The sequence below is a fragment of the Pseudomonas sp. P9_31 genome (assembly GCF_034008235.1).
GTDB lineage: Bacteria > Pseudomonadota > Gammaproteobacteria > Pseudomonadales > Pseudomonadaceae > Aquipseudomonas.
Window position 1 is genome coordinate 5,617,673 of the sequence record NZ_CP125375.1, and the last position, 115,343, is coordinate 5,733,015.

Consider the following 115,343-nt stretch of genomic DNA (forward strand, 5'->3'; position numbering starts at 1 on the left):
GCCGAAGACGTGGCCTTCGCCGAAAGCCGCATCCGCCGCGAAACCATCGCCGCCGAAGACATCCTCCATGATCTCGGCGCCTTCTCGATGATCAGCTCCGACAGCCAGGCCATGGGCCGGGTCGGCGAAGTCATCACGCGCACCTGGCAGACCGCCGACAAGATGAAAAAACAGCGGGGCCCGCTGCCTCAGGATGGTGAAGGCAACGACAACTTCCGCGCCAAACGCTACATCGCCAAATACACGATCAACCCGGCAATCACCCACGGCATCAGCCATGAAGTGGGTTCGGTCGAGGTGGGTAAATGGGCGGACCTGGTGCTCTGGCGTCCGGCGTTTTTCGGGGTAAAACCGACGCTGATCCTCAAGGGCGGTGCTATCGCGGCCAGCCTGATGGGCGACGCCAACGCTTCAATCCCGACACCGCAACCGGTGCACTACCGCCCGATGTTCGCCAGCTACGGCGGCTCACTGCACGCCACCAGCCTGACCTTTATCAGCCAGGCGGCACAGGAAGCCGGTTTGCCCGAAGCCTTGGGCCTGAAGAAAAAAATCGCCGTGGTCAAAGGCTGCCGCGACGTGCAGAAAACCGACCTGATCCACAACGATTACCTGCCGAACATCGATGTCGATCCGCAGACCTATCAGGTCAAGGCCGACGGCGTGTTGCTCTGGTGTGAGCCAGCGGATGTATTGCCGATGGCGCAGCGTTACTTCCTGTTCTAGATTTTCTGATAATCCTGTGGCGAGGGGCTGCCCAAGGCAAGCCTGATGCCAGTCAGTCAAGCCCCCTCGCCACAGATGCATACAGCTCCCGCACATCTGCTTGAGCATTCGCTCGACTGATATGGGGCTAAGATGCGACTCCCGCCCTTTGCTCCACAGGTAATCGCCCATGCGCCTCAGTGATTTCATCGTTCAGAACGTAGACCGTATCGTCGATGAATGGGAGCAATTCGCCAAAACCATTACCCCCGCCGCCGAAAACATGGACAGCATGGCTCTGCGCGATCATGCAAAAGCGATCCTGCTGGCCGCCACACGGGACATGAACAAGCCTCAGTCCGCCAGTGAACAACTGGCAAAAGCCAGGGGCGAAGGTCCGGAAAAAACCCCGAGCCTGGACGAAGCCGGTGCCAACCATGGCGAGCTGCGGCATACCGTGGGTTTCGACCTGGTGCAGATGACCTCGGAGTTCCGCCATCTGCGCGCCTGTGTGATCCGCTTGTGGGTCAACAGCCTGGACTCGCCGGATCTGGCCTATTTCCAGGACATGATCCGTTTCAACGAAGCCATCGACGAAGCCCTGGCCGAATCCACCGCGGCGTATGCCGAGCAGGTCAATCGTTCCCGGGACATCTTTCTGGCGATCCTCGGCCATGACCTGCGCGCACCGCTGCAAGCGGTGAGCATGTCCACCGAAATGCTGATGCGCAAAACCACCCTTGAGGGCGACGCATTGACCTGTGCGCTCCACATCAAACGTGGCACCCGCCACATGGCGGTGATGGTCAGCGATTTGCTCGAGCTGGTCCGCAGTCGCCTGGGCAAGCGCCTGCCGATCGAACCGGTGCCCATGGATCTTGCCGATGCGACGCGTGACGCGATTGCCCAAGCCTGCGCCGCTCGTCCGCAATGCGATCCGACACTGAACGTCGAAGGCGATGCCCAAGGTGTGTGGGATGGCCGAAGGCTCAATCAAATGCTGCAAAATCTGATCGGCAACGCATTGCAGCACGGTTCGAACCACAGCGCGGTCAAACTGACCCTCAGGGGCGAAGCGGACAGTGTTCGGCTCACTGTGCATAACGACGGCACGCCGATTCCGCCCGAGGCGATCGACACGATCTTCGATCCGCTGGTACGCAGTGCCGACGAAGAACTCGGCGGGCCGACCACCAGCCTCGGTCTGGGACTGTTCATCGTCAAGGAAGTGGTTGATGCGCATCAAGGGACGATCGAGGTCAGTTCCAATGAGACCGATGGCACGCTGTTTACCGTGGTGTTGCCCAGGAAGGTGTGAGGCAGGAAGACCGCGTTATCGTTCTTCGCGAGCAAGCCCGCTCCCACAGGGGCATGCGATCGAATGTGGGAGCGGGCTTGCTCGCGAAAGCGTCCTCAAAGGCAATACAAAAACACAGAACGATTATTCGATCAGCAGCCGCCCCAACCGCTGCCTGAGCATGCGGTTCTCGGCCCGCAGTTGCCGGACCTCTTCAAGCAGGTCCAGCGCCAGGGCAACGCCTTCCCATTCCAGCTCCAGATCGCGCCGCAGCTTGGCGGCGCGCTTGGCCAGTGCCAGCTCATAATCGGTGAAGCGCCAATCCTTGGGCAAGGCTCCCTGAGGTTCAAGGATGCCGTGTTCGACGATCTCGATCACGTGCACGTCCGACAGTTCGGTCGCCTCGCAAAATTCTGCCAGGTCCAATAGAACGATCACGGGGTCGCTCATGATTGGCTACTCCTTATCTTTGAATCAAAAGTTCTCTCGTGGATCGAAAGCGGCTTTTTTCGCCAACTCCTCCCACAACTCTTTGACGTCATGGTCGAGCTTTTTCGGCATCACCGCCTTGAGCTGCACGAACAGGTAGCCACGGTGGCCGGCCTTGTGCAGCAAACCGTGGCCCTTGGCGCGCATGCGCTGGCCATTCTGGCTGCCGGCCGGGACCTTGAGGTTGATCTTGCCAGTCAGGGTCGGCACCGCGACTTCGGTCCCCAGCGCCAGCTCCCACGGTGCCAGCGGCAAGGTGATGATCAGGTTCTCGCCTTCGACATCGAATTTAGGGTGCGGCGCAAAACGAATGGTCAGGTACAGGTCGCCATTGACCCCGCCACCGATACCCGGAGCGCCCTGGCCCTTGAGGCGGATGCGCTCGCCGTCGGCAACGCCGGCGGGGATCTTCACGTTCAGGCTTTTGCTGGTGTTGCTGACATGCTGGCCGGCAGCGTTGTACTGCGGCACCTGGAAGCTGACCTTCTTCGATTCGGTCGAGAGGGTTTCTTCCAGAAAAACCGGTAATTCCATTTCCACGTCTTGCCCTCGACGCCCGGCGCTATGGCCCGACCGTCCACCACCATTGAAACCCGGACCACGGTTGCCGAAGATCGAACTGAAGAAGTCCGAGAAATCGCCCGTGTCCTGACCACCACCACCGAAACCACCGCGGCTCTGCCAACCCGGCGGGCCCTGAAAGGGCTGGCCGTGGTGGCCGTATTTGCGCAAGTCGTCGTATTCGGCGCGCTTGTCGGCGCTTTTCAGCGCTTCATAGGCTTCGGACGCGTCCTTGAATTTGGCCTCGGCATCCTTTTCCTTGCTGACGTCGGGGTGGTATTTACGCGCCAGCTTTCGATAGGCGGCCTTGATCGCCTTATCGTCCGCGGTCGGTTCCACACCGAGAATCTTGTAATAGTCTTTGAAGTCCATCGAGGGAATCACCATCCATTATCGAAATCGCGCAGCTCGGTACAGCATGCTCTTGTTTGCAGCGTCTGGATTGACCAATCTCAACTTTGTGACCGGGCAGCGCATCAGAAGTTTATCGGCAGCAGGGCGCGGTTCTTGCAGTCGCCCCAAGGGTTGCCAAGTCTATGCAGGGAAGTTTGGGGGTGATGGACCATCTTTCAAGCGCTGACCGCTGCGATTTAACAGATAGTCGGCCTTCGAATCTTCGCCGCACTGGCATACACTGCGCGGCCGTTTTTTAACCGGAACTTGAAAGACATGAAAAACGCATCTCCAGCCCGTGCCTGTGGTATCGACTTCGGCACGTCCAACTCCACCGTCGGCTGGCTGCGCCCCGGCATGGAAACGCTGATCGCGCTGGAGGACGACAAGATCACCCTGCCTTCGGTGGTCTTCTTCAATATGGAAGAACGCCGCCCGGTGTACGGCCGACTGGCGCTGCACGAGTACCTGGAAGGTTACGAAGGCCGGCTGATGCGCTCGCTCAAGAGCCTGCTGGGCTCCAAGCTGATCAAGCACGACACCAGCGTCCTCGGCACGGCGATGCCGTTCAAGGACCTGCTCGGGCTGTTCATCGGTCAGCTGAAAAAGCGCGCCGAAGCCGCCGCCGGTCGGGAGTTCGAGGAAGTGGTGCTGGGCCGCCCAGTGTTCTTCGTCGATGACGACGAACTGGCCGACCAGGAAGCAGAAAACACCCTGGTGGATGTAGCACGCGCCATCGGCTTCAAGGACGTCTCGTTCCAGTACGAGCCTATTGCAGCGGCGTTCGACTACGAGTCGACCATCGAAAAGGAAGAGCTGGTACTGATCGTCGACATCGGCGGTGGTACCTCGGACTTCTCCCTGGTGCGCCTGTCCCCTGAGCGCCGCAACCACGACAACCGTCACGACGACATCCTCGCCACCGGTGGCGTGCACATCGGCGGGACCGATTTCGACAAGCAGCTGAGCCTGCAAGGCCTGATGCCGCTCTTTGGCTACGGCAGCCGGATGAAGAGCGGCGCCTACATGCCCACCAGCCACCACATGAACCTGGCGACCTGGCACACCATCAACTCGGTGTACTCGCAGAAGTCGACCCTGGCTCTGGGCAGCATGCGTTACGACATCGAGGACACCGGCGGCATCGATCGCCTGTTCAAGCTGATCGACCAGCGCGCCGGGCACTGGCTGGCCATGGAAGTGGAAGAAACCAAGATCCAGCTGACTCACGCCGACAGCCGCCATGTGCCGCTGGATCGCATCGAGTCCGGTTTGAGCGTGGAACTGACCCGGGCGCTGTTCGAATCGGCCATCGACAACTTGCTGGAGCGGGTGCGCAACAGCGTGACCCAATTGCTGAACGACGCCAATGTACGGGTCGATCAGGTGGATACGGTGTTCTTCACCGGCGGTTCGAGCGGGATTCCGGCGCTGCGCAACAGCATCTCGGCGATGTTGCCGAACGCGCAGCATGTTGAGGGGAACATCTTTGGCAGCATCGGCAGTGGGTTGGCGATTGAGGCGATGAAGCGCTACGGCACTTTGGCCTGATCCGACACCGAGGCGCCCCTATCGCGAGCAGGCTCGCTCCCACATTTGTCCTGCGAACACAGGTCCATTGTGGGAGCGAGCCTGCTCGCGATGGGGTCAGTTCAGGTGATACATCTGCTGGATCAAACCATCCCCAGCAACTTCAACTCACTCTTCAGATACGCGTAATAAATCGGCCCCGCCACCACCCCCGGCAGGCCGAACGCGGCTTCGAACACCAGCATCGCCAGCAGCAACTCCCACGACTTGGCACTGATCTGCCCCCCGACAATGCGTGCGTTGAGGAAGTATTCGAGCTTGTGGATAAAGATCAGATAACCCAGTGCCGCCACCGCCACCCAGATCGACAGCGACAAGCCGACGATGGTGATCAAGGTGTTCGACATCAAGTTGCCGATCACCGGCAGCAGGCCGAGCAGGAAGGTCAGCACGATCAGGGTTTTGGTCAGCGGCAGCTTGATCCCGAACATCGGCAGGATCACCGCGAGGAAAATCCCGGTGAAAAAGGTGTTGAGCAGGGAAATCTTGATCTGGGCAAACACGATGTTGCGAAACGCCTGGACCAACAGGTGCAAACGGTCGAACAACGCCGCGGCCAAGGGCTTGCGCTTGGTCAGGTCTGGCACGCGCTGCAAGGCGATGATCGCCCCCAGCACCATACCGATCAGCAACGTCACGAACATATGCGCCGCGTCCTTGCCCACCAGCTGCAAGTCGCTTAAGTGCTTGCTCATCCACTCGCCGATGGCCACCCGGAACTCGGCGGCACTGGCGGGTAAATAAGCGTCGATGAACGGCGGTAACTGCCCGCGCGCGCGGTCGACCACGACCATGAATTTGTCGAGAGAAGCGCCGGGGTTTTCCGCCTCGTGCAGCAGAAAACTGATCGCACCGGCAAAGATCAGTGCCAGCACACTGACCACTAATGTCCCCAGCAACGCCACCGCCAGCCAGCGCGCACGCCGACCTTCGATCAGCCGCTGCAACTGCGGCGTGAGCATGTTGACCAGTTCGAACACCAACAACCCGGCCAGCAGGCTGGGCAGCAATCGCAGAGGGATCACCAGCAGCAAACCGCCAAAAATGATAACCCAACTGATGAGCAACAGAACGTGACGCTGAGAAAACGCTGACATACAGCCTCAAAACGAACGACGTAAAAGGATTGGCAGTCTGCCAGCGTTCCGGCGCCGAAGCGAGCAAACACGAACCTGTGGGAGCGAGCCTGCTCGCGATAGCATCACTGCGGTCCTGCGTGATGCCTAGTCGCCTGCATCGTCGGATCGCCGCCCGGAGCAGGCTCGTTCCCACAATGCTTATTTTTTCTTCAGGCACTCGCTCATGAAGGCTTTGCGCGCATCGCCCTTGAGGGCCTTGGTGGTGGCATCGGCGTTGCAGGTTTTCATCTTTTCCTGTTGAGGTGTCATGGGTTTGGCGGCATCGGCGGCCGGCGCGGCTTTGAGGCAAGTGCTCATGAAGGCTTTGCGCTCGTCGCCCTTGAGGCTCTTGGCGGTAGCGTCGGCATTGCAGGTGGTCATCTTGTTCTGTTGGGCAGTGGCGGCGAAACCCTGGGAGCAGAGCAACAAACCGATCAACAACAACGGGGCACGCAACATCTTCATGGAGTTTTCTCCTTGTTACCGCACCGATGGGTGCGGCCTCGCTCTGAAGTGTAGACAAAGCCTGTTACACGTTCACCTGCTATCGAGGTGGCTGCGTCGATACTGTTCCGGCGTACACCCGGCCTGGCGCTGAAACATCGCGATAAACGCCGAGCCGGTGCTGTAACCCATGTCGAAGGCGATTTCCTGAATGTTACGGTGGCTGTCCAGCGCTTCGATCGCCGCCAGAAACCGCAACCGTTGCCGCCACTCCCCGAAGCTCATGCCCAATTCACGGACAAACTGCCGCGCCAGCGTGCGCTCGCTGACATGAATGTTCGCGGCCCAATCCGCCAATGGTCGGTTGTCTCCGGGGGCGGCCTGCAGGGCTTGCAGAATACCGAGTAACCCGGGGTTGCTGGCGTAGGGCAAGTAACACTCTTGCATCGGCGCCTGTTGCAGTTGGTCCACCAGCACTTGAGCCAGACGCTTGTCCGTATCGTGCTCGGGAATTTTCACATCGCGGGCGGCGAAGTCTTTCAGGATCGCCTTGAGAATGTCGCTGATCGCCAGGGTGCAGGCCTGCTGCGGCAGATCACGGCACAGCATCGGTGCCAGGCAGACCGCGCGATAGTTGATCGGCTGATTGCTATAGAAACTGTGCTCGGTCCCGGGCGGCACCCACACCGCGTATTGCGGCGGCGACATGAAACGGCTGCCGTCGACATCCATGTGCAACACACCATGGGCCGCGTACTCCAGCGTGCCCCACGGATGCCGGTGAGGCGCGGCGTATTCGTGGGCGTTGAAGTCGGCGTAGCGGAAATACACTGCTGACGGCAGTTCGCTGAAATCCAGCAGGTCGATGTGTTTGCTGTTCATGCTGTCCGGAATCAGAGGCAGGTTGTCTGGATTGCAGTATAGGCTTTGATACAGACAGACGGATAATCCTCCTTCATTAACATTCTGGCTTTTTTCCGATGCAATACGCTTATCCCCTGCTGGCCATTTTCATTTGGGCCGGCAACACCGTGATCAATAAACTCGCGGTCGGCGCGATCTTCCCCGCCGAAATCGGTTTCTACCGCTGGCTGCTGGCCGGGATTCTGTTCACGCCTTTCATGCTTAAACCGGTGATTAGCCACTGGCCGGCGATCCGCCCGAACCTGGGCAGGATTTTCATCCTTGGTGTGCTCGGCATGGCGGTTTATCAGAGCCTGGCCTACTTCGCCGCGACGCTGACGTCGGCCACCAACATGGGGATCATTCTGTCGCTGATGCCGTTGATGTCGCTGGCCATGGCGATGGTCAGCCTCGGCCAACGCCTGACCGCCGGCGCACTGGCCGGTGCGGTGTTGTCGTTTGCCGGTGTTTTGGTGGTGGTGTCGTCCGGCAGCCTCGGCGCATTGCTGGAGCATGGGGTGAACCTGGGCGACGCGATGATGCTGATCGCCACGCTGGCTTATGCGGTTTACAGCACCCTGTTGAAAAAATGGCAGCTGCGTTTGCCGCCGCTGGTGTTGCTGTATTTGCAGGTGCTGGTCGCGGTGGTGGTGCTGTTTCCGTTGTTCCTTGCCTCACCGAAAATCGGCCCGACCCTGCACAACATTCCACTGGTGCTTTACGCGTGCCTGCTGGCCTCGATGCTTGCGCCGCTGGCGTGGATGCAGGCCGTGGTGCGCCTGGGGCCGAGCCGTACCACGCTGTTTTTCAATTTGCTGCCGTTGATTACGGCGCTGATTGCGGCGGTGGTGCTGCATGAGCAGTTGGCGCTGTATCACTTGGTGGGTGGGGTGTTGACGTTGGGTGGGGTGATTTTGTCGGAGCGGTGGACTACTGTGCTAGGCCGAAAGGTCACCGTTGGCTGATCTGGCGCTATCGCGAGCAGGCTCGCTCCCACAATGGGCCTGTGTTCGCAGAGTAAATGTGGGAGCGAGCCTGCTCGCGATGAACGATGACGCGGTCTGACGGCTAAACCCCGGCCGCCTTCAACCTCGCCGCATGTTCGACAAACAACCGCACCGGCTCTGCGCCCTTGCCCACCAACCCCAGTGATTGATTGACGATATCGAAGTGATCCATCGGGTATTCATCACCAATCACCGTCCCCAGGTGCGAGCTGTAACGCCCGACCATCCCGTCGCAATGCCCCGCTTCACGCACAAAGGTTGTGGCAAACAACCGGCAACTGCGATTGGTCCCGTCGAACAGGTTGCACCCGTGATCGGTTTTGCCCGGCTGTAAAGTCCCGGACCAGGAGTAATAACGCACGCCGTTAACCTCTTCCGGCCCCTGCCCGCCCCAAGTGTCAGGCAACCCCTGTGGATAACGCTGATTGAACAGCGCCACGCCTGCCGTGGTCAGCGATTGGTGCGAAGCCGGGATATCCACCGGCAGTCTCGGCCCCCGATAACCGGTTTCCAGCAGGCACATCAACGCGCTGATCAGCCACAGCAAAAAGCTGAGCAGCCGGCCTTTGGCGCTGTCAGCCGGATAATTTTCATGTAGGTAGTCCGCCAACTCCGAGCCATGGTTGGGGCCGGCCACCGAGGTCACCGACGCTACCTGGTCCGGGCGTTTTGCCGCGGCATAACGGGCGGTCAACGAGCCTTGGCTATGGCCGATCAGATTGACCTTCCCGGCTCCGGTTTCGCGCAGAATCTCCTCGATCCGTGCCAGCAATTGCTCGCCGCGTACCTCCGTGGAATTGAGCGGCGAGACCTGCACCGCGATCACGGTCGCCCCATCCCGGCGCAACGCCGAAATAATGCCGTACCAATAGGGGTAGAGCAGCAGACGGATAAACCCGAGCATCCCCGGGACCAGCACCAACGGGTAACGCGTGGCGGAACCTTGCGACATGGATGAACAATCCTTGTGAGCGGTGAGATGAAGCGAGGCTGGATGCAAGGCATCAGCCAAGCATCGTCACCCAAGATGACAACTCGACGACCCGTCTATGACAGCCACCCTACTTCAACCCTGCCACGCCTGCCACAATCAGCCCGACCGACACCAGCTTGAGCATGGTCAGGCTTTCACCGAGTAGCGCAAAACCGAGGAACACCGTGCCCAGCGAACCGATGGCAGTCCAGATCGGGTAGGCGATGCTCACCGGCAACTCGCGCATGGCCAGCGTCAGAAAATAAATCCCGCCCACCGCGGCCACCACGGTGATCACCGAGGGCCAAAGCCGGGAGAAGCCTTCGGCGTACTTCATGCCCATGGCGAAGGTGACTTCGAACCCGGCGGCGATCAGCAAGAACAGCCAGGCCATCTACAACTCCCTGGCCAGCGCCAGCAAACGCTGCTCGGCCTCGGCCACGGAAACCTGGAAAGTACGCTCGGCAGACTCTTCGCCCTCGGCGGCGACAACCGTAATGTCGGTGATGCCGATGAACCCCAGCGCCGTGCGCAGCAACGGATCGGCATGGTTCATCGCTTCCAGCTCACCACCCGGCCCGAAGCCGAATCCGCCGCGACTGGTGACGATCAACGCTTTCTTGCCTCGCACCAGTGGTTCGTACTGAGCGACGCCGTTGTCCAGGGTGTGATTGAACGTCAGCCCGAGCCGCACAATCTGGTCGATCCAGGCCTTGAGGCCGCTGGGCACGCTGAAGTTGTACATCGGCGTGGAAATCACCAACAGATCATGGCCGAGTAACTCCCCCACCAATTCATCGCTGAGTGCCAGGTCGGCCTGCATCGACAGCGGTCGTGCTTGCGGCTCTGGATGAAAAGCGGCCGCTACGAAGGCTTCGTTGACGGGCGGAATCAACGCCCGACCGACTTCACGGCGAGTCAGTTGCGACTGCGGGTTGCGGACCTGCCAGGCCGAAATAAACACCTCGGCCAAACGTCGTGAATGGGAACGGTCGCCACGGGGGCTGGCGTGAATGGCAAGAATTGTGCTCATCTGAATCTCCTGAAGACTAAACTCGAACTGTTTGTGGCTCGCAGCTTGAAGCTGGCGGCCGCGTCTATTCAAATGAGCAAAAATCAGTCTGGATGAATCCATTTCATCCATGGAGTTTCAAATGTTTGCCTCGTTACCGCTGACCGCCCTACGGGCCTTCGAATCCGCCTCACGCCTGCTGAGTTTCAAGGCCGCCGCCGAAGAGCTCTCCGTGACGCCGACGGCGGTTTCCCACCAGATCCGCTCCCTGGAAAACTGGCTCGGCGTGCCGCTGTTCGAACGACTGCCACGGCAGGTGCGCCTCACCGAGAGCGGCGAACGGCTGTTCCGCAGCCTGCACGGCGCCCTGCTGGAAGTGGCGCAAAGTGTCGATACCTTGCGCCCGCAACGCAGCGGCACGAGCCTGACGGTCTCCACCACGGCCGCCTTCGCGGCCCTCTGGCTGGTGCCAAGGCTGGGCCGGTTTTACGCCCGCCATCCGAACATCAGCCTGCGGCTGGACACTCACTGCGAAGTCATCGATTTGCATCAGGACGCCAGTGTCGATCTGGTGGTGCGTTACAGCCTCGACGATTACCCGAACCTGTATGGGCTGTGCCTGTTCGACGAATCCTTCGGGGTCTATGGCTCGCCTGAACAAGTGGCCCTGGCAGCCAGTCGGGTACCGACCCTGATCAGCGTGCGCTGGCACAACTCCAAGCTTTACGCCCACGGCTGGGAGGCCTGGTGCGCGCAGTCCGGCGAAACCTGGCTGGCCGGGCAACCGGCGGTGCGTGAATACGACGAAGAGCATTACGCGCTGCAAGCCGCCATCGCCGGGCAAGGTCTGGTGCTGGCGAGCAATATTCTGGTGTCGGAAAGTGTGGCCAGCGGTTTGCTGGTAGCTTATCGGGGTGGCATTCAGGTCGACGGGGCCGGATACAGCGCGCTATGCGTGCCGGGCCGTGAACGGCATCCGCCAGTGCGGGCATTCTTTGCGTGGTTGCAGGAGGAAGCTCGGTTGTCGGGTCTATTGCCAAGATCGCAGCCTGCGGCAGCGCCTACAGGAGAACTCATTTCCCTGTAGGAGCCTGCGAAAGCGTCATAACAGACGCCAACGGATTACCGGGTTGGCTTAACCGTCACCGGCGCCTTCCCGGCCTTCATCTGCTCCAGCAACGGCGCACATTGATTGGGCTCACCCGCGCTGGGCGCTATCAGCGCCAGCAAGCCCGCCGCTGGCGCGGCAATCACACCCAATGCCACCATCCCCGCCCCACGCAACATCAATGGCACCGCTTTCACACCCGCATCCGGCTTGATGAATTTGCCCCGCACATACAGCGGCGAACGCAGCGAAATCAAACGCCAACCCTTGGATTCCGGGCTGATGGTGAGGTCCAGTTGCTCGGTCGCCATGTTCGCCGTGCCATCGATGTAGACGATCGCGTTCTCGGTATCGAAGACAAACAGCCGCGTGGTCGCCAGCCCACTCTTGATGTCGAAATCGGCCGCCGCGCAGTTGATCTTCACTTCCTTGTCGCCAAAGATTTTGCCGACCACATAGTTGCCGACGTTCAATCCCGCCAGTTCCATCAATTCGCGGCTGATCGCGCCATCATTGATCAGCATTTTCAGATTGCCATCGGCAGTGCCCAGCAATTTGGCCACCGAGTTGCCCCGTCCGGTAAGGTCGGCGTCGCCATTGAGTTCACCGAAACTGGTTTTCATCAGATCAAAGGTGGGAAATAGCTGCTTGAGCTTGAACTTGCGCGCGGTCAGTTTGGCCTGGCCTTCCAAGGGCTCGGTACGTCCGTTCAGACGAATCTGCGCATCCAGGTTGCCGCCGGCCACACCGAAACGCAGGGGTTCGAGGCTGAGCACGCCATCCGTCAGCACTAGATGAGTGTAGAGATCGTTGAACGGCAGTTTTTCGTTGTGAACAATGCGCTTGCCGGTGAACTCAACGTCGGCATCCATGGCGCGCCAGCGTTCGGTCTTGAACTCTTCGACCGGCAGCACCTTGTCTGTCGGCTGCTTGCTTTCACCACCACGGGCCGTTTGCTTGGCATTGGAGTCGGCGCCGATCAGCGGGGCCAGGTCGCTAAACAGCAGTTGATTGGACACCAGCGCCCCGCTGAGCTTGGGCCTTGGCTGGCTCGCGACATAAGCCAGGTTGCCGTGGATGTCACTCTCGCCGATCTTGCCGTTGAAGTCCTCATAACGGTACACCGCCCCGCCCGGTTCATGCAGCTTGGCGGTCAAGTGCCCGTCGGTGGCGTACGGCGGAGTATCCGGGAGCGTCACGCCGATCAGCGGATAGAGATTGCCCAGGCTGGCACCGGCCAGTTTCAAGCGCAAATCCAGGGCGCCGAGATTCAATGGATCGGTGAGCGTGCCGGCCAGCTCGACGCTGGTGTCGGCGATGTTCACTTGCGCCTGAAGCGGGAACGGCCTGGTGGCATCCTGTAAGGCCAGCAACCCCCCGATTTTGCCTTGGCCGGCCAGATTCTGGCCGTGGTATTGGCCTTTGACCTTCAACGCGAACGCGTAATCCTGCGGCGAACCGCCCTTCTCAAGCGCGGTTTTCGCCGCTTTGTCGCCGACGATGTCACTGAACGGAATCGGCTTGCCCAGCGGATCGATAAGCAAGTCGAGGCGGGTTTTCAGGCTCTGGTCGTCGAGCGTGACATGGCTCTTGTCGAAGCCGATGGCACCAATGTCCAGCGCCCAGTGTGAAGGCTCGGCGTTCGGGTCCTTGGGATCGAACTTGAACGTCCAGTTGGCGCGGCCGTCGGCCAGACGCTGCAGGTCGGCATTGGGCTCGGTCAAATCGATGCGCGGGATCACCACCCGCTGCGTCAGCAAGGCCAGCGGCGAGATGCGCAGTTCTACGCGCTTGAGGGTGGCCATCTGCGGTCGCTTCGACCAGTCCGGGCTGCCCAGGCTCAGGTCCTCGGCCACCACATGTGGCCACGGCACCCAGGCCCGCCAGCCGCCCTCGTCGGGCTCGCGCTGCCAGACCACCGCGAGGTTGCCATTGATGGCGAACGGACGATGCAGTTCTTCGGACACTTTGGCGTTCAGGGGCGGCTTGATCCGGTTCCAATCGAAGAACGCGATGATCAGTACCAGAACGGCCAGCAGGACAACGAGGCTGGCGAAGGTCCAGGCAAACATTTTACGAGTGCGCGTCATTGCACAGGGCTCCTGAATACGACTGAGCGCCCGGACAGCGACGCACCTATGAAACGTTAGGCCAGAACCGGCCTGCCATGACATCTAGGACTGGGAAATGGCGTGCAGGTTTAACCGCATAGCCGTTTAACACTCAAATAATCGGTCGTGGCCACACTGCTCCCTCATCCGGCGTTATAGACCCGCACTTTTGTGCTGCACGAGTGAGTCGAAAATACCCACATCAGCGCAAAAACGTTCGTCGGCAACGCCCGTTCTAGAGCGCTTCGACGGAACAATCAATTCTGTTGATTATTACCATTGCGTTTATGAACTTTTACATCGACTTATCGAGAGTAACATTGCCCTCGTACCCACTTTATCGCCCTCCCAAGGAGCAACCCATCATGAAACGCGAATTACTGCTTAGCCTGACCCTCTCGATGTTAGCCAGCACCGCTTTTGCTCTGCCGGCCGCTGATCAGGCCACTCCACAAGTCAAAGACAGCCACTCGGTGTTCAGCCAAACCGTTGCCGAAGGCGGTAATGATCGCCTGAAAGAAAAAGGCCTGATCACTCAAGATGGCTCAGACCGTACCCCACAAGGTCAAACCCTGGCCGCTGACGGTACCGATCGCACCCCACAAGGCCAAACCCTGGCCGCTGACGGTACCGACCGTACCCCACAAGGCCAAACTCTGGCTGCTGACGGTACCGACCGTACCCCACAAGGCCAAACCCTGGCTGCTGACGGTACCGATCGCACCCCACAAGGCCAAACCCTGGCTGAAGGCGGTGGTGACCGTGTGATCGAACGCAACAGCGCTGTGAGCTAAGCCCATGGTGGCCCTGAAAAAAGCCCAATCCCCGGATTGGGCTTTTGACTTTATAGAAGCCGAATTTCCCCGCGTAATCCCCCGATAGTCGTTCGACGCCAGCGAAGCCGATTTGCTAGAGTGCGCCGCTGTCCCTGTCCAGAAAACACTCTTGCGATGCTGCCCCGCGCCGAACAGAAACAACAGACCCGCAACGCCCTGATGGACGCTGCCCGCCACCTGATGGAAAGCGGCCGAGGATTCGGCAGCCTGAGCCTGCGGGAAGTCACCAGAACCGCCGGGATCGTCCCCACCGGTTTCTACCGGCATTTCGCCGACATGGATGAGCTGGGCCTGGCGCTGGTGAGCGAAGTCGGTCAGACCTTCCGCGAAACCATCCGCCTGGTGCGCCATAACGAGTTCGTCATGGGCGGCATCATCGATGCCTCGGTGCGGATCTTTCTCGATGTGGTCACGGCCAATCGTTCGCAATTCCTGTTTCTGGCCCGCGAGCAGTACGGCGGTTCGCTGCCGGTGCGCCTGGCCATCGCCCGCTTGCGCGAGGACATCAGCTCGGACCTGGCGGCCGACTTGGCGCTGATGCCGAAACTGCAGCATCTGGACATTGCCGGCCTGAGCGTCATGGCGGATCTGATCGTCAAAAGCGTGTTCGCGACCTTGCCGGACATTATCGATCCACCAGCGCAGGCGTTGCCGGAGCATCTGACGCCGCAGGCGAAAATTACCCAGCAGTTGCGGTTTATCTTTATTGGCTTGAAGCATTGGCAGGGACTCGGCAGTACCGAGTAAACAATTCCCCCCTGTGGGAGGGGGCTTGCTCGCGAAGAGGGAGTGTCAGTCGACATCAATGTTGCCTGGCACACCGCCTTCGCGAGCACGCCCCCTCCCACACCGTTAATCGCGCCGCATTTTGGTGCGCCGAAAACCCTCTCGCACCAACTTCAATCAACCCCCTGCAACACTCTGAGTCTCCCTCTTCGCTCTGACAGGCATTTCCCGCGTCTCACCCGATTGGCAAGCCCCTTGCTCTAGCTACAACATCGTCTATTGCTGGAAGCCTTCCGATGCTGGTGATTCACCGCAGAATCGACCCTCAACCCGTCTGGGCCGCCGAGTTACACCTGACCTTCGAAGCCCGGAGCAAAAGCCGCTTGCGCTGTTTCAGTGCCGAGGGTGAAGACGTCGGGTTGTTTTTGGAGCGCGGTCAGCCGCCGCTGTTTGACGGCGAATGCCTGCGAGCCGAAGACGGGCGCGTCGTTCGCGTTTGCGCTCGCCCCGAACAACTGCTGCACGTCACCTGCGCCAACGCCTTCGAACTGACCCGCGCCGCCTATCACTTGGGCAACCGCCATGTGGCCTTGCAAGTCGGCGACGGCTGGTTGCGCCTGCTCGACGATTACGTGCTCAAGGCCATGCTTGAACAGCTTGGCGCCAAGACCGAAAACATCGAAGCACCGTTCCAGCCAGAACACGGTGCCTACGGCGGCGGCCACCACCACTCGCGACACGGCGACGAGGATTTCAACTACCCGCCGAAACTGCACCAGTTCGGCGTGCGCTTATGAACCCGGCCTGGGCGCTGCTGCGTCTGGCCAGCCCGCAGCTGCCGATCGGCGGCTACAGCTATTCCCAAGGTTTGGAGATGGCTGTGGATAACGGCCGCGTGAATGATCCCGACAGCGCGCGACGCTGGATCAGCGATCAGTTGTTGCTGAACCTCTCCCGTTTCGAAGCACCATTGCTACTCGCCCATTGCACCGCCGCGTCCGAAGAAAACTGGGACGAGTTGCTGCAACGCTGCGAAGAGCATCGCGCCAGCCGCGAAACCCGCGAGTTGCATCAGGAAAGTCGGCAGATGGGCTATTCGCTGCAGCAATTGCTCAACGGCTTGCCGGAACTGGATGCGCCAGCCCGTGCTTTCCTCGACCAACGCCCCGAACCGCATCTGGCCCTCGGCTGGGCGCTGGCGGCCCGCGCCTGGCAAATCAGCCCGCAAGATGCGCTGGCCGCCTGGCTCTGGAGCTGGCTGGAAAATCAATTGGCGGTGCTGATGAAAACCCTGCCCCTGGGCCAGCAAGCCGCCCAGCGCCTGACCAGTGAGCTGCTGCCGTTGCTGCAACAGGCGCAGCAAGACGCCACCCGAATCAACCCCGAACACGTTGGCAGCGCCGCTTTCGGCCTGTCCCTGGCGTGCATGGCCCATGAGCGCCAGTACAGCCGTCTGTTCCGCTCCTAGGGCCCTTAATTTTGGAGAATCACATGAACGCACAACCTCTGCGCGTCGGCATCGGCGGCCCGGTCGGTTCCGGTAAAACCGCCCTGACCCTGGCCCTGTGCCTGGCCCTGCGCGACCGCTACAACCTGGCCGTCGTGACCAACGACATCTACACACGCGAAGACGCCGACTTTCTGGTGCGCAACGAAGCCCTGGCGCCGGAGCGGATCATCGGCGTGGAAACCGGCGGCTGCCCGCACACGGCGATCCGCGAAGACGCCTCTATCAACCTTGAAGCCCTGGATCAACTGAACCGGCGCTTCCCGGGGCTGGACCTGATTCTGGTGGAGTCCGGTGGCGACAACCTCTCGGCGACCTTCAGCCCGGAACTGTCCGACCTCACTATCTACGTGATCGACGTCTCGGCCGGCGACAAGCTGCCGCGCAAGGGCGGGCCGGGGATCTGCAAATCCGACCTGCTGGTGATCAACAAGATCGACCTCGCGCCGCTGGTGGGCGCGTCGCTGGAGATGATGGACAGCGACACCAAACGCATGCGTAACGGCAAACCGTTCGTCTTCAGCAACCAGAAAACCGGCCAGGGCCTGGAAGCGATCATCGCCTTCATCGAACGCCAGGGTCTGCTGACTGCGGCCTGACCACACTTATCAACAAGGAAGCTTATCCATGACACTGAAACGCATTCTGGGCGCCATGGCCCTGCTGCTGACTCCAGCCATTGCCTTCGCTCATCCGGGCCATGGCGACAATGGTTTGATGGCCGGTATCAGCCACCCGATCGGCGGCCTCGATCACTTGCTCGCGATGGTTGCCGTAGGGTTGTGGGCGGCGCAGCAGAAAGGTGCTGCGCGCTGGGCACTGCCGTGCGCGTTTGTTGGCACCATGCTGATCGGCGGCTTGCTGGGTTTTGAAGGACTGAACCTGCCGGCGCTGGAAAGCGCGATTGCGGCATCGGTATTGGCACTGGGCCTGGCGGTGGCTTTGGCGGTGCGTCCACCATTGAGCCTGGCGGTGGCTGCGACCGCGTTGTTCGCGCTGTTCCACGGCGTGGCGCATGGTCTGGAATTGCCGGACATGTCCAGTCCCTGGGCGTACGCGGCGGGGTTTGTGGTGGCGACGGCGGCTTTGCATGCAACGGGTTATGCGGTGGTTCGAGTGCTGCCTCAAGCGGCGGCACCGTTGGTTCGGCTGGCCGGTGCGGCTTCGGCGGCGACCGGGGTCTGGTTGTTGGCAGGCTGACTTTTTTATCGCCTGTTCTGGCCTCTTCGCGAGCAAGCCCGCTCCCACAGATCGAGTGTGGGAGCGGGCTTGCTCGCGAAGGCGGCCTGACAGACACCGCGTCTCTCGGGCCTGCCTCTCTGCTACCATGTCGCGCAATCGCCCCTGCCGTGACGACGCCAGCCAATGCCGCCTGTTTCCCGCTCTGCTTCCCAGCCTGAATTGACCGCCCTGTTCGCCTCGGTGCAACAGCACTTCCAGAACGTGATCGTGCCGCTTTGGCAAGGCCCCGGCTGGAACGCCGACATGGCATTGCCTTTTGAAGCGCTGGACGCCGAACATCGACCGCTGCCCCCTCAGCGCTACCGGGCCATGGCCTGCGCGCGGCAGTTGTATCTGTTTTCCAGCCTGATCGGCCAAGTGCCCCAGGCCGAAGAACGTGCGGCGGCGCTGTTCCGTTCCTTGCAGCGGCATTTCCACGATGCCGAGCATGGCGGCTGGTTCTACAGCATCGACCCGCAAGGTGCGCCGCAGGATCAACGCAAAGACCTCTACACCCACGCCTTCATCCTGTTCGCCTGCGCTCATTACTGGAGCAAGGTCCGCGAACCGCTGGTGGAGTCGGTGCTCAACGCCGCGCTGGAAGTTGTGGCGCAACGTTTCGCCACGGGCGACGGCCTGTACGAAGCCAGCCTGGACCGTGACTGGTCCTCGCTCGAATCCGGGCCGCTGCAGAATCCTTTGATGCATTTGGCCGAAGCCTTCCTCGCCACCCTTTCGGTGCGCGAAGACGCTGCTGTGCAAGGCGCGCTCGTCGAGTTATGCACAGCCATGCAGAAGCGCTTCATCGATCCGCAACACGCGGTGCTGATGGAGAAACCGCTGGGGGCTGTGGATAACTGGTTCGAGCCGGGCCATCAGTTCGAATGGTATTTCCTGCTGCAATCCTCACCGCTGCTGCGTGGCTCGAAACTGCACACCTCGCTGGAACGCGCGTTTGCGCTCACCGAGCAACGAGGTGTCGATCAGCAGACCGGTGCTGTGCGAGCGATGCTGGAAGTGGACGACCGCCCACGCGACGCGACCCAACGCATCTGGGCCCAGGCCGAATACCTGCGCGCCCTGACCTTGCGCCCGGGCAGCGAAGCATCGGTGCAGCACCAATTGCAGGCCTTGCAACAGCGCTTTCTGCATGGAGGCGGTTGGTATGAGTGTCGCGATGAGCATGGCGAAGTGAGCCGCAAGGACATGCCTTCGACCACGCCTTATCACTTGGCAACCTGTTATCGCGGGTTGGCCGAGTATCTCGGCTGAGTTTTTTGTGGCGAGGGGGCTTGCCCCCGTTGGGCTGCGCAGCAGCCCTTGTGTTTTGTCAGTTGCATCGCAGGCGGCTGCTTCGCACCCGAACGGGGGCAAGCCCCCTCGCCACAATTACGCCTTGCCACCATTACGCTCAATGGCAAACCCGCTCCAGGTCTGGCTCACCGGCATCAGCTCGAGGCTGTTGATATTGATGTGGGCCGGCGCGTTGAGCACCCAGAAAATGGTCTCGGCGATGTCTTGCGGCTGGATCGGCTCGGCACCGGCGTAAGTGGCGTTGTAACGCTCCTGATCACCGGCAAAACGCACCAGCGAGAACTCGCTCTCGCACAGGCCCGGCTCGATGTTGCTGACCCGTACACCCGTACCTTGCAGGTCGCAGCGCAGGTTCAGGGAGAACTGTTTGACGAACGCTTTGCTCGCGCCATACACGTGGCTGCCCGGGTACGGGTAATTGCCGGCGATGGAGCCGAGGTTGACGATGCTGGCGCCACGACCATGAGCGATCAAACGCGGCAGCAACAGGCGGGTGCTGTACATCAGGCCTTTGATGTTGGTGTCGACCATGGTGTCCCAATCATCAAGATCGCACTTGGGGGCCGGGTCCACGCCCAGGGCCAGGCCGGCGTTGTTGATCAGCCCGCGCAACTTGGCGAAGGACGGTGGCAGATTGGCAATCGCCTCCTCCATGGCCTTGCGATCCCGTACGTCGAGTACCAGGCCATGAACCTCGGTCTGCTTCGACAACTCGGCGCACAGGGCATTGAGGCGCTCTTCACGACGACCTGTCAGCACCAGCTTCCAGCCGGCCTCGGCAAAACGACGGGCACAGGCTTCACCAAAACCGGAAGTCGCGCCGGTAATAAACAGGGTGTTGGACATCGTGTTCTCCTTGCTTCGACTGATCGACAGCCCTTGGAATAGAAAATCAGCTCGCAGCATGCCCGGCCTTGTCCACAGCGGCAACCGTCGAAAAAAACGTACAAAAAACGATCAATGCTGGCAACGCCATATGCGCCGTGGGTTGCAGCCATGTACGCGCACCTTATCCACAGGCCGGTCCACAGTTTCCGGGGGCAAGTGGAAAAGCTGCAAGCCGCTGTCCACAAGGCTTTGCGGGCAGATTAGAAAGTTTTTTGCTTGACCCTCGGGGGCCTGCTGTGTAGCCCCGGGCAATTCGCACGACCGAGCGGGCAAACCGACGATGGCGCCAAGCCAGTAACTACGGCCCTCAGCCGAGTCTTTCCAGAGTTTAATCACAGACTTATCCACAGGCTTGTCCACCTCGATTCATACGGTGTTCGCCCATAATAAACAGGTTGACAACGCCGGCTCGAGGGCCAGCAAAAACACCTGATCAAAAAACAACCACACCTCTGCAAGCCACGGATTCAAAGGCTTGCAGCCAGCTACTCCCACGTTATTCACAGCCAGCTCCACAGCAAACGGGGACAAGTCAAAACCGTGACAAAACAGCAATTTGCAGCGGCTTTATGTCGCGCTTTGCGAGGTCATGAATATTGTTTTCCACAATTTCCCAAAAGCACACCGCCCATGTGGGAGCGAGCTTGCTCGCGATAACGGTGGGTCAATGAAAAGCATGTCGACTGACACTCCGCTATCGCGAGCAGGCTCGCTCCCACAGGGTTAGTGGCGTTTCATAGATAGAAAAAAGCCCCGACGATTGCTCGTCGGGGCTCGTTGTTGCAACGCAGAACTCAGTGGCCGCCAAGGTAGGCGTTACGCACCTCCTCGTTCACCAGCAGTTCCTTGCCGGTACCGCTGAGGCGGATCTCGCCGTTGACCATTACGTACGCCCGGTCCGACAGCTTGAGGGCGTGGTTGGCGTTTTGCTCCACCAGGAAGATGGTCATGCCGGTCTTGGCCAGTTCCCGCAGGGTCGCGAAGATCTGTTTCACCACGATCGGGGCCAGGCCAAGGCTCGGTTCGTCGAGCAGCAGCAATTTCGGCCGGCTCATCAGTGCTCGGGCGATGGCGAGCATCTGCTGCTCGCCGCCAGACATGGTCATGGCCCGCTGGGTGCGTCGCTCTTCGAGGCGCGGGAACAGCTCGAACATGCGCTGCATGTCTTCCTTGGCGTACTTGTCACCGATCGGGATGGTGCCCATCAGCAGGTTTTCCTCGACGGTCATGTCAGGGAACACCCGGCGGCCTTCCGGCGATTGAGCGATACCGTTGGAGGCGATGTAGTGGGACGACTTGTGAGTGATATCCACACCCTGATAGACGATTTGCCCGTCAGCCGCCCGTGGCTGGCCGAAGATCGACATCAGCAGGGTCGACTTGCCGGCACCGTTGGAGCCGATCAGGCTGACGGTTTCACCTTCATTGATGTGCAACGAGACTTTCTTCAGGGCCTGGATCGGTCCGTAGAACACGTCGATCTCTTTCAGTTCGAGGATCGGTTGACTCATACCAGCTCCTCTTCGTCGGCGCCCAGGTAGGCGGCAATCACTTTCGGATCGTGTCGGATCGCTTCGGGTCCGCCCTCGGCGATGACAACGCCGTGGTCCAGCACCACGATGTGGTCGGAAATGCTCATGACCATGCCCATGTCGTGTTCGATCAGCACCACGGTCAGATCGTGCTCGTCGCGCAGCAGTCGGATCATCGCGCTCAGCGCTTCGGTTTCCTGAGGGTTGAGGCCGGCGGCCGGTTCGTCGAGGCAGATGATCTGCGGCCGGGTACACATGGCCCGGGCGATCTCCAGACGACGCTGCTGACCGTAGGACAGTTCACCGGCCAGCCGGTTGGCGCAATCCACCAGGTCCACCACTTCCAGCCAGTAGAACGCATGGTCCAGCGCATCGCTTTCGGCCTTGCGGTAGCCCTTGGTATTGAGGATGCCCGCCAGCATGCCGCGGTTGACCCACATGTGCTGGGCCACCAGCAGGTTTTCCAGCACCGACATCTCCCTGAACAGGCGAATGTTCTGGAAAGTCCGCGCCAGACCGGCACGGTTGATCAGGTGCGTGCCACCGAACATCTTGTAGCGGAGCCGGCTGACGAAGCTTTTCGGCGAAACGAAATCGATGGCCTTGAACGGTTCCCCGAGCATCTTGATGACGTTGGTTTTCACGCCTCGGGTGTTGAGCTCGATATGCCCGCCGGACGCTTTGTAGAACCCGGTCAGGCAGTTGAACACGGTGGTCTTGCCTGCGCCGTTGGGGCCGATCAGCGCGAAGATCGAGTTGCGCTTGACCTTCAGGCTGACGTCGCTCAGCGCTTTGATGCCACCGAAGTGCATCATCAGATTCTCGACCGAGAGTACGACTTCACTCATGGCGCTACTCCTTTACGCGGGGTCACACCGGTACGGCTGATCCGAATCAGGCCGCGCGGTCGCCAGATCATCATCAACACCATCAGGATGCCGAACAGCAGCACGCGATACTCGGCGAAGCCGCGCAGCAGTTCCGGGGCAACGGTCAGCACGAACGCTGCAATCACCACGCCGATGGTCGAACCCATGCCGCCGAGTACCACGATGGCGAGGATCAGTGCCGATTCGAAGAAGGTGAACGACGTCGGGTTCACAAAGCCTTGATAGGTCGCGAAGAACACCCCGGCCAGACCCGCCGTCGATGCGCCGATGGTGAACGCCGACAGCTTGACCAATACATGATTGAGCCCCATGGAGCGGCAGGCGATTTCGTCCTCACGCAAGGCTTCCCACGCGCGACCGACCGGCATGCGAGTCAAGCGGTGCTTGATGTACAGCACGGCCAGCACCACCAGGAACAACACCGCATAAATGAAGTAGTACTTCACGTCCGGGTTATAGGCGATGCCGAAGAACTCATGGAACGGAACTCCGCCCTCTTTCGCCCGTTTGCCGAACTCGATACCGAAGAACGTCGGCAACGGTGCCGCCATACCATTCGGGCCACCGGTCAGGGTCAGCCAGTTGTTGAGGATCAGCCGGATGATTTCACCAAAACCCAGGGTCACGATGGCCAGGTAATCACCGTGCAGGCGCAACACCGGGAAACCCAGGATGCACCCGGCCAGCCCGGCGGTGATCGCCGCCAAAGGCAATACCGTCCAGAAGCCCAGCCCCAGGTATTGATAACCGAGCGCCAGCCCGTAGGCACCAATGGCGTAGAACGCCACGTAACCCAGGTCGAGCAGGCCGGCCAGGCCGACCACAATGTTCAGGCCCAGGCCCAGCAGCACGTAGATCAACCCGAGGATGACCACGCCCAGCAGGTAGGAGTTGGAGAAAAACGGCAGCACCACGGCGATGACAATCATCAGCGGGATGATCCAGCGCAACCGGGATTTGTAATCGGGCGCCAGTACATGAACGCCAGAGCCGGTGCTTTCAAAGCCTTCGAGAATTCTCAGGCCTTTGGGTGTTTGCAGAAACAGGCTCAGGGCAAAGCGGCCGGTCATGACGATGGCGACAATCCAGCCCACCCTCACCGGCTCCAGATTGAAGCTGTAGCCGTCCAGGACAATGCCGACAATCGGGCCGAACACAATCAGGGCAATCAGGCCGGCAAGAATCGCGTCAACCAGGCTTTTTTTGACATCAATGGTTTTTTTAGTGGTTGAAGACATCGCTTACACCTTCGACACAAGAGGACGGCCGAGCAGGCCTTGAGGCCGAAAGACCAGAACAAGCACGAGCAGCGAGAAGCTGAAAACGTCTTTGTAATCCGAGTTGACCAGCCCCGAGAACAACGACTCGGAGATCCCGAGAATGATCCCTCCCAGCATGGCGCCGGGCAGTGAGCCGATCCCGCCGAGTACCGCCGCGGTGAACGCCTTGATACCGATGACGAAGCCCGCGTAGAAGTCGAACGTGCCGTAGTTCATGGTGATCAGCACGCCGGCCAGGGCCGCCATCGCGGCACCGATGATGAACACGTAGGAAATCACCCGATCGGTGTTGATCCCCAGTATCGAAGCCATCTTGCGGTCTTGCTGGGTAGCGCGGCACATGCGGCCGAGTTTGGTGTACTTGATGACATAGGTCAGCAGGCCCATCCCGACGAATGCGGCGACCAGAATGAAGATTTTGGTGTAGGTGAGTTGAACGAAGCCGCTTCCGACTTCAACGCGCCATGCACCGGTCAGCAGTGTCGGTACACCCTGTTGGCGGGCGCCCTGACTGATCTGTGCATAGTTTTGCAGGATCAGCGAAATACCGATGGCGCTGATCAGCGGTGCCAGTCGGGTGGAGTTGCGCAGCGGTTTGTAGGCGACGCGCTCGATGACCCAGCCATACACCGCGGTGACGATGATGGTGAAGACCAGCGTGCCGAGCATCAGCAGCGGGAAGGATTCGATACCGAAGTAAGCCAGCAGAGCCAGACTGATCGCCGCGAGGTACGCAGAGATCATGTAAACCTCGCCATGGGCGAAGTTGATCATGCCAATGATGCCATAGACCATTGTGTAGCCGATGGCGATCAGGCCATAGACCGACCCGAGGGTCAGGCCGTTGACCAGTTGCTGCAGGAAAATACCATCCATAACGCAATCTCACGCACTTGAGAGACTGCACAGAAGCCAGTTGCAACAGACCGCGGTTCAGCCGCCGGTGCAACACGCTGGTGTGCAGCTCTACGAGAAAAGACAGACGAGCCTTCTGGCGGATACCAGTCAGCTAAATAGCGGTGAACACAATCTTTGTGGCGAGGGAGCTTGCTCCCGCTGGGTCGCAAAGCATCCCCTAAAACAGGACTGCTGCGCAGTCCAACGGGAGCAAGCTCCCTCGCCACAGGCCGGTCACACGCTCATATCACTTCTGTTTTTCCAGTTGGTGGTATTTGCCGTCCTTGTCCCACTGGTAAACCACGTAGTCGGAGACTTTCAGGTCGCCCTTGGCGTCCCAGGTCTTCTCGCCCATCACGGTTTGGACCTTGTTGGCTTTCAGCCATTTGGCGGCGTCGTCGCCCTTGTTGGACTTGGCACCGTTGAAGCCGGCAGCCAGGGCCTGAACCGAAGCGTAAGCATAGAGGGTGTAGCCTTCAGGCTCGGTACCGGCCTTGCGGAAGGCGTCTACCACAGTCTTGCTGTCTGGCAGCAGGCGTGGGTCGGCACCGAAGGTCATGTACACGCCATCAACGTTCTGTGGGCCACCGGCGGTGGTCACGAGTTCGTCGGTCACGATGCCGTCATCGGACATGAACTTGACGTCCTTGAGGCCCTGTTCACGCAGTTGACGAACCAGTGGACCGGCTTCCGGGTGCAGGCCACCGAAATAGACGACATCGGCACCGGCCGCACGGATCTTGGTTACCACGGCGCTGAAGTCTTTCTCGCCACGGGTCAGGCCTTCGTACAGCACCGGCGTTACGCCGCGCTTGGCCAACTGGGCCTTGGTGGCATCCGCCAGACCTTGGCCGTAGGTGTCTTTGTCGTGCAGAACCACGACTTTCTTGCCCTTGAGCACGTCGACGATGTAGTCGCCGGCAACGATGCCTTGCTGGTCGTCACGGCCGCACATACGGAACATGGCGGCCAGGCCGCGTTCAGTGACCTGCGGGTTGGTGGAACCTGGAGTGATCGCAATGATGCCCGCTTCGTCGTAGATCTCGGAGGCCGGAATGGTCGACGAGGAGCAGAAGTGACCGACCACGCCGGCGACTTTCTGATTGGTCAGGTCCTTGGCGACCGTCACAGCCTGCTTCGGTTCGCAGGCGTCATCGCCTTTGACCAGTACGATTTTTTCCCCGTTGATACCGCCGGCGGCATTGACCGCATCGGCCGCTGCCTGTGCACCCTTCATGTACTGCTCGCCAAATGCCGCGTTGGCGCCTGTCATCGGACCCGCCACACCGATTTTCACATCAGCCTGTGCAAACGCAGAAACACCCAACGCAGCTGCCACTGCGAGGGCCAGAAAGCCTTTCTTGTAAAACGTCTGGGACATGAGGTGGTGCTCCAAGGTTTTTTTTAGTTGGCACTGCGACTTCACTGAATGCTCAGAGCAAGGGCCGTGCCATCGGTTTTTTATTCTGAAAAAAGTCGCTGCTTTATTGTTATTTCGACTGTTTCGGACCCTTTTTCATTGGGTGTGCAACCGTCTAAACCGCGCGAGGTGAAACCATTTATTTTAAAAGGCGCAACCCGTATGAGCCATCATTGCAACCGCAGCACCAAACGATGTGCAACCGGCCTGTAACAGCCTGCGTCACCGAACTGCACACTGCTGGTGCGCAACTGCTACAACCCGCACCTTTTACAGGCTAGCCGCTTCGCGAAAAAGCGCCGCTTCCAGCAACACATTTCAACAATCAAATAACGATCCGCAGGCACTGGCCTGCGTGATACAGCGAAAATCCGGCCTCGTACAGACAGCTGCGCAATCCCACACCCGCCAATGGCTGCATGGGTGCGAAGGGAATCGGCAGGGCTTGAGGATTTCCGTTACACAGATAATCAGCAAAGGCTTTGCCGACCACAGTGCCAGTAGTGACGCCCCGGCCGTTGTAACCGGTAACGGCCACCAGACCCGGCGCCGGCTCGAACAGGCGCATCAAATGATCGGGGGTGAAGGCAATGCAACCGGTCCAGGTGCATTCCCATTCCACCGGTTTCAGGTAGGGGAAGTAATGCTGCTGAACCCGGTCGGCCCAGGCTTTCAGGAACCAGGTCGGTTTCTGGTTGCCATTGCCGAGACTGCCGAGCAACAACCGCCCTTCGGCATCGCGACGGATGCTGCTGAGCACCTGCCGGGTGTCCCAGGACCCTTGGCCACCGGGCAGAATCCGTTGCGCGGCGTCTTCGGTCAGCGGCACCGAAGCCACTTGATAGTAATAACCGGGGAAGAAGTTGCGCCGCAGCGCTGTCCAGTCGCCTTCGGTGTAGGCGTTGGACGCAATCACCACCTGCTCGGCCAGCACCGAACCCTGGGCGGTCTGCACCGACCAGCGCTGGCCCTGACGTTCGAGTCGGGTGACCGGGGAGTGATCGAACAGCTGACCGCCAAGACCGATGGCCGCGTTGGCCAGCCCCGTGGTGTAGGCCATCGGGTTGATCGTGCCGGCGCGCCGATCGAGCAACGCGGCGGCGATCTTTTGGGTGCCCGTGGCTTGTTCGCAGGCAGCTCCGGAGAGCAACTCCACCGGTGCACCGCGACGTTTCCATTGAGCTTCGCGACTGCGCAGATCCGCCTCGCCACGTGCGTTATGCGCCATGTGCAGCGTGCCTTCGCGGCGCAACTGGCAATCGATGTTGTATTTGTCGATCAGGCTGAACACCAGCGACGGCGCCGCACCGAGCATGCGGTTGAGCTGACTGCCGACCGCTTCGCCGAAACCGGCTTCGATTTCGTCCGGTGGAATCCACATCCCGGCGTTGACCAGCCCGACGTTACGTCCCGAACCGCCATGCCCGGCGCGATGGGCTTCCAGCACACAGACGCTTTTACCTTGTTCCAGCAGATGCACCGCCGCCGACAGGCCGGTGAAACCGGCACCGATGACGCAGACATCCACCGTCACCTCACCCTTGAGCGCCGCATTGTCGGGCCTTTGCGGCGTCAGTTTTTCCCACAGACATTCTTCGCGTAACGGCATTGCCAGACTCCAATCAGAAACCTAACCAACACACCATTCCCCTGTGGGAGCGGGCTTGCCCGCGATAGCGTCAGCACATTCATCATCTGAGTGACTGACAGATTGCCATCGCGGGCAAGCCCGCTCCCACAGTGTTCTTCATGGGTTCAAAGGATGCACTTAGTCGAACGTAATCCCCTGAGCCAACGGCAGCTCCAGCGAATAGTTCACGGTGTTGGTCTGACGGCGCATGTACCCGCGCCATGCGTCCGAACCGGACTCACGACCACCGCCTGTTTCCTTCTCACCGCCAAACGCCCCGCCGATTTCCGCGCCGCTCGGGCCAATGTTGACGTTGGCGATGCCGCAATCGCTGCCCACCGCCGACATGAACTGCTCGGCTTCACGCACATCGGTGGTAAAGATGCACGACGACAGGCCTTGTGGCACGGCATTGTTCAGGCGCAACGCCTCTTCGAACTCGCTGTAACCGATCACGTACAGAATCGGCGCAAAGGTTTCGCTGCACACCACATCGCTCTGCTCCGGCATTTCGACGATGGCTGGCGAGACGTAATAAGCGTTGGGGAATTTGTCTTCCAGCTGACGCTTGCCGCCGAACACCCGGCCGCCTTCGCTCAAGGCCTGCTCCAGCGCGTCCTGCATGTTGTCGAAGCTGTGTTTGTCGATCAGCGGCCCGACCAGATTGCCTTCCAGCGGATGGCCGATGCGCACCTTGGAGTAAGCGGCTTTCAGGCGGGTGACGATTTCTTCTTTCACCGACTCGTGGGCGATCAGGCGACGCAAGGTGGTGCAACGCTGACCGGCAGTGCCGACGGCGCTGAACAGAATCGCCCGTACGGCCATGTCCAGGTCGGCGCTTGGGCCGAGGATCATCGCGTTGTTACCGCCCAGTTCCAAAATGCTGCGGGCAAAACGTGCGGCGATTTTCGGCGCCACTTCACGGCCCATGCGGGTGCTGCCAGTGGCGCTGACCAGCGCGACACGCGGATCATCAACCAGAGCTTCGCCGGCATCGCGACCACCGATGATCACCTGGCTCAGGTGCGGCGGGGCGTCGCTGAAATTCTTCAGGACGCGGTCAAACAGCGCTTGGCAGGCCAACGCGGTCAGCGGGGTTTTCTCCGACGGTTTCCAGATCACCGGGTTGCCGCAGACCAGCGCCAGCGTCGCGTTCCAGGCCCAGACGGCAACCGGAAAGTTGAAGGCGCTGATCACGCCAACGATGCCCAGCGGGTGCCAGGTTTCGCGCATGTGGTGGCCAGGGCGCTCGGAGGCAATGGTCAAACCGTACAGCTGACGGGACAGACCGACCGCGAAGTCGCAGATGTCGATCATTTCCTGAACTTCACCCAGGCCTTCCTGAGTGATCTTGCCCGCTTCCCAGGACACCAGCTCGCCCAGATCGGCCTTGTACTCGCGCAGGATGTCACCCAACTGGCGCACCAATTCGCCACGGCGCGGCGCCGGCACCTTGCGCCACAGTTCGAACGCATGATCTGCGCGACTGATGTGCTGCTCGACTTCAGCAGCGCCTTCCCAGTTCACGGAGGCAATCCGGCTGCCATCGATCGGCGAATGCACCGGCACTTTGCCGTTCTGGTACAGGGCCGGGTTTACACCAAGACGATCAAGCAATGCGGCAACCATGGGTCACTCCTCAAGCAAAAAACAGAAAACGTGCAGCCGGATTAATTCGACTGATGAGACCTGTAGTTTTAGCGCTCCCGAGGTTACCCAACAAACGACCTTTAAGAGAGATATCATTCCGTTTATTCATGCTGCGAATCTGCCGGTAAAAAAGAGCATCGAGAGAAACAAGAAGAAGGAAAACCAATGCTGAATAAACGCTACCTGCCGTCGATCACTGCGCTGCAGTGCTTCGAGGCCGTGACCCGGCATTTGAGCTTCACCCGGGCCGCCGAAGAGCTGAACCTGACCCAGAGCGCCGTCAGCAAACAGGTCGCGCAACTCGAAGAATTGTTGCAGCACCTGCTGTTCCGCCGGGTGCGTCGACGTCTGCAAATGACCCCGGCAGGGGATTTGTACCTGGTAGAGGTGCGAAAAATCCTCACCCAAGTTGAAATGTCGACCCATTACCTGCGTTCCTACGGCGGTGACACCGAAGTCTTGCGCGTCTCCACGCCTCCGACTTTCGGTGCGCGCTGGCTGATGCCACGCTTGAAAGGCTGGCGCCTGCGTCATCCGTCAATTCATCTGGACCTGTGCAGCGAACAGGAAGCCGACGATCTGCTGCAAGGTCGCAGCGACCTGGCGTTCTACTTCGGCCAGGGCTCACGGCCCGGCACCGAATGCCTGAAGCTGTTTGGCGAAGAGCTTGTTCCTGTGTGTGCCCCGGGCAGTCTGCCAGACACGCCGTTCACCGATCCGACCCAACTCACCGACCTGGTCCTGCTGCAAAACGCTTCCCGCCCCCAGGCCTGGCACGACTGGTTCGACAGCCAGGGCTACCACACCGAACACAGCTACCACGGCCCGCGTTTCGAAACGTTCTACATGTGCATCCGTGCTGCCCAGGTCGGCTGCGGCGTGGCGCTGCTACCGAAGTTTCTGGTGGAAGAGGAATTGGCCGACGGCAAACTGGTCATTCCCTGGCAGCATGCAATGCCCAGCACCGACGCCTATTACCTGGCCTATCCGGAGCATTCGGCGGAAGTGCCCAAGGTGCGGGATTTTGTGAAGTGGATGCTGGAGCAGATGGACAATCCGGATGCGCCGCAAAGTTGAAATATCACGCAACCTCTGTGGTGAGGGGGCTTGCCCCCGTTGGGCTGCGTAGCGGCCCTAAAACCGGCAACACGGTTGTCAGACTCATCATGGCGTCACGCAATAACAAAGCGGCCATCGACGACTTTGGTTTGAGCGAGACGAGCGCGCACATCATCATCGATGGCGGGATCATCCATTCTGTAAAGCCGCACCCTGCGATACGCATTGACTCGATTGATCTGCTGTCCAAGATACTCCCAAACCACCCTCGAACACGCAGGAGTACGATGGTCACCTGCGGAAACGCCCATCTTCAAGCCATTGAGTCGAGTAATACAGCTTTTGAAGCTCGGGATGAGAATGGTTTGGCTAATCTCGTTGGACGTCAGCGACTCATAATCGATGAGGAACAAGCGATCCTGTAAGTAGTAGGCAATCCCCACGTATCGATACCGCTCAAACTCCCCATCCGTCCCAGTTATCTGTAAGCGTTCATTTCGTTCGTATACGAAATGCTGCCCCTCCTCGTACATATGCACCAGGGAGCACAGAACGGAACCGGGCTCTGTCATTGCATGGTAGTACTCGTAGTAGTAACCCGTGTGGGCTTTTAGCTGCGACGAAGACTGTTGCCGAAGGTGATCAAGCATCCGCTGCGGTGCCGTCACCTCGCTGGACGGACTGATTCGCCTTGCTTTAGCGCCGATAAGAATGATGAATTGCTCTGTCGGCAAACCTATTTCGAACTCTTCGACTCCGAAAAAATCACAGATCCGTTTAAGGTTAAAAGGTGTGGGAAGGCTATTTCCGCATAGATATTTATTAAATTGCCCACGATTAATTCGAAGTTTCCTACAGACTTCCGCGACGGATCGATAGTGACTACACAGCAGCCTTAAGTTAGCCGAAAAAAAATCAGACATACAAACCCATCACAATAGTGCCAGAAGACTCGAACATAGCATCAACCCGCATCATTTTTAACCAACTTGCGAAATTGCGCGCAACGATAGATGACCGGATATTACGGTTCCTGAAAGATTCAGGACCTGCTACACCATAAATTCGCCAGCACTCTAAATAGCAAGGAGCTTTGAATGCTTGACATCATCAACGACTTTCTCTCCGGCAAGGTTTTGATACCTTTAGTTCTTGGGCTGGGAAGCTATTTCACAATCCGCTCAAGATTTGTCCAGCTCCGATACTTCATCCACATGATCTCGGTATTACGCGGGAACTGGCATACCGGCAATCATCACTTGAGTTCATTGCAGGCATTGACGCTCAGCCTGGCCGGCCGCGTCGGAACCGGCAATATCGTTGGCGTCGGCATTGCCGTGAGCATGGGCGGCCCCGGTGCAGTGTTCTGGATGTGGATGACCGCTCTATTGGGGATGTCGAGTAGTTTTTTCGAATGCGCGCTGGGTCAACTCTACAAGCGCTGCGATGCAAACGGTCAATATCGTGGGGGCCCGTCCTGGTACATCCAGCATGGCCTGGGCAAACGCTGGCTTGGAACGATTGCTGCGCTCCTGCTTTTGGTAACCTTCGGGTTTGCCATCAATGGCCTTGAGTCCCATGCCGTATCGCATTCTCTCAACAATGCCTTTGGTTTATCGACGACATGGTCCGGACTCACGCTGTCTCTGTTACTGGGCATTGTGTTCGTGGGCGGTATAAAGCGCATCGCGGCGGTTGCCGATTTATTGGTTCCCCTTAAAGTTATCGTCTATTTCGGTGTAACGCTTTACGTGATCGTGTTGCAAATTGACCTGGTCCCCGGAGTGCTGCTCAGCATTGTCAAAAGCGCGTTCGGACTGGATCAGGCTTTTGGCGGGCTGGTGGGCAGTGCAATCATGATGGGGGTGAGGCGCGGAGTGTTCTCCAATGAAGCAGGGCTGGGCAGTGCGCCTAACGTCGCCTCTGCGGCAAAAATCGCCCATCCGATAGCACAAGGCGTGGTGCAAGCGTTCAGTGTCTTCATCGACACCATCATTATTTGCACGTGTACCGCGTTGATCATTTTGCTTTCCGGCTTTTATGCTCCCGGTTTCGAAGGCGACGGCATTGCGTTGGCACAAAACTCACTGGCTGAGGTAGTAGGCGATTGGGGCCGGATGTTCATCAGCGTGGTACTTTCCTTGTTTGTGTTCACGGCAATGCTCTACAACTACTATCTGGGAGAGAACAGTTTACGATTCATCTTCGCGGCGCCCCATAAATCATTAATTGCGTACCGCATATCCGTATTGATGCTGGTCTTTTGGGGTTCGGTTGAAGACCTTTCCACGGTGCTCGCGTTTGCAGACATCACCATGACATTTTTGGCCTTGGTTAACCTTATTGCGATGACACTGCTATTCAACGTCTGTATGCGAATCCTGGGCGACTATGATGAGCAACGTCGCGTAGGAATAAAAAACCCTGTTTTTGACTCAAGCAAATTCAGCGATCTGGATCTCGATTTGATTGCTTGGCCCGCGATAACAAATCCTCTCCCGCCGAAGAACCCTGTTTGTGCGGATCGGCCTCCAGCTAAAGCTCAGATCGCATAAATTTCAATGAACGCTGAGCCATTGCACTTATGCGATGGTTCAGCAGATAAGCAATGCCCAGGCAACATCATCACCCCCCCAAAAAAAATAATTACTCTCGCCCTCATAACCCAAGCGCGCTCAAGGAGTTCGTCTATGAATCGCTACCAGCCCCTTAAATCCAACGCATCTAACATTCCAACTTTTTATATAGACTCACAGGTCGCATCCCACCTGTTATTTGAAGATGCCTGTTTCAGAATACGCGCCGCAACGAGCCTTTTAGAGGCGCTGACCTCTGTAACCGTTAAAAACACTAATGACGCTGACTTTTTCCGCCTGATACTTCCAGCCTATTTATTGCTACAGGACGGTGTCGACGCGCTGGACCAAATAACATTTAAAGGATTGTAAGTCATGGCCAAATCAGCGACTCATGAAATGATAAAAGCAGCAATGATCAAGGCAATTGAAACAGGGCTTATTCCTCGTCACTCCCACTTGGATGGCTATGTAAGAAGTTGGGAAAGCCTGGCGCTCGTCATCCAGGCAGCGCTCGAGGCAACAGCAGATAACTGAGGAGTCGCAGGTGTTTGCATATGAAGGTGCCAGCAACATGTGATTATTCCAGCATGAACACAAAAAAAGCTGGCAATCCTCACCGCTGATATGCGCCACTAGCCCCATTCATTGAAACAGCTGCAACGCCGCTGCCCCGGGCCGCGGCCCGCCTGGAGAACCCCGTTATGAGCGAGAGTGTGTTTGCCGATCGTATCGTGCAGAACCTGCTCGACACCGACTTCTACAAACTGACGATGATGCAGGCGGTGCTGCACAACTACCCTAACGTGGAAGTCGAATGGGAGTTTCGTTGCCGTAACAGCGAGGATCTGCGCCCGTACCTGGCGGAGATCCGTTTCCAGATCGAGCGTCTGGCCGAGTTGAGCCTGAGCGCCGATCAGTTGAGCTTCCTGGAGCGCATCAGCTTCCTGAAACCGGACTTCCTGCGTTTTCTCGGGCTGTTCCGTTTCAATCTGCGCTATATCCACACCGGCATTGAAAACGGCGAGTTGTTCATCCGCCTGCGCGGGCCGTGGCTGCACGTGATTCTGTTCGAAGTGCCGTTGCTGGCCATGGTCAGCGAAGTGCGCAACCGCTATCGCTACCGGGAAATTGTCCTGGAACAGGCCCGCGAGCAGCTCTATCGCAAATTCGACTGGTTGACCGCCAACGCCAGCACCGACGAATTGTCCGAGTTGCAGGTAGCCGATTTCGGCACTCGCCGTCGCTTCTCGTACCGCGTGCAGGAAGAAGTGGTGAACGTGCTCAAACATGACTTCCCCGGTCGCTTCGTCGGCACCAGCAACGTGCACCTGTCCCGGGAGCTGGATATGAAGCCGCTGGGCACCATGGCCCACGAATGGATCATGGCCCACCAGCAACTCGGCCCACGGCTGATCGACAGCCAGATTGCCGCCCTCGATTGCTGGGTCCGCGAGTACCGTGGTCTGTTGGGCATTGCCCTGACCGACTGCATCACCTCCGATGCCTTCCTCAGCGATTTCGATCTGTTCTTTGCCAAGCTCTTCGACGGCTTGCGCCACGATTCCGGTGACCCGGTGCTCTGGGCCGAAAAAGCCATCGCCCACTACCACAAGCTGGGCATCGACCCGATGAGCAAGACCCTGGTGTTTTCCGACAGCCTGACGCTGCCCAAGTCTCTGGAGATTTTTCGGGCGTTGCGCGGTCGGATCAATGTCAGCTTCGGTATCGGTACCAATCTGACCTGCGATATTCCGGGTGTCGAACCGATGAGCATCGTGCTTAAAATGACGGCATGCAACGGCCAACCGGTGGCCAAGATTTCTGATGAGCCTGGCAAGACTCACTGCAAAGACCCGAATTTCGTCGCCTATTTGCGACACGTTTTCCAAGTACCTGCCGCCCTTTCCAGTACATCAAGCAAGGAGTGAATTCATGCAAGCCGTACAGCGTGAGATTGCTGAACAGCTCAAGGTCCAACCGCCGTTCGCGGATCAACTCGCCCTCGAGGCTGAAGTCGCCCGTCGGATTACCTTCATTCAGGACTGCCTGGTCAATTCAGGGCTCAAGACGCTGGTGCTAGGCATCAGCGGCGGCGTCGACTCCCTGACCGCCGGCCTCCTGGCCCAACGCGCCATGCGTGAACTGCGCCAGCGTACCGGTGATAACGGCTACAAGTTCATCGCCGTGCGCCTGCCGTACCAAACGCAGTTCGATGAACACGACGCCCAGGCCTCGGTGGACTTCATCGCCCCGGACGAGCGCCACACGGTTAACATCGGCCCGGCGGTGAAATCCCTGGCCGGTGAAGTGGCAGCCTTCGAAGGCAAACAGGCGGTCTCGGTGGATTTCGTATTGGGCAACACCAAGGCGCGGATGCGCATGGTTGCGCAATACACCATCGCTGGCGCAGCTCATGGCCTGGTGATCGGCACCGACCACGCAGCGGAAGCCGTGATGGGCTTCTTCACCAAGTTCGGTGACGGCGCCTGCGACCTCGCACCGCTGAGCGGCCTGGTGAAAAATCAGGTCCGGGCGATTGCCCGTAGCTTCGGCGCGCCGGAGCCGCTGGTGGAAAAAATCCCGACCGCCGACCTCGAAGACCTGTCGCCGGGCAAACCGGACGAAGCGTCCCACGGCGTGACCTACGCCGAGATCGACGCCTTCCTGCACGGCGAACCGGTGCGCGAGGAAGCGTTCAAGATCATTTGCGATACGTATAAAAAGACTCATCACAAGCGCGTGATGCCGTTTGCGCCGTGAGCCGTGAATGAACGAAAAAGCCCGCTGAGGAGTTGATCCTCAGCGGGCTTTTCTTTGGCTTGAGCTGAGCATTTGTCGATGCCGAAGGCCCATTCGCGAGCAAGCCCGTTCCCACACTGGGTCTGCGGTGTATACAGATCAAATGCGGGAGCGGGCTTGCTCGCGAAGAACGATAACGCGGCAGCCCGTCTTACTTCAGGGTAACAGTGCCTTTCATCATCGAGATGTGGCCCGGGAACGAGCAGAAGAAGCCGTATTTTTCCGCAGCATCGAGCTTCGACACATCGAACGTCACCGAGTCGGTTTCCTTCGCACCGATGACTTTGGTGTGAGCGATGATGCGGGCATCGCCTTCTTTCAGGTAGTTCTTGTCGATGCCAGCGGCCAGGCCGTCGGTGGCGATCGGCTGCATGTCTGCCTCTTTGCTCAGCACCCAGTTATGACCCATGACGTTTTTCGGCAAGCTGCCGGAGTGAGTCAGTTCAACGGTGAACGTCTTGCAGCTTTTGTCGATTTCAATGGCCTTGGTGTTGAAGGACATCTGATCGGTGGAGTCGATGGTCGTCTTGCACTCGGCAGCCATCAATTGGCTGCTGGCCAGTGTCAGCAGGGATACCGCAACAAGTTTGGCAAACATGGTGAATCTCCAAGGCAGGGTTAACAAAAGTGCGAATGGGCAGAAGACTGCCTGAAATCTTCGCAAGTTCCTATGACCTGAATCAAAAATTGTATACAACTTTCAGGCTATGACACTCATCGAAACAATCTACCAGCCAGACGCCTGGCATGGCCCTATCATCAGGGCCGTCATCTCTCATCTGGAGCGTCTGTCATGTCTTTCAACAGTTTGTTGAGCAGTTTGCTCGCCGCCTATGCCTGTGGTGCCAGCGGTACTTACGAAACACCTGAACACGAAGTTTAGTCCTTGGAACGATGCAAACCTGCCTTTACTCTGTGGCACCGATGACCGTGGAGTAAGGCATGCCTTTAGCATCCGTTTGTGTATTTTGCGGTGCCAGCACCGGCACCAATCCGGCTTATCGTGAAGCGGCTGTCGCCCTGGGGCGAGCATTGGCCGAGCGCAAGCTGACCCTGGTCTATGGTGGCGGCGCCGTCGGGCTGATGGGGATTGTGGCCGACGCCGCACTGGCGGCCGGTGGTGAGGTGATCGGGATCATCCCCCAGAGCCTCAAGGACAAGGAAATTGGCCATAGCGGCCTGACCCGCCTGGAAGTGGTCGACGGCATGCATGCGCGCAAGGCGCGAATGGCCGAACTCAGCGATGCCTTCATCGCCCTGCCTGGCGGTCTGGGCACACTGGAAGAACTGTTCGAAGTCTGGACCTGGGGCCAGCTCGGCTATCACGGCAAACCGCTGGGTTTGCTGGAAGTAAACGGTTTCTACAGCAAGTTGACGTCTTTTCTTGATCATATCGTCGGCGAAGGCTTCGTTCGCGAAGCGCACCGTGACATGCTGCAAATGAGCGAATCGCCGCAAACCCTGCTCGAAGCACTGGACGCCTGGCAACCCTCGGTACCGCCAAAATGGACCGAGCAAAAACCCAGCTAACGGCTCGGCATCGATACAGGGCAGAATATGCGCCGCTCAACCTCACCTTCGACCCCAGAGGATCGCCCATGGCTAAACCTAATTATTCCTTCGCCAAACGTCAGAGAGACTTGGCCAAGGAGCAGAAGAAAGAGGAAAAGCTTCAGCGCAAGAAAGCTACAGCTGAAGAAGAAGCAGCAGCACTGAACCCGGATACCGAAGGCGAAGTGGCTACAGACGAAGCTGAAGCACCGAAAGATCAGGCGCCCGACGCCTGAGACCCTCAGGGCCCGATGATCTGATCAGGCCCACCGGATCTGTGTCCAGGGTCAGCAACGATGTTGCTGACCCTCACAGGCCAATCTGAAAATACCCCTCCAGAACTGACTTGCACATCCCCATGTGGGAGCGAGCCTGCTCGCGATGACGGCGGCACACTTAGCAGTTACTTGACTGATACACCGCTATCGCGAGCAGGCTCGCTCCCACAATTTGATCTCAGTTACTCCAACGGCATTACTGTGACCCGAACCTCTGGATCGTGGCTGCCACCGCCCAGGATCACTCCGCGCAATGGCGACACATCGGAAAAATCCCGGCCCCAGGCCAAGGTGATGTGCTCCAGCGCTGGTTGCACATTGTTGGTCGGGTCAAAATCCACCCAGCCCAGCACCGGACAAAACACCGACACCCACGCATGCGACGCATCGGCGCCGATCAGCCGTGGCTGGCCCGGCGGTGGCTGGGTCAGCAGGTAGCCGCTGATGTACCGCGCCGCTAATCCACGGGAGCGCAGGCAAGCGAGCATCAAATGCGCAAAGTCCTGGCAAACCCCACGTCGCCTCTCCAGCACTTCAACCAGCGGCGTCGCCACTTGGGTCGCTTCGGCATCGAAGGTGAATTCGCTGAAGATCTTCTCCATCAACGCCTGAACACCCAGCAGCAATGGCCGACCAGGAGGAAAGCAACTTTCGGAGAACTCGACGAAACTGCGCTTCAAATGCACATAGGGCGACTCGAGCCGGTAACGGCAGGCTTCCAGCAACTCGGATGAAAGTGGCTGACTGCTGTAGGTCAGCGCGTTGCAGGTCTCTTCCCAGGCCGGCGATTGATTGAAGTCCAGCGACGGCCGGGCCAGCACTTCGACGGTGAGCCGGGCATTGACCAGTAATTCATCGTGGGGCCGCTCGAACGCCAACCGAGTCAGCGGGTTGCCGAACACATCCAGCTCATCCCGGCGCGAAGTCGGCTCGGGACTGATCTGCAATTGCTGTTCGGTGCAGCGCTGCCAGGCACAGGCTCGCGGCCACAGATGCGCCAGTTGCTGGGCCAGGGACACTGGGCTGTCGTAGTGATAATGGGTGTCGTGGAAAATCTGGTAATGGGCATTCATCAGACGGACACCGTGCGCTGGCTGACATCATCGACATGGGCGAAATGGCGCAAGGCCAGGCGATCCGACACCTGTCCGCTGGCATCGGCGATCTCTTGCAGCAGATCAGCCAGCCCCTCTATGGCGGCTCGGACACTGGCCTCGCCGAATAGCGAATTCTCCAGGCAGCCCAGATCGAAACGCGCCAGCCGCTCCACCAACTGCGGCAGACCTGTCTCACGCGGCGCGCCAAAGTCGTCGTTCAAGCGTTTCAACGTACGGGTCACCAGTTTCAACTGGAACAGCACCGCGTGAGGGTTCTGCTCGTCGAGCAACAACAGGTCGAGCACCGGGATCAATTGCGCCACCGCCAGGTACCGCGAGCGGTAGGTGATGCTGCTGTTACCCAACTCCAGCAGCCACTCCAGCCCGGCCTGATCGAAAGCCCCGGCGCCGCGCAAAAACGCCGCCAGACTGCCGCTGAGAAATTGCAGCCGTTCGATTCGCCGACCGATCATCAGGAAACGCCAGCCTTCGTCCCGGGTCATGTCGTCCAGGGCAAAACCGGACAGCGCCGCCAGGGACATTACCAAGCGGTTGAGGAAATCCAGCAACTCGCCGAAATCCGGCTCTTCGGTTTCCAGTTCCATGGCCTCGCGCTGCAACTCCACCAGCGCTTGCCAGTTTTCCCGGGAGAGCTTGCCGCGCACCTGCGAGGCCGCCCATTGCAGACGTTGCAGATTGGAACGCAGGCTGAACGGCCAGTCATCGCCGAGCAATGCCGCGAGCAAGCGCTCCGGCAGTTCGCCTTCGTCGGGCAACAGGTGCAGCCGCTCACCAAGGTCGACCGCCGCCTCCAGCGCTTGCGGACCATCGCCATCGACATAGCGCGCCAGCATGATCCGCAGCAACCGCGCGCTGTCATCGCAGCGCTCGCAATAACGGCCAAACCAGAACAGGTTCTCCACCACCCGCGACGGAAGATACGGATCGCGGCGCACCAAGTCATGAACACCGATGGTGCGCTGGGTTTTCCATTGTTCGCCGCTGGGGGCCCGCTCACCGAGCACCCACGTGTCCTTGCTTGCACCACCGCGCTGCATCGACACCACTTCGGCGTCTGCCTCGGCCGCCACTCGGGTCAAGCCACCCGGCAGCACTCGATAACCATCACGACTGGCCACCGCATACACCCGCATGCCGATGGCCCGAGGCTGCAACTGACCGTCCTCGGCCTGCCAGATCGGCGCCTGGGAAAGTTGCGCCAATTCTTGCGCAACATAGGCATAAGGCCGAGCCTGCATGCGCTCAGCCAGCGCCCGACGCTGTTTTTCACTCAAATCACGGCCAAATACCGGCGCGAAGCTCTGGGATGGAAACGCCGGTTTGATCAGCAATTCCGGGAGTTTTTCCAACGCCTGGGCCAGTACCGGCGCTTCACCGCACCACCACGTGGCGATGGACGGCAGGATCAGTTCTTCGCCGAACAAGAACTGATTGATCCTTGGCATGAAGCCCAGCAACCCCGGCGACTCCAGTACGCCGCTGCCCAGGGCGTTGGCCACCAGCACCCGGCCCTGGCGCACAGCTTCCAGCAACCCCGGCACGCCGAGGGCCGAGTCGGTGCGCAATTCCAGCGGGTCGCAGAAATCATCGTCGAGGCGGCGCATGATCGCGTGAACCCGGCGCAGACCGCTCAGGGTTTTCAGGTAGACGGTGGCGTCACGAACGGTCAGGTCGCCGCCCTCCACCAGTGGATAACCGAGCTGACGCGCCAGGTACAAATGTTCGAAATAGCTTTCGTTGAAGCGACCCGGTGTCAGCACCACCACCAGCGGCGCTTCATCGTCACACGGCGCCTGGCGAGCCAGGGTTTCCTGCAAGGTGCGGAAGAACCCGGCCAGGTGCTGCACTTTCAAATCCCGGTACAACTCGGGGAAGGCCCGGGACACGATGGTGCGGTTTTCCAGCGCATAACCGGCACCGGATGGCGCCTGGGTCCGGTCAGCGGTGACCCACCAACGACCGTCAGGCGTGCGCGCCAGGTCCACGGCATACAGATGCAAAAAGGCCCCGTCAGGCGGAGAAATACCCTGACAAGGCCATAAAAAGTTGTTGTGCCCGAACACCAGCTCGGCCGGCAGCAGTCCTTCAGCGATCAAACGCTGCGGGCCATAAAGGTCGGCCAGCACCGCATTCAGCAAACGCGCCCGCTGGGCAATCCCGGCGGACAATTGCTCCCACTCATCGGCGGCAATCACATGGGGCAACAGGTCCAGCTCCCAGGGCCGGTCGGCGCCCTTGGGATCGGCATAGACGTTGTAGGTCACGCCGTTTTCCTGAATTTGCCGGGTCAACAACGCCTGGCGCTGCACCAGTTGTGTCGGGGTGCTGCGTTGCAATTGGTCGAACAGCCGACGCCAGTGCGGGCGCACCGCGCCGCTGTCGTCGAGCAGTTCGTGATAAGTGCCCGCCGTCAGCGGGTAGCGGTCAAGCAGGTCAGGCATGGAAAGCTCGGCAGACAGCAAAGAACGGTCAGACTAACGCAGGCTCATGACGCCCGGATAGACGAAAAATCCGAGCGTCGTGTAGGGCTTAGAAACGTCGTAAATCGAGCGTCATCGGCAGCTCGTCGTTAATCGTCACGTTCGGTATAGGAAGTTTCCCTGGGGTGTGCCCGATTCGGAAGAATCGCGCCATGCGTCGGCTCTCCGCTTCATTAGCGTTCACCGGCAAGCTGTCGTAATTGCGCCCGCCCGGATGGGCGACGTGGTACTGGCAGCCGCCCAGCGACCGTTCCATCCAGGTGTCGAGCAGGTCGAACACCAGCGGCGCGTGGACCGGGATGGTCGGTTGCAGGCAGTTGGAGGGCTGCCAGGCACGAAAGCGCACGCCTGCGACGAATTCGCCAACCCGGCCGGTCGGTTGCAGCGGCACCGGAATGCCGTTACACGTCAGCAAATAACGTTGCGGCGCCAGTCCCGTGACTTTGACCTGCAAGCGCTCCAGGGACGAATCCACATAACGCACCGTGCCGCCCACCGCGCCCTCTTCACCCAGCACATGCCAAGGCTCCAGGGCCTGACGCACTTCCAGCTCGATACCACTGACGGCGTAGTCGCCGACCTTGGGAAAACGAAACTCCAGATGCGCGGCAAACCACTCGGCGCGCACGGGATAACCGGCGGCATCCAGATCGACGATGACGTCGGCGAAATCCTGCTCGATAAAGTGCGGCAGCAAGAAGCGATCGTGCAGTTCGGTCCCCCAGCGCGCCAGTTTCGGCGGCGCATAGGGTTCGCGCCAGAATCGCGCCACCAGCGCCCGCAGCAACAATTGCTGCGCCAGGCTCATGCGCGCATGAGGCGGCATTTCAAAGGCGCGCAACTCCAGCAAACCGAGGCGCCCGGTGGCGCCGTCGGGTGAATAGAGTTTGTCGATGCAGAACTCTGAGCGGTGGGTGTTGCCGGTGACATCGATCAACAAGTTGCGCAGCAGTCGATCCACCAGCCACGGCGCGCATTCTTCCCCCGGCTTCGGCATCTGGGCGAAGGCGATTTCCAGCTCATACAACGAGTCGTTACGCGCTTCGTCCACCCGTGGCGCCTGGGATGTCGGGCCAATGAAAAGTCCGGAAAACAGGTAGGACAAGGACGGGTGGTTATGCCAGTAACTGATCAGGCTGCGCAGCAAATCCGGACGACGCAAAAACGGTGAATCAGCCGGCGTCGCACCACCCAATACGAAATGGTTACCGCCGCCGGTGCCGGTATGGCGACCATCGATCATGAATTTCTCGGTGGTCAGGCGAGTCTGGCGTGCTTCTTCGTAGAGAAATTCGGTGCGTTCAACCAGTTCGTCCCAAGTGGCGGACGGTTGCACATTGACCTCGATCACGCCCGGATCCGGGGTGATGCGAAAGTTGCTCAGACGAGGATCGCTCGGCGGTTCATAGCCTTCCAGCAACACCGGGCAGTGCAGCTCCTGAGCCGTCGCCTCGATGGCGGTGACCAGTTCCAGGTAGTCCTCGACCTGCTCCAACGGCGGCATGAACAGGTACAAGCGGCCATCCCGAGCCTCGGCGCAGAATGCGGTGCGGGTCAGCCAGTCTGCGGATTCGTCGACCTCGATATCCCGTTCAACCGCTTCGGCCGGCGTGCCCGGACTGTTCAACTGCTGAGTGTCCGGCAGCGCCGGGAATTCCTGGTTCGGGTCGTTGGGGTAAATGAATGGATACTCGGCCGCTTTCACCCAAGGCTGTGACCCCAGCGGCAAGCGATAACCCAGCGGCGAATCCCCCGGTACCAGCCGGCAGTGTTCATCGCGCAGGTACCAGCGACCGCTCTGCCATTGATCACCCTTGGCGGTGCGGGCCAGCGGCAGGACCTGGCCGATGACCTTGTCCAGCCCTTGGCTGAAGACTTTGCGCAGCCGCGCCCGCTCCAATGGTTCTTCCAGGCGCGAATCTTCGGCGCTGACGTTCTGCGGCAAAGCGCCTTCGCGCCAGAGGTAATAGAAATTGTCTTCGTAGGCCGGAAACACGAAGCGTGTCGGAATTTTCAAGCGCTCGGCGACACTCGCCAGAAAACGCCCGGCCAGTTCGCCATCGGCGCCGTAGTCTTCCTGCTCATCGGCGATCAGCGCGCTGTTGTGCCAGATCGGCACACCATCCCGCCGCCAGTAGCAATTCAACGACCAGCGCGGCAGTTGTTCACCGGGGTACCACTTGCCCTGGCCGAAATGCACCAGGCCTTTGGGCGCGTAGTGCTTGCGCATGCGCTGGAACAGTTCGGCGGACAGGCGACGCTTGTCCGGGCCGAGGGCGGCGGTGTTCCACTCGGCGCCGTCGGGGTCATCGATGGAAACGAAGGTCGGCTCGCCGCCCATGGTCAGGCGTACGTCGCCTTCCAACAGGTCGGCATCGATCTGCCGGCCCAGCGCCTGAATCGCCAGCCATTGATCTTCGGTGTAGGGCTTTGTGACGCGCGGCGCTTCCCAAATCCGCTCCACGGACATTTCGTGGGTGAATTGACACTCGCACGGTTCCACCAAGCCACTGATCGGCGCCGCAGAGCCCGGATCGGGACTACACGCCAACGGAATGTGTCCTTCACCGGCAAACAGCCCTGAGGTTGCGTCCAGGCCGATCCAGCCGGCGCCGGGCAAGTAGACCTCGCACCAGGCATGCAGGTCAGTGAAGTCCACCTCGGTGCCCGAGGGGCCGTCGAGGCTTTTGACATCGGCGGTGAGCTGGATCAGGTAGCCGGAGACGAAACGCGCCGCCAACCCGAGGTTGCGCAGCAGTTGCACCAGTAGCCACGCCGAGTCGCGGCAGGAACCGGAGGCGTGTTCAAGGGTGTGTTCGGGGGTCTGGACGCCGGGCTCCATGCGAATCAGGTAGCCGATGTCTTCACTCAGGCGCTGGTTGAGGGCGACCAGAAAATCGACGCTGGGCAACGGCGTGCGGTCGATGCCGTCCAGGTAGACTTGGAACTTCGGCGTCAGGGGCAAGGTTTCCAGATAGGGGGCCAGCTCCTTGCGCTCATCGGCGGCATAGGTGAACGGGATTTTTTCCGCGTAGGGCTCAAGGAAGAAGTCGAACGGATTGAACACTGCCATTTCTGCCAGCAGGTCGACTTCGATCCGCAGCTCATCGGTTTTTTCCGGGAACACCAACCGCGCCAGGTAATTGCCCTGAGGGTCCTGTTGCCAGTTGATGAAGTGCTGCTCGGGCGAGACTTTCAGCGCATAGGACAAAATCCGCGTGCGACTGTGGGCCGCCGGGCGCAGGCGAACGATCTGCGGACCGAGCTCGACAGCACGGTCGTAGCGGTAGTGTGTGACGTGATGCAATGCGACATGAATCGACACGGCGAGCCTCCTGCGAGCCTTAAGCGTATTCGAAAGCGCGCAAGACTTATGCCACCCAGCAGCGCAGGCACTTTCATAGATTTGCTTAGGGCAGTACAGCACCAAAATCGGGCGATGCGGGAAATTGCTTTGGGCCAGGTGCACGCAAATGTAGCAAGCCGCTACCGCGTGAGCCTCACAGGGTGTGCTTCAGGCTCGCTTCGAGCCGCTTGATCCGCTGGCGGATGCGAGCACCCACCTGCAAAACCCTGATCCCACGCTGGTAGCGCCGCTTGCTCATCAAGTACAAACCGATCAGCGACGGCACCGCCGCTATCCAGGCAAACCCGGCATGATTCGCCTCGACCATCACCAGCAACGTGATCGACAGACAGAACACCAGCATCGTGAACAATCCCCAGACCGCCTTGGCGTAGCCGCGAGTCAGCGCAATGAAACACAGGGACATCACCAGACACCCGCCGAACATGGCGAAGATGACGTTCTCCATCATCGGGTAGTCATGTGGGAAAAATGCCGTACCGAACACCGAGCCGGTCAGTGACATGGCAAAAATCGTCATCATCATGACCGCCACATGAATCCACCCATAGCGCCGCACATACGGTTGCCAGGCCAGCCAGTGGGCGAATTTCAACTGCATGAGTTTGTCGGCGGCGGTTTGTGGCGCGGGGGATTTCTTGCGGCGGGACACGGTGTTCTTCCTTGAAGTTGAAAAGCTGCAGCCTGATCGTCCCACGCTCCTGCGTGGGACGATCAGCAAAACGCCAACCCGAAGGTTGACATTCTGTTGTCAGCGATCAGCGTTTAGCGCGGGACAACCGGCTTACGCGCAGGCTTGGGCCCTTTGCCTTTGGCCGCGTCCTTGCGATCCTTGGCCGCTTGCTGATTGCGGGCAAACGCCGCAGCCTTGGCCTGTTCACGCTTGTCCCACGGGTTGCCGCCATCGCTGGCGCGCGGTGGCAGACCGGTGTGCTGGGTCAGAATCTTGGTGGTCTTTTCCCCTGCCACTTTGTGGCTGCCGGCCGGTGTCGAGTTCTTGCGACGGGCGCTCTGGTAGCTGTCGGTCGCCGGCTGATGCAGCGGGATCAGCTGGTTCTTGCCCGGCCCGATCAGGTCGGCGCGGCCCATGCGGGTCAGCGCTTCACGCAGCATCGGCCAGCCTTTGGGGTCGTGATAACGCAAGAACGCCTTGTGCAGACGACGCTGCTCTTCGCTCTTGACGATGGTCACGCCGTCGCTCTTGTAAGTGACCTTACGCAGCGGGTTCTTGCCCGAGTGGTACATCGCGGTGGCGGTGGCCATCGGCGACGGGTAGAACGCCTGCACCTGATCGGCACGGAAACCGTTGCCCTTGAGCCACAGAGCCAGGTTCATCATGTCTTCGTCGGTGGTGCCCGGGTGAGCGGCGATGAAGTACGGAATCAGGTACTGCTCTTTCCCGGCTTCCTTGGTGTACTTCTCGAACATGCGCTTGAACTTGTCATAGCTGCCGATGCCCGGTTTCATCATCTGGTTGAGCGGACCTTCCTCGGTGTGTTCCGGGGCGATCTTCAGGTAACCACCGACGTGGTGGGTCACCAGCTCCTTGACGTATTCCGGCGACTCGACCGCGAGGTCGTAACGCAGGCCGGACGCGATCAGGATCTTCTTCACACCCGGCAAGGCACGGGCGCTGCGATAGAGCTGGATCAGCGACGAGTGGTCGGTGTTCAGGTTCGGGCAAATGCCGGGGAACACGCATGAAGGCTTGCGGCACGCGGATTCGATTTCCGGGGTCTTGCAGGCGATGCGGTACATGTTCGCCGTCGGGCCGCCGAGGTCGGAAATGACGCCGGTGAAACCTGGGACCTTGTCGCGGATCTCTTCGATTTCGCGAATGATCGACTCTTCGGAACGGTTCTGGATGATCCGGCCTTCGTGCTCGGTGATCGAGCAGAACGTACAGCCACCGAAGCAGCCGCGCATGATGTTCACCGAGAAACGGATCATGTCGTAGGCAGGAATCTTTTCCTTGCCGTATGCCGGGTGCGGAACCCGTGCGTAAGGCATGCCGAACACGTAGTCCATTTCTTCGGTGGTCATCGGAATCGGAGGTGGGTTGAACCAGACATCGACTTCGCCGTGCTTCTGCACCAGCGCACGGGCATTGCCCGGGTTGGTTTCCAGGTGCAACACGCGGTTGGCGTGAGCGTAAAGAACCGCGTCGCCACGGACTTTCTCAACCGACGGCAGACGAATCACGGTCTTGTCGCGCGTCATCCGTGGGCTCGCCAGGATCTGCACGACCTTGGCTTCGCTCGGGTCTTCAACCGGCCCCTTTTCCTGCTCGATCGCGCAAGCCTGGGTATCTTGGGTGTTCACGTACGGGTTGATGATCTTGTCGACCTTGCCCGGACGATCGATACGCGTGGAATCGACTTCGTACCAGTCTTTCGGTGTGTCGCGACGGATGAACGCGGTGCCACGTACATCGGTGATGTCTTCGATCTTGTGACCATAGGACAAGCGCTGGGCGACTTCGACAATCGCACGCTCGGCGTTGCCGTAGAGCAGGATGTCGGCGCAGGCGTCGATCAGGATCGAGTTGCGCACCCGGTCCTGCCAGTAATCGTAGTGGGCGATGCGGCGCAGGGAGGCTTCGATGCCACCGAGCACGATCGGCACGTGCTTGTAGGCTTCCTTGCAGCGCTGGCTGTAAACCAGGCTCGCGCGGTCCGGACGTTTGCCCGCCAGGCCACCGGGGGTGTAGGCGTCGTCGGAACGGATCTTCTTGTCGGCGGTGTAGCGGTTGATCATCGAGTCCATGTTGCCGGCCGCGACACCGAAAAACAGGTTCGGCTCGCCGAGCTTCATGAAGTCGTCTTTGGACTGCCAGTTCGGCTGCGCGATGATCCCGACGCGGAAGCCCTGGGCTTCCAGCAGCCGGCCGATGATCGCCATACCGAATGACGGATGGTCGACGTAGGCATCACCGGTGACGATGATGATGTCGCAGGAATCCCAGCCGAGCTGATCCATCTCCTCCCTGCTCATTGGCAGGAATGGCGCTGGCCCGAAACATTCGGCCCAGTACTTGGGATAGTCAAATAACGGCTTGGCTGCTTGCATGTCGATAACCGGTGTTGGCTTTCATTGAATTTCGCGGGCGCGGAATATAGCACAAATTTTGACCAATTCCGACGGCTATGGTCGGAAATTGCGGCGACCCCATCGCGGGCAAGCCTGCTCCCACAGGTTCGGTGTAATCCCTGTGGGAGCGGCGGTGCGGCGATCCGACTTGCCCGCGATGAGGCCCGATCAGGCGATGTAGATATTACTCATCGTCGTCGAAGTTGTAGCTACCCGGCGCCAGGTTTTCAAATCGGGTGTATTTGCCGATGAAGGCCAGGCGGATAAAGCCGATCGGGCCGTTCCGCTGCTTGCCGATGATGATTTCGGCAATGCCTTTGTGTTCGGTTTCCGGGTGATACACCTCATCCCGATACACGAACATGATCACGTCGGCGTCCTGCTCGATCGCACCCGATTCCCGCAAGTCGGAGTTTACCGGGCGCTTGTTCGGCCGTTGCTCCAGGGAACGGTTGAGCTGGGACAGAGCCACTACCGGGCAGTTGAATTCCTTGGCCAGGGCTTTCAGGGACCGGGAGATCTCGGAAATCTCGTTGGTCCGGTTGTCACCGCTGGAACCGGGGATCTGCATCAGCTGCAGGTAGTCGATCATGATCAAGCCGATCTCACCGTGCTCACGCACCAGACGACGAGTCCGCGCACGCATTTCCGAGGGGCTGATACCCGCCGTGTCATCGATGAACAGCTTGCGATCGTTGAGCAGGTTGACCGCCGAGGTCAGGCGCGGCCAATCGTCGTCTTCCAGGCGACCGGCCCGGACCTTGGTCTGGTCGATCCGACCGAGGGACGACAACATACGCATGATCAGCGATTCGCCTGGCATCTCGAGGGAGTAAACCAGAACAGCCTTCTCGCTACGCAGCACGGCGTTTTCCACCAGGTTCATCGCAAAGGTGGTTTTACCCATGGATGGACGGCCGGCGACAATGATCAGGTCCGACGGTTGCAGACCGCTGGTTTTCTCATCGAGGTCGGTATAGCCGGTGGACAGGCCGGTGATGGCATTGTCGGTGTTGAACAAGGTGTCGATACGGTCGATGGCCTTGGTCAGCAGGTCGTTGACGCTCACCGGGCCGCCGGTTTTCGGACGGGCCTCGGCGATCTGGAAGATCTGTCGTTCAGCTTCGTCGAGAATCTCGGCGGCGGTGCGACCTTCCGGGTTGAAGGCGCTGTCGGCGATTTCGGTGCTGATACCGATCAGTTGGCGCAAGGTCGCCCGCTCGCGAACGATTTGGGCATAGGCCTTGATGTTGGCGACGGACGGCGTGTTTTTCGCCAGTTCGCCGAGGTAGCCGAGGCCACCAACCTGGGACGTCTGACCTTCCTTGTCCAACTGCTCGGCCAGGGTCACGACGTCGATCGGCTGGTTCTGGTCCGCCAGTTTGGCGATCGCCCGGAAGATCAGGCGGTGGTCATGCCGATAGAAATCGCCGTCGGAGACTTGATCGAGCACGCGTTCCCAGGCGTTGTTGTCCAGCATCAAACCACCGAGCACGGCCTGTTCGGCCTCGATGGAATGCGGCGGCACCTTCAGGGCAGCGGTTTGCAGATCGTATTGCTCGGGAGCGGAGATATCGTTCATGGCCACTTGGTTTGTCAGGAAGAGCTGGGATTATAAAAATCAGGAACTACAGAAAGACAAAGGGCACGACCTGTAAACAGGATCGTGCCCGATGTTACCGGCAAGCACCCAAGGGTGCCAGCCGACAAGTGCTGCTTAAGCTGCTACCACGACAACGCGTACGGTGGCTTCAACTTCGGCGTGCAGGTGCACGGCTACGTCGAATTCGCCTACGTTGCGGATGGTGCCGTTCGGCAGACGAACTTCGCTTTTTGCAACTTCAACGCCAGAGGCGGTCAGTGCATCAGCGATGTCGTGGGTGCCGATCGAACCGAACAGCTTGCCTTCGTCACCAGCGGTGGCAGTGATAGTCACTTCCAGCTCAGCCAGTTGGGCGGCACGGCTTTCAGCCGAAGTTTTACGGTCTGCTGCGGCTTTTTCCAGCTCAGCGCGACGCTCTTCGAACGCAGCCAGGTTGGCTGGGGTCGCAGCGGTAGCTTTGCCGTAAGGCAGCAGGTAGTTACGACCGTAACCAGCCTTAACGTTCACTTTGTCACCCAGGTTGCCCAGGTTGGTGACTTTTTCCAGAAGGATCAGTTGCATGTGAAAATCCTCTTAACTTTTAACCTTCACCGTTCGCGTTATCGGCATCTTTCGGCGCCGAACGACCGCGAAAATCAATCAGGCTGTCGACGATGGCCAAGACCACCAGCAACGGATAGATCAGCTGCATGAACAGCAACAGCGTGACGTACAACCCCACCAGCCAGAATTTGGCCAGTCGCTTTTGCGCCACCAGCCCGTGAATCAAGGCCAGCCCGGCGAACACCAGCGGTACGCTGCACAACGGTGTCAACATGGCCATCTGCGAACCTAAGTTAGGCCCCAGAAGCATCAACACCAGCAGCAACATCGCCGGCAAAAGCGGGATTCGGATGGCGCGAAACTCGCGACCAAAACCACCCGGGTTGTACAACAACGCCTGCCAGTAGCGCCCGACAATCAGGCTCAGCACACTGACGATTTGCAACAAGGCCGCAATCAGGCCGGTCAGGACCGGTGCAATCAGGGACGCGAAACGCGCTTGCTCGTCTACCGACAATTGCTGGTAGACATCACCGAGTAGCGACGGCATGACTTTTATCAACGCCTGCGCCAGCATCTCGATCTGGGGCGCAAAAGCCACCCCCAGCACCACTGAAAACACCAATCCCATCGCTATGCTGACCAGCAGCACGCGGCTCCAGGACTCGCTTGCGCGCAAAACCAACGCAAGGCTCGAAGACCCCAGCAGCACCAGAAGTGCCCGTGGGTCGTCGGAGTAAAGCCACCAGATCAACGCCGGCAGCAGCCCCAGAGCAAGAACGCCCAAGGCGTCCTTCAATCCGCGCCGCAGGAGCACAAGGCATCCGGCGGCAGCACCCAACCAATACAACAACGGCAATGTTGCGCATCCGGCCACTACCAGAGTGGCCTGCATACGGCCGCGCATGATGAACTCAGCTAAGGCGCGCATGCATTCAATCCTTTGCTACGTGTCGACTGCCCGGTCTCAGCGGCCGTGGCTGTCGGTGTAGGCCAGCAGGGCCAGGAAGCGGGCGCGCTTGATAGCGGTGGCCAGCTGACGCTGATAACGTGCTTTGGTACCGGTGATGCGGCTTGGAACGATTTTGCCGGTCTCGGATACGTAAGCTTTCAGAGTGTTGAGATCTTTGTAATCGATCTCTTTCACGTCTTCAGCGGTGAAGCGGCAGAATTTACGACGACGGAAGAAACGTGCCATGTAATAGGCTCCTCAAAAGGTCCGTGGATTACTCGTCAGCGTTATCGCTGGCGTCGCTGTCATCACCATCAACGCCTTCGGCGTCGGAGTGCTCAGGACGGTCGCGACGCTCACGGCGCTCACTGCGGTTTTCTTCAGCCTTGAGCATCTCGGATTGGCCGGTAACGGCTTCTTCGCGACGGATGACCAGGTTACGGATCACTGCATCGTTGTAGCGGAAGTTGTCTTCCAGCTCGGCCAGGGCCTTGCCAGTGCACTCAACGTTCAGCATCACGTAGTGAGCCTTGTGAACATTGTTGATTGCGTAGGCCAGTTGACGACGGCCCCAATCTTCCAGACGGTGGATTTTGCCGCCGTCTTCTTCGATCAGCTTGGTGTAACGCTCAACCATGCCGCCGACTTGCTCGCTTTGATCCGGGTGGACCAAAAAGATGATTTCGTAATGACGCATGAATGCTCCTTACGGGTTGTAGCCTGCCGCTCAAAAGCGGTCAGACAAGGAGTGAATGACACTTATGGACTTGCCGGCGATAGACACATGCGTGCCTGCCGTCACAGCAAGGGGCGCAATTGTAGAGAAGGGTCGAGAGAGGTGCAAGGCAATTGGTGATTATTTGAACAACCCCAATCTTCGCCCAGACACAAAACCACTGTGGGAGCGAGCCTGCTCGCGATGGGGTGCAACATTCAACATTTGTGCTGAATGTAACTCCGCTATCGCGAGCAGGCTCGCTCCCACAGGGATTACAACCGAATCAGGACTTTTTGGCGGTTCCGGCGGCTTTGACGCCGCGCTGGCGCAGGGCCTCGAACAGGCAGACGCCAGTGGCCACGGAAACGTTGAGACTGCTGACACTGCCCGCCATCGGCAGGCGCACCAGATAGTCGCAAAGGTCGCGAGTCAGGCGGCGCATTCCGCTGCCCTCCGCCCCCATGATCAGGATGGTCGGGCCGGTCAGGTCCTGCTGATACAGATCCTGCTCAGCCTCGCCCGCGGTACCGACGACCCACAAGCCACGCTGCTTGAGCTTTTCCAGGGTGCGCGCCAGGTTGGTCACGGCCACCAGCGGAATCACCTCCGCCGCGCCACAGGCGACTTTCCGCACCGTCGGGGTCAGGGTGGCTGACTTGTCCTTCGGCACGATCACGGCCAGCGCGCCGGCCGCATCGGCCGAACGCAGGCAAGCGCCGAGATTGTGCGGATCGGTCACGCCGTCGAGTACCAGCAGCAACGGTGCGCCTTCGGTGCGATCGAGCAGCTCGTCGAGCATCGCCTCGCCCCAGACCTGGCTCGGACTCACGTCCGCCACCACGCCCTGGTGCACGCCTTCAACCCACGCATCCAGCTCACGGCGCTCGGCCTGACCGACGGCTACGCGATTTTCGGCAGCGAGCTCGATCAGCGTCTGAACCCGCGGATCACTGCGGCCTTCAGCCAGCCAGATCTGCTTGACGCGTTTTGGGTGGTGACGCAGCAATGCTTCTACCGCGTGCACGCCGTAGATCTTTTCCAACTGACTCATGACTTGGCCTTAGGTTTACGCGCCCCGCCGCTTCTGGCGGCTGGAGCGGAACCCGCTTTTGGCGGGCCTTTACGGTGTTTGCTTGGTTTTGCTGGCTTGCCGCCGGAGGCCTTGTCAGGCGCCGACCGCCCGGTCTTTCCCCCAGACGCCGCTTTACCGCCGCTTTTCGCTTCAGACAGCAATGCCTGTTTCATTTCACGACTTTTACGCAACTCGGCATTTTTTGCCGCGGCATCGCTCGGGCGATAGGCTTCGACAGCCTTTTCCTTGGCAGGACGACGACCGGTTTTCGCCGGCACCGGCTCCACAGCCGATTTTGTAGTAGCGGCGGCAGGTGCAGCGGTTTCAGCGCCACGTTTTTTGCGGCCGATCGGCGCGCTGATGGTTTTTTCAGCCATCTCGAAGTCGATCTTGCGCTCGTCGAGGTCGACGCGCATGACCCGCACTTCAACGGTGTCGCCAAGGCGGAAACTGCGACCGGTACGCTCACCGGCGAGGCGATGGTGCACAGGGTCGAAGTGGTAGTAATCGCCCGGCAGCGCGGTGACGTGCACCAGGCCTTCGACGTAAATATCGGTCAGCTCGACGAACAGGCCGAAACCGGTCACGGCGGTGATCACACCCGGGAACGATTCGCCCACGCGGTCTTTCATGAACTCACACTTGAGCCAGTTCACTACGTCGCGGGTCGCTTCGTCGGCACGGCGCTCGCTCATCGAGCACTGCTCGCCGAGCTGCTCCAGAATCGCTTCGTCGTACGGGTAGATGCGCGCTTTCGGAATGGTCATCGCGCCAGCACGGCGAACGTGCGGGGTGTCCATTTTCGAATGGATGACGCTGCGAATCGCCCGGTGCGTGAGCAAGTCCGGGTAGCGGCGAATCGGCGAAGTGAAGTGGGTATAGGCTTCGTAATTCAGGCCGAAGTGGCCCTGATTATCGGCGCTGTACACCGCCTGACTCAACGAACGCAGCATGACGGTCTGAATCAGATGGAAATCCGGACGATCCTTGATGCTTGCCAGCAAAGCCTGGTAATCCTTCGGCGACGGACCGTCCTTGCCTTTGTGCAGGGACAGGCCAAGCTCGCCAAGGAAAGCACGCAGTTTTTCCAGACGCTCCGGTGGCGGGCCATCGTGGACGCGGTACAACGCTGGGATTTCGTGTTTTTTCAGGAATTCGGCGGTGGCCACGTTGGCCGCCAGCATGCATTCCTCGATCAGCTTGTGGGCGTCGTTGCGAACGGTCGGACGGATTTCGGCAATCTTGCGCTCGGAACCGAAGATGATTCGGGTTTCCTGGGTTTCGAAATCGATCGCGCCGCGCACGTGACGGGCCGCCAGCAAAACCTTGTACAGCGCATACAGCTGCTTGAGGTGCGGCAGGACGTCGGTGTATTCACCACGAAGCTGACGAGCCTCGGTGGCTTTCGGCGTTTCCAGCATGGCGCTGACCTTGTTGTAGGTCAGGCGGGCATGGGAGTGAATCACCGCTTCGTAGAAGCAGTAGTCGGTCATCTCGCCGGATTTGGAGATAGTCATCTCGCAAACCATGGCCAGGCGATCGACGTGCGGGTTCAGCGAGCACAGGCCGTTGGACAGCTGTTCAGGCAGCATCGGCACGACGCGCTCGGGGAAGTACACCGAGTTGCCACGAACCTGGGATTCGTTATCCAGTGCCGAACCGATTTTTACGTAGCTGGAAACGTCGGCAATCGCCACGTACAACTTCCAGCCACCGGAGAACAGGCGCAGCTTGCCCGGTTTGGCTTCGCAGTAGACCGCGTCATCGAAGTCGCGCGCATCTTCGCCGTCGATGGTCACGAACGGCAGATGGCGCAGGTCGATGCGCTTCTCTTTGTCTTTCTCTTCGACTTCAGGCTTGAGCTTGGCAGCTTCCTTGAGTACCGCTTCAGGCCAGACATGAGGAATATCGTAGGTGCGCAGGGCGACATCGATTTCCATGCCCGGCGCCATGTAGTTACCCACGACTTCGACCACGTCGCCTTGCGGCTGGAAGCGTGGCGTCGGCCAGTGAGTGATCTTCACCTCAACGAACTGACCGATCTGGGCATTGGCGTTGCGACCTGGCGTCACCAGCACTTCTTGCTGGATCTTCGGATTGTCCGCGACGACGAAACCGATGCCGCCCTCCTCGAAGTAACGACCGACGATGCTCTCGTGGGCACGGGACACCACTTCGACGATCATGCCTTCGCGGCGGCCGCGACGATCGAGGCCGGAAACACGCGCCAGCGCACGGTCGCCATCGAACACCAGGCGCATTTGCGCCGGGCTCATGAACAGATCGTCACTGCCGTCGTCCGGGACCAGGAAGCCGAAGCCGTCACGGTGACCGCTGATGCGGCCCAGGATCAGGTCGAGCTTGTCCACCGGCGCATAAGTGCCGCGACGGGTATAGATGAGTTGAGCGTCGCGCTCCATGGCGCGCAGGCGGCGGCGCAGGGCTTCGATCTGGTCTTCTGTGGTCAGACCAAACTCTTCGACCAGCTGCTCGCGGTTAGCAGGCGAACCTCGATCAGCGAGGTGCTGAAGGATCAGTTCGCGGCTAGGAATAGGGTTTTCATATTTTTCCGCTTCACGAGCGGCCTCGGGATCGAGGGACTGCCAATCGGCCATTAGAGAGTTTTCACCTTGTCTATATGCGGGTTAGTTTGGCATAGGCGTAATGAAACGGGAAATTTCAGGCTATGACAGCCCATCTAAAGCCCTTTATCGACACCGCAAAGCTGATTTGAATGCCGCCGGTAAAATTTTCCAGGTTTTTTTGATGACAGGGGTTTACAGTTAAAAAGACGCTCCGTATAGTGCGCGCCATCGACGACGCACTAGCGCTGCCGATACTGCCCAGATGGTGAAATTGGTAGACACGCCAGCTTCAGGTGCTGGTGACCGCAAGGTCGTGGAAGTTCGAGTCTTCTTCTGGGCACCAATTTCGAGCTTGAGATTAGATCAATTTCAGGCTCACACAAAACCCGCGAAAGCGGGTTTTTTGCATTCCAAGCTTCTGAAATATTAAAACTAAATCAGGGGTTTACAGATCAAAATGCTCTCCGTATAGTGCGCCACATCAACAGCGGCAACGCTGAAGATACTGCCCAGATGGTGAAATTGGTAGACACGCCAGCTTCAGGTGCTGGTGACCGCAAGGTCGTGGAAGTTCGAGTCTTCTTCTGGGCACCAATTCAAATTCAAGGTCACGATCTTGAATTTCACAAAAACCCGCGAAAGCGGGTTTTTGCGTTTTGTGGCGAGGGCGCTTGCTCCCGCTGGGGCGCGAAGCGGCCCCCTCATTCTTTTAGTCAAACCTTATTGCCCGGTTTTGCGACCGCTTCGCAGCCGAACGGGAGCAAGCTCCCTCGCCACAAAGGCCCGCCCCACCCCCTCTAGCCAACACTCCTCAGACCCGCAAGGCGCACTTGAGAAGCAATATCGTTTATCATTGTTTCAAGTTTTTGCAATGCGACAGTGAGGAACCCTGCGAATGATGTTTCGAAATACCCTGCGCCGCGGCCTGACCATCACCCTCCTCGGCCTGACACTCGCCACTCCCCTCACCCAAGCCGCCGATCCGGTTTCCCTGACACTCTATAACGGTCAACACAAGGAAGTCGGCGACGCCGTCGCCAAAGCCTTCGAGGCCAAGACCGGGATTCACGTCAATGTGCGCAAGGGCAGCAGCAACCAGCTCGCCAGCCAGATCGCCGAAGAAGGCGATCGCTCCCCCGCCGACGTGATCTACACCGAAGAATCGCCACCGCTGAACAAACTCGGCGAACAAGGCCAGCTGGCCCAGACCGATACCGCCACCCTCGCCGTTCTGCCCAAAGACTACGTCGCTGGCAACGGTACCTGGATCGGCATCACGGCACGAGTCCGCGTCGTCGCTTTCAACCCCAAGCTGATTGACGAAAAAGACCTGCCCAAATCAGTGATGGAATTCTCCGATCCAAAATGGCAAGGCAAGGTCGGCTTCGTGCCTTCCAGCGGCGCCTTCCAGGAGCAGGCCGTAGCGATCATCAAAGTCCACGGGATGGACGCCGCCGAAGAATGGCTGACCGGCCTGCGGGCGTTCGGCAAGACCTACAGCAACAACATGGTTGCGCTGAAAGCCGTGGAAAATGGCGAAGTCGCCACCGTGCTGGTGAACAACTATTACTGGTTCGCCTTGCAGCGTGAAAAAGGCCAGCTCGACTCGAAACTGCATTACTTCACCGGTGGCGACGTCGGTGGGCTGATCACCGTTTCCAGCGCTGCGGTGCTGAAATCCAGCAAGCATCCAAAAGAAGCGCAGCAATTGCTCGCCTACATGGCCAGCGAAGAAGGTCAGCGCGTGATCACCCAGACCACCGCCGAATACCCGCTGCACAAGGGCATGGCATCGGATCGCGGTCTCAAGCCATTCAGCGAACTGCAAGCGCCGAACGTCACGCCGGCCGACCTCGGCAACGCCGAAGAAGCCCTGGACCTGGAACGCGACGTTGGCTTGAACTGATGAGCACATCGTTATCCGCCCCCGCCTTGCGCGGGAGCTACGTGCCACGGCGCAAGCGGCCGTCAATCTGGTTGTTGCTGCCGGTTTTGCTGCTGGTGGTGCTCAGTCTGTTGCCGCTGGCTTATGTCGGCCTCAAGACCTGGCAAGCCGGCTGGGCCGAGGCGCTGCATCTGTTGTGGCGGCCCTACGTGTTTGGCCTGTTGCGCAATACGCTGGCGCTGATGCTGGGCGTCACATTAGCCTGTGGTGTGATTGGCTTGTCACTCGCCTGGTTGCTGGAGCGCAGCAATCTGCCGGGACGGCGGTTATGGGGCGTGATCCTGTGTCTGCCATTCGCGGTGCCGGCGTTTGTCAGCAGCTTCACCTGGGTGTCCCTGAGCGCTCACTTCGAAGGGCTGGGCGGTGCGATTCTGGTGATGAGCCTGTCCAAGTACCCGCTGATCTTTCTGCCGGTGGCGGCGACGCTGCGCAATCTCGATCCCTCTCTTGAAGAGTCCGCACGGACCCTGGGGCAGAATCGTTGGGGCGTATTCTTCAAAATCACCCTGCCCCTGCTCTGGCCGTCACTGCTCGCCGGCTCGCTGCTGATTGCGCTGCACATGCTGGTGGAGTTCGGCGCGCTGTCGATCATCGGCCTGCAAACCTTTACCACGGCGATCTATCAGCAGTTCGAACTGGAGTTCAGCAATGCCAACGCGGCAATGCTTTCTGCCGTATTGCTGGCGCTGTGCCTTATGTTGCTGTGGCTCGAATTGCGAGTGCGCGGCAAAGGCCGACATGTGCGCACCGGCCAGGGCGCGGCGCGGCATGCGGAGCAGGTTCGTCTGGGGCCATGGGCGACTGCCGGACAGCTTTACTGCTTGCTGCTGGCGATCATCGGCAGCGGCATTCCACTGGGAATGCTGGCGTACTGGCTGATGGTGGGTTCATCGGCGGCGTTCCCGGTAGCCGCGATCAGCGAGGCATTGTTATCGTCCCTGGCGCTGTCGCTAGGTGGAGCTGCGCTGTGCCTGGTGCTGGCGGTGCCGGTGGGGTTGCTGGTGGTGCGCCATAAAGGCCGGCTGGCGATCTGGGCCGAGCGCCTGCCGTATCTGTTGCATGCATTGCCAGGGTTGGTGATTGCGCTGACCCTGGTGTATTTCGCTCTGCATTATGCGCCGGTGCTGTACCAGACCTCGGCGCTGCTGCTGATTGCTTATGCGTTGTTGTTTCTGCCACTGGCGCAGGCGCCGATTCGCACTGCGCTGAACAAGGCTGCGCCACAACTGGAAGAGGCCGCACGCACGCTGGGGGCGTCGTCTTTCAGCGCGTTTTGTCGGGTGACCCTGCCCATCATCTTTCCCGCCCTGGGCGCAGCGTTTGCGCTGGTGTTTCTGGATGCGATGAAAGAACTGACGGCAACGCTGCTGCTGAGCCCGACCGGGCTCAATACATTGGCGACGGAAGTCTGGGCGCACACTGCGAATGTGGAGTTTGCGGCGGCGGCGCCTTATGCGGCGTTGTTGATTGTGGTGTCGGGGTTGCCGGTTTACTTGCTTACGACCCGGATGTATTTGAGCCGCTGACATCGTCATCGCGAGCAGGCTCGCTCCCACATTTGATTTAGGGTGTTCACACATTTTGTGTCCACCAACAATCACTGTGGGAGCGAGCCTGCTCGCGATTAGACCCTACCAGCCAATACAAGCCTTAAGCCCTGAACTGCCCCAGGCTCGCCTTCAACTGCGCCGCCAACCCATCCAGCACCTTGCCGCTGGCCGTGGTTTCCACCACCGCCTGAGCAGCCTTCTCAGCTTGAGCATGGATAGTCTCAACCCGCCCACGTACCGCCTGTGCACCTTGCGCCTGATGCGCCGCGGCCTGGGTCGCCAGACCGATCGCCGCATGCACCTGCTCGACCGACACCTGCACCGACTGCTGCAACCGCGCACTGTCGCGCAACACCAGCAAACCTTCGCTGGCCTGACGTCCGGCCTGCCCGATTGCCGCAACGGCCTCGCGCGCGCCCTGCTGCAACGCAACGATGTGCGCCTGAATGTCGCCGGTCGAGCTCTGAGTCTTGCTCGCCAGCGCCCGCACCTCGTCCGCCACCACGGCAAACCCGCGACCGGTCTCACCGGCACGCGCCGCCTCAATGGCCGCGTTCAGCGCCAACAAGTTGGTTTGCTCGGCGATCCCGTGAATCACCGTCAGCACCACTTCAATCTGCTCACTCTGCTGCGCCAGCCGCTCAATGACTTTCGCCCCGGTATCAACTTGTCCGGCCAACGCTTCGATCAGGCTACCGACTTTCGCTGAGGTTCGAGTGTTCTCATCGGTGGCCTGACGAATATCCACCATCTGCTTCAAAGCAGCCTGCATCGCATGGCTTTCAGACTGAGCTTCGTCAGCCATCTGCGACAACGCGCGCAAGCTTTCGGCCACTTCATCGCGCTGCATGCCAGCCGCGGCATCGGCGCCGGCATTGCGCAAGGTCATGGCGCCGATTTCCACGCCGGTACGCTGGGCCACATCGCCAGCCTCACGCACGATCGGCTGCAACTTATCCACAAAGCGATTGACCGCCGAGGCCATGTCGCCGATCTCATCCTGACTATTGATCTGCACGCGCTTGGTCAGATCACCCTCACCTGCCGCCAGATCATCCATGGCGGTGATCAGCATCTTCAAGCGGTTGACCACTCGACGGCCCAGCACCACCGTCAGCAACAGCAGCACACCGAAACCCACCACCACCAGGCTCATACCAATTCGCCAGCGCAAAGTCCCCGCAGCTTCCTGCACGGTACTGGTAGTATTGGCTTTCATTTCAGACGCGGTGGACTGCGCCGATTGCAGACGCCCACGCATCGCCGTTGCGCTATCAGCCGCCGCGCCTTTGAGGCTGTCACCCACCAATTGATCGCTGCTGGCGATCAACGCCGAGAAGCGCTTGTCCAGCGCCGCCAGATCGGTTTCCACGGAAGCGGTCGAGACCCCCATCAAAACCTTGCCGATCTCCACCCCATTGGGGCTGATCGAGGCTTCGAGGTAGTAGACCGACGGATCGTTCTTCGCCGCATCCAGCACCTTGTCCAGCGCCCGCTCGCCCTGGCCTTTTTCCAGAAGCGCCTTGTTGATCGGGTTCTCCCGATTGAGATAGCGCGTCAGGTGCTGGCCCGTCGCATCATCGTAGATCACGAACAACACATTGGGATTGCGCTGGGCACGGCGAGCGAACTCGGACAGGGTTGGAATGTCACCGTCCCACATGGCGCGAGGTGCGACCGAGGCCAGAAGTTGCGCCATCTCGTTGGCCGAATCCTTCAGGCCCTTCTCCAGCGTCGTACGCAGCTGTGCCTGCTCGTCCTTCAGACGCGAAGACAACCCGGCGGTCAGGCGCTGACGGGTACTGGTGGACAGGCTATCCAGGCTCGACGTGACTTCACGCCCTGCCTGCTCAAGCTCACCGGAGAGCTTTTGGCTATCAGTGCTCAGGCGCACACCCAAATCGGCTTCCAGTGCAGTCACTGTGCTCCGGGTCAGAGCGACAGCCACCAGCACCTGCACCAAAAGGGCGATACCAAGGGTAACGAACACAGGCCGCAAGAGACGGCTTTGTAACAGTGAGAGAACGGCCGACACTGGAAATCCCTCTGCTTTAACGCCATTAAATTGATGGCACTCTGAAGGCGATATTCACAGCAAAGGTCATGCCGTCCAACAGGCATAAACGACAAAGGCCCCGATTAAGGGGCCTTTGTGTTTTACATCAACGACTTATTAAGCGAACGGGTGACGCAGAACGATGGTTTCGTTGCGGTCCGGGCCCGTCGAAATAATGTCGATCGGCGCACCGACCAACTCTTCGACGCGTTTGATGTAGTTGCGTGCAGCCTGAGGCAGCTCTTCCAGGGTCTTGGCACCGACGGTGGATTCGGTCCAGCCTGGCATTTGCTCGTACACCGGCTCCAGGCCGATGTAGCTGTCGGCGTCAGTCGGTGCGTCGATCACTGCACCATCCTGGTTCTTGTAGCCCACGCAGATGTTGATGGTTTCCAGACCGTCCAGCACGTCCAGCTTGGTCAGGCACAGGCCCGAGATGCTGTTGACGTCGATGGCGCGACGCAGGATGACGGCGTCGAACCAGCCGCAACGACGGGCACGGCCGGTGGTAGCACCGAACTCATGGCCACGCTTGGCCAGAAAAGCCCCCACGTCATCGAACAGCTCAGTCGGGAACGGACCCGAACCCACGCGAGTGGTGTAAGCCTTGGTGATGCCGAGGATGTAATCCAGGTACATCGGACCAAAACCCGAACCGGTGGCGATGCCGCCTGCGGTGGTGTTGGAGCTGGTCACGTACGGGTAGGTGCCGTGGTCGATGTCCAGCAGGGAGCCCTGGGCGCCTTCGAACATGATGTCTTTGCCGTCGCGACGCAGGTTATGCAGTTCGGCAGTGACGTCGAGCATCATCGGCTTGAGCAGCTCGGCGTATTCCATGCACTCGTCGAGCGTCTTCTGGAAGTCGATTGCTGGCTCTTTGTAGTAATTGACCAGTACGAAGTTGTGGTAATCCAGCAACTCGCCCAGCTTGGCGGCGAAACGCTCACGGTGGAACAGGTCACCGATGCGCAGACCGCGACGGGCTACCTTGTCTTCGTAAGCCGGGCCGATGCCGCGACCGGTGGTACCAATCTTCAGCTCGCCACGGGCCTTTTCACGGGCCTGGTCCAGCGCTACGTGGTAGGACAGGATCAGCGGGCAGGACGGGCTGATACGCAGGCGCTCGCGCACCGGTACGCCTTTCTCTTCCAGCTTGATGATTTCCCGCAGCAGAGCGTCGGGTGCAACCACCACGCCGTTACCGATCAGGCACTGCACGCCTTCGCGCAGCACGCCCGACGGGATCAGGTGCAAGACGGTTTTTTCGCCGTCGATCACCAGGGTGTGGCCAGCGTTGTGGCCACCTTGGTAGCGCACTACGGCGGCAGCATGTTCGGTCAGCAGATCAACGATCTTGCCTTTGCCCTCATCACCCCATTGGGTGCCCAGGACTACGACATTCTTACCCATAACACTTGTCCTCATTCGCGCAAACTTGGTGCCGGCGGCGGCCGGCAGGAAAACTCAAGAAGCCAGTGGCGATACTTGCCAAAGCCCGTTCTGCTGAATCAATTGCCGGTCGCAGTCCGCTTCACGGGCGGCGGCCAAAGGCTGCCCAGGCAATGCCTGGACGACACGCTGCCCCTCACTGCGCAACTGGCAAACCTGCTGCCAGAGTGCTGCATCCGTACTGTCAGGCATCCAGATACCGCCAGACGGTAGCTTGATCTCAGCACGCCCCAGGGTCACCAGGGTTTTCAAATCGGTAGAGAAACCGGTCGCCGGACGGGCGCGACCGAAGTCGGCGCCGATGTCGTCGTAACGACCGCCCTGAGCGATGGACTGGCCAACGCCCGGCACAAACACAGCGAACACCACACCGGTGTGGTAGTGGTAGCCGCGCAACTCGCCCAGGTCGAAGTACAGCGGCAACTCCGGGAAACGCGTAGACAGTCGCTCGGCAATCGCCAGCAAATCGTCCAGCGCCGCCAGAACAGGCGCTGGCGCATTGGCCAGACGCTCACGTGCAGCGCTCAACACTTCACGACCGCCACACAGGTCGACCAGCGCCCGCAGCATGCCCGACAGATCGGCAGGCAAGCCTTCGGTCAAGGTAATGACCTCGTCGATGGCTTTACGTTGCAATGCATCGAACAACTGTTGCTCGACTTCGCCGGACAAACCGGCGGCGCGGGCCAGGCCACGGTAGATGCCGACATGACCGAGATCCATGTGCACATCCGGCACATCGGCCAGTTGCAGCATGGCCAGCATCAGGCTGATGACTTCCACGTCGCTGCTAGGGCTGGCATCGCCGTACAACTCGGCGCCCAGTTGAATCGGGCTGCGTGAGGACGACAAGGCACGTGGCTGAGCATGCAGCACGCTACCGGCATAGCACAGACGGCTCGGGCCTTCACGACGCAAGGTGTGCGCATCGATGCGCGCCACTTGCGGCGTGATGTCTGCACGGAAACCCATCTGCCGGCCCGATTGCGGGTCGATGACCTTGAAGGTACGCAGATCGAGATCCGAGCCCGCGCCGGTCAGCAGGGACTCCAGGTACTCGATATGGGGGGTCACGACAAACTCGTAACCCCAGCTCTGGAACAGATCCAACACCTGACGACGCGCTACTTCGATACGCGCGGCTTCTGGTGGCAGTACTTCTTCGATGCCATCTGGCAGCAGCCAGCGGTCTACCGTTGCCATTACGCCATTCCCCTATGATCCGGGCAGCAAGCCTTTGGGCGAGCCTTGAGTGAAGCAGAAAATGATCGGCTCATGTGCATAAACCACGCGCATGAACAACGGGGCGAAAAGCCTGAAACCGGCTTCGCCAACCATTTTCCTCGAAAAACCTGTCGAGTCATTCAACTCGGGCGCCTGCATAAAAACAGCAATCAAACGTGCAGACGCAAAAAAGCCGGGGATTTCCCGGCTGCCGCATCATACACACGTTTTCCCAAAGGATCACCCCGCCCGAGGCTTTAGCCGCCAGGCGGGGGATGATTCAGGTCAACGCCGTATCAAGGCTTGGCTTTTTCCAGGTAACGGAAGAAGTCACTGCTCGGGTCCAGGACCATGACGTCGGATTTGTTCGCGAAGCTTTCACGGTAGGCACGCAGGCTACGGTAGAACGCGTAGAACTCCTGATCCTGGCCGTATGCCTTGGAGTAGATCGCAGCGGCCTGGGCGTCACCGTCACCGCGAACCTCTTCGGATTCACGATAGGCTTCAGCCAACAGCACGCGGCGTTGACGGTCAGCGTCGGCACGAATGCCTTCGGCCAGCTCGTTACCCTTGGCGCGGTGCTCGCGAGCTTCACGCTCGCGCTCGGTGCTCATACGCTCGAACACGCTGCGGTTCACTTCCTTCGGCAGGTCGATGGTTTTGACCCGGACATCGACAACTTCAATGCCCAGCTCTTTTTCCGCCATCTTGTTCAGCGAAGAGGTGATGTCCGCCATCAGCGCATCACGCTCACCGGACACCACTTCGTGCAGGGTGCGTTTACCGAACTGGTCACGCAGGCCCGATTCCAGACGACGGGAAAGACGCTCGTCGGCAATCTGCTTGAGGCCGGAAGTCGCGGTGTAGAAGCGCTCGGCATCCTTCACACGCCACTTGGCGTAGGCATCGACCATCACGGCTTTCTTTTCCAGCGTCAGGAAGCGTTGCGTCGGTGCATCCAGCGTCATCAGGCGCGCGTCGAATATGCGCACCTTGTTCACGTAAGGCACTTTCACATGCAGGCCCGGCTGAACATCGGCCTGGACCACGCGACCGAACTGCAGCAACACCGCACGCTCGGTCTGAGCCACGATGTAGAAGCAGTTCCAGGCAACGATCGCCACGACGACGCCGACAATAAGGGCGATCAGCGATTTATTGCTCATCAGCGACTCTCCCTGGTGCGTGCTTGCTGTTGCTGCAGATCGGCTGCCGCACGTGCATTCACTTCATTGCTGCTGGCTGCCGCGCCGGTCACCGGAGCACCGGGGCTTCGACCACTGTCGATCATCTTGTCCAGCGGCAAGTACAGAAGATTGTTCTGGCCTTCCTTGTTGCCGGTCACGAGAACCTTGCTGGTGTTGCTGAAGATTTCCTGCATGGTGTCCAGGTACAGACGCTGACGGGTGACTTCAGGCGCCTTGCGGTACTCGGCCACCAGCTTGGTGAAACGATCGGCCTCACCCTTGGCGCGGGAGACGGTCTCGTCGCGGTAACCGTTGGCATCCTCGAGGATGCGCTGGGCCTGACCACGGGCTTCCGGCACGACGCCGTTGGCGTAGGTTTCAGCCTGGTTGCGCGAACGCTGCTCGTCTTCACGGGCGCGGATCACGTCATCGAAGGCTTCCTGAACTTCACGCGGTGCGGCTGCGCTCTGTACGTTGACCTGGGTGACGGTGATACCGGTGCGATAGGTATCGAGGAAACGTTGCAGACGCTCCTTGATTTCGCTGGCCATCAATTCACGACCTTCGGTCAGCACCTGGTCCATGGCGGTAGAACCCACCACGTGACGCAAGGCACTGTCGGTCGCATGCTGCAGGCTGATTTCCGGCTGATCAACGTTCAGCACGAAGTCCTGCAGGTTGCTGATCTTGTACTGCACGGTCAGCGGCACTTCGACGATGTTTTCGTCTTCAGTCAGCATTTGACCCTGCTTGGTATAGGCACGCTCACGCGTGACGTTTTCCAGGTACTTGCGATCGATCGGCGGGAAATAGATGTTCAGGCCCGGGCCGACGGTTTCATAGTACTTACCGAAGCGCAGCACCACGGCCTGCTCCTGCTCGTCGACCACGTAGACCGCGCTGTACAGCCACACAGCCGCCAACACGGTCAAACCGATGCCGAGCAGGCCGCCAAAGCCGCCACTCTTGCCCGGACCACCGCCCTCGTCACCGCGTTTCTTGCCACCACCGAACAACCCGTTCAGGCTTTCCTGCAGCTTTCGGAAGGCCTCGTCGAGATCCGGTGGTCCCTTGCGATCGCCGTTATTGCGGCGCTTGCCACCCCAAGGATCCTGATTATTCGAGTTGCCACCCGGCTCATTCCAAGCCATAGCGCTCTCCATCTGATAAAGCAAAGACGCACCCACGGCGCGCCGACCAATGCTACAGAATGCCTGTCACCGCGGCACAACCGCTTTCTCAGGCTTTTATTGCAAAGTGTGTTGCTCGATGAATTCCATCGGTTGCAGACCTTCGCGGCTCACGAGTCGATTCAATTCGATCCGTGGCAAGCGAACGGCCAGCAGGCTGATGCCTTCTTCGTCGTGTTCTTCTTTTTGCACCGCACCGAGTTCGAAAAACTGCGCACGCAGCCGAGCAAAACGTTGCGGCAAGCGCAAGGTGCCAACAAACAAATCACTGCCTAACAGTTCCGCCACAGCCTGCTTGAGCAAGTCCAGACCGGTACCGTCCTTGGCCGACAACCAGACCCGCTGCGGCTTGCCATCGGCATCGCGCTGGATCTGCGGCTCAACGCCCTCGAGCAAATCGAGTTTGTTGTATACCTCAAGGATCGGCAAGTCTTGCGCCCCAATCTCATTGAGCACCACCATGACCTGTTCGATCTGGGCCATGCGCTCGGGCTCGTGCGCATCGATCACGTGCAGCAGCAGGTCGGAGTTGCTCGACTCTTCGAGCGTAGCCCGAAATGCCTCGACCAGTTTGTGCGGCAGGTGGCGAATGAAGCCCACCGTGTCGGCCAGCACGATCGGCCCGAGGTCATCGAGCTCGAGTCGGCGCAGGGTCGGGTCGAGGGTCGCGAATAGCTGGTTGGCGGCGAAGACGTCGGAATCGGTGACCGAGTTGAACAGCGTCGATTTGCCGGCGTTGGTATAACCCACCAGTGAAACCGTCGGAATGTCAGCACGTTTGCGCCCGCGACGAGACTGCTCGCGCTGGCTGCGGACCTTTTCCAGGCGCCCCTTGATCTGCCGCAGGCGAACCCGCAACAGGCGCCGGTCGGTTTCCAGCTGGGTTTCACCCGGGCCGCGCAGACCGATACCGCCCTTCTGCCGCTCAAGGTGAGTCCAGCCACGAACCAGCCGCGTACTCATGTGCTCAAGCTGGGCCAGTTCGACCTGGAGCTTGCCTTCATGGGTGCGGGCGCGTTGGGCGAAGATATCGAGAATCAGACCCGTGCGATCGATCACGCGACACTCGAAAACACGTTCGAGGTTACGTTCCTGACTGGGCGTGAGGATGTGATTGAAAATCACCAGATCGACCTGTTCGGCTTTGACCAGGTCGCGTAATTCTTCGACCTTGCCGCTGCTGATCAGGGTTTTGGCGGTTGGCCGATGACGCGGCACGTTAAAAAACGCAACGGTCTCGGCGCCAGCCGAAATTGCCAACTCCTGAAACTCCTGCGGATCTTCGCGCGCCTCAGGGTCCTGACCATCCAAGTGAACGAGAATTGCCCGCTCACCACCACCGTGGCGCTCAAAGAACAAAGGAGACTCCTATCAGGCGTTACCTGGCTCAGCGTCACCTGCTTCGGATTCGGTTGCGCTAGGCAGACGAATTGGACGAACCGGCACCACTGTAGAGATAGCGTGTTTGTAAACCATCTGGCTAACGGTGTTTTTCAGCAGGATAACGAACTGGTCGAAAGACTCGATCGTGCCTTGCAGTTTGATACCGTTGACCAGGTAGATGGAAACCCCCACCTTCTCTTTACGTAAAGTATTCAAGTAAGGGTCTTGTAGCGAATGCCCTTTTGACATGTGCCGCACTCCTTTAAGGATTCAATATAAAAAATAGGTAAACAGATGGCTTGGGCCGTCACACCCCCAAGGATAGACGGCAATTGCAAGGACTCAGCTCAATATGGAGATGGTCCCGAGGTATTTCAAGGCGCGCGGCAGATTGTCGCAATCAAGGCTGTCCAACCAATGTAAATCAGCCCAACTGCGCAGCCAGGTGAACTGGCGCTTTGCCAATTGGCGCGTGGCAATGATTCCACGCTCCTGCATCTCGGCTTGCGTCAGCTTGCCATCCAGGTAATCCCAGACTTGTCGATAGCCTACAGCACGTATAGACGGCAACCCTGAATGCAGGTCACCTCTATCTCGCAGGGCTACGACCTCGTCTATGAATCCCTGTTCCAACATATTTGTGAATCTTTGTTTAATACGCTCGTGCAGTACCTGGCGATTTGCCGGAGCGATGGCCAAGTTCGCGACAGTATAGGGCAATTGTTGCAGTCCCGAAGCGGCTGCTTCAGTACTTTGCGCAGATTGTCGCAAGCGTAGCTCAGTCATGCTCTGACCACTGACACGATAAACTTCCAGCGCGCGACTGAGGCGCTGCGGATCGTTCGGATGAATACGCGCTGCGGACTGCGGATCGATCACCGCCAATTGATCGTGCAGGGCTTGCCAGCCAAGGCGCGCAGCCTCTTCTTCGATTTGCGCGCGAACGTCCGGATCGGCCGCCGGCATGTCCGCCAGACCTTCGACCAAAGCCTTGTAATAGAGCATTGTGCCGCCCACCAGCAGCGGAATTTTGCCCCGCGCAGTGATCTCGGCCATGGCTTGCAGTGCATCACGACGGAAATCCGCGGCCGAATAGCTCTCTGCCGGATCGAGAATATCGATCAGTCGGTGCGGGAATTCGGCCAGAATTTCTTTGGAGGGCTTGGCAGTACCGATGTCCATACCACGGTAGACCAGCGCCGAATCGACGCTGATCAGCTCGCAGGGCAGGACTTTGGTCAGTTCGATGGCCAGGTCGGTCTTGCCGGCAGCTGTCGGCCCCATCAGGAAAATCGCAGGAGGGTGCTGGCTCATCAACGACCGCGCAAAAACAGTTTGTCCAGATCGTCCAGGCCCAGTTGGGTCCAGGTCGGTCGGCCATGGTTGCATTGACCGCTGCGCTCGGTGTTTTCCATGTCCCGCAGCAGACCGTTCATTTCCGGCAGGGCCAGACGCCGATTCGCACGAATCGCGCCGTGGCAGGCCATGGTGCCGAGCAGTTCGTTCAAGTGCGCCTGAATCCGGTCGCTTGTACCGTATTCCATCAAATCCGCCAGAACGTCGCTGACCAGTCGATTGGCTTCAGCCTGTTTCAGCAACGCGGGGATTTGTCGGATCGCCAGAGATTCCGGCCCAAGGCGCTGTAACTCAAAGCCCAGACGCTGGAACCAGGCGACGTGTTCTTCGGCGCAATCGGCTTCACGCTGACTGACCGCCAGGGATTCCGGCACCAACAGTGGCTGACCACTCAGGCCTTCGCTGGCCATGGCGATTTTCAGGCGTTCGTACATGATCCGCTCATGGGCGGCGTGCATGTCCACCAGCACCAGGCCCTGGGCGTTTTCCGAAAGAATATAGATGCCCTTGAGCTGCGCCAACGCGTAACCCAGCGGCGGAATATCGTCCTGCCCGGCCGGCAGCGCGACCGCATTGGCCTCGGGCAACGGCGCGAAGAACTCGCGGTAGGCCGCCTGAGCTTCGGCGACGGGCACACCGGACTGAGGCCGTGGCGTGTATTGATACTGATAACCGGCACCCGCGCCAGAACCCGCCGAGGTACTGAAGGTCGGTTGGGCCTGAGGCTGTTCCAGCAATGCATTGGCCGCCAGACGCATCTCGCCCTGAGGGCCGAACTCGCCGGCTTCGATGCCGGTCGGCCGGACCACGGCGGTCGCGACAGGCGCGGCCAGATGATCTTCCGGCCGCACATCGCCGAGGGCGCGGTGCAAGGTGCCATAGAGGAAGTCGTGAACCATTCGCCCGTCGCGGAAGCGTACTTCGTGCTTGGTCGGGTGCACGTTGACGTCGACGCCCGCCGGATCGACTTCGAAAAACAGCACGAACGTCGGGTGCCGACCATTGAACAGCACGTCGCGATAAGCCTGGCGCACCGCGTGGGCCACCAGTTTGTCGCGCACGGCGCGGCCATTCACAAAGAAGTACTGCAAATCCGCCTGACTGCGGTTAAACGTCGGCAACCCGACCCAACCCCACAGATGCAGGCCATTGCGTTCGATTTCGATCGGCAGCGCCTGCTCCAGAAAACCCGCCCCGCAGATCGCCGCCACACGCCGGGCGCGGGCCGCGTCATCGTGGGCTTCGTGCAGGCTGAGGATGGTTTTGCCGTTATGGCGCAGATGGAACGCCACATCGAACCGCGCCAGCGCCAGACGCTTGATCACTTCTTGCAGGTGATCGAATTCGGTTTTTTCGGTCTTGAGGAATTTGCGCCGCGCCGGGGTATTGAAGAACAAATCGCGCACTTCCACCGACGTGCCCACCGGATGGGCCGCCGGTTGCACGCGGGGCGCCATGTCCCGGCCTTCGGTCTCGACCTGCCAGGCCTGATCGGCGTCGCGAGTGCGGGACGTCAGGGTCAGGCGCGCCACGGAGCTGATCGACGCGAGGGCTTCACCACGAAACCCCAGGCTCATGACCTGTTCGAGGTCTTCCAGGTTGCGAATCTTGCTGGTGGCGTGACGGGCCAGGGCCAGAGGCAGGTCATCGGCGGAAATGCCGCTGCCGTCGTCGCGCACCCGCAGCAGCTTGACGCCACCCTGCTCCACATCGACATCAATACGCTTGGCGCCGGAGTCGAGGCTGTTTTCCAGCAACTCCTTGATCACCGAGGCCGGACGTTCAACCACCTCACCGGCGGCAATCTGGTTCGCCAATCGCGGGCTGAGCAGCTCGATGCGCGCAGTATTGGTCAACACCTGGTTCATTCTTTGGCCGCCAGTTCAGTGCCGGGAATGGTCAATGTCTGACCGATTTTCAGCTCGTCGCTCTTCAAGTTGTTGGCACTGCGCAGGGTGGCTGCAGACACCTGATAACGCACAGCGATCATCGCCAGGGTTTCGCCGGGGCTCACGCGATGGTCACGTGGGCCTTGGGCGATCTTTCCGGAATCGCGCAACCAGGCAATATAGGTGCCCGGCGGTGGATTCTGCTGGAAGAACTGCCGCACGCCACTGCTGATGGAGCGTGCCAGCGCTTGCTGGTGGTTCGATGCCGCGAGTTTCGAGGCTTCCTCGGCGTTGGAGATGAACCCGGTTTCCACCAGGATCGACGGGATGTCCGGCGACTTCAACACCATGAACCCGGCTTGCTCCACGCGCTGTTTGTGCAGCGGCGTGACGCGACCGATGTTGCTCAAGACTTTCTGGCCAACGTTCAGGCTGGACGTCAGAGAAGCGGTCATCGACAGATCGAGCAGCACGCCGGCCAGCATGCGGTCCTTGTCGTCGAGGCTGACGTTACCGGCACCGCCGATCAAATCGGAACGGTTTTCGCTGTCGGCCAGCCAACGGGCGGTCTCCGACGTAGCGCCGCGGTCAGATAGGGCAAACACCGACGCACCGAACGCGGCAGCCGAAGGCGCGGCGTCGGCGTGGATCGAAACGAACAGGTCGGCGCCTTTCTTGCGGGCGATTTCGGTACGGCCGCGCAATGGAATGAAGTAGTCGCCGGTACGGGTCAGTTCGGCGCGGAAACCTTTCATGCCATTGACCTGACGCTGCAGTTCACGGGCGATGGCCAGCACCACGTCTTTTTCACGCTGACCGCGAGAGCCCGAGGCGCCTGGGTCTTCGCCACCGTGACCGGCATCGATCACCACAATGATGTCGCGCTTGCCGGCCGGAGCGGGTGGCAGTTTGAGTGTGGGTTCGGACGGCGTGACGGGCACGGCGGGCACGGTGGCCACAGACGGCGTTGGCGCAGGCGGTGGCGCGGCGTCGGCCGCGTTGTCGAACAGGTCGACCACCAGACGATTGCCATATTGGGCGTTCGGCGCCAGGGTGAAGCTTTTCGGCGTGACCGCTTTTTTCAAGTCGATGACCACCCGCAAATCGGTCGGCGTACGCTGAGCCGAGCGCATTGCCGTGATCGGAGTATTGGAAGTGGAGACGTTCAGTGGCGAACCGAGCGTCGCGCCATTGATGTCGATCACCAGCCGATCCGGCGCGGTCAGGGTAAAGACGCTGTGCTGGACAGGCCCCGTCAGGTCGAACACCAGTCGCGTGTTGTCCGGCGCCCGCCACAGGCGAACACTGTTGACCTTTGTCTCGGCCACAGCGTCGACGGTCACCGCCAGAAACAACAACCCTACGGCAGCAACCAACGCGCGAAAGCGCATACCTAACCCCATCATTTAATTGGATTCCAATGCCAAAGCGGCACACCACGACTCGCCACGCGAGCCCTGGGGCAAAATTTTCAGCGAACGCCCGCTGTCTTGCGGGCTAATGGTAATGGTCAGGTCGGGCTTTGGCAAAAAGCCTGCACCCTTCTGGGGCCATTCAATCAGGCACAGCGCGTCGTCTTCGAAATAGTCGCGGATGCCGAGGTACTCCAGCTCCTCCGGATCGACCAGACGATAGAGGTCGAAATGGAAGGCGCGGACCTCACCAATCTCGTAAGGCTCGACCAGGGTGAAGGTCGGACTTTTTACCGCACCCGTATGTCCCAGGCCACGAATAATGCCTCGAGACAGCGTGGTTTTCCCCGCGCCCAAATCCCCCTCAAGAAAAATCAGACCATGCCCTTCGGTGGTTTGAGCGATGCGAGCGCCAAACGCGGTCATCGCCTCTTCATCAGCCAGGTACAGGGTTACTTCAGACACGGTGCTTGCTCCTCCAACAACTGACGAATGGCTGGAATCAGATCACTGGCCGCCAGCCCACGGCCGAATTTACCTTGTTGCGCGCCGGCATTGGCGTGCAGCCAGACCGCCAGGCAGGCCGCGTCATACGCGTCCATGCCCTGAGCGAGCAAGGCGCCGGCCAGACCGGCCAGCACATCGCCCAAACCGGCGCTGGCCATGGCCGGATGGCCCTGATGACACAGCGCAAGGCGCCCATCGGGGCTGGCAATCAGACTGCCGGCGCCCTTGAGCACCACCACCGCTGTGTATTTTTTGCTCAATGCATGGGCCGCGGCCGGACGGTCGGCTTGAACGTCGGCCGTCGATATCCCCAGCAATCGCGCCGCTTCGCCAGGGTGCGGCGTGATAACACAACCCGCGGGCAAGTTCATGCCACCTTCGGCCAACAGGTTCAACGCATCGGCGTCCCAGACTTGTGGCAACGACGCATTGGCCGCGGCCGACAACAGACTGCGCCCCCAGGCGGCTTGCCCCAGCCCCGGGCCGACGACCAGCACCGTGGCCTTTTCAAGCAGGCCCATTAACTGATTGGCCGACGAAGTGCCGAGCACCATGGCTTCAGGCAATCGCGCCAACACAGCCGGAACATGCTCGCCGCGAGTGGCCACAGACACCATGCCGGCACCGCTGCGCAGGGCACTTTGTGCACTGAGCACAATGGCGCCGCCAAAACCGCGATCACCGCCGATGAGCAATACGTGGCCAAAATTGCCTTTGTGGGACGTTGGAGCGCGACCGGTCAGACGCGGCACATTACCGGCCGTCAGGCGACGAGCGCTGACCGTGGCCCCGATAAATGTCTCGGGGGCGGCTTGCAGATCGTTGAAGACCAGATCGCCAACCACATCCGCAGCGTCACCGGTGAACAGACCCAATTTCAAACCGATGAACGTCACTGTCAGATCAGCCCGGACCGCAATGCCGAGCATGCGGCCCGTATCGGCGCACAGCCCCGAGGGGATATCCACCGCCACCACCGGTAGCCCACTGGCGTTGATCGCGGCAATGGCGCCGGCATACGGCTCACGCACGTTACCGGTCAGGCCGGTGCCGAGCAAGGCATCCAGCACAATGCCGCGTAATTCGGAGTGCGCGCTCCAGCCTTGAATGGCGACGCCTTCGGCTACTGCCTCGGCATGGGCCGACGCCGCATCGCCCTGCAAACGCCCTGGGTCACCGACGGCCAGCACCCGTACGTGCCAGCCGGCACGCCGGGCCAGCACGGCCACCAGGTAACCGTCGCCGGCGTTATTGCCGTGGCCGGCCACCACGCTCAATTCGTGCGCCGTCGGCCAATGACGGACCAGCGCACGCCAGGTCGCCCGCGCCGCACGCTGCATCAATTCGAAGCCCGGTGTGCCCGCCGCGATCAGGCTCGCATCGAGCCCTCGGACTTGCGCGGCGCTATACAGCGCGTCGGGTAATTCATCTTTAGTGTGCGGCATGCGTCTTCAGGCTCCGATGTCTGGCAGAATTATACGCATCTCAGCTCCGGTTTCTCTCGCCTCATGCCCGCTATTACCACAGACCTGCCCGCCCTCGCCCAATCCATCAAGGACTGGGGCCGCGAGCTGGGCTTTCAGCAAGTCGGCATCAGCGGCCTCGATCTGGCCGAGCATGAGCAGCATCTGGAGCGCTGGCTCGCGGCCGGCTATCACGGCGAAATGGACTACATGGGCGCCCACGGCAGCAAACGCTCGCACCCGGAAGAGCTGGTGCCCGGCACTTTGCGCGTGGTTTCCCTGCGCATGGACTACCTGCCGGGTGACACCGAAATGGCCAAACGCCTGGCCCAACCGGAAAAAGCCTACGTCTCACGCTATGCCTTGGGTCGCGACTACCACAAATTAATTCGTAAACGCGTGCAACAACTGGCGGAAAAAATTCAGGCGGTGATCGGCCCGTTTGGCTACCGCGCGTTTGTCGACAGCGCCCCGGTGCTGGAAAAAGCCATCGCCGAACAGGCTGGCCTGGGGTGGATCGGCAAAAACACGCTGGTCTTGAATCGCAAGGCCGGCAGTTACTTCTTCCTCAGCGAACTGTTCGTCGACCTGCCGCTGCCGGTGGACCCGCCCCACGCCAGCGAACACTGCGGTCGCTGCACTGCCTGCCTGGACATTTGCCCGACCAATGCCTTCGTCGGCCCCTATGTGCTGGACGCCCGGCGCTGCATTTCGTACCTGACCATCGAGCTGAAAAGTGCGATCCCGGAAGATTTGCGGCCGCTGATTGGCAATCGGGTGTTCGGCTGTGATGACTGCCAGATCGTCTGCCCGTGGAACCGCTTCGCCCGGCCTTCCGGGGAAAGCGACTTCAAACCCCGGCACAACCTGGACAACGCCGAACTGGCCGAACTGTTCATGTGGGACGAAGAGAAATTTCTCAGCAGCACCGAAGGCTCACCGCTCAGGCGCGCGGGTTACGAACGCTGGCTGCGCAATCTGGCGGTCGGCCTGGGTAATGCCCCGTCGAGCATTCCGGTGCTGGAAGCCTTGAAGGCACGGCGGGACTATCCGTCGGAACTGGTGCGTGAACACGTGGAATGGGCCCTGAAACAACACGGCCTCGCGTAGGAGCTGCCGCAGGCTGCGATCTTTTGATCTTAAAAAATCAAAGTCAAAAGATCGCAGCCTGCGGGCACGAGTACGGCCCAAGAGATAAGGATGTGATCAAGCCTCGTCGTTATAAACGAACTTGGGCATTTCCCAGTGGAAACGGATCGCCAGCAAGCGCAGCAGAAAGCCGCCGAACAGGGTGATCAGAATCGCCTGCTCACCGGGTAATTGCAGGTAGACACAGAGCAGATAGCACCACGCCGCGGCAAACGAGACGCTGGCGTAGAGCTCGCGGCGGAAGATCAGCGGAATGTCGTTGCAGAAGATGTCCCGCAGGATGCCACCGAACACCCCGGTGATCACGCCGCTGACCGAGGCCACCAGCATGCCGTGGCCCATTTCCAGGGCGGTCATGCAACCGATCAAGGTGAACGCCACCAGGCCCACGGCATCGAGCACCAGAAACAGCGAGCGCAGGTGACGCATCCAGCGGGCGATGAAGATCGTCAGCATCGCCGCGACTGAGGTCAGCACCAGGTATTCAGGGTGTTTGACCCAGGTCAGTGGGTAATGGCCGAGCAACACGTCACGCACCGAACCGCCGCCCAGCGCCGTGACGCAGGCGATCAGCACCACGCCAAACCAGTCCATTCCGCGACGACCCGCAGACAGGGCGCCAGTCATGGCTTCGGCAGTAATGGCGATCAGGTAGAGCATCAGCAACATGGCGGCGGTCCTTACAAGAAGGCGCGCAGTCTACTCAGATCGTCAGGGCACCAAAAGGGGGCAAGAGAACCTGTGGCGAGGGAGCTTGCTCCCGCTGGGCCGCAGAGCGGCCCCATTTACTGACAGCGCAATTCTTCAGATAGAACTTTACGACTGCTGCGCAGCCGAACGGGAGCAAGCTCCCTCGCCACAAAAACCCACTCCATACCCAATCAGAACTTGATGAAGTTCTTGCGGTAGTGCTGCAGCTCGGCGATCGATTCGCGGATATCGTCCAGGGCCAGGTGGGTACTGCCCTTCTTGAAGCTGTCACGCACGTCCGGCGCCCAGCGCGCGGCCAACTCTTTGAGGGTCGACACGTCGAGGTTGCGGTAGTGGAAATAGCTTTCCAGGGATTTCATGTGGGTATAAAGGAAGCGACGGTCCTGGCAGATGCTGTTGCCACAGATCGGCGACTTGCCCTTCGGCACCCATTTCTCCAGGAAGGCGATGGTCTCGGCCTCGGCTTCGGCCATGCTGATGCGGCTGTCGCGGACCCGTTGGGTCAGCCCGGAGCCGCCGTGCTGACGGGTATTCCACTCGTCCATGCCGGCGAGGATCTCGTCGCTGTGATGGATGGCGATCACCGGACCTTCGGCCAAGGTGTTCAAATCACTGTCGGTGACGATGGTGGCCATTTCGATGATGACGTCGGTATCAGGGTTAAGACCGGTCATTTCCAGGTCGATCCAGATCAGATTCTGCGGGTTTTGCATGTGTCGGCTCCTAGGCAATGCTGCGCAGTTTAGCCTAGGCCGGTGGCCGGGCGTGCTAAACTCGCGGCCGTTTTACCTAATCGCTACATTCTCGATACGGAACACCCATGGCCAAACGCCAACTCAATCGTCGTCAAAACTGGCGCATCGAAAAGATTCAGGGCGAGCGCGCTGCCCGCGCCGCCAAACGCGAGTCCTCGGCTGTCGAGGCACTCGAAGGCGGCGACCTGGGTCCGGAACAGACGGGCCTGGTGATCGCGCACTTCGGTGTGCAGGTCGAAGTCGAGGCCCTCGATGGCGAATTGGCCGGCCAGGTGTTCCGCTGCCATTTGCGCGCCAACCTGCCGGCGCTGGTGACCGGCGATCAGGTCGTGTGGCGTGCCGGCAACCAGGGCATCGGCGTGATCGTGGCGCAACTGCCGCGTAAAACCGAGCTCTGCCGTCCAGACAGCCGTGGCCAGCTTAAACCGGTGGCGGCCAACGTCGACTTGATCGTCATCGTCTTCGCGCCGCTGCCCGAGCCCCACGCCAATCTGATCGACCGTTATCTGGTCGCCGCGGAACACGCGGGTATTCGGCCGTTACTGCTGCTGAACAAATTCGACTTGATCGACGAGCAGAACGCCCCGGCGTTGAACGCCTTGCTGGCGGTTTACCGCACGCTGGGCTACCCGGTGCTGGAAGTGTCGGCCCACCACGGCAATGGCATGGAGCAGTTGCAGAAGCAGCTGGACGGGCACATCAGCGTATTCGTCGGCCAGTCCGGTGTTGGCAAGTCGTCGTTGGTCAACAGCCTGCTGCCTGAAGTCGAAACCCGCGTCGGCCCGCTGTCCGAGCTGTCGGGCCAGGGCACCCACACCACCACTACCGCGCGATTGTTCCACTTCCCCGGTGGCGGTGAACTGATCGACTCCCCGGGTATCCGGGAATTCGGCCTGGGTCACGTCAGCCGCGCCGACGTCGAAGCCGGTTTCATCGAGTTCAACGACCTGCTCGGCACCTGCCGCTTCCGCGACTGCAAGCACGACCGCGAGCCGGGTTGCGCATTGCTCAAGGCGCTGGAAGACGGCCGCGTGCAGCAGCAACGGATGAACAGCTATCGGTCGATCATCGCCAGTTTGCCTGATTCCAGCTATTAAACAGATGTATCGGCAGCCTCATACCAAAGAGGCTGCCAAATACAGCCCCCGCCCTACAAAATCCCTCGCGCACTAAACGTCAGACCTTTCGGTCAGGCCTGTATCCGCCTGCCTGCAAGACATTTCTCTTTATCCACGCAGGTCTTGCAGGCGCAATTCAGATGCCTAAATTCGGTCCCTCCTCGCACTTTCGCGACCCCGAGGGACACCCCCATGCAGACCTTTCATTTGTTCATCAGCCATTCGTGGAATTACTCCGATGCTCACGACAAATTAGTGAAACTGCTCAACGCGCATCCGACCTTTTCCTATAAGAACTTCTCGGTACCGCTGCACAACCCGATCATAGGCGCACAAACTGACAAGCAACTTGAACAGGCCATCGAAAACAAGATTCGCCCCTGCTCGGCAGTGCTGATCATGGCCGGGATGTATTCGACCTACAGCAAGTGGATCAACAAGGAAATCGAGATCGCCAAGCGCATGGGCAAGGTGATCATTGCGATCAAACCCTTCGGCGCCGAACGGATTTCCAACGTGGTGCGCGAGGCTGCACACGCCGAATGCGCGTGGAACACCAACAGCATCGTCAGCGCGATTCGCCTGCATACGGCGGTGTGATGATGCGCAAGGGACTGTTTATCGGCATCAACCATTACACGCATGTCGCGCCGCTCAACGGCTGTAACAATGACGCCATCGCCATCAACACCCGTCTGATTCAGGCCAACATCAAGACCTACTTCGACGTGCTGGATCCGGAGTCGCAGACCACTGACGACATCACCGGGGTTATCACCCGCAACATCACCGCGTGCACGCATCTGATAGCACTGGCCTCGGACAAGACCGCGCTGTCGTGGTGGGTGCCGTTCGAAATCGGTGAAGCGACCATCAGTAACCGACGGATCTGCTCATTCAAGACAGAACCGGCGGAACTGCCGCTGTACCTCGATAAATGGCCAAAGCTCAGCACCGACAAGGATCTTGAGTTTTTCATTGATGCCTACCGAGAGGAAGTGGCGACCAAGCGCTCAATGACACTGGACTCGATCAATGAATCCCTTTACGGCGCCTACAGACGCAATGCCGAACTGTTCCATGATCAACTCAAGAACCGCATCCGACGCGGGTTCTGACAGGTGCAAAAAAGCCGCGATTATCGCGGCTTTTGTGTATTTCAATGCTGACCAATCCATGGACGAGTCTGATGAGATTCAAGTTCAAACATCAGCTGAATCCAGCAGGCCGCTTGAGTCAGCCTTATCGGCAGAATGGGTGACGCCGTCATTCACCGGGACTTAGGCGAGTCGAATGGCCGAGCGGATACTCATTGTCGATCGCGGCGCGGTTCAATCCTTTTTGGGCCGTGGGGGATTGTCCTGACGATAGGTGTGCTGGGGTTTGATGACCAATTGCCTGACCTGACTGTCCAATTCTTCGCTGTGATACAGGTCCAGGCATTTGAGCAGCTCAAAGCGAACGCCTTTTCGCTCTGATTCGACCAGTGGATTGTGATAATCACGAGCCAGAAACTGATCAACCAGAGTTCTACCGGCTTGAGGTGCTTGCTCCAGATCGAAATAGGTCCAATCCATAAGCGCGCTGGCACTGCTTCCGGCGTCCTGGGCGGCTTCAGGTTCGCTCTTGTAGGCTGTAGCGATGCAGTCTGCCAGCACCATATCCTTGTAATTTTGCGCGTAGGTGCGCCCGCCTGCTTGTGGGGAGTGGGTCGGATCATCCTTGGCCCAACTGTTGGAAGGTGCGACTGCCCAAGCCAGGGCCAAGACCGCAGTCAAATATTTCATCACGACAAACTCCAGAAGTTCGCGCGGTCGGTTTGATAGTTCACACCTGGCTCATTGAAATAGCAGACAAAAAAGCCGCGATGATCGCGGCTTTTTTGACCTCAGGAAACCGCTGCCGGCGGTTTCGGTTCGACGCTCTTCAGCTCAGGCTTCTGAAACGGGTACAGGTGCTGGCGCAGGATACCGCCAGGCAAGTCCTTGCCAAAAACCCCGTAGCGCGTCGGCCACTCCTTGGGTGGCAACTTGAAGGTGCCGAACAGCATATCCACCAACGGCGTATGGATCGCATAGTTCTTGTAGATGTAATCCTTGTGCCGGGCATGATGCCAATGGTGATAACGCGGCAGGACCATCACATAATTCAGCCAGCCGCCGTTGATCCGAACATTGGCATGGGCCAGCACGGCCTGTACGCCGACCAGAATCACATAGGCGTTCAACGCCTGGGGCGCGAAGCCCAGCAGCATCAAAGGCACCAGCACGCCGGTGCGAGTCAGCAGAATCTCGATGAAATGAACACGCGAACCGGCGAGCCAATCCATGTGCGTGCTTGAGTGATGCACGGCATGGATGCGCCATAACCACGGCACCACGTGATACAACCGATGCAGCCAGTATTGACCGAGGTCGGCCACCAGCACCGCCAGTAAAAACTGCACAACGATCGGCAGGCTTTGTACGCTAGCCTGCAAGTTCGTCGACACCGCCCAACCGGCTATATAGCTCGACGAGGCGGTGATGAAAATCAGGATGAACTGCACCAGCATATGACTGACGAAAAAGTAGGTCAGGTCAGTTCGCCAGTGCGGACGCAGAATGTTTTGCTCGGGGTCCTTGGAATAGAGTTTTTCCAGAGGGATAAAGACGATGGCCGACACCAGCAGGGCCAGTACGAACCAGTCCAGCCCCAGCGAATACGGTGTCTGCCCTATAGAGCTGACCTGCACATTGGTGCCGCCAAGAAACACCGCCAGCCCCGAGGCAACAAGTCCGGTGATCCCCAGGCGCTTGCGCGTGTTGAGCAGGATATTCAGGGTGCCGAGGCAGAAGGACAGCACCAACCCGAGCAACAGCGTGGTGCGCGCAAACTGCTCGTCGTACACCTTGCGCAGTTCGGCGGTGGTCAGCCATTCGGGAAAGAGAAAGCAGAATACCGCCAGCAGGCTCAATAGCCCGAGCGTCGCCGAGATGTAGCCACTGACCCGGCCTTCACCAAACTTGAAGGGTGCGTTGCCATGTCGCTGAAAATAGGACTTGAGTCTTTCCATTACCGGTCTTCCATGATTCCGAAAACAAACTTGCAGTGAGTTGAGTCATTGCGACGCTGCACTGACGCAGCCAGAAACAAAAAAGCCACGACTATCGTGGCTTTTTTGCAGGTTATTGCTTGGGCGGTACAGCAGGTTTGGCCGGCTCACCCGACTTTGGCGCAGGAGCATCAAACAGATTCAAACGCTCACGAAGCTCATGGGCCGGCAGCGGTTCTTTATCCGCCGGCAATGCGTTCGGATCGGCTGGCGGCGCGGGCACTTCGCCCGGCCCGCCCTGCCCCTGCGTCGGCGCTGGCGCCGGTTCCGCACCTTGCGAACCTTCGATGGCACGCTGGGCTTTCTTGGTCAGCACGATGATGTCGATCCGACGGTTGACCGGGTTGAACGGGTTCTCCCGGTCGAACAGCGCCGACGAGGCATAACCCACGACGCGCGCTACCTGAGCGTCCGGATAGCTGCCGGCGACCAACGCGCGACGAGCTGCGTTGGCGCGGTTGGCCGAGAGCTCCCAGTTACCGAAGTCGCCGGTGCCCGAGTACGGCTTGGCATCGGTGTGGCCGCTGATGCTGATCTTGTTCGGCACCGCTTTGATGGTGTCGGCCATGGCCAGCAGGATGTCTTCGAAGTACGGTTTCAGACGGGCACTGCCGGAGTCGAACATCGGGCGGTTTTCGGCGTCCACGATCTGGATGCGTAAACCGTCCGGCGTGATTTCGAACAGAATCTGGTCCTTGAATTTCTTCAGTTGCGGGTTCTCTTCGACCTTGTTCTGCAGTTCTTGCAGCAACAGTTCGAGACGTTCCTTCTCGACCTGCTCGGCCATGCCTTCAACCTGCTCGGCGTCGATGGTCACCTTGTCTGGCTGCGGCTGAGATTTCACCTCGGGGTTGAGAGTGTTCTCCGGCGCCAGGGTCGGCGTGCCGCCCAAGTCGATGATGTACGGCGTGCCGCTTTCGGAAAACCCGACCGGGTCCTTGAAGTAACCGGCGATGGCAATCTTCTGTTCAGGCGTCGCGGTGGACAGCAGCCACAACACCAGGAAGAACGCCATCATCGCCGTCGCGAAGTCCGCGAAGGCGATTTTCCAGGCGCCCCCGTGATGCCCGCCGGCGATGCGCTTGACGCGCTTGATGATTATCGGCTGGTTATTTTCCATGACTTAGCGACCGCGAACCGCTTGTTCCAGCTCAGCGAAGCTAGGACGGTGCGCCGGGTACAGAACCTTGCGACCGAACTCCACCGCCAGCGACGGCGGCATCCCGGAAGCCGAAGCCACCAGCGAAGCCTTGATGGCTTCGTAGATGTTCAGTTCTTCCTTGGCATCGTGAGCCAGGGAGTTGGCCAGCGGACCAAAGAAACCGTAGGCCGCGAGAATACCGAAGAAGGTACCGACCAGTGCCGCACCCACGTGCAGACCGATGGATTTCTGGTCGCCTTCGCCCAGGGACGCCATGGTCACCACGATCCCCAATACCGCCGCGACGATACCGAAACCGGGCATGGCGTCGGCGATGCCATTCACCGCGTGGGACGGGTGCTCGAGGTCTTCCTTGAGGCTGTAGAGTTCCATGTCGAACAGGCCTTCGAGCTCATGGGGAGCCATGTTGCCGGAGGACATGATGCGCAGGTAATCGCAAATGAACGCGGTCATGCGCTCGTCTTTGAGCACTGCCGGGTACTTGGCGAAGATCGGGCTCGCGGCGGCATCTTCGATGTCACCTTCGATCGCCATCATGCCTTCGCGACGGCTCTTGTTGAGGATCTCGTAAATCAGCCCCAGCACTTCCAGGTAGAAGGTGTGGTTGAAACGCGAACTGAACATGCCCAAGGACTTCTTGAGCACGTGCATCGTCATATGACCGGGGTTGGCCTGCAGGAATGCGCCAAGGGCTGCGCCACCGATAATCATCACCTCGAAAGGCTGGATGAGGGCGGCAATCTTGCCGTGGGAAAGCACGTATCCGCCGAGCACGCTCGCGAATACGACAATGATGCCGATAATTTTAGCCATAGGTAGGAGAGCACTTACTGAGTCGGGTTCAAGGTCATATTCGGAAGTTAAAAAATCTCTTCTTCTACTTATCGGCAAAACTGCGCCAGACTATAGCCAGTTCAGGCGAAAAGCCAATTTGACCCGCACCGGGCATAGGTAATGCAGACGATGATCGCGTCCAGACATGGCTAACGAAACGAACGTCCCAACACCAAAACCGACCACACTCGAAGGCTGGGTCAAGCTTCTCGATGGCGTGCGCCTGCCGGTTCCGCAAGCCAGCCACGACCGCGTCTGCAAAGCCATCCGCGATAACCGCAGCTCACTGCGCGACATCGCCGAACTGATGCAGGACAGCCCGGCCCTGGTCTTGAGCGTGATTCGCGAAGCCAATCGCCACACCCATGGCAGCTTGACCGAGCCTGCCGAGAACCTTGAGGTGGCGATCAATCGCCTCGGCTTGAAACGCACCGAAGAATTGCTCGAGCGCCTGCCCGCCGAACCCCACTCGCAGATCCCCATCGCCCTGCGCCAGCTTCAGCTGATCAGCCAGCACGCCACCCAACAGGCCAACGGTTTTTTTGCCAGTCGCCTGGCGCGGTTGTGGCAGGACATCCATTGGGGCAGCCTGCTGTTTCTTTCGCCGCTGTGGCCCATGGCGTTGACCCATCCGCAGTTGCTTGAAGAGTGGGAATTGCGGGTCATCCATAAAGGCGAGTCGGCACGCAAAGTCGAACAGCAATTGTTCGGCGTGCGCCTGCTGGAAATCTGTCTGGCGCTGGTGGACACCTGGCGTTTGCCGATCTGGGTCCAGCAGGGTTATCGACTGCTGCGCAGCGAGCAACGTGAACTGGTGAAAGTCCTGCGCATCGCTCGCGACAACGATCACCCGCTGCGCCAACAGAACCGCCTCGACGACGACCCGACGCTGCGCCGCTGGCTCAATCAGCCAGCCAATACCGTGCTGCTGGCCAACGGGCTGGCGTTGTCGGCTCAACAGGCCTGGGACAGTCCCCACTGTGAGCGTTGGCAGTACCTCACCAGTCTTTACCTGCAAATGCCGATGGATGAAGTGCAGCAACAATTGCACCAGCAAGCCGCCAACAGCGCCCGCCATCACGCCATGCCGGACCTCTGGCACCCGGCCGTCGCGCTGATCTGGCCGTGGGGCACGAATCGCGTGCACGCCGGTTTGCTGCCAGCAGCGGCGCCGACTGCCGAGGACCTGGCGAAGTGGCGTAAGCAATGTGCCGAATTGCTGGTGGAGCCAAGCCGCTTTACCAATGCCATGCACTTGACCACATCTGCCCGAGACGCTCTGGTGGCGTGCGGCATGCGGCGGGTGATGATCCTGATGGCCGATCGCACACACGCTAATCTGCGTGTGCAGCAGACCGCCGGTCTGCCAAAGGAAGTCGCCGGTCTGAACCTGATAGTCAGCCAGAGCACCGTACTGCAACGCCTGCTCGCGCAACAGGCCCAGGTGCGCCTGACGCCGGCCAACAATGCACAATTCTCGGCCCTGTTGCCGGCCAGCCTGCGTAAACAATTCGGTGGCGAACACTTGCTGCTGCGCTCACTGGTCAACAACGGCCGGGTGATCATGATCGTGGTGGCGGATCAGGGCGGTGGGCCGTTCTCGGAAATCACCGTGCAAGCTTTCGGCAAAACCGCGCAGTGCATCGAAAAGGCCCTGCACAGTTTTAGCCACCGCTAGCCGGTCAGTTAAGTGAAGGCCAAGACCTGTGGCGAGGGGGCTTGCCCCCGTTGGGCTGCGAAGCAGTCCTGAAACCTGCAACCTCGTTCTGCCAGGCACACCGCATGCACCGGATTCGCGACTGCTTCGCAGCCGTACGGGGGCAAGCCCCCTCGCCACAGAGCCTGGCCATCCGTTGTTTCCTGTGCCGAAATAACTGATAACAGGCCCTCATGACGCTGCGCTACAATCCTCCCCTTTGTGCTCTGGAGACCTCACATGTCTGACTTCTCTGGCTTGGCGCTGGTGATCGAACCGGGCGACCTGCTCCCGCGTCTCGACGCCCGCGAACTGATTCTGGTGGACCTGACCAGCAGCGCACGCTATGCCGCAGGGCATATCCCCGGCGCACGCTTTGTCGATCCAAAGCGCACTCAACTTGGCCAGGCGCCTGCGCCAGGCCTGCTACCGACCCAAGCCGCTCTTGAAGCATTGTTCGGCGAACTGGGGCACAACCCCGATGCGGTCTACGTCGTCTATGACGACGAAGGCGGCGGTTGGGCCGGGCGCTTTATCTGGCTGCTGGATGTCATCGGCCACAGCAACTATCACTATATCGACGGCGGTCTGCCGGCCTGGCTGGCAGAAGGCTTGCCCATGTCGATCCAGATCCCGCCTGTGGTCGGCGGCCCGGTCACCCTGACCCTGCACGACGAACCCACCGCCACCCGCGAATACCTGCAAAGTCGTCTCGGTGCCGCCGATCTGGCGATCTGGGACGCGCGCGGACCACTGGAATACTCCGGCGAAAAAGTACTGGCAGCCAAAGGCGGGCACATTCCCGGCGCGGTCAATTTCGAATGGACCGCCGGCATGGATCAGGCGCGCAACCTGCGCATCCGCACCGACATGCCGAAAATCCTGGAACAGCTCGGTATCACCAAAGACAAAGAAGTCATTACCCACTGCCAGACTCACCATCGCTCTGGCTTCACTTATCTGGTGGCCAAGGCGCTCGGTTATCCGCGAGTCAAAGGCTACGCCGGTTCCTGGGGCGAATGGGGCAACCATCCCGACACGCCCGTAGAGATTTAAGGTTTTTAAGGACAGTTAATGAATAAGCGTTTGTTTATCCTCAGCCAATACCTGCTGCCCCACCACTTGCTCTCGCGACTGGCCGGCTGCATTGCCGAATGCCGCGTGCGCTGGTTCAAGAACGCCTTTACCGCCTGGTTCGCCAAGCGTTATCAGGTGGACATGTCCCAGGCGCTGGTCGAGGACCTGACGGCTTACGAGCACTTCAATGCGTTCTTCACCCGCGCCTTGAAAGATGGCGCTCGCCCGCTGGACCCAACCCCGGGCGCGATCCTCAGCCCCGCCGACGGCGCCGTCAGCCAGCTCGGCCCGATCGAACACGGTCGTGTCTTCCAGGCCAAGGGCCACAGTTTCAGCGTGCTGGAACTGCTGGGGGGTGACGCGGCCAACGCTGCGCCATTCATGGGCGGTGATTTCGCCACCATTTACCTGTCGCCCAAGGATTACCACCGCGTGCATATGCCGCTGGCCGGCACCCTGCGCGAGATGGTCTACATTCCAGGCCGCATCTTCTCGGTCAACCAGACCACCGCTGAGAACGTACCGGAACTGTTCGCTCGCAACGAGCGTGTGGCGTGCATTTTCGACACCGAACGTGGGCCGATGGCCGTGGTGCTGGTGGGCGCGATGATTGTGGCGTCGATCGAAACCGTCTGGGCCGGGCTGGTCACGCCGCCAAAACGCGAGCTGAAAACCTTCCGTTACGACGAAGCGGCCCGTGCGCCAATCCATCTGGAGAAAGGTGCGGAACTGGGTCGCTTCAAGCTCGGCTCCACGGCGGTCGTGCTGTTCGGGCCGGATCAAGTGAAATGGGCTGAAGGGCTGGGCGCTCTTTCGCCCGTGCAGATGGGCCAGGGCATCGGCTTGCCAACCGCCTGACCCCTCGATCCGATCCCACGAACATCTTTCGTGGGGTCGGGCATTTCCTCCTGCTGCGCCCCCTCCTCCAGCGCTCTTAGCTGCTACAGTCAAAGTCATTCGTTGCCCATTTCCTGGTCGGAGTTTGTCTACGGCATGAATGACACCAATCCTGCCCTGCTGCTACGCGCACCGATCCCGACGCAGTCGCGCCTGTCTTTCTGCGAAGCCACGCCTCGCGACCTCAAGCGCTGGATCGCCAACCTGCCCAAAGCCAACATCGGCGAAACCGCCCGCCAGTTGTACCAAGGCTTGAGCGAACTCAATCAACTGCTCACACCCAGTGACAATCGCCTGCAATTGCTCGAACTGCTGCGGCCCGAGGTGTATTACGTCTGCAAGCACCTGGAGCGGCATTTTCTGCATCAGACGATTGTGCTCGACGAGCGTTCGCGCAAGATCGCCAACCTTTGCCAGGCGCTGCAAAGCCACTTGGCGATCGGCTACAAGCAGATCGTCATCCGCATCGCACCGCGCTTGAGCAAAGACCGTGCGTCGCTGCTGACCCAGGCGTTGCAACGGGCCATCCATTGCCTGAACGGCGCGTTGATCCGCGCCACAGAGCTCTATTGTCCGGTGCCCGAAGGTCTGTGGCTGGAACTGCATCAGCTGTACCGGATCGGCTGTCAGTACCAACTGCAAAATACGAGCGTGCGTGATGAACTGGCCAGCCAGACGCAAAAGCTCAGCATCGAGCAAACCTACGTCGTCGCCCTTCTGCTGGGTGCTGCACGCTGCAATCAACTGCGCCAGAACCAGATCACCCGGCTCGCCGAGGTGCTGGAACCCTGGAGCCAATGGATCAAACTGCAACCGGCCCAACCGGACAGCGGGCTGTTTGCCGTCGCCCCGGATCTCGACACCGGTCCGCGTTATCGCTCCAAGTTCCTGGCCGAACAACAGGAAAGCTTGCTGGGGATCGACCCGCAGCCCCTCGTCGCAGCCATCGAAACCCATCTGCAACAGTCGGCCGACAAGGCATCGCCGCTGCCCGTTCCGGCGGGGCTGAATCTGGATACGCTGCAACACCTGCATGCCGCCTGGAGCCAGGCCGCCGAGCGCAGTTTCCAGCGCACCGTCGGCCACGGCACGTTGACCCTGTGCGTGGGCATGAGTGCGTTGCACTTTTATCTCGGCGGGCACCGATCGTTCAATGACATCCTGAAAAAACCCGGCGCCCGCCCCGCGCAATTCTCGGCTACCGCCCCGACAGGTCGCGCCAAAGACCAATGGAGCCAGGCCTTCGACGCCGCCCCCCAAGGCACCGCCGACACACTGCTGCCCTACGAAGAGATCGAATACCCGCACCTTCAGAACGATGACAGCCATGAGGCAGCCGACCGCCAACAGCATTTCCCGACCTATGTGCTGGCGGTGATCAATCACAGTCCCGGTGGTTATTGCCTGGCTTGGCCTGGCGCAGTGCCCGCCGAGCTACAGGCCGGCGAGATAGTCGGTATCGAGGACACCGCGGGGCAAGGCTGGAGCATTGCAGTGGTGCGCTGGATCCGCCAGGTGCGGGGCGGCGGTACACAGATGGGTATCGAGCAGGTGGCGCCTTGCGCCGAACCCTGCGGCTTGCAACTGATGCGCTCCGGTGACGAGCATAGCCAGTACTTGCGCGGGCTGTTGCTACCCGCCATCAGCGCCATTGAACTGCCGGCCACCCTGCTGACTCCGCGTCTGCCATTCCAGGAAGGCAATAAGGTGCTGATCAATACCAACGGCCAGGAACACCGGGCCGGGCTGGAGCGACGACTGGCGAGCACCAACAGTTTTAATCAGTTTGCCTACCGTTCGCTTGAGGCGGCCAAAAACGAAAACGCCGCGGGGAGCGGCGTGGTCGGGGCAGCGGAAGAATTTGATTCGTTGTGGAAGTCGCTTTGAGGGCGAATCCGAGAGACCGCGGCGCCCCCATCGCGAGCAGGCTCGCTCCCACATTTGATCTCTGTTTGACGCAGATCCAGTGTGGGAGCGAGCCTGCTCGCGATGGGGCCCGCCCAGACTGTCGAAGATTTAGAGCTGCCCGTCGCGATCCCGGAAGCCCAGCAGATACAGCACCCCATCCAGCCCAAGGGTGGAAATCGCCTGCTTCGCCGATTGCTTGACCAGCGGCTTGGCGCGAAACGCCACGCCCAGCCCGGCAATCGCCAGCATCGGCAGATCGTTGGCGCCGTCACCCACGGCAATCGTCTGCTCCAGACGCAAACCTTCCTTATGCGCCAGCTCACGCAGCAGATCCGCCTTGCGTTGCGCATCGACAATCGGTTCGACCGCCACGCCAGTCACCTTCCCGTCGACCACTTCCAGTTCGTTGGCGAATACATAGTCGATACCCAGCTTGGCCTGCAATTGCTTGGCGAAGTAGGTGAAACCGCCCGACAAAATCGCCGTCTTGTAGCCCAGACGCTTGAGTTCGGCGAACAGGGTTTCGGCGCCTTCGGTCAGGCGCAGGGAAGCGCCGATGGAGTCCAGCACGCTGACGTCCAGCCCTTGCAACAGGGCCAGGCGCTCCTTGAAGCTTGCGCGGAAGTCCAGTTCGCCGGCCATCGCCCGTTCGGTGATCGCGGAAACCTGATCGCCCACGCCGGCGGCCTTGGCCAGTTCGTCGATGACTTCGGCTTCGATCAGCGTCGAGTCCATGTCGAACACCGCCAGACGACGGTTACGGCGGAACAGCGAGTCTTCCTGGAAGGCGATGTCGACGTTCAGCTCTTGAGCAACGCTGAGGAACTCGGCCCGCAGTGCTTGCGGATCAGCCGCCTCGCCGCGCACGGAAAACTCGATGCAGCCCTTGCCCTTGTCGGCCGGGGTATCGAGCGGCATGCGCCCGGACAGGCGATCGATATGGTCGATATTCAAACCATATTTGGCGGTGATCGAACTCACACGCTGCAATTGCTCGGCGGTCACTTTGCGGGTCAGCAGGGTGACGATGTGGCGTTTCTTGCCCTGATTGCCGACCCACAGCTGGTAGTCCGCTTCGGACACCGGCGTGAAACGCACCTGTTGCTCAAGCTCATAGCCTTTGAACAGGATGTCCTTGAGCACCGAGTTACCTTGTTCGGTATCGGGAATTTCAACCAGGATGCCGAACGACAGGGTGTCGTGGATCACCGCCTGACCGATGTCGAGAATGTTCACACCACCCTGGGCCAGAACGCCGGTAATGGCCGCAGTCAGACCCGGACGGTCGACTCCCGTGATGTTTATCAGGACGATTTCGCGCAAGGCGCACCCCCGCAGGTGGAAAAAAACCGCATTCTACCCATTTTCAGTGACCATCGGGCACCGCGAGCGCTTTGACGGTCCAAGGCCTGTCGCTATACTGCGCGTCAACTTCACGGACAAAGAGCCGAGCTCAAGTGAACCGGCCCACGCCAGTAAAAACCGATAACTTCTTTCTGCTGATCTTCCGGGCACTGCGTCATCGCCGTGTACCGATTGCATTGCGCATTGCCAGCCATAACGTGATCCTGGTCGCTCTGGCCCTGGTGATCTATGCCTGCGTGATGGGTTTGCAGTTCAAGCAGGCCATGCATGAGCAGGCGGATGCCCTGGGCGAAAGCCTGACCACCCAGACCGCTACGTCGGCCACGGAGCTGTTGGTGTCCAACGACATCCTCAGCCTGAACGTGCTGCTCAACAACCTGACCAAGAACAAACTGGTGGCCCATGCCGCCATCTACAGCGTGGATAACCGCATCCTCGCCGAAGCCGGTCAGCGTCCCAAGCATAGCCTGCTGGGCGAAGCCGAGGGCATGTACCAGAGCAAGATCACCTTCCAGGACGTGACCGCCGGGCAACTGCGCATCAGCCTGGACATGGATCAGTTCCAGCAGCCGATGACCATCAGCCTGCAAAGCATGGGCATTCTGAGTGCGATACTGCTGGCGCTGTCCCTGGCCTTGAGTCTGCGTCTGGGCCGGCATATTTCTACGCCACTGCTGCAATTGCGAGTGTGGCTGCGCAATATCGACGAATACACCCCGGCCACCGGGCGCCAGGATGAAATCGGCGATTTGGCTCGTCAGCTGCACGCCAATTTCGCGCCGGAGCCGGCCGAGCCTGAGCCCGCGCCGGAACCGGAGTACGACGACAGCGATTACGAAGACGCCGACGCTAGCGAGCCGACCTTCGAAGTCCGTAACCTGCGCGATCCGAGTTTCGATGAAACCAAGCCTGTCGCCGGCCTTAAGCCTGCGCCACGGCGTATTGTCAGCACGGTCGAAGACGACGAGGATCCGTTTGCCGATCTGCGTGACGACTCGGCAGACAGCGCGCCAAACCCCGTCGCAAAGCCGCAGGTATCGAACGTGCCTCAGCACAGCGCGGTACTGGCGGTGCAACTGGGCGCACAGGATCAGTTGCGTCGCCTGCCCCGCGCACGCCTGGAAGAACTGCTCAAACGCTACCGCGATTGCCTCGATCAGGCCGCGTCGCTTTACCAGAGCGAACTGCACACCCTGAACGATGGCAGCACGCTGATGCTGTTCCACACCGAAGACAGCGGCGATGACTACCTGACCAACGCCATCTGCTGCGGTGAGTTGCTGCGAGCCCTGGGCCATCAGTTGCAGATCGAAGTCGCCGACAGCGGCATCACCCTGCAATTGCAGCTGGGCCTGACCCTCGGCGACGAGTTGTTCGGTCTGAGCCAGATCGACCTGCTGCTGACTGAAACCGCTCAGGATGCACTGGCCCTGTCGCAACACAGCCGCAACCTGCTGCTGGTGGAGCGCAAGATCAGCGACGATGCGCTGATTCGTCAGCGCGCGCGGATCCGCCCAATCGCAAGCCCAGAGGGTGCGTGCTGCGTAGAGCGCTTGATGGAACCTTATCCGTCGATGCTGGAACGACAACTGGCGCGGATGCACGAACGCCGGGCGTAACACCACAGTTCCCGTTATAAAGAAGCCCGCAGGCAAGTGATTGTCTGCGGGCTTTTTGGTGACCGTCTGAAAAGATCGCAGCCTTCGGCAGCTCCTACAAAGTTCGCATACACCTGCAAACGCGGTCTACACGGTCCCTGTAGGAGCTGCCGAAGGCTGCGATCTTTTGATCTGGGCTTTTTGTTGCCTGTTCCGGCCCCATCGCGGGCAAGCCCGCTCCCACAGGGGATTTCTGTCTTACACAGGTTCTGTATTCGCAGGGGTCAGCGTGGGAGCGGGCATGCCCGCGATGGGGCCGGCAGCGGCACCGCAGATCCCCAACCTGCAGAAACAACAAGGCCCGCATTTACGCGGGCCTTGTTTCTAATCCATCCAGGCTTAGAACCTGAACACTTCCATATCCGTGCGAATCGGTGAAGCCATCGGGATTTTCGGTTGTTTTTCCGGCTCTGCCGTCGGTGTTACAGGCTTGGCAGCCGGTTTGCGGGGTGCTTCGGCGATGGGTGGCTGGTTGGCCAGTGGCTTGAGCGCTGTCGACAGTTGCTCGGCCAGACGCTGCAGCAATACGCCTTGAGCCTGAACCTGAGCCGCAGTCCCGCCAGCGTGCTGTTCCTGCAGATGAATGATGCGGTTATCACGCACCTGACCACGACGGTCGATCAGGCGCCATTGCGCATCAAGAATTGCCGGTTGCGACTCACCCGAGTCCAGACGCGTGATGGTCAGCAGAACCTGAACATCCGGAGTAAAGCCCACTGTCGCGGGTGCCAGAACAACGCGCTGGCTGTCCAGATGACCGGCGACCTGACGCAGCAACAACTGATCGATATCCGACGACAGGCTGCCCGCCCACCGGCCATCGGCCGACGCTTGCAGGCTGCCATCCGGCTGACGCTGCAACAAGGTTTCGCGTTGCAGATAATCAGCAACCGTTACCGGGCCCAGCAATACCGCCATGCCGGCGCTTTGCGCAGGCTGTGCCGGACTTCCGCTGTCCAGCTGATACAGCGACACTGGCTGGTGCACGCTGCAACCCGCCAGGCCAAGAACGCCAGCGAGCATCAAAATAAAAGGAAGGCGCAGAGCAGTCATCGTCCCATCCAGGTGGCTGCCACAAGGCTCACCACAGTGAAAATACTCAAAAAATATGAAGAACGCTCGGCCACGCCGGCGCTTGAAAGGCCATATCATCCGTGAATATGCGTTCCGACTCCAGCGCCAAAGCGTCGATCTACGCGTTAAATCGTAGATCGAGCGCTCTAGGACGCTTAATTGAGGTTTTCGACGAACAGCGCATCCACCCTCTGAAAGCCACGTGGCAGTTTGTTGCCGCGACGCCCACGCTCACCTTTGTAGTGTTCGAGGTCGTCCGCTTTCAGCGACAAGGTACGTTTTCCGGCCTGCAGTACCAAGGTGGCACCTTCCGGCAAAACGGCGATGTCCGTGACATATTCTTCGCGACTGGCAACACGTTCACCGGAAATCCCGATGATCTTATTGCCTTTACCTTTACCTAATTGTGGCAGATCGCTGATTTTGAAGATCAGCAGGCGACCCTCGGTGGTCACCGAGGCCAGCCAGTTGTGCTCACGATCGACCACCGGACGCGGCAGAATCACTTTGGCGTTGTTTGGCAGGCTCAACAGGGCCTTGCCCGCCTTGTTCTTGGCTTGCAGGTCTTCACCCTTGACCACGAAACCGTAACCGGCGTCAGAGGCGATCACATACAGCGAATCGTCTTCAGGCATCAGCACGCATTCGAAACTCGCCCCTGGCGGCGGTGTCAGGCGGCCGGTCAGCGGCTCGCCCTGGCCACGGGCCGAGGGCAAGGTGTGGGCCGCGACCGAATAACTGCGGCCGGTGGAATCGATAAACACTGCAAACTGGTTGGAGCGACCGGCCGCCAAGGCCTTGAAGCCGTCCCCAGCCTTGTAGGAAAGCCCGGTGGCGTCGATTTCGTGCCCCTTGGCCGAACGAACCCAGCCTTTTTCCGACAGCACGACCGTCACTTTCTCGTTCGGCAGCAGATCGTGCTCGGTCAGGGCCTTGGCCTCGGCGCGCTCGACAATCGGCGAACGACGGTCGTCGCCGTAGGTTTCGGCGTCCTTGATCAGCTCGGTGCGTACCAGTTTTTTCAGCTTGGCTTCGCTGCTCAGCAGCGCTTGCAGCTTGGCTTGTTCCTTGAGCAGTTCATCCTGCTCGGCACGCAGTTTCATCTCTTCCAGTCGCGCCAACTGGCGCAAACGGGTATCGAGGATGTAGTCGGCCTGGATTTCGCTCAGGGCGAAACGCTCGATCAGTGCGGCTTTCGGGTGCTCCTCGGTGCGGATGATGTGAATTACTTCATCCAGATTGAGGTAAGCGATCAACAAACCGTCCAACAGGTGCAGGCGACGCTCAACCTTGTCCAGGCGAAATTGCAGGCGGCGACGCACGGTCTGCACCCGGAACTCCAGCCACTCGACCAGCAAGGCCCGCAGGTTTTTCAGCTGCGGCTTGCCGTCCAGGCCGATGATGTTGATGTTGACCCGGTAGCTCGACTCCAGCTCGGTGCTGGCGAACAGGTGCTGCATCAGCGCGTCGTGATCGAAGTTTTTGCGCACAGCGGGAATGATCACGATGCGGCATGGGTTTTCGTGGTCGGACTCGTCGCGCAGGTCAGCGATCTGCGGAGCCTTGGAAGGCTTGGCCTGCATCATGCCCGCGATCTGTTCCAGCACCTTGGCTCCGGACACCTGGTGCGGCAGCGCGGTGACGATGATGTCGCCGTCTTCAATGTGGTACACGGCGCGCATGCGCACCGAGCCCTTGCCGGTTTCGTAGATTTTCAGCAGATCGGCGCGCGGCGTAATGATTTCCGCTTCGGTCGGGTAATCCGGGCCCTGGATGTGTTCGCAGAGCTGCTCGACCGTGGCTTTCGGCTCATCCAGCAAGCGCACGCAGGCGGTCGCGACTTCGCGCAGGTTATGCGGCGGTACGTCGGTGGCCATGCCCACGGCAATACCGGTGGTGCCGTTGAGCAGGATGTTCGGCAAACGGGCCGGCAACACCAAAGGTTCTTCCAGCGTGCCGTCGAAGTTCGGGCCCCAGTCCGCGGTGCCCTGGCCCAGTTCGCTGAGCAGCACTTCGGAATAACGCGACAGCCGCGCTTCGGTGTAACGCATGGCGGCGAAGGACTTCGGATCGTCCGGCGCACCCCAGTTACCCTGACCGTCGACCAGCGTATAGCGGTAGCTGAACGGCTGGGCCATCAGCACCATGGCTTCATAGCACGCCGAGTCGCCGTGAGGGTGGAACTTACCGAGCACGTCACCGACGGTACGCGCCGACTTCTTGTGCTTGGAATCAGCGTCCAGCCCCAACTCGCTCATCGCATAGATGATGCGCCGCTGTACCGGTTTCAGGCCGTCGCCGATATGCGGCAGGGCACGGTCCATGATCACGTACATGGAGTAGTTGAGGTAGGCATTTTCGGTGAAGTCAGCCAGTGACCGGCGTTCTACACCGTCCAGGCTGAGATCAAGGGAGTCGCTCATGCGGGCCTCATCGGTTCGTTGTCTGGCGCAGCAGCATGGTGCCACCGCGCTGGGTAAATTCAAGTTTGTTCAGTGCGCTCATGCCGAGCAGCACCTGATTGCCGTGCAAACCGGGCGCCACCAGCGCGCGAACGTCACGCAGCACGATGTCCCCCAGTTGCAGCCGATCGAGACGGGTTCGATAACCCTCGCTCAAGCCATTGGCCGTGCTCAGGGTCACCCCGAAGCCTTTTTCCAGTTTCAGCCGTTCGGCCACTTCGGCCGGGATCGACACATCGGTCGCACCGGTATCGAGCATGAAATCCACGGTCTTGCCGTTGATCTGGCCAGTGGCGACAAAATGCCCATGGCTGTTGCTGATCAGCTTCACTTCGATAAAACCTTCGCCCTGCTCAGAGCTGACGACGGTGTTGGGATTCTGCTGACGTTCCTCCCACTGACCAAAGAACCGCGTCGCCAGAAACAGCGCGGCGCACCATGCCAGTATCATCAACACCCGGCCGGCGCGTTTGCCCGGCGGTTGCTGACTCATGGCTTGGCACTCCAGCCACCTTCAGGCGCGGCAAAGCGCCAGACAATCGGGCGTTTTTCGCCGTCGTTACGTGCGCCGTCGTTGTTATCAATGCCGATCCAGGCACCGTCGGCATCCACCACCAGCGCTTCCGCCAGCCCATAGGCCTGTGAATAACGACGGTTTTCCTGCAAGGCCTCGGCGGCAAACGACCAGCAACGCTCGACCTTGGCGGTCACCGCATCACGGCGGCAGACCTGAAAGGCGTTGCGTTCGAGGGTAAACAGCTTGCCGTCGAACAGTGACAGATCGGCAAAATCCCGGGAGACCGCTTTGGCCTTGGGAAATTGCGCTGGCTGCATTTCCACCCCGGCCTCACTCAGCAGCGCACAGCCACCGTTACAGTCCCAGACCGTTTGCTGGCGCTTGATCAGCAGCAAACCGCGGCGCTCACGTTCGGCGGCCAGCCACAGCGTGTCACCGGCCGAATTGATCGCCAGGCCTTCGAGCAACGCATTGAAGTGCAACAGCATGCCGCTGGCCCGCGCTTCGCGAACCAGCATCGGCGAGATTTTCAGCCAGGACGCCGGCCCGATTGGCGGGACTTGCAGCACCGCGGCGTGGGCTTCGCTGACGACGTACCGATTGCCGGCGCTGTCGCAAGTGATGCCTTCGAAATCCAGATCCCCGCCCCGCACGAACGACGCCACCCAGGTCCGCGAACGCAAGCCCCAGGGCAAACCGCTGTCAGGCACCAGAGGTACGTCGATGTGCACGGTTTCGGCTAGCCAGGTGTTGTTGCGGGTGTCGAGGCGATAGATTTGATCATCGTCGCGATCCGAAACGGTCCACAGCTCCTTGCCACACTGGGCCAGCCCCGACAGATTGCCGCCGCGCATGCCGTCGACGGCATGCTCGGACAACAGGCGCAGCTCGGGTGCAGGCTCCGCGCAAACCGTCACCGAAGTCAGCAGCAACGCACACGCCAGGGCCCAGCCAAACCGCATCAGCCCAGAACCTCGGCCAGGTTGCCTTTGGATTCCAGCCAGGTCTTGCGATCGCCGGCGCGTTTTTTCGCCAGCAGCATGTCCATCATTTCCGAGGTTGCGGCGAAATCTTCCAGCGTCAGTTGCACCAGACGCCGTGTGTTCGGGTCCATGGTGGTTTCGCGCAGCTGCGGCGGGTTCATTTCACCCAGGCCTTTGAATCGGGTGACCTGCGGCTTGCCGCGTTTCTTCTCGGCCACCAGGCGATCGAGAATACCGTCGCGCTCAGCCTCGTCGAGGGCGTAGTAAATCTCTTTGCCCAGGTCGATTCGGTACAGCGGCGGCATGGCGACGTAGACGTGACCGGCATCCACCAGCGGGCGGAAATGCTGGACGAACAAGGCACAGAGCAAGGTTGCGATGTGCAGACCGTCGGAGTCGGCGTCGGCGAGGATGCAGATCTTGCCGTAACGCAGCTGGCTCATGTCCGCCGCGCCCGGGTCGACGCCAATCGCCACGGCAATGTTGTGCACTTCCTGGCTGGCCAGCACTTCGCTGCCGTCGACTTCCCAGGTGTTCAGAATCTTGCCGCGCAACGGCAGGATCGCTTGAAACTCTTTGTCCCGCGCCTGCTTGGCCGAACCGCCGGCGGAATCACCTTCCACCAGGAACAGCTCGGAACGCATCGGGTCCTGCCCGGCGCAGTCGGCGAGTTTGCCCGGCAGCGCCGGCCCTTGGGTAATGCGCTTGCGCTCGACTTTCTTGCTGGCCTTAAGACGACGGCCGGCGTTGTTGATCGCCAGCTCCGCCAGCAACATGCCGGTTTCCGGGTGAGCGTTGAGCCACAGGCTGAAGGCGTCCTTGACCACACCGGAAACGAAGGCGGCCGCTTCACGGGATGACAGACGCTCTTTGGTCTGACCGGAGAATTGCGGCTCCTGCATCTTCATCGACAGAACGAACGCGATACGCTCCCAGACATCTTCCGGCGCCAGCTTCACGCCGCGCGGCAGCAGGCTGCGGAATTCGCAGAACTCGCGCATGGCATCGAGCAAGCCCTGACGCAGACCGTTGACGTGAGTACCGCCCTGGGCTGTCGGGATCAGGTTGACGTAGCTTTCCTGAACGCTGTCGCCACCCTCGGGCAACCACAGCAGCGCCCAATCGACCGCTTCTTTGTTACCGGCCAGGCTGCCGCAGAACGGCTCGTCCGGCAGGCGTTCGAATTCGCTGACCGCGTCTACCAGGTAGGAGCGCAGGCCGTCTTCGTAATGCCATTCGACTTTCTCGCCGGTGGCCTTGTCTTCAAAACTGACCAGCAGCCCAGGGCACAAAACGGCCTTGGCCTTGAGCACATGCTTGAGGCGGCTGATGGAGAATTTCGGTGAATCGAAGTACTTCGGGTCCGGCGCGAAGAACACGCTGGTGCCGGTGTTGCGCTTGCCGACGGTGCCAATCACTTCCAGCTCGGTTTTCTTGTAGCCATCGGCGAAAGTCATCTGGTATTCGTTGCCGTCGCGCTTTACGCGCACCCGGACTTCGGTCGACAAGGCGTTGACCACGGAAATACCCACCCCGTGCAAGCCGCCGGAGAACTGGTAGTTCTTGTTGGAAAACTTGCCGCCCGCATGAAGCTTGGTGAGGATCAGCTCGACACCCGACACGCCCTCTTCCGGGTGAATGTCCACCGGCATGCCACGGCCGTCATCGCTGACTTCCAGGGAGTGATCGGCGTGCAGGATGACCTGCACCGACGTCGCATGCCCGGCCAAGGCTTCGTCGACGCTGTTGTCGATGACTTCCTGGGCGAGGTGGTTCGGCCGACTGGTGTCGGTGTACATGCCGGGGCGTTTGCGCACCGGGTCGAGGCCCGAGAGGACTTCGATGGCGTCTGCGTTATAAGAGCTAGCGCTGGGAGTGGCCATGGGGTCTCGTCGTCAGTGTTCGTTGAAATAGGGGCAAAGCGTCACAGTGTTGTGAAGTCGATCGCCTGATACAAATCTGCGCCGATGTCGGCAAAACTCAATATTGTCGGCAGTTGCGCGGCAAAACCCTGGAAACCATGGTCGCCGCCGGCCTGAATGCGCAAGGCACAGGCCCGGTAATATTGCTGGGCGAGGCGATAGTCCAGCGTTTCGTCGCCGGTCTGCAACCACACTTGAAACCGCTGCGGATCCCGGGGCGCCGGCACTTCCAGCTCGGCCAGGGCCGTCACATGGTCGTGGGTCAATTCCCAGGTCTCATTGGTATACAGGTTTTTCTGCGTTCCCAGAAACCCGTCGAACATCCGGTGCGGACTGACGGCAGGGTTGATCAACAGGGCTTTCAAGCCATGGCGCTCGGCCAGGTGAGTCGCATAGTAGCCGCCGAGTGAGCTGCCGACCAGCAGTGGCCGCCCCAGCTCCACAATCGCCTGCTCCAGCTGAGCAATGGCCTCGCGGGGATGGTGATGCAGGGCCGGCACACGCAACTGATCGCTCAAACCCAGCCGTTCCATCACATTAATCAACTGGCAGGCCTTTTTCGACGCCGGCGCGCTGTTGAAACCGTGGATATAAAGGATCGAACCAGACATTTGAGCGCCCTGTGCGTCGGGTAAAGAGGCGCAGTTTACAGGGTGTCGGGGAAATCGGGGATATGCATGGCAATCAGGTTGTCTTGGCGGACCTCATCGCGAGCAGGCTCGCTCCCACAGGGGTATGCATTCCAATGTGGGAGCGAGCCTGCTCGCGATGGCCGCGCTGCGGTCTTTCTGAGTGTTCAGTAGCCGTTGGAGCCGTAATCAATCTGGAAATCGAAACCGGTGACGCGCTCAACGCCTGTCTCGAGCTGGCCATCCGGCAACAGCCGCAACCACCGATACCCCGGTGCCTGTTCACTCACCTTGAAATCGTCACTGCCCGGCTCGAACTGAATGCAGGTCGAGGGCGATGCCATCAGGCGAACGCCATTGCGCAGTTGATCAATTTCCTGATGCACATGCCCCCAAAGCACTGCGCGAACTTGAGGAAAGCGATCCAGCACTGCGAACAACGCCTCTGGATTGCGTAGCCCGATGGGCTCCATCCACGCACAGCCGATCGATACAGGATGATGATGGAAGCACACCAAATGATGCCGCTGCGGCGCCTCGCTCAACGAGCGGGCCAGCAACTGCAATTGCTCATCCTGCAAATACCCCGGCACCGACCCCGGCACGGCAGAGTCGAGCAACGTAACCCGCCAGTTGCCGATGTCCACCACCGGCTCCAGCAGCGCACTCTGCACGGCCGCCTCGGCCATGATCCGTGGCTCGTCATGATTGCCGGGAATCCAGCGTCCCGGTGCATCGATCTGCCGCGTCAAGCCACGAAACAATTGGTACGACTCCAGCGTGCCGTCCTGGGACAGATCGCCACTGGCAATCATCAGATCGATTCGCGGCTGCTGCTTCAATACCAGCTCAATCACTTGTTGCAGGCTGTCGCGGGTATTCATGCCTAGCAACGTCCCGTCCGCCTCGGCAAACAGATGACTGTCGGAGAGTTGCACCAGCAACGCCGGATCGGCGGTGGTCAATGTGGATACGCTCGGCAAGGCGTTCTCCCAGGGCGTGATCACGGGATTGATGAATGCCGCAATTATGCTGGGGGACAATCAAAAGAGGAAACCTGTGAACCGGACGCAGTTCACAACTACACAGGGCTCTTAGCGCACAACAGCGTATTCGTGCCCGCAAGCCAGACAATGACTCAGCCATTCCCCCAGGAACAGATTGAGCTGAGCCTTTTCATCCGGCTGATGCATCGCGGCGTTCGGGTAAGGATAGATGCCGCGAAAGCGTCGTGCATGTTCGGCGCTGATGACTTCGGCCATCCGTGCGTCGTGGTACACCTGCACTTCCAGTTGCGGCACTGGCAACCACGGCAAGCTGTGTTCCTGACGCACTTGCAAGGTGGTGGTGTACGGACAGGCTTGCAGCACTTCCAGGGCCAGTACGCCAAGCATCTGGTCGCCCTGGGTCACGGCAATGCGCCGGGCCGCCGGATCGTTGCGCATGTCCGGCAACAGTCGCATCAGGCGCGCGTAGTTGGCCTCGCAGGAGGCTTGCAGCCCCACGAGGTCAACCCGATAGCGATCGCGCAGTTTGTTTACGACCATAACCCCCTCACTTCCACGCGGTTCAAAGCCAGCCATTGCAAGGCAATGATGCTTGCCGCGTTGGCAATACGTCCATCGCGCATGGCTTGCAGGGCATCTTCGAAGGCCCAGACCGTGACGCGAATATCTTCTGCCTCTTCCTCCAGCCCATGCAGGCCGCCAACCCCGGCACTGTCGCAACGCCCCAGGTACAAATGCACAAATTCGTTACTGCCACCCGGCGATGGAAAATACTTGGTCATCGGCCAGAGTGCCCCGAATACAAGCCCAGCTTCCTCCTGCGCTTCGCGGTGAGCAACTTCTTCCGGTATTTCATCCTTGTCGATCAGACCGGCGACCAGTTCGATCAGCCATGGATTATCGGTCTTGCCCATGGCGCCGACGCGAAACTGCTCGATCAGCACCACTTCGTCGCGCTGTGGATCGTAAGGCAGCACGCACACCGCATCGTGGCGCACGAACACTTCACGGTTGATCTGGCGACTCATGCCACCGGCGAACAATTCGTGGCGCAAGTGCACGCGGTCGAGCTTGTAGAAGCCCTCGTAGCACTTTTCGCGCCGAACGATATCAACGGTGGTCGGAATGGCGTTGGCAAAATCAGTCATGACAATCCTCTTTACTGCAAATCCGATCCGAGGCTCCTTTTTGTTACTTGCAACCCCGACTTCGCGCCATCCTAACGCGCCCGCGATGTTTGATGCAGCCCCTTTACAGTCAGCGGGATAGACGGTGAGGACGAAACCAACTCTAATTAGCTTAGTGGCGAACTGACTGCTTCGTTGATAGTCGAAGCGGGTAACTTTTCGCCTTCCCCTGTTTCATAAAGGACGCCCATGTCGCTTTTCAAGATCGCCTCCGTGGCCGCCATCGCCCTGACCCTGGGTGCGTGCCAGAGTCTTTTCCAGCCCAATTACCGGGCGCCGCTGGAAACCACCCGCGACGCTTCCGAACAGCTGAAACCGGGTTGCGCCAACCCTGAATGCCCGCTGGTGAACATCGATACGCTGCGTTTCCCGGCTGAGCCTGCGCTTGACGGCATCATCGAAAAACGCCTGCTGCAAATGACCCGCACCTCGCCCGACGCCCCTGTAGCGCCGACGCTGGCAGCGTATCGCGAGCAGTTTTTGAACAGTGCCGGCCCTCGCTACAGCAGCTATCTGCAAGCCAAGGTACGTGAGCAGCATGACGGCTTGGTGATCATTGAATTGTCCAGCTACCTGGATGACGGCGGTGCCCATGGCACGCCGGGCCGCGGCTTCATCAACTACTCACGCCAACAGCATAAAGTGCTGACGCTGTCGGACATGGTGATCCCGGGCCAGGAAGAAGCGTTCTGGAAAGCAGCCCAAGTGGCGCACAACAGCTGGCTGATCAGCACCAAACTCGATCAGGAGCCGGAGTTCGTCAAGAGCTGGCCCTTCGTGAAAACCCAGAACGTGGCGTTGACGTACGGCGGGGTGATCCTCAAGTACGAAGTGAGCACCCTCGCGCCTTACGCGCTGGGCCACGTCGAACTGAAGATCCCCTACCCACGCCTGAACGGCATTCTCAAGCCTGAGCTGTTTCCCGGCCGTAGCTGAAGGCTCGACCGAGCACCAGTTGCAGCAGCCCTGCCAGAATCAACGACGGCAGGGTTGCGCCGATGTCCGGATAGAGATTGGCCAGCAAGTGATAAGTGCTCACCCCGCCCAACCAGGCGAGCAACGCCGGCCAGCGCAAGGCAGCCGAGGCCACTTGGCTACTGCGTTTGCGCAGGATGAAGTGATCCACCAGCACCACGCCGAACAGCGGCGCAAACACCGAGCCGATCAACAGCAGGAAGTTCTGGTACTGGGCCAATGGTGCCAGGCACGCGATCAGTGTGCAGATCACGCCGATGGCCAAAGCCAGGTGTTCAACCTTCAAGCGCAGCAGAATCCCGCTGGACACCGCCGCCGAATGAATATCGGCAAAGGCATTTTCTGATTCATCCAACAGAATCAGCAGCAGCGGAATTCCCAGACCGGCACCGGCCAGCGCCAGCAGCAAGGCATTCACTTCACCGCTCGGCGCGAACGCCAGGGTGTACGCCACGCCCAGACTCATCAGCCAGAAGTTACCGATAAAGAAGCCCAGTGCCGTGCCGCCGAAGACATTCTTCGCACGCTTGCCGAAACGCGAGTAGTCGGCAATCAGCGGCAACCAGGACAGCGGCATCGCGATCGCGATGTCGAAGCCCACGGCAAACGGCATCGAACCGTCACCGGCCTGCGCCCACAATACGGCCAGATCGGCCTTGGCGAACAGGTTCCAGGTCAGCCAGATGCACGCAGCCAGCAGCAGCCAGATACCCCACTTGCGCAGGATCTTGCGCACGAAAGTCAGCGGGCCGCTGACGGCGAGCAAGGTGGCCAGTGCACCGAAGAACAGCGTCCACAACAGCGGATTCGACAGCAGGCTGCCTTCGCTGAATGCACGGGCGCCGAGCAGGCTGGCAGCGTCGCGCATCACGATGATTTCGAATGCCCCCCAACCGATCAGTTGCAACAGGTTCAACACCGCTGGAAGGCTGGCGCCTTTTTTACCGAGGCTGAGTTTGAGTGCCGCCATCGACGACAGGCCGGTGTCGCTACCAATCACGCCGACAGCGGCCAGCAACAGCACGCCGACCAGCGTGCCGAGAAAAATCGCCAGCAACGAGCCGGACAGGCCCAGACCCGGGGCGAGCAGCGCGCCGGTCTGCAACACCATCAGGCCAATGCCGAGGGAGAACCACAGGGAAAACAGATCGCGGCCGCCGAAGACGCGTTTGTCGGTCGGCACCGCGATATCCGGGGAGTAAGTGCTGGGTTGGATGCTCAAGGGTGTTATCTCAGAGGAACATTTATTGTTTTTTTGATCGCTATCGCGGGCAAGCCCGCTCCCACAGGGGATGTGTGTACGACACAAGCCATGTGGGAGCGGGCTTGCCCGCGATGGGGCCCTCTCAGGCCCCGACCTTTCGGATCAAATCAAACCTTCTTGTACAACTGACTGCCTTCCTGCTTGAACCGCTCAGCCTGTTCCGCCAGACCTTGCGCAACTTCCGCATCGACAGTTTCGATCCGCTGGTTGGCCGCGTATTCACGGACTTCCTGAGTGATCTTCATCGAGCAGAATTTCGGCCCGCACATGGAGCAGAAGTGCGCGACCTTGGCCGAATCCTTCGGCAGGGTTTCGTCGTGGTACGAGCGCGCGGTATCCGGATCGAGGCCCAGGTTGAACTGGTCTTCCCAACGGAATTCGAAACGCGCCTTGCTCAAGGCGTTGTCACGAATCTGCGCCCCCGGATGCCCTTTGGCCAAGTCAGCAGCGTGAGCGGCGATCTTGTAGGTGATGATCCCGGTCTTCACGTCATCCTTGTTCGGCAGGCCCAAGTGTTCCTTCGGCGTCACGTAGCACAGCATGGCGCAACCGAACCAGCCAATCATCGCCGCACCGATACCGGAGGTGATGTGGTCGTAGCCTGGGGCGATGTCGGTGGTCAGCGGGCCGAGGGTGTAGAACGGCGCCTCGTCGCAGCACTCGAGCTGCTTGTCCATGTTCTCTTTGATCAACTGCATCGGCACGTGGCCCGGGCCTTCGATCATGCACTGCACGTCGTGCTTCCAGGCGATTTTGGTCAGCTCACCGAGGGTTTCCAGCTCACCGAATTGCGCAGCGTCGTTGGCGTCGGCAATCGAGCCCGGACGCAGGCCATCGCCCAGCGAGAAGCTGACGTCGTAGGCCTTCATGATTTCGCAGATGTCTTCGAAATGGGTGTAGAGGAAGTTTTCCTTGTGGTGCGCCAGGCACCACTTGGCCATGATCGAACCGCCACGGGAGACGATGCCGGTGACGCGCTTGGCGGTCAGCGGTACGTAGCGCAGCAATACGCCGGCGTGGATGGTGAAGTAGTCGACGCCCTGCTCGGCCTGCTCGATCAGCGTGTCGCGGAACAGCTCCCAGGTCAGGTCTTCGGCGGCGCCGCCGACTTTTTCCAGGGCCTGGTAGATCGGCACGGTACCGATCGGCACCGGCGAGTTACGGATGATCCATTCGCGGGTTTCGTGAATGTGCTTGCCAGTGGACAAGTCCATGACGGTGTCCGAACCCCAGCGAATGCCCCAGGTCAGTTTCGCCACTTCTTCTTCGATGGACGAACCCAAGGCACTGTTGCCGATGTTGCCGTTGATCTTCACCAGGAAGTTACGGCCGATGATCATCGGTTCCAGTTCGGTGTGGTTGATGTTGGCCGGAATGATCGCGCGACCACGGGCGATCTCTTCACGGACAAATTCGGGGGTGATGATTTTCGGCACGCTGGCGCCGAAGCTGTAGCCGGCGTGTTGCTGGTCCAGCAAGCCTGCGGCACGGGCCACTTCGAGCTTCATGTTTTCGCGGATGGCGACGTATTCCATCTCGGCGGTGATGATGCCTTTACGGGCGTAGTGCATCTGGCTGACGTTGGCCCCCGGCTTGGCGCGGCGCGGGTTGTTCACGTGGGCGAAACGCAGCTTGGTCAGCTCCGGATCGGCGAGGCGTTCCTGGCCGAAGTTGGAGCTCAGGCCAGGCAGACGCTCGGTGTCGCCACGGGATTCGATCCACGGCGAACGCACATCGGCCAGGCCTTTGCGCACGTCGATGATGACGTTGGGGTCGGTGTACGGGCCCGAGGTGTCATACACCACCACCGGCGCGTTGATTTCGCCACCGAAGTCGGTCGGGGTCACGTCCAGGCTGATTTCGCGCATCGGCACGAGGATGTCGGGGCGCGTGCCCTGGACATAGATTTTTTGCGAGCGGGTAAACGGCTGAACCGATTGCTGATCGACCTTGGCCGAATCACTCAGGTTGGTTGCGATTTTTGATTTTGTAGTCATCACGGGCTCTCCAGACAGCATCCAGGCAGTGGATTTTTGTCGGAGCGAACCTGTAAACGAATGGACGCACGGATGCTGGAAACCAGCTGTGCTGTGCTCAATACTCGAGGGGTGTTCGACTGTCGAACAACATCCCGGACGAAGCACAAGAGGACTCGCCGGGTGACGAGAAATCTTGTTCCCTACGCAGGCGCTAACCTGATCAGGTTCAACGGGATCCGAAATTATTCGATCTCAGCCTCATAGCAAGGCACCCCGACAAGAACCCGGCCAGTCTAGACATAACCGGCAAAGAACGCCAACACCGCAGCAAACACCATGATGAGTGGCGCAATTACCGGATTGTTGCCGTGCCTGCGTGCAACTACACTCGCTACGCCATGCGGCGCCTTGACGCTGCAGGGCGCCCCACCGTAGCCTTGCAGCTCAAATTATCAGCGTAATTTTTAGGGATGGCCTCATGCTGCGCAAACTCTCACTGGCCCTTGCCGTGTCTTGTGCGTCCAATGGAATGGCTTGGGCAGCAGAAGCGCCCTTATCGACCAAAACCGACCTGGTCAGCGTCTATCAGGAAGCGGTGGACAACAACGCCGATATCGCCGCCGCCCGCGCCCAATACGGCGCCCAGAAGGAAGTTGTGCCCCAGGCCCGCGCCGGGCTGCTGCCCAACCTGTCGGCCGGTGCCGACATAAACAACACCCGTACCGCGCTCGATCAGCCATCGGTGACCTCGACCCGCAGCGGCACGGCGTATCAGGCGACCCTGTCGCAACCGATTTTCCGCGCCGACCGCTGGTTCCAGTTCCAGGCCGCCAAGGACGTCAACGAACAGGCCGCCTTGCAACTCTCGGCCACCGAACAGAACCTGATCCTGCAAAGCGCCGAAAGCTATTTCAACGTGCTGCGCAGCCAGGACACCCTGGCCTCGACCAAGGCCGAAGAAGCAGCCTTCAAACGCCAGCTCGACCAGTCCAACGAGCGCTTCGACGTCGGCCTGTCGGACAAGACCGATGTGCTGCAATCCCAGGCCAGTTACGACACGGCACGGGCCAACCGGATTCTCGCTCAGCGTCAGGTGGATGACGCGTTCGAAGCGCTGATCACCCTGACCAACCGTCAGTACAACTCGATCCAGGGCATTGTCCATACCTTGCCGATCCTGCCGCCAGCGCCGAACGACGCCAAGGCCTGGGTCGACACCGCCGCCAAGCAGAACCTCAATCTGCTGGCCAGCAACTACGCGGTGAGCGCCGCCGAAGAAACCCTCAAGCAGCGCAAGGCCGGACATGCGCCCACCCTGGATGCAGTCGCGCAATACAAGAAAGGTGACAACGACGCCCTCGGCTTTACCAACCCGAGCGCGACCGGCGTGCGTTACGGCGGCGATGTGGAACAACGCACCGTCGGCCTGCAATTGAGCATTCCGCTCTACAGCGGCGGGCTCACCAGCTCCCAGGTGCGTGAGTCTTATTCACGGCTGGATCAAACGGAACAACAACGCGAAGCCCTGCGTCGCCAAGTCGTGGAAAATACCCGCAACCTGCACCGCGCCGTCAACACCGACGTCGAGCAGGTGCAGGCACGCCGGCAGTCGATCATCTCCAACCAGAGCGCGGTGGAAGCGACCGAAATCGGTTATCAGGTGGGGACGCGCAACATCGTCGACGTGCTCGACGCCCAGCGTCAGCTGTACACCTCGGTGCGCAACTACAACAACACCCGCTACGACTACATCCTCGACAACCTGCGTTTGAAGCAAGCCGCCGGCACCTTGAACCCGGGGGATTTGCAAGACCTGACGCGTTATCTCAAAGCCGACTACAACCCGGACAAGGACTTCCTGCCACCGGATCTGGCCAAGGCTGCGGCGGAGCAATTGAAAGCGAAGCCTTAAAAAGCAAAAGATCGCAAAAGCAAAAGATCGCAGCCTTCGGCAGCTCCTACAGGGTGTACATCAATCCCAATGTAGTAGCTGCCGAAGGCTGCGATCTTTTTGTTTCAGGCAACTCGGTCTAACGCTCGATCAACCGCCCCAAGCCATCCATCAACCGCTGCAACGCGCCCTGATTGGTGCGCATCACCTTCAGCCCCGCCTCGGCCATCCGCTGCGCATCGCGCGGCAGTTCGAACAGCCGCTGCACTGCCAGCGCCAGACTTTCGGCATCATCGACCTCGGCCAACGCCCCGGCGCTGCGCAACTGTGCGGCGATCTCGAGGAAGTTGAACAGGTGCGGCCCGCTGAGCACCGGTTTGGCCAGGGCTGCCGGCTCCAGCAGGTTATGCCCGCCGTTCGGCACCAGGCTGCCACCGACGAACGCGCTGTCGGCCAAGGCGTAGAGAAACAGCAACTCGCCCATGGTATCGCCCAGCAGCACCGACGTGCCGGCGGTGACCGGCTCGCCTGTCGAACGCCGTACCGTGGCGAACCCCTGCTGCCGGCACAACTCGAACACCGGGTTGAAGCGCTCCGGATGACGCGGCACCAGAATCAGCAAGGCGTCGGGATGACTTGCCAGCAGCCGACGATGGGCAGCCAGCACCACTTCGTCTTCACCTTCATGGGTACTCGCGGCGATCCACACCGGACGCTCCTGCGCCTGCCATTGCCCACGCAACTCGGCGGCACGCTGCAACAGTTGCGGGTCGATGGTCAGGTCGAACTTGATCGAACCGGTCACTTCGACAGTTTCCGGGCGCGCCCCCAAATCGCGAAAACGCTGCGCCTCGGCTTCAGTCTGCACCGCGAACAAGCTCATCTCGGCGAGCATCGGACGGGTCAGTTCAGGGAAGCGGCCATAGCCCTTGGCTGAGCGTTCGGACAGTCGCGCATTGGCCAACGCCACGGGAATTCCGCGCTTGGCGCATTGATGGATATGGTTGGGCCAGAGCTCGGTTTCCATGATGACCGCCAGTTTCGGCCGGGCCCGATCAAGGAATCGCTTTGCTGCGCAGGGCAAGTCGTAAGGCAAATAGCAGTGCTGAATGCGCGGCTCGTCGGCGAACAGCGCCTGGATGCGCTCGGAGCCGGTCGGGGTCATGCAGGTGACGGTGATCGGCAGCGTCGGATAACGTTGCAACAAGGCACGAATCATCGGCGCCGCGGCGATGCTTTCGCCCACCGACACCGCATGCACCCAGAGGCCGTCCGGTTTCATCACCGGTAGCGCAAGGGAGAAGCGCTCGCCAATGCGCCTGGCGTACGCCGGCGCCTTGCGCGCCCGCAGCCAAAGCCGAATCGCCACCAATGGCAGCCCCAGGTAAAACAGCACGGTGTAGAGAGTTCTATTCATGGCGGCGGAGTTTATCGGTTTTTTAGCCGATCGCCTGCAAGTGCACGGCAAAACGTTCCGCCAGCCAACGAGCTGCCGGGCCGAGGGGCTCGTCGCGGCGCCAGACCAGTTCGACAATTAATGCCGGCGGCGTCCATTCGCTGGCCAGTTCGACCATCAGATTCTGATACGCCGGGTACTGCACCACATGGCGCGGCAACCAGGCCCAGCCGAGGCCGCGCATCACCCATTCGGCCATCACATAGAAACTGTCGGCGCGCCAGACCTGCGGGCTGGCCGGCTCACTGCCGGGATAGACGCTGGACTGCGTGGACATCAGCAACTGTCGATGCTGTGCCAATTGCTGACAATCGACCTGCGTCTGCTTCGCCAAGGGATGCCCCACGCCGCACACCGTGACCATTTCGACGCTGCCCAGCACCCTCCGCTCAAGGGCTTCGGGAATCTGTTCGTGATAGAACAACAAGCCCAGATCGGCCCGACGCTCCACCAATTTGCGCGCGACATCACCCTGAGCGGCGCTGGTCAACTGCACTTCGAGGCTGGGAAACTTTTCTGCCAGAGCCTCGAAGCTTTCCACCACCGCTTGATAGGGCATCGCCTCGTCCTGAGCCACCCGCAGGCTCGCTTCCTGGCCGCGCATCATCGCCAGTGCCCGGCCGTTGAGGCGCTCGCATTGGCGCAGCACTTCCCGCGCCTCTTCAAGCAAGGCCGTGCCGGCTTCGGTGAGTTTCGGCTGACGACCGCTGCTGCGATCGAACAGGCTCACGCCCAGGTCCTCTTCCAGCAGCGCAATCGAACTGCTGACCGCCGACTGCGCCTTGCGCTGATCCCGCGCCACCGCGGAAAACGAACGCTGTTCCGCTACGCTGACAAACAAGCGCAGCTGTTCCAGATTCCATTGCATGTTCATGGCTCAACCCATCTTCAAAACAGATAGGTAATGACTTTACCGCATCTGGCGGATCTCTAAAATGCCGACCTCAGAGAGCAACGCTTCATACGAGGATTGACCCATGACCGCTTACTACTACCTGGCCATCGCCATCTGCGCCGAAGTAATCGCTACCGTTTCGATGAAAGCGGTCAAGGGTTTCAGCACGCCATTGCCGCTGCTGCTGGTCATCGTCGGTTACGGTATTGCTTTCGGGATGCTGACCCTGGTGGTGCGCAGCGTTCCGGTGGGCGTGGCCTACGCGGTGTGGGCCGGCATGGGCATCGTGATGGTCAGCGTCGCGGCGCTGTTTATCTACGGGCAGAAGCTGGATGTACCGGCGATGCTGGGGATGGCGCTGATTGTGCTGGGGGTCGTGGTTATTCAGCTGTTCTCCAAGACTGTCGGACACTAAAACCCGAAGCACGATCTATTGTGGGATCGCCGCACCGCCGCTCCCACAGGTTTTGCATCTGCTCTATTGATCACCAACAAATCCCCTGCGCATCGAGTCTGTATACTGCGCCCTCGTCTTGAACACTGAGGTCGCTGCATGCCATCCGTTATTTCTACCGACGTTCTGATTGTCGGCGCTGGTGTCGCCGGCCTCTGGCTGAATGCGCGTCTGCGCCGCCAGGGTTTTTCGACCGTGCTGGTGGAAAGCGCCAGCCTCGGTGGCGGGCAGAGCGTGAAGTCCCAGGGCATCATCCACGGCGGCGCCAAGTACGCGCTGCACGGCGCCCTGACCGGTGCCTCGGAAGCCATCGCCGACATGCCGCGGCGCTGGCGTGAAGCGCTGGCCGGCGACGGCGAACTGGACCTGACCGGCGTACGCATGCTGTCTGAAGCTCACTACCTCTGGTCCCCCGGCACCCTCGCCGGCAACCTCACCAGTTTCTTTGCCAGCAAAGCCGTGCGTGGGCGGGTCGATCAGGTCAAGGGCGAGCAGCTGCCGCCAGCCCTGCAAGACAAGCGCTTCAAAGGCAAGGTCTATCGCCTGGCGGAACTGGTGGTTGATGTACCGAGCCTTATCCGACGCCTGGCCGATCTGGCCGGCGACGGCTTGCTGGCTGGTCAGCACATCGAACCGCTGCTGGAAAACGGCGAACTGGTCGGTTTGAAAGTCGACGAACGCGAGATCCGCGCCCAGCGCATCGTCCTCAGCGCCGGTGCCGGCACCGCCGACCTGCTCACGGCACTGGGCCTGAGCCAGCCGGCCATGCAGCGCCGCCCCCTGCATATGATCATCGTCAAAGGCCCGGGCCTCAAACCGTTGTATGCCCATTGCCTGGGCGGCGGGCCGAAGCCGCGCATCACCGTGACCACCCACCCGGCCGCCGATGGCCAGTGGGTCTGGTACCTGGGTGGTGACATCGCCGAAGCCGAAGGCGTGGCCCGCGACCCTGCGGCGCAGATCGCCACCGCACAAAAAGAACTCGGCAACCTGCTGCCGTGGATCGACCTGAGCACCGCGCAGTGGGCGACCTTGCGGGTTGACCGCGCCGAGCCGCTGCAATCGGGCCTGACCCGCCCGGACAACGCCTTTCTCGCCGAGCAGGATCGTCTGCTGGTGGGCTGGCCCACCAAGCTGGCCCTGGCACCGGACTTCGCCGACCGCGTCCTGGCCTCATTGCAACGTGACGGCATCCAGCCGAGCCATTCGGCACCGCTGCCTGAACTGCCGAAACCGCCGATGGGCGTCCCTGCCTGGGAGCAACTGCTGCCATGAGCCAACCGACCCTGCACGACCTGCATCGCCCTTTGGGCAGCACCGGCCTGCTGGTTTCGCCCCTGGGTCTGGGCACGGTGAAACTAGGCCGCGATCAAGGGGTGAAATACCCCAACGGCTTCCAGATCCCCGGCGATGACGAAGCGCGCAGGCTGCTCAAACTCGCGCGCGACCTGGGCATCAACCTGATCGACACTGCCCCGGCCTATGGCCGCAGCGAAGAGCGTCTCGGCCCGTTGCTGCGAGGTCAACGCCAGGACTGGGTGATCGTCAGCAAGGTTGGCGAAGAGTTTGCCGACGGCCAGTCGCGTCACGACTTCAGCGCCGCCCATACTCGCTTTTCGGTCGAACGCAGTCTGCAACATCTGGAAACGGATGTTATCGATCTGGTCTTGGTGCACTCCGACGGCAACGACCTGGCGATCCTGAATGAAAGCGAGGTCTATGCCACCCTTGCCGAGCTCAAGCGCGAAGGCAAGATTCGCGGTTTTGGTTTTTCCGGCAAAACCGTCGAAGGCGGCTTGAAGGCTCTGGAACAAGGTGATTGCGCGATGGTCACCTACAATCTGAACGAACAGAACGAGAAGGCAGTCATTGACTATGCTGCTGCTCACGGCAAAGCGATCCTGGTCAAAAAAGCCTTGGCCAGCGGCCACGTGTGCCTGAGCCCGGGCGTGGACCCGGTGCGCGCCAGCTTCGAGTTGCTGTTTGAACACCCGGGTGTAGCCAGTGCTATTGTCGGGACCATCAATCCGCTGCACCTCGCCCACAACGTCGCGACCGTTGCCCAGGTCCTTCGTAGCAACTGACGCCGCCCACGCGGCCTTAAGCAGGAGCCGACATGCCGCGTACGCTGATAAGAAAGAACCCGAGCAACTTCAAAACCCTGCCGTTATTCGTCGAAGCAACGCCCGAAGGCCTGAGTTACCAGAGCGTCGGGATGCCGTTGAATTTCTCCCAGACCCTGCAACGTCGCCGCCCGGTGACAGTGGCCGACAGCGAGCGGTTTGCCCTGGAGCTGGCGAACCTCGGGGTCTCGGTGCGCCTGACCCTGCATTGGCAGAATCGCGATTACTGGGTGTTGGTGCGTCAGCGTCGGCAGGACCGCGGCGATGTGGTGCTCAAGCTGATCTCCGGTTACGTACCGGCCCATGAGCTGAATCTACCGCTGCACACAGCGACCCAGGAAATTGCCGAAGAATGCCTGCTGGAAACCCCGGAAGGCTGGCTCAGCGGGCGCTTCAACGACACCTGGCTGCCAGCGCCCTATTCGTCCGCCCTGCATTACCGCGAAGCCATGCCGTTTCGCCTGACGCCCCTGTCCGGCTCGGCGCGCCCGGTGCGCTGCGCCAACATGCCGCTGATCGAACGCCCGCGGGCCTACGTGCATTTGCCGACCGCATCGCTGCAATTGATCTACGACTTGCGCCTGGAGGTGCCCAAGGAAGCCAAATCCCTGAGCCTGTTCCATGTGGACGAACGGCTGGAGGGCGATCAATTGGTGGCCCGGCTCGATCGCAAACGTCCCGATTTGTACTTGATGCCACTGCAGGACGGCCAGCCGATGGGCGAGCTTTATACGCTGAAAAAGGATCAGTTGTACCCGGCGAGTACCCGCGGGCTGTATTTGGCAGAAAGTTTTGCCCGGCAGGAAGGCTGGCTGGTGAAGGATGAGCGGATTCGCTGGAAAGATTGGGTGCGGCAACAGGGTTTGAGCCCGCCGGGCAAAGACTCCGGTTTAGCCCGGTTACGCGGGAAGGCGAAGCAACTGCTGAAAAGAATCGTGCCGCGCAAGAAAGTCAGCTCTTGAAGCAAAAGATCGCATAAAGCAAAAGATCGCAGCCTTCGGCAGCTCCTACAGGGACATGTGTACACCCATGTTGGAGCTGCCGAAGGCTGCGATCTTTTTCATGATCCTCCTACAGAGTGGAAGGATCATGCTCGGTCAGTGATTGCGGATCTTCTCGACAATCGCCGTAGTCGAGCTGTTTTCCACCAGTCCCAGCACTTTCACGGTCCCGCCGTAAGCGCTGACGATGTCTGCGCCGACGACCTGGTCGATCCCATAATCACCGCCCTTGACCAGCACGTCCGGCTTGACCTCGCGCAGCAGGTTTTCCGGGGTGCCCTCAGAGAAGCTGATCACCCAATCCACGGCGCCCAGACCTGCCAGTACCGCCATGCGACGGTCGACGCTGTTGATCGGACGACCTGGCCCTTTCAGGCGGCTCACCGACGCATCGTCGTTGACCGCCACGATCAGACGATCGCCTTGGGCCCGCGCCTGTTCGAGGTACGTCACATGGCCGGCATGCAGGATGTCGAAGCAGCCGTTGGTGAAGACAATCTTCTCGTTGTGCGCACGTGCGTCGTCGACCGCCAACAGCAATTGCTCGAGCCCCAGCACGCCACGCTCGGAACCCTCTTCACGCTGGATCGCGCGACGCAGTTCCGGCGCGCTGATCGCCGCCGTACCGAGCTTGCCGACCACGATGCCCGCCGCCAGGTTGGCCAGAGCTACCGCGTGGGGCAGTTCTTCGCCAGCGGCAATCGCCGCCGCCAGGGTAGAAATCACCGTGTCACCGGCGCCGGTCACGTCGAATACTTCACGGGCACGGGCCGGCAGGTGCAGCGCCGGATGATCCGGGCGCAACAGCGTCATGCCGTGCTCGCCACGGGTCACCAGCAAGGCACCGAGGTCCAGGTCATGCATCAGCTGCGCGCCCTTGCTCACCAATTCATGCTCATCGGCGCAACCGCCGACAATGGTTTCGAATTCGCTGAGGTTCGGGGTAATCAGGCTCGCGCCACGGTAGATCGAGAAATCCTTGCCTTTAGGATCGGCCAACACTGGAATGCCACGGGCACGGGCGGCCTGGATCAGCACCTGATGATTTTTCAGCGCGCCTTTGCCGTAGTCGGACAGCACCAGCACCTTGATGCCTTCGAGCAATTCGTCGACTTGCTCGCCCAGCGCCAGGGCGTCGGTGGCAAAAGGTTCTTCGAAGTCGATCCGCAGCAATTGCTGGTGACGGCTCATGACCCGCAGCTTGACGATGGTCGGCTGGTGCGCGATGCGCTGGAACAACGCCCGTACGCCGGCGCCCTTGAGGCTATTGACCAGACTGTCGGCCGCTTCGTCGTCGCCGGTCACGCCGACCAGCGAGGCCGGCGCACCGAGTGCGGCAATGTTCAGGGCAACGTTGGCGGCACCGCCCGGGCGGTCTTCGATTTGCTCGACCTTGACGACCGGTACCGGCGCCTCAGGGGAGATCCGTGAGGTACCACCATGCCAGTAACGGTCGAGCATGACATCGCCGACCACCAAGACAGGGGCTTGATTGAATCGCGGCATGGACAACTTCATGGAGCAACCCACATACAAAATGAACAAGGGCGCGATATTAACACAGGGTTGGCGCTGGCTTGCGTGACGGCTGCAACCGGATGAATCGGCGGGACTTTCTGCTCATTTATCGAGCAAAAACAGCGATAGCCGACGGCAAGCATCCGCGAGTTGCAGCGTATGGGTATCGATCTCGCACTCCGCCGTCAACGGTGCCTCATAAGGGCTGTCGACTCCCGTGAAGTCCTTGATTCGCCCTTGCCGGGCCGCTTGATACAAACCTTTGGGGTCGCGTTGCGCGCACACGGCGAACGGCGTGCTCACATACACCTCAATGAAATCACCCTCGGCGAACAATCGACGCGCGGCGTCACGCTCGGCGCGAAACGGCGAGATCGCCGCAACAATCACTATCAACCCGGCGTCGACCATCAGCCGTGCCACCTCAGCCATGCGCCGAATGTTTTCCCGGCGACACTCAGGCCCCATCCCCAAATCACGACACAAGCCGTTGCGCAAGTTATCGCCATCGAGCAGAAACGTGTGCAGCCCGTGCTGATTGAGTTGCAGCTCCAGCGCATTGGCCAGTGTCGACTTGCCCGCCCCTGACAAACCCGTCAGCCAGAGGCAACGGGGGTGCTGGAATTTGATTGCCGCCCGGTCGCCGCTCGACAGCGATAAAGCGTAAGGCCTGAT

General features: G+C 60.1%; 102 protein-coding genes, 2 tRNA genes and 1 riboswitch (2 of these 105 running past the window's edge). Of the genes, 39 read left to right on the top strand and 65 right to left on the bottom strand.

The genetic code is table 11. The features are described from left to right. Positions 1–726, top strand: partial view of an urease subunit alpha gene (ureC, locus tag QMK51_RS25395; protein WP_258697773.1) — the 3' end only. 975 nt of this gene lie to the left of the window's left edge; 726 of the gene's 1,701 nt are visible here — the last part of the coding sequence; its start codon lies off the left edge, out of view; the stop codon is at positions 724–726. Positions 727–895: 169 nt separating this feature from the next. Continuing rightward, positions 896–2,023, top strand: coding sequence for a HAMP domain-containing sensor histidine kinase (locus QMK51_RS25400; RefSeq protein ID WP_320392392.1), 1,128 nt, complete (start codon positions 896–898; stop codon positions 2,021–2,023). Between the two features lie 123 nt (positions 2,024–2,146). On the opposite strand, the gene QMK51_RS25405 is transcribed toward QMK51_RS25400, so the two are convergent. Both QMK51_RS25405 and QMK51_RS25410 read right to left on the bottom strand, forming a co-directional pair. After that, positions 2,147–2,452 (bottom strand): chaperone modulator CbpM, encoded by a 306-nt coding sequence (locus tag QMK51_RS25405; RefSeq protein WP_258697775.1) that lies wholly within the window; start codon positions 2,450–2,452, stop codon positions 2,147–2,149. A 24-nt stretch (positions 2,453–2,476) separates the two neighbouring features. Then, positions 2,477–3,424 (bottom strand): DnaJ C-terminal domain-containing protein, encoded by a 948-nt coding sequence (locus QMK51_RS25410; RefSeq protein ID WP_258697776.1) that lies wholly within the window; start codon positions 3,422–3,424, stop codon positions 2,477–2,479. Between the two features lie 297 nt (positions 3,425–3,721). Here QMK51_RS25410 and QMK51_RS25415 point away from each other — a divergent pair, with 297 nt between their 5' ends. Then, complete coding sequence (locus QMK51_RS25415; RefSeq protein WP_258697777.1) at positions 3,722–4,996, top strand: Hsp70 family protein; 1,275 nt, start codon at positions 3,722–3,724, stop codon at positions 4,994–4,996. 122 nt (positions 4,997–5,118) lie between these two features. Here QMK51_RS25415 and QMK51_RS25420 read toward each other — a convergent pair whose 3' ends face one another. From QMK51_RS25420 to QMK51_RS25430, 3 genes are all read right to left on the bottom strand, one after another. Further along, on the bottom strand, positions 5,119–6,132 hold the full coding sequence (locus QMK51_RS25420) for a hypothetical protein (protein WP_320392393.1): 1,014 nt from the start codon (positions 6,130–6,132) through the stop codon (positions 5,119–5,121). Between the two features lie 180 nt (positions 6,133–6,312). After that, the gene (locus tag QMK51_RS25425; protein ID WP_320392394.1) at positions 6,313–6,618 is read right to left on the bottom strand and encodes a PsiF family protein; all 306 of its coding nucleotides are present in this window, start codon (positions 6,616–6,618) and stop codon (positions 6,313–6,315) included. Between the two features lie 72 nt (positions 6,619–6,690). Beyond that, positions 6,691–7,479: a helix-turn-helix transcriptional regulator gene (locus QMK51_RS25430; RefSeq protein WP_320392395.1), complete on the bottom strand. Its 789-nt coding sequence runs from the start codon at positions 7,477–7,479 to the stop codon at positions 6,691–6,693. 98 nt (positions 7,480–7,577) lie between these two features. Between QMK51_RS25430 and QMK51_RS25435 the strand changes: the two genes are divergently transcribed. Then, positions 7,578–8,465 (top strand): DMT family transporter, encoded by an 888-nt coding sequence (locus QMK51_RS25435; protein ID WP_320392396.1) that lies wholly within the window; start codon positions 7,578–7,580, stop codon positions 8,463–8,465. A gap of 103 nt (positions 8,466–8,568) precedes the next feature. On the opposite strand, the gene QMK51_RS25440 is transcribed toward QMK51_RS25435, so the two are convergent. From QMK51_RS25440 to QMK51_RS25450, 3 genes are all read right to left on the bottom strand, one after another. Continuing rightward, positions 8,569–9,459: a triacylglycerol lipase gene (locus tag QMK51_RS25440; RefSeq protein ID WP_320392397.1), complete on the bottom strand. Its 891-nt coding sequence runs from the start codon at positions 9,457–9,459 to the stop codon at positions 8,569–8,571. A 109-nt stretch (positions 9,460–9,568) separates the two neighbouring features. Further along, positions 9,569–9,874, bottom strand: coding sequence for a DMT family transporter (locus tag QMK51_RS25445; protein ID WP_258697783.1), 306 nt, complete (start codon positions 9,872–9,874; stop codon positions 9,569–9,571). After that, positions 9,875–10,513, bottom strand: a complete 639-nt coding sequence (locus tag QMK51_RS25450) for an FMN-dependent NADH-azoreductase (RefSeq protein ID WP_320392398.1) — start codon at positions 10,511–10,513, stop codon at positions 9,875–9,877. It lies immediately after the preceding gene. Positions 10,514–10,622: 109 nt separating this feature from the next. Here QMK51_RS25450 and QMK51_RS25455 point away from each other — a divergent pair, with 109 nt between their 5' ends. After that, positions 10,623–11,579, top strand: a complete 957-nt coding sequence (locus QMK51_RS25455) for a LysR substrate-binding domain-containing protein (protein ID WP_320392399.1) — start codon at positions 10,623–10,625, stop codon at positions 11,577–11,579. Positions 11,580–11,614: 35 nt separating this feature from the next. On the opposite strand, the gene QMK51_RS25460 is transcribed toward QMK51_RS25455, so the two are convergent. Further along, positions 11,615–13,690, bottom strand: a complete 2,076-nt coding sequence (locus QMK51_RS25460) for an AsmA family protein (RefSeq protein ID WP_320392400.1) — start codon at positions 13,688–13,690, stop codon at positions 11,615–11,617. Positions 13,691–14,076: 386 nt separating this feature from the next. On the opposite strand from QMK51_RS25460, the gene QMK51_RS25465 reads away from it, so the two are divergent. From QMK51_RS25465 to QMK51_RS25495, 7 genes are all read left to right on the top strand, one after another. Further along, positions 14,077–14,505: a hypothetical protein gene (locus tag QMK51_RS25465; RefSeq protein WP_320392401.1), complete on the top strand. Its 429-nt coding sequence runs from the start codon at positions 14,077–14,079 to the stop codon at positions 14,503–14,505. Between the two features lie 156 nt (positions 14,506–14,661). Further along, complete coding sequence (locus QMK51_RS25470) at positions 14,662–15,294, top strand: TetR family transcriptional regulator (RefSeq protein WP_258697788.1); 633 nt, start codon at positions 14,662–14,664, stop codon at positions 15,292–15,294. Between the two features lie 275 nt (positions 15,295–15,569). Further along, positions 15,570–16,070 (top strand): urease accessory protein UreE, encoded by a 501-nt coding sequence (ureE, locus tag QMK51_RS25475; RefSeq protein ID WP_258697789.1) that lies wholly within the window; start codon positions 15,570–15,572, stop codon positions 16,068–16,070. Next, positions 16,067–16,741, top strand: a complete 675-nt coding sequence (locus QMK51_RS25480) for an urease accessory protein UreF (protein ID WP_258697790.1) — start codon at positions 16,067–16,069, stop codon at positions 16,739–16,741. Before ureE ends, QMK51_RS25480 begins: the two co-directional genes overlap by 4 nt. A gap of 23 nt (positions 16,742–16,764) precedes the next feature. Beyond that, on the top strand, positions 16,765–17,379 hold the full coding sequence (ureG, locus tag QMK51_RS25485) for an urease accessory protein UreG (protein WP_320392402.1): 615 nt from the start codon (positions 16,765–16,767) through the stop codon (positions 17,377–17,379). Between the two features lie 28 nt (positions 17,380–17,407). Continuing rightward, positions 17,408–17,980, top strand: coding sequence for a HupE/UreJ family protein (locus QMK51_RS25490; RefSeq protein ID WP_320392403.1), 573 nt, complete (start codon positions 17,408–17,410; stop codon positions 17,978–17,980). Positions 17,981–18,145: 165 nt separating this feature from the next. Then, positions 18,146–19,273, top strand: a complete 1,128-nt coding sequence (locus QMK51_RS25495; RefSeq protein WP_320392404.1) for an AGE family epimerase/isomerase — start codon at positions 18,146–18,148, stop codon at positions 19,271–19,273. A gap of 117 nt (positions 19,274–19,390) precedes the next feature. Here the strand turns inward: QMK51_RS25495 and QMK51_RS25500 are convergent, their stop codons facing one another. The 8 genes from QMK51_RS25500 to QMK51_RS25535 all read right to left on the bottom strand — a co-directional run bounded on the left by QMK51_RS25500 (position 19,391) and on the right by QMK51_RS25535 (position 29,481). Beyond that, the gene (locus tag QMK51_RS25500; protein ID WP_258697794.1) at positions 19,391–20,161 is read right to left on the bottom strand and encodes an SDR family oxidoreductase; all 771 of its coding nucleotides are present in this window, start codon (positions 20,159–20,161) and stop codon (positions 19,391–19,393) included. Positions 20,162–20,997: 836 nt separating this feature from the next. Continuing rightward, complete coding sequence (locus QMK51_RS25505) at positions 20,998–21,714, bottom strand: ABC transporter ATP-binding protein (RefSeq protein WP_258697795.1); 717 nt, start codon at positions 21,712–21,714, stop codon at positions 20,998–21,000. After that, positions 21,711–22,583: an ABC transporter ATP-binding protein gene (locus QMK51_RS25510; RefSeq protein ID WP_320392405.1), complete on the bottom strand. Its 873-nt coding sequence runs from the start codon at positions 22,581–22,583 to the stop codon at positions 21,711–21,713. The genes QMK51_RS25505 and QMK51_RS25510 overlap by 4 nt, the downstream gene beginning before the upstream one ends. Then, entirely contained in the window at positions 22,580–23,863 is a 1,284-nt protein-coding gene (livM, locus tag QMK51_RS25515; RefSeq protein ID WP_320392406.1) for a high-affinity branched-chain amino acid ABC transporter permease LivM, read from the bottom strand. The genes QMK51_RS25510 and livM overlap by 4 nt, the downstream gene beginning before the upstream one ends. A gap of 3 nt (positions 23,864–23,866) precedes the next feature. Next, positions 23,867–24,781: an ABC transporter permease subunit gene (locus tag QMK51_RS25520; protein ID WP_007939055.1), complete on the bottom strand. Its 915-nt coding sequence runs from the start codon at positions 24,779–24,781 to the stop codon at positions 23,867–23,869. A 268-nt stretch (positions 24,782–25,049) separates the two neighbouring features. After that, on the bottom strand, positions 25,050–26,183 hold the full coding sequence (locus tag QMK51_RS25525) for a branched-chain amino acid ABC transporter substrate-binding protein (RefSeq protein WP_258697798.1): 1,134 nt from the start codon (positions 26,181–26,183) through the stop codon (positions 25,050–25,052). 364 nt (positions 26,184–26,547) lie between these two features. After that, complete coding sequence (locus tag QMK51_RS25530) at positions 26,548–27,831, bottom strand: NAD(P)/FAD-dependent oxidoreductase (RefSeq protein WP_258697799.1); 1,284 nt, start codon at positions 27,829–27,831, stop codon at positions 26,548–26,550. A gap of 159 nt (positions 27,832–27,990) precedes the next feature. After that, complete coding sequence (locus tag QMK51_RS25535; protein WP_320392407.1) at positions 27,991–29,481, bottom strand: aldehyde dehydrogenase family protein; 1,491 nt, start codon at positions 29,479–29,481, stop codon at positions 27,991–27,993. 186 nt (positions 29,482–29,667) lie between these two features. Between QMK51_RS25535 and QMK51_RS25540 the strand changes: the two genes are divergently transcribed. After that, positions 29,668–30,579 (top strand): LysR family transcriptional regulator, encoded by a 912-nt coding sequence (locus tag QMK51_RS25540; protein WP_320392408.1) that lies wholly within the window; start codon positions 29,668–29,670, stop codon positions 30,577–30,579. A 95-nt stretch (positions 30,580–30,674) separates the two neighbouring features. Here QMK51_RS25540 and QMK51_RS25545 read toward each other — a convergent pair whose 3' ends face one another. Beyond that, complete coding sequence (locus tag QMK51_RS25545) at positions 30,675–31,484, bottom strand: helix-turn-helix transcriptional regulator (RefSeq protein ID WP_320392409.1); 810 nt, start codon at positions 31,482–31,484, stop codon at positions 30,675–30,677. A 174-nt stretch (positions 31,485–31,658) separates the two neighbouring features. On the opposite strand from QMK51_RS25545, the gene QMK51_RS25550 reads away from it, so the two are divergent. The 5 genes from QMK51_RS25550 (at position 31,659) to nadE (ending at position 35,900) form a co-directional block, all read left to right on the top strand. Then, positions 31,659–33,116, top strand: coding sequence for an alanine/glycine:cation symporter family protein (locus tag QMK51_RS25550; protein ID WP_320392410.1), 1,458 nt, complete (start codon positions 31,659–31,661; stop codon positions 33,114–33,116). 135 nt (positions 33,117–33,251) lie between these two features. Beyond that, entirely contained in the window at positions 33,252–33,509 is a 258-nt protein-coding gene (locus QMK51_RS25555; RefSeq protein WP_320392411.1) for a hypothetical protein, read from the top strand. Positions 33,510–33,512: 3 nt separating this feature from the next. After that, positions 33,513–33,674 (top strand): hypothetical protein, encoded by a 162-nt coding sequence (locus QMK51_RS25560; protein WP_156877841.1) that lies wholly within the window; start codon positions 33,513–33,515, stop codon positions 33,672–33,674. A gap of 167 nt (positions 33,675–33,841) precedes the next feature. Next, a complete protein-coding gene (gene pncB / locus QMK51_RS25565; RefSeq protein WP_258697806.1) occupies positions 33,842–35,068 on the top strand; it encodes a nicotinate phosphoribosyltransferase in 1,227 nt (408 codons plus the stop codon). A 4-nt stretch (positions 35,069–35,072) separates the two neighbouring features. Next, positions 35,073–35,900, top strand: coding sequence for an ammonia-dependent NAD(+) synthetase (gene nadE / locus QMK51_RS25570; protein ID WP_258697807.1), 828 nt, complete (start codon positions 35,073–35,075; stop codon positions 35,898–35,900). A 190-nt stretch (positions 35,901–36,090) separates the two neighbouring features. Here the strand turns inward: nadE and azu are convergent, their stop codons facing one another. Then, positions 36,091–36,537 carry an azurin gene (gene azu / locus QMK51_RS25575; protein WP_258697808.1) on the bottom strand — a complete coding sequence of 149 codons (447 nt, stop codon included), beginning with the start codon at positions 36,535–36,537 and terminating at the stop codon, positions 36,091–36,093. Between the two features lie 344 nt (positions 36,538–36,881). Here azu and QMK51_RS25580 point away from each other — a divergent pair, with 344 nt between their 5' ends. Together QMK51_RS25580 and QMK51_RS25585 are read left to right on the top strand one after the other, a co-directional pair. Next, positions 36,882–37,469: a TIGR00730 family Rossman fold protein gene (locus tag QMK51_RS25580; protein ID WP_320392412.1), complete on the top strand. Its 588-nt coding sequence runs from the start codon at positions 36,882–36,884 to the stop codon at positions 37,467–37,469. A 68-nt stretch (positions 37,470–37,537) separates the two neighbouring features. Next, positions 37,538–37,726, top strand: coding sequence for a hypothetical protein (locus QMK51_RS25585; RefSeq protein ID WP_253546718.1), 189 nt, complete (start codon positions 37,538–37,540; stop codon positions 37,724–37,726). Between the two features lie 224 nt (positions 37,727–37,950). On the opposite strand, the gene QMK51_RS25590 is transcribed toward QMK51_RS25585, so the two are convergent. From QMK51_RS25590 to rnr, 12 genes are all read right to left on the bottom strand, one after another. After that, positions 37,951–38,841 carry a transglutaminase family protein gene (locus QMK51_RS25590; protein WP_320392413.1) on the bottom strand — a complete coding sequence of 297 codons (891 nt, stop codon included), beginning with the start codon at positions 38,839–38,841 and terminating at the stop codon, positions 37,951–37,953. Continuing rightward, positions 38,841–41,327: a circularly permuted type 2 ATP-grasp protein gene (locus QMK51_RS25595; protein WP_320392414.1), complete on the bottom strand. Its 2,487-nt coding sequence runs from the start codon at positions 41,325–41,327 to the stop codon at positions 38,841–38,843. The genes QMK51_RS25590 and QMK51_RS25595 overlap by 1 nt, the downstream gene beginning before the upstream one ends. An 88-nt stretch (positions 41,328–41,415) precedes the next feature. Continuing rightward, positions 41,416–44,691 (bottom strand): transglutaminase family protein, encoded by a 3,276-nt coding sequence (locus tag QMK51_RS25600; protein ID WP_320392415.1) that lies wholly within the window; start codon positions 44,689–44,691, stop codon positions 41,416–41,418. Between the two features lie 175 nt (positions 44,692–44,866). Beyond that, positions 44,867–45,385, bottom strand: coding sequence for a hypothetical protein (locus QMK51_RS25605; protein ID WP_320392416.1), 519 nt, complete (start codon positions 45,383–45,385; stop codon positions 44,867–44,869). Between the two features lie 113 nt (positions 45,386–45,498). After that, positions 45,499–47,802: a YgiQ family radical SAM protein gene (locus QMK51_RS25610; RefSeq protein WP_320392417.1), complete on the bottom strand. Its 2,304-nt coding sequence runs from the start codon at positions 47,800–47,802 to the stop codon at positions 45,499–45,501. Between the two features lie 205 nt (positions 47,803–48,007). Next, positions 48,008–49,405: a replicative DNA helicase gene (gene dnaB, locus QMK51_RS25615; protein WP_253417023.1), complete on the bottom strand. Its 1,398-nt coding sequence runs from the start codon at positions 49,403–49,405 to the stop codon at positions 48,008–48,010. A 135-nt stretch (positions 49,406–49,540) separates the two neighbouring features. Then, entirely contained in the window at positions 49,541–49,987 is a 447-nt protein-coding gene (gene rplI / locus QMK51_RS25620) for a 50S ribosomal protein L9 (protein WP_008035347.1), read from the bottom strand. 19 nt (positions 49,988–50,006) lie between these two features. After that, positions 50,007–50,900 (bottom strand): hypothetical protein, encoded by an 894-nt coding sequence (locus QMK51_RS25625; RefSeq protein ID WP_320392418.1) that lies wholly within the window; start codon positions 50,898–50,900, stop codon positions 50,007–50,009. Between the two features lie 36 nt (positions 50,901–50,936). Continuing rightward, positions 50,937–51,167 carry a 30S ribosomal protein S18 gene (gene rpsR, locus QMK51_RS25630; RefSeq protein WP_002551829.1) on the bottom strand — a complete coding sequence of 77 codons (231 nt, stop codon included), beginning with the start codon at positions 51,165–51,167 and terminating at the stop codon, positions 50,937–50,939. Positions 51,168–51,195: 28 nt separating this feature from the next. Further along, on the bottom strand, positions 51,196–51,618 hold the full coding sequence (rpsF, locus tag QMK51_RS25635; protein ID WP_007902678.1) for a 30S ribosomal protein S6: 423 nt from the start codon (positions 51,616–51,618) through the stop codon (positions 51,196–51,198). Positions 51,619–51,922: 304 nt separating this feature from the next. Continuing rightward, positions 51,923–52,690: a 23S rRNA (guanosine(2251)-2'-O)-methyltransferase RlmB gene (gene rlmB / locus QMK51_RS25640; protein ID WP_018928494.1), complete on the bottom strand. Its 768-nt coding sequence runs from the start codon at positions 52,688–52,690 to the stop codon at positions 51,923–51,925. Further along, positions 52,687–55,326 (bottom strand): ribonuclease R, encoded by a 2,640-nt coding sequence (rnr, locus tag QMK51_RS25645; protein WP_320392419.1) that lies wholly within the window; start codon positions 55,324–55,326, stop codon positions 52,687–52,689. Before rnr ends, rlmB begins: the two co-directional genes overlap by 4 nt. Positions 55,327–55,552: 226 nt before the next feature. On the opposite strand from rnr, the gene QMK51_RS25650 reads away from it, so the two are divergent. The 4 genes from QMK51_RS25650 to QMK51_RS25665 all read left to right on the top strand — a co-directional run bounded on the left by QMK51_RS25650 (position 55,553) and on the right by QMK51_RS25665 (position 58,767). Beyond that, a tRNA-Leu gene (locus QMK51_RS25650) sits at positions 55,553–55,639 on the top strand. A 164-nt stretch (positions 55,640–55,803) separates the two neighbouring features. Further along, a tRNA-Leu gene (locus tag QMK51_RS25655) sits at positions 55,804–55,890 on the top strand. A gap of 301 nt (positions 55,891–56,191) precedes the next feature. Beyond that, entirely contained in the window at positions 56,192–57,202 is a 1,011-nt protein-coding gene (locus QMK51_RS25660) for an extracellular solute-binding protein (RefSeq protein WP_320392420.1), read from the top strand. After that, the gene (locus QMK51_RS25665) at positions 57,202–58,767 is read left to right on the top strand and encodes an iron ABC transporter permease (protein ID WP_320392421.1); all 1,566 of its coding nucleotides are present in this window, start codon (positions 57,202–57,204) and stop codon (positions 58,765–58,767) included. The genes QMK51_RS25660 and QMK51_RS25665 overlap by 1 nt, the downstream gene beginning before the upstream one ends. Positions 58,768–58,891: 124 nt before the next feature. Here QMK51_RS25665 and QMK51_RS25670 read toward each other — a convergent pair whose 3' ends face one another. The 12 genes from QMK51_RS25670 to QMK51_RS25725 form a co-directional block, all read right to left on the bottom strand. Further along, positions 58,892–60,826 carry a methyl-accepting chemotaxis protein gene (locus tag QMK51_RS25670; protein ID WP_320392422.1) on the bottom strand — a complete coding sequence of 645 codons (1,935 nt, stop codon included), beginning with the start codon at positions 60,824–60,826 and terminating at the stop codon, positions 58,892–58,894. A gap of 138 nt (positions 60,827–60,964) precedes the next feature. Continuing rightward, positions 60,965–62,257, bottom strand: a complete 1,293-nt coding sequence (locus QMK51_RS25675) for an adenylosuccinate synthase (RefSeq protein WP_105340473.1) — start codon at positions 62,255–62,257, stop codon at positions 60,965–60,967. A 54-nt stretch (positions 62,258–62,311) separates the two neighbouring features. After that, positions 62,312–63,499, bottom strand: a complete 1,188-nt coding sequence (locus QMK51_RS25680) for an ATP phosphoribosyltransferase regulatory subunit (protein WP_320392423.1) — start codon at positions 63,497–63,499, stop codon at positions 62,312–62,314. A 317-nt stretch (positions 63,500–63,816) separates the two neighbouring features. Then, entirely contained in the window at positions 63,817–64,686 is an 870-nt protein-coding gene (gene hflC / locus QMK51_RS25685; RefSeq protein ID WP_258697819.1) for a protease modulator HflC, read from the bottom strand. After that, the gene (hflK, locus tag QMK51_RS25690) at positions 64,686–65,858 is read right to left on the bottom strand and encodes an FtsH protease activity modulator HflK (protein ID WP_320392424.1); all 1,173 of its coding nucleotides are present in this window, start codon (positions 65,856–65,858) and stop codon (positions 64,686–64,688) included. The genes hflC and hflK overlap by 1 nt, the downstream gene beginning before the upstream one ends. A 96-nt stretch (positions 65,859–65,954) precedes the next feature. Further along, complete coding sequence (hflX, locus tag QMK51_RS25695) at positions 65,955–67,256, bottom strand: ribosome rescue GTPase HflX (RefSeq protein WP_258697821.1); 1,302 nt, start codon at positions 67,254–67,256, stop codon at positions 65,955–65,957. Positions 67,257–67,268: 12 nt separating this feature from the next. Further along, positions 67,269–67,529 carry an RNA chaperone Hfq gene (hfq, locus tag QMK51_RS25700; RefSeq protein ID WP_007902656.1) on the bottom strand — a complete coding sequence of 87 codons (261 nt, stop codon included), beginning with the start codon at positions 67,527–67,529 and terminating at the stop codon, positions 67,269–67,271. Positions 67,530–67,622: 93 nt separating this feature from the next. After that, positions 67,623–68,594 carry a tRNA (adenosine(37)-N6)-dimethylallyltransferase MiaA gene (gene miaA / locus QMK51_RS25705; RefSeq protein WP_258700796.1) on the bottom strand — a complete coding sequence of 324 codons (972 nt, stop codon included), beginning with the start codon at positions 68,592–68,594 and terminating at the stop codon, positions 67,623–67,625. Further along, complete coding sequence (gene mutL / locus QMK51_RS25710; protein WP_413817505.1) at positions 68,594–70,504, bottom strand: DNA mismatch repair endonuclease MutL; 1,911 nt, start codon at positions 70,502–70,504, stop codon at positions 68,594–68,596. The genes miaA and mutL overlap by 1 nt, the downstream gene beginning before the upstream one ends. Next, entirely contained in the window at positions 70,501–71,931 is a 1,431-nt protein-coding gene (locus QMK51_RS25715) for an N-acetylmuramoyl-L-alanine amidase (protein WP_320392425.1), read from the bottom strand. The genes mutL and QMK51_RS25715 overlap by 4 nt, the downstream gene beginning before the upstream one ends. After that, the gene (gene tsaE / locus QMK51_RS25720; protein ID WP_320392426.1) at positions 71,932–72,402 is read right to left on the bottom strand and encodes a tRNA (adenosine(37)-N6)-threonylcarbamoyltransferase complex ATPase subunit type 1 TsaE; all 471 of its coding nucleotides are present in this window, start codon (positions 72,400–72,402) and stop codon (positions 71,932–71,934) included. Continuing rightward, positions 72,390–73,889 (bottom strand): NAD(P)H-hydrate dehydratase, encoded by a 1,500-nt coding sequence (locus QMK51_RS25725; protein ID WP_320392427.1) that lies wholly within the window; start codon positions 73,887–73,889, stop codon positions 72,390–72,392. Before QMK51_RS25725 ends, tsaE begins: the two co-directional genes overlap by 13 nt. 63 nt (positions 73,890–73,952) lie before the next feature. Here QMK51_RS25725 and queG point away from each other — a divergent pair, with 63 nt between their 5' ends. Then, on the top strand, positions 73,953–75,017 hold the full coding sequence (gene queG, locus QMK51_RS25730; RefSeq protein ID WP_258697823.1) for a tRNA epoxyqueuosine(34) reductase QueG: 1,065 nt from the start codon (positions 73,953–73,955) through the stop codon (positions 75,015–75,017). Positions 75,018–75,113: 96 nt separating this feature from the next. On the opposite strand, the gene QMK51_RS25735 is transcribed toward queG, so the two are convergent. Together QMK51_RS25735 and orn are read right to left on the bottom strand one after the other, a co-directional pair. Then, entirely contained in the window at positions 75,114–75,725 is a 612-nt protein-coding gene (locus tag QMK51_RS25735; protein ID WP_258697824.1) for a trimeric intracellular cation channel family protein, read from the bottom strand. Positions 75,726–75,937: 212 nt separating this feature from the next. Further along, a complete protein-coding gene (gene orn, locus QMK51_RS25740; protein ID WP_007939601.1) occupies positions 75,938–76,480 on the bottom strand; it encodes an oligoribonuclease in 543 nt (180 codons plus the stop codon). A gap of 107 nt (positions 76,481–76,587) precedes the next feature. Between orn and rsgA the strand changes: the two genes are divergently transcribed. The 3 genes from rsgA (at position 76,588) to QMK51_RS25755 (ending at position 78,758) form a co-directional block, all read left to right on the top strand. Then, a complete protein-coding gene (gene rsgA / locus QMK51_RS25745) occupies positions 76,588–77,619 on the top strand; it encodes a small ribosomal subunit biogenesis GTPase RsgA (RefSeq protein ID WP_320392428.1) in 1,032 nt (343 codons plus the stop codon). A gap of 213 nt (positions 77,620–77,832) precedes the next feature. Further along, positions 77,833–78,240 carry a TIR domain-containing protein gene (locus tag QMK51_RS25750; RefSeq protein ID WP_320392429.1) on the top strand — a complete coding sequence of 136 codons (408 nt, stop codon included), beginning with the start codon at positions 77,833–77,835 and terminating at the stop codon, positions 78,238–78,240. Further along, positions 78,240–78,758 carry a caspase family protein gene (locus QMK51_RS25755; RefSeq protein WP_320392430.1) on the top strand — a complete coding sequence of 173 codons (519 nt, stop codon included), beginning with the start codon at positions 78,240–78,242 and terminating at the stop codon, positions 78,756–78,758. The genes QMK51_RS25750 and QMK51_RS25755 overlap by 1 nt, the downstream gene beginning before the upstream one ends. A gap of 213 nt (positions 78,759–78,971) precedes the next feature. Here the strand turns inward: QMK51_RS25755 and QMK51_RS25760 are convergent, their stop codons facing one another. The 4 genes from QMK51_RS25760 to motA form a co-directional block, all read right to left on the bottom strand. Next, positions 78,972–79,427, bottom strand: coding sequence for a type VI secretion system amidase immunity protein Tai4 (locus tag QMK51_RS25760; RefSeq protein WP_320394563.1), 456 nt, complete (start codon positions 79,425–79,427; stop codon positions 78,972–78,974). 101 nt (positions 79,428–79,528) lie between these two features. Further along, on the bottom strand, positions 79,529–80,695 hold the full coding sequence (locus QMK51_RS25765) for a sterol desaturase family protein (RefSeq protein WP_320392431.1): 1,167 nt from the start codon (positions 80,693–80,695) through the stop codon (positions 79,529–79,531). A gap of 112 nt (positions 80,696–80,807) precedes the next feature. After that, positions 80,808–81,854, bottom strand: a complete 1,047-nt coding sequence (gene motB / locus QMK51_RS25770; RefSeq protein WP_258697833.1) for a flagellar motor protein MotB — start codon at positions 81,852–81,854, stop codon at positions 80,808–80,810. A 3-nt stretch (positions 81,855–81,857) separates the two neighbouring features. Beyond that, positions 81,858–82,709 carry a flagellar motor stator protein MotA gene (motA, locus tag QMK51_RS25775; protein ID WP_258697834.1) on the bottom strand — a complete coding sequence of 284 codons (852 nt, stop codon included), beginning with the start codon at positions 82,707–82,709 and terminating at the stop codon, positions 81,858–81,860. A 166-nt stretch (positions 82,710–82,875) separates the two neighbouring features. Between motA and QMK51_RS25780 the strand changes: the two genes are divergently transcribed. From QMK51_RS25780 to QMK51_RS25795, 4 genes are all read left to right on the top strand, one after another. After that, positions 82,876–84,408, top strand: coding sequence for an HDOD domain-containing protein (locus QMK51_RS25780; RefSeq protein WP_320392432.1), 1,533 nt, complete (start codon positions 82,876–82,878; stop codon positions 84,406–84,408). 258 nt (positions 84,409–84,666) lie between these two features. Then, positions 84,667–85,482, top strand: coding sequence for a rhodanese-like domain-containing protein (locus QMK51_RS25785; RefSeq protein WP_258697836.1), 816 nt, complete (start codon positions 84,667–84,669; stop codon positions 85,480–85,482). Between the two features lie 18 nt (positions 85,483–85,500). Then, a complete protein-coding gene (gene asd, locus QMK51_RS25790; RefSeq protein WP_253417043.1) occupies positions 85,501–86,361 on the top strand; it encodes an archaetidylserine decarboxylase in 861 nt (286 codons plus the stop codon). Between the two features lie 135 nt (positions 86,362–86,496). After that, the gene (locus tag QMK51_RS25795; RefSeq protein WP_320392433.1) at positions 86,497–88,287 is read left to right on the top strand and encodes a molecular chaperone; all 1,791 of its coding nucleotides are present in this window, start codon (positions 86,497–86,499) and stop codon (positions 88,285–88,287) included. A gap of 129 nt (positions 88,288–88,416) precedes the next feature. Here the strand turns inward: QMK51_RS25795 and serB are convergent, their stop codons facing one another. After that, a complete protein-coding gene (serB, locus tag QMK51_RS25800; RefSeq protein WP_258697838.1) occupies positions 88,417–89,631 on the bottom strand; it encodes a phosphoserine phosphatase SerB in 1,215 nt (404 codons plus the stop codon). A gap of 134 nt (positions 89,632–89,765) precedes the next feature. On the opposite strand from serB, the gene QMK51_RS25805 reads away from it, so the two are divergent. Beyond that, positions 89,766–91,292 carry an AhpA/YtjB family protein gene (locus tag QMK51_RS25805; RefSeq protein WP_320392434.1) on the top strand — a complete coding sequence of 509 codons (1,527 nt, stop codon included), beginning with the start codon at positions 89,766–89,768 and terminating at the stop codon, positions 91,290–91,292. 378 nt (positions 91,293–91,670) lie between these two features. Here QMK51_RS25805 and QMK51_RS25810 read toward each other — a convergent pair whose 3' ends face one another. The 9 genes from QMK51_RS25810 to QMK51_RS25850 form a co-directional block, all read right to left on the bottom strand. Then, on the bottom strand, positions 91,671–92,384 hold the full coding sequence (locus QMK51_RS25810) for a membrane integrity-associated transporter subunit PqiC (RefSeq protein ID WP_320392435.1): 714 nt from the start codon (positions 92,382–92,384) through the stop codon (positions 91,671–91,673). A 176-nt stretch (positions 92,385–92,560) separates the two neighbouring features. Beyond that, positions 92,561–94,828, bottom strand: coding sequence for a DNA topoisomerase IV subunit A (gene parC / locus QMK51_RS25815; RefSeq protein WP_258697841.1), 2,268 nt, complete (start codon positions 94,826–94,828; stop codon positions 92,561–92,563). 7 nt (positions 94,829–94,835) lie between these two features. Continuing rightward, a complete protein-coding gene (locus QMK51_RS25820) occupies positions 94,836–95,360 on the bottom strand; it encodes a TIGR02281 family clan AA aspartic protease (protein WP_320392436.1) in 525 nt (174 codons plus the stop codon). Then, the gene (locus tag QMK51_RS25825; RefSeq protein WP_320392437.1) at positions 95,357–96,346 is read right to left on the bottom strand and encodes an esterase-like activity of phytase family protein; all 990 of its coding nucleotides are present in this window, start codon (positions 96,344–96,346) and stop codon (positions 95,357–95,359) included. The genes QMK51_RS25820 and QMK51_RS25825 overlap by 4 nt, the downstream gene beginning before the upstream one ends. Further along, positions 96,346–98,250: a DNA topoisomerase IV subunit B gene (parE, locus tag QMK51_RS25830; protein ID WP_258697844.1), complete on the bottom strand. Its 1,905-nt coding sequence runs from the start codon at positions 98,248–98,250 to the stop codon at positions 96,346–96,348. The genes QMK51_RS25825 and parE overlap by 1 nt, the downstream gene beginning before the upstream one ends. A 41-nt stretch (positions 98,251–98,291) precedes the next feature. After that, the gene (locus QMK51_RS25835) at positions 98,292–98,900 is read right to left on the bottom strand and encodes a YqiA/YcfP family alpha/beta fold hydrolase (protein WP_320392438.1); all 609 of its coding nucleotides are present in this window, start codon (positions 98,898–98,900) and stop codon (positions 98,292–98,294) included. A gap of 185 nt (positions 98,901–99,085) precedes the next feature. Further along, positions 99,086–99,901 carry a 3',5'-cyclic-AMP phosphodiesterase gene (cpdA, locus tag QMK51_RS25840; protein WP_320394564.1) on the bottom strand — a complete coding sequence of 272 codons (816 nt, stop codon included), beginning with the start codon at positions 99,899–99,901 and terminating at the stop codon, positions 99,086–99,088. Positions 99,902–100,012: 111 nt separating this feature from the next. Next, positions 100,013–100,465 carry a DUF1249 domain-containing protein gene (locus QMK51_RS25845; RefSeq protein ID WP_007939629.1) on the bottom strand — a complete coding sequence of 151 codons (453 nt, stop codon included), beginning with the start codon at positions 100,463–100,465 and terminating at the stop codon, positions 100,013–100,015. Then, complete coding sequence (locus tag QMK51_RS25850) at positions 100,456–101,073, bottom strand: NUDIX domain-containing protein (RefSeq protein WP_258697847.1); 618 nt, start codon at positions 101,071–101,073, stop codon at positions 100,456–100,458. Before QMK51_RS25850 ends, QMK51_RS25845 begins: the two co-directional genes overlap by 10 nt. Positions 101,074–101,301: 228 nt before the next feature. Between QMK51_RS25850 and QMK51_RS25855 the strand changes: the two genes are divergently transcribed. After that, complete coding sequence (locus QMK51_RS25855) at positions 101,302–102,048, top strand: RsiV family protein (RefSeq protein ID WP_320392439.1); 747 nt, start codon at positions 101,302–101,304, stop codon at positions 102,046–102,048. Here the strand turns inward: QMK51_RS25855 and cytX are convergent. Next, positions 102,017–103,309 (bottom strand): putative hydroxymethylpyrimidine transporter CytX, encoded by a 1,293-nt coding sequence (cytX, locus tag QMK51_RS25860; protein ID WP_258697849.1) that lies wholly within the window; start codon positions 103,307–103,309, stop codon positions 102,017–102,019. The genes QMK51_RS25855 and cytX overlap by 32 nt on opposite strands. A 149-nt stretch (positions 103,310–103,458) precedes the next feature. Beyond that, entirely contained in the window at positions 103,459–105,348 is a 1,890-nt protein-coding gene (gene thiC / locus QMK51_RS25865) for a phosphomethylpyrimidine synthase ThiC (protein WP_258697850.1), read from the bottom strand. A gap of 162 nt (positions 105,349–105,510) precedes the next feature. Further along, positions 105,511–105,616, bottom strand: a riboswitch (TPP riboswitch). A gap of 192 nt (positions 105,617–105,808) precedes the next feature. Here thiC and QMK51_RS25870 point away from each other — a divergent pair. Beyond that, on the top strand, positions 105,809–107,242 hold the full coding sequence (locus QMK51_RS25870; protein ID WP_320392440.1) for a TolC family outer membrane protein: 1,434 nt from the start codon (positions 105,809–105,811) through the stop codon (positions 107,240–107,242). A 118-nt stretch (positions 107,243–107,360) separates the two neighbouring features. Here the strand turns inward: QMK51_RS25870 and waaA are convergent, their stop codons facing one another. After that, positions 107,361–108,638: a lipid IV(A) 3-deoxy-D-manno-octulosonic acid transferase gene (waaA, locus tag QMK51_RS25875; protein WP_320392441.1), complete on the bottom strand. Its 1,278-nt coding sequence runs from the start codon at positions 108,636–108,638 to the stop codon at positions 107,361–107,363. A 22-nt stretch (positions 108,639–108,660) separates the two neighbouring features. After that, complete coding sequence (locus tag QMK51_RS25880; RefSeq protein ID WP_258697852.1) at positions 108,661–109,551, bottom strand: LysR family transcriptional regulator; 891 nt, start codon at positions 109,549–109,551, stop codon at positions 108,661–108,663. Positions 109,552–109,654: 103 nt separating this feature from the next. Here QMK51_RS25880 and QMK51_RS25885 point away from each other — a divergent pair, with 103 nt between their 5' ends. The 4 genes from QMK51_RS25885 to QMK51_RS25900 all read left to right on the top strand — a co-directional run bounded on the left by QMK51_RS25885 (position 109,655) and on the right by QMK51_RS25900 (position 113,111). Beyond that, a complete protein-coding gene (locus QMK51_RS25885; protein WP_258697853.1) occupies positions 109,655–109,987 on the top strand; it encodes a DMT family transporter in 333 nt (110 codons plus the stop codon). Positions 109,988–110,125: 138 nt separating this feature from the next. Then, a complete protein-coding gene (locus QMK51_RS25890) occupies positions 110,126–111,301 on the top strand; it encodes an NAD(P)/FAD-dependent oxidoreductase (RefSeq protein WP_320392442.1) in 1,176 nt (391 codons plus the stop codon). Beyond that, complete coding sequence (locus tag QMK51_RS25895) at positions 111,298–112,110, top strand: aldo/keto reductase (RefSeq protein WP_320392443.1); 813 nt, start codon at positions 111,298–111,300, stop codon at positions 112,108–112,110. Before QMK51_RS25890 ends, QMK51_RS25895 begins: the two co-directional genes overlap by 4 nt. 32 nt (positions 112,111–112,142) lie before the next feature. Next, the gene (locus QMK51_RS25900) at positions 112,143–113,111 is read left to right on the top strand and encodes a metal ABC transporter ATPase (protein ID WP_258697856.1); all 969 of its coding nucleotides are present in this window, start codon (positions 112,143–112,145) and stop codon (positions 113,109–113,111) included. Between the two features lie 135 nt (positions 113,112–113,246). On the opposite strand, the gene hldE is transcribed toward QMK51_RS25900, so the two are convergent. Together hldE and cysC are read right to left on the bottom strand one after the other, a co-directional pair. Beyond that, positions 113,247–114,668 (bottom strand): bifunctional D-glycero-beta-D-manno-heptose-7-phosphate kinase/D-glycero-beta-D-manno-heptose 1-phosphate adenylyltransferase HldE, encoded by a 1,422-nt coding sequence (gene hldE, locus QMK51_RS25905; protein WP_258697857.1) that lies wholly within the window; start codon positions 114,666–114,668, stop codon positions 113,247–113,249. A gap of 102 nt (positions 114,669–114,770) precedes the next feature. Then, positions 114,771–115,343, bottom strand: the 3' portion of a protein-coding gene (gene cysC, locus QMK51_RS25910) for an adenylyl-sulfate kinase (RefSeq protein WP_320392444.1). 33 nt of this gene lie beyond the right edge of the window; the window shows 573 of its 606 coding nt (coding positions 34–606); its start codon lies beyond the right edge, outside the window; the stop codon is at positions 114,771–114,773.

Coding starts and splice junctions, on each gene's coding strand:
- QMK51_RS25400 (WP_320392392.1), top strand. CDS start 896: ATGCGCCTCAGTGATTTCATCGTTCAGAACGTAGACCGTATCGTCGAT.
- QMK51_RS25405 (WP_258697775.1), bottom strand. CDS start 2,452: ATGAGCGACCCCGTGATCGTTCTATTGGACCTGGCAGAATTTTGCGAG.
- QMK51_RS25410 (WP_258697776.1), bottom strand. CDS start 3,424: ATGGACTTCAAAGACTATTACAAGATTCTCGGTGTGGAACCGACCGCG.
- QMK51_RS25415 (WP_258697777.1), top strand. CDS start 3,722: ATGAAAAACGCATCTCCAGCCCGTGCCTGTGGTATCGACTTCGGCACG.
- QMK51_RS25420 (WP_320392393.1), bottom strand. CDS start 6,132: ATGTCAGCGTTTTCTCAGCGTCACGTTCTGTTGCTCATCAGTTGGGTT.
- QMK51_RS25425 (WP_320392394.1), bottom strand. CDS start 6,618: ATGAAGATGTTGCGTGCCCCGTTGTTGTTGATCGGTTTGTTGCTCTGC.
- QMK51_RS25430 (WP_320392395.1), bottom strand. CDS start 7,479: ATGAACAGCAAACACATCGACCTGCTGGATTTCAGCGAACTGCCGTCA.
- QMK51_RS25435 (WP_320392396.1), top strand. CDS start 7,578: ATGCAATACGCTTATCCCCTGCTGGCCATTTTCATTTGGGCCGGCAAC.
- QMK51_RS25440 (WP_320392397.1), bottom strand. CDS start 9,459: ATGTCGCAAGGTTCCGCCACGCGTTACCCGTTGGTGCTGGTCCCGGGG.
- QMK51_RS25445 (WP_258697783.1), bottom strand. CDS start 9,874: ATGGCCTGGCTGTTCTTGCTGATCGCCGCCGGGTTCGAAGTCACCTTC.
- QMK51_RS25450 (WP_320392398.1), bottom strand. CDS start 10,513: ATGAGCACAATTCTTGCCATTCACGCCAGCCCCCGTGGCGACCGTTCC.
- QMK51_RS25455 (WP_320392399.1), top strand. CDS start 10,623: ATGGAGTTTCAAATGTTTGCCTCGTTACCGCTGACCGCCCTACGGGCC.
- QMK51_RS25460 (WP_320392400.1), bottom strand. CDS start 13,690: ATGACGCGCACTCGTAAAATGTTTGCCTGGACCTTCGCCAGCCTCGTT.
- QMK51_RS25465 (WP_320392401.1), top strand. CDS start 14,077: ATGAAACGCGAATTACTGCTTAGCCTGACCCTCTCGATGTTAGCCAGC.
- QMK51_RS25470 (WP_258697788.1), top strand. CDS start 14,662: ATGCTGCCCCGCGCCGAACAGAAACAACAGACCCGCAACGCCCTGATG.
- ureE (WP_258697789.1), top strand. CDS start 15,570: ATGCTGGTGATTCACCGCAGAATCGACCCTCAACCCGTCTGGGCCGCC.
- QMK51_RS25480 (WP_258697790.1), top strand. CDS start 16,067: ATGAACCCGGCCTGGGCGCTGCTGCGTCTGGCCAGCCCGCAGCTGCCG.
- ureG (WP_320392402.1), top strand. CDS start 16,765: ATGAACGCACAACCTCTGCGCGTCGGCATCGGCGGCCCGGTCGGTTCC.
- QMK51_RS25490 (WP_320392403.1), top strand. CDS start 17,408: ATGACACTGAAACGCATTCTGGGCGCCATGGCCCTGCTGCTGACTCCA.
- QMK51_RS25495 (WP_320392404.1), top strand. CDS start 18,146: ATGCCGCCTGTTTCCCGCTCTGCTTCCCAGCCTGAATTGACCGCCCTG.
- QMK51_RS25500 (WP_258697794.1), bottom strand. CDS start 20,161: ATGTCCAACACCCTGTTTATTACCGGCGCGACTTCCGGTTTTGGTGAA.
- QMK51_RS25505 (WP_258697795.1), bottom strand. CDS start 21,714: ATGAGTCAACCGATCCTCGAACTGAAAGAGATCGACGTGTTCTACGGA.
- QMK51_RS25510 (WP_320392405.1), bottom strand. CDS start 22,583: ATGAGTGAAGTCGTACTCTCGGTCGAGAATCTGATGATGCACTTCGGT.
- livM (WP_320392406.1), bottom strand. CDS start 23,863: ATGTCTTCAACCACTAAAAAAACCATTGATGTCAAAAAAAGCCTGGTT.
- QMK51_RS25520 (WP_007939055.1), bottom strand. CDS start 24,781: ATGGATGGTATTTTCCTGCAGCAACTGGTCAACGGCCTGACCCTCGGG.
- QMK51_RS25525 (WP_258697798.1), bottom strand. CDS start 26,183: ATGTCCCAGACGTTTTACAAGAAAGGCTTTCTGGCCCTCGCAGTGGCA.
- QMK51_RS25530 (WP_258697799.1), bottom strand. CDS start 27,831: ATGCCGTTACGCGAAGAATGTCTGTGGGAAAAACTGACGCCGCAAAGG.
- QMK51_RS25535 (WP_320392407.1), bottom strand. CDS start 29,481: ATGGTTGCCGCATTGCTTGATCGTCTTGGTGTAAACCCGGCCCTGTAC.
- QMK51_RS25540 (WP_320392408.1), top strand. CDS start 29,668: ATGCTGAATAAACGCTACCTGCCGTCGATCACTGCGCTGCAGTGCTTC.
- QMK51_RS25545 (WP_320392409.1), bottom strand. CDS start 31,484: ATGTCTGATTTTTTTTCGGCTAACTTAAGGCTGCTGTGTAGTCACTAT.
- QMK51_RS25550 (WP_320392410.1), top strand. CDS start 31,659: ATGCTTGACATCATCAACGACTTTCTCTCCGGCAAGGTTTTGATACCT.
- QMK51_RS25555 (WP_320392411.1), top strand. CDS start 33,252: ATGAATCGCTACCAGCCCCTTAAATCCAACGCATCTAACATTCCAACT.
- QMK51_RS25560 (WP_156877841.1), top strand. CDS start 33,513: ATGGCCAAATCAGCGACTCATGAAATGATAAAAGCAGCAATGATCAAG.
- pncB (WP_258697806.1), top strand. CDS start 33,842: ATGAGCGAGAGTGTGTTTGCCGATCGTATCGTGCAGAACCTGCTCGAC.
- nadE (WP_258697807.1), top strand. CDS start 35,073: ATGCAAGCCGTACAGCGTGAGATTGCTGAACAGCTCAAGGTCCAACCG.
- azu (WP_258697808.1), bottom strand. CDS start 36,537: ATGTTTGCCAAACTTGTTGCGGTATCCCTGCTGACACTGGCCAGCAGC.
- QMK51_RS25580 (WP_320392412.1), top strand. CDS start 36,882: ATGCCTTTAGCATCCGTTTGTGTATTTTGCGGTGCCAGCACCGGCACC.
- QMK51_RS25585 (WP_253546718.1), top strand. CDS start 37,538: ATGGCTAAACCTAATTATTCCTTCGCCAAACGTCAGAGAGACTTGGCC.
- QMK51_RS25590 (WP_320392413.1), bottom strand. CDS start 38,841: ATGAATGCCCATTACCAGATTTTCCACGACACCCATTATCACTACGAC.
- QMK51_RS25595 (WP_320392414.1), bottom strand. CDS start 41,327: ATGCCTGACCTGCTTGACCGCTACCCGCTGACGGCGGGCACTTATCAC.
- QMK51_RS25610 (WP_320392417.1), bottom strand. CDS start 47,802: ATGCAAGCAGCCAAGCCGTTATTTGACTATCCCAAGTACTGGGCCGAA.
- dnaB (WP_253417023.1), bottom strand. CDS start 49,405: ATGAACGATATCTCCGCTCCCGAGCAATACGATCTGCAAACCGCTGCC.
- rplI (WP_008035347.1), bottom strand. CDS start 49,987: ATGCAACTGATCCTTCTGGAAAAAGTCACCAACCTGGGCAACCTGGGT.
- QMK51_RS25625 (WP_320392418.1), bottom strand. CDS start 50,900: ATGCGCGCCTTAGCTGAGTTCATCATGCGCGGCCGTATGCAGGCCACT.
- rpsR (WP_002551829.1), bottom strand. CDS start 51,167: ATGGCACGTTTCTTCCGTCGTCGTAAATTCTGCCGCTTCACCGCTGAA.
- rpsF (WP_007902678.1), bottom strand. CDS start 51,618: ATGCGTCATTACGAAATCATCTTTTTGGTCCACCCGGATCAAAGCGAG.
- rlmB (WP_018928494.1), bottom strand. CDS start 52,690: ATGAGTCAGTTGGAAAAGATCTACGGCGTGCACGCGGTAGAAGCATTG.
- rnr (WP_320392419.1), bottom strand. CDS start 55,326: ATGGCCGATTGGCAGTCCCTCGATCCCGAGGCCGCTCGTGAAGCGGAA.
- QMK51_RS25660 (WP_320392420.1), top strand. CDS start 56,192: ATGATGTTTCGAAATACCCTGCGCCGCGGCCTGACCATCACCCTCCTC.
- QMK51_RS25665 (WP_320392421.1), top strand. CDS start 57,202: ATGAGCACATCGTTATCCGCCCCCGCCTTGCGCGGGAGCTACGTGCCA.
- QMK51_RS25675 (WP_105340473.1), bottom strand. CDS start 62,257: ATGGGTAAGAATGTCGTAGTCCTGGGCACCCAATGGGGTGATGAGGGC.
- QMK51_RS25680 (WP_320392423.1), bottom strand. CDS start 63,499: ATGGCAACGGTAGACCGCTGGCTGCTGCCAGATGGCATCGAAGAAGTA.
- hflC (WP_258697819.1), bottom strand. CDS start 64,686: ATGAGCAATAAATCGCTGATCGCCCTTATTGTCGGCGTCGTCGTGGCG.
- hflK (WP_320392424.1), bottom strand. CDS start 65,858: ATGGCTTGGAATGAGCCGGGTGGCAACTCGAATAATCAGGATCCTTGG.
- hfq (WP_007902656.1), bottom strand. CDS start 67,529: ATGTCAAAAGGGCATTCGCTACAAGACCCTTACTTGAATACTTTACGT.
- miaA (WP_258700796.1), bottom strand. CDS start 68,594: ATGAGCCAGCACCCTCCTGCGATTTTCCTGATGGGGCCGACAGCTGCC.
- mutL (WP_413817505.1), bottom strand. CDS start 70,504: ATGAACCAGGTGTTGACCAATACTGCGCGCATCGAGCTGCTCAGCCCG.
- QMK51_RS25715 (WP_320392425.1), bottom strand. CDS start 71,931: ATGATGGGGTTAGGTATGCGCTTTCGCGCGTTGGTTGCTGCCGTAGGG.
- QMK51_RS25725 (WP_320392427.1), bottom strand. CDS start 73,889: ATGCCGCACACTAAAGATGAATTACCCGACGCGCTGTATAGCGCCGCG.
- queG (WP_258697823.1), top strand. CDS start 73,953: ATGCCCGCTATTACCACAGACCTGCCCGCCCTCGCCCAATCCATCAAG.
- QMK51_RS25735 (WP_258697824.1), bottom strand. CDS start 75,725: ATGTTGCTGATGCTCTACCTGATCGCCATTACTGCCGAAGCCATGACT.
- orn (WP_007939601.1), bottom strand. CDS start 76,480: ATGCAAAACCCGCAGAATCTGATCTGGATCGACCTGGAAATGACCGGT.
- rsgA (WP_320392428.1), top strand. CDS start 76,588: ATGGCCAAACGCCAACTCAATCGTCGTCAAAACTGGCGCATCGAAAAG.
- QMK51_RS25750 (WP_320392429.1), top strand. CDS start 77,833: ATGCAGACCTTTCATTTGTTCATCAGCCATTCGTGGAATTACTCCGAT.
- QMK51_RS25755 (WP_320392430.1), top strand. CDS start 78,240: ATGATGCGCAAGGGACTGTTTATCGGCATCAACCATTACACGCATGTC.
- QMK51_RS25760 (WP_320394563.1), bottom strand. CDS start 79,427: ATGAAATATTTGACTGCGGTCTTGGCCCTGGCTTGGGCAGTCGCACCT.
- QMK51_RS25765 (WP_320392431.1), bottom strand. CDS start 80,695: ATGGAAAGACTCAAGTCCTATTTTCAGCGACATGGCAACGCACCCTTC.
- motB (WP_258697833.1), bottom strand. CDS start 81,854: ATGGAAAATAACCAGCCGATAATCATCAAGCGCGTCAAGCGCATCGCC.
- motA (WP_258697834.1), bottom strand. CDS start 82,709: ATGGCTAAAATTATCGGCATCATTGTCGTATTCGCGAGCGTGCTCGGC.
- QMK51_RS25780 (WP_320392432.1), top strand. CDS start 82,876: ATGGCTAACGAAACGAACGTCCCAACACCAAAACCGACCACACTCGAA.
- QMK51_RS25785 (WP_258697836.1), top strand. CDS start 84,667: ATGTCTGACTTCTCTGGCTTGGCGCTGGTGATCGAACCGGGCGACCTG.
- asd (WP_253417043.1), top strand. CDS start 85,501: ATGAATAAGCGTTTGTTTATCCTCAGCCAATACCTGCTGCCCCACCAC.
- QMK51_RS25795 (WP_320392433.1), top strand. CDS start 86,497: ATGAATGACACCAATCCTGCCCTGCTGCTACGCGCACCGATCCCGACG.
- QMK51_RS25810 (WP_320392435.1), bottom strand. CDS start 92,384: ATGACTGCTCTGCGCCTTCCTTTTATTTTGATGCTCGCTGGCGTTCTT.
- parC (WP_258697841.1), bottom strand. CDS start 94,828: ATGAGCGACTCCCTTGATCTCAGCCTGGACGGTGTAGAACGCCGGTCA.
- QMK51_RS25820 (WP_320392436.1), bottom strand. CDS start 95,360: ATGAGTCAGCAACCGCCGGGCAAACGCGCCGGCCGGGTGTTGATGATA.
- QMK51_RS25825 (WP_320392437.1), bottom strand. CDS start 96,346: ATGCGGTTTGGCTGGGCCCTGGCGTGTGCGTTGCTGCTGACTTCGGTG.
- parE (WP_258697844.1), bottom strand. CDS start 98,250: ATGGCCACTCCCAGCGCTAGCTCTTATAACGCAGACGCCATCGAAGTC.
- QMK51_RS25835 (WP_320392438.1), bottom strand. CDS start 98,900: ATGTCTGGTTCGATCCTTTATATCCACGGTTTCAACAGCGCGCCGGCG.
- QMK51_RS25845 (WP_007939629.1), bottom strand. CDS start 100,465: ATGGTCGTAAACAAACTGCGCGATCGCTATCGGGTTGACCTCGTGGGG.
- QMK51_RS25850 (WP_258697847.1), bottom strand. CDS start 101,073: ATGACTGATTTTGCCAACGCCATTCCGACCACCGTTGATATCGTTCGG.
- QMK51_RS25855 (WP_320392439.1), top strand. CDS start 101,302: ATGTCGCTTTTCAAGATCGCCTCCGTGGCCGCCATCGCCCTGACCCTG.
- thiC (WP_258697850.1), bottom strand. CDS start 105,348: ATGACTACAAAATCAAAAATCGCAACCAACCTGAGTGATTCGGCCAAG.
- QMK51_RS25870 (WP_320392440.1), top strand. CDS start 105,809: ATGCTGCGCAAACTCTCACTGGCCCTTGCCGTGTCTTGTGCGTCCAAT.
- waaA (WP_320392441.1), bottom strand. CDS start 108,638: ATGAATAGAACTCTCTACACCGTGCTGTTTTACCTGGGGCTGCCATTG.
- QMK51_RS25880 (WP_258697852.1), bottom strand. CDS start 109,551: ATGAACATGCAATGGAATCTGGAACAGCTGCGCTTGTTTGTCAGCGTA.
- QMK51_RS25885 (WP_258697853.1), top strand. CDS start 109,655: ATGACCGCTTACTACTACCTGGCCATCGCCATCTGCGCCGAAGTAATC.
- QMK51_RS25890 (WP_320392442.1), top strand. CDS start 110,126: ATGCCATCCGTTATTTCTACCGACGTTCTGATTGTCGGCGCTGGTGTC.
- QMK51_RS25895 (WP_320392443.1), top strand. CDS start 111,298: ATGAGCCAACCGACCCTGCACGACCTGCATCGCCCTTTGGGCAGCACC.
- QMK51_RS25900 (WP_258697856.1), top strand. CDS start 112,143: ATGCCGCGTACGCTGATAAGAAAGAACCCGAGCAACTTCAAAACCCTG.
- hldE (WP_258697857.1), bottom strand. CDS start 114,668: ATGAAGTTGTCCATGCCGCGATTCAATCAAGCCCCTGTCTTGGTGGTC.